The following is a 90,170-nucleotide window of genomic DNA, read 5'->3' as shown; positions in this document are numbered from 1 at the left end:
CCAACTGAGCTACCACCGCGCATCATTGTTTTGCAACAATGAAAGGAAACTTGGTGGGTGATGACGGAGTCGAACCGCCGACATTCTGCTTGTAAGGCAGACGCTCTACCAACTGAGCTAATCACCCTTGTCGCTGCGTTTGCGAAGACGCTATTAAATCAAAAAAGCATCCGCTGTGCAAGCTTTATTTTTCAGTGTATCAGGCATTTCCTTGCAAACTCCAGTTTTCAAAAGAAATAATTTCCTCCTGTCTGCCTGCGACGACCAAAATATCATTCGGTTGCAGCTGCAAATCCAAGTCTGGGTTTTCTATTCTGCTCGTATTGCGGCGGATGAATAGCAGTTTAATACCTGCGTGATCCAAAGGTAAATCACGGACGGTCTTGCCGATGGCGTGGGCTTCTCCGGTCAGAGGGAAGGCGTGGCGGCATACCGATTTGCCTCCGTCGTCAAATCCATTTTCATCATCGCTACCGACAAACAAGCCTTCCAAAGAGGCGTAGCGGCTGTGTCGGATGTTGGCAATGGTTTGATAAACATGGTTGAAGGTCGCGCCATTGCCCAGCATGGCGTAGCTTGCCAGTACTAAGCTGGTTTCTTTGGTGTCGGATACGGCTTCTTCCGCGCCCATGTCGGTGAAGGTTTTGACATAATCGTCATTGGTCGCGCGAACATACACGGGCATACTCGGATGCAAGGACATGATATTGTCGAGAACATGCTGGGTTTCGTGCATATTGTTCAGGGTAATGACCACCATTTTGGCGCGTTCCAAACCTGCAGCCTCCAAGACTTCGCGCCGTTTGGCGTCGCCGAATGAGACCGGTTCGCCGGCATTGCGTGCCACCTGAACCCTGCCGATATCAAGGTCGAGGGCGAAGAAGGGGATGTTTTCCTGAGCCAAGACGCGTCCGACGGTCTGACCGCCGCGTCCGAAACCGATGATCAGGACGTGGTCGGATTTGCTCATGGTTTCCACCAACATACTGTGCAAATCCAATGCCTTCATGTCCCAGCTTGATTTGACGAAACGGCTGACGATGGCATCGCTGCTGCCCAAGATAAATGGGGCAATAATCATAGACAACAGAATCGCTGCCGTAGCTGCCTGCTCCAGCTCGGGCGACACCATATTGATTTTGCTGGAGATGTTTAACATCACAAAACCAAATTCGCCGCCTTGTGCCAAATAGAGGGCTGTTTTTAAGCTATCCGCAATCGGATGCTTCATATGCAAAGCGATGAAAAAGACGACCAATGCTTTCAATACCAGCAAAATTGCCAGCAAAATCAGAATCTGCTGCCAGCCGCCGATTAAAGCTTGGATATCCAGTTTCATGCCGACCGTGATAAAGAAGAAACCGAGCAGAATATCGCGGAACGGACGGATGTCGTCTTCCACCTGAAAGCGGTATTCCGTTTCCGAAAGCAGCATACCGGCGACGAATGCACCCAATGCCATCGACAAGCCTTCCAGTTCAGTCAGATAAGCTACGCCCAAGGTTACCAGCAGGACGTTGATCATAAACAATTCAGACGACTTGCGTTTGGCGACCATTCTGAACCAGCGCGACATCACCTTGCTGCCGACGACGAATAACACGCCCAACGTGACCAGCATTTTCAATCCGGCAAGACCGAGCGCCGCCCACAGGCTGACCTCTTCGCCATTTCCCCCCAACGCAGGAATCAGGATCATCAGCGGCACGACGGCAATATCCTGCATCAACAAGACACCCATCGCCATTTGACCGTGCGGCTGTCCCAATTCGGTTTTTTCCGACAGGATGCGGCTGACGATTGCCGTGGACGACATGGTCATCGCCCCTGCTGCGGCAAACGCCCAATTAAAGCTGACGCCCATCAGCATCAAAATGCCGATAATCGACAGCATGGTTACAATAACCTGCAAACCGCCCAGTCCGAACACCAAACGGCGCATGGCTTTGAGCTTGGGCAGGGAGAATTCGAGACCGATACTGAACATCAGGAATACGATACCGATTTCACCCAAATAATCAGTGGCATGACCTTGCGGAATCAGCTTCAGCATACCCGGACCGGCGATAAAGCCGACTAAAAGATAACCGAGCATAGAAGGGATATTGAATTTACGGCAATAAATCACCGTAATGACAGAAACGAGGAGAACGATAACGATGGGGGCGAGGGAGAAAGTTTCGTGCATAGAGCGGGCGGCCTTTTATTTGGAAAACGAATTGTATTTTTGATAGGCCGTCTGAAAACACGCGGAGAAAGTATCGACGGTTTATCTAAACGGATGGGCAAAATTATATCAAAAAATCTGTAAAGTAATGCTTTATATAGCCAAAAAAATGCTGTTCGAAATATCAGCGGCGGGTTTGGGTATTCGGTGGAGGGGTGATTGCTTCAGAGTGAATAAGTTTTAAATCAGGGGGGGTATGGGCAATGTGCGATAATTAGATAAGTTATTGTAAAGTTTTACTGGTTAAAAGGGTCGTCTGAAAACTGGATTTCAGACGACCCTTTTCAAGGTTTTATATGGTCTAAAAATAAGAAAGATATGTTGCTTTACGAGTACATGCCAAACGCTATGCTTTCTCCAGCGCATATATTACCGCCCTATGCGTCTCGCCCGTCGGCTTGGAAAAGAAGTGCTCTTCAGTGTGATGAGGATAAAATCCGCATTTCTCCAGTACGCGTTGCGAAGGGGTGTTTTCCTGATAAGCCCCAGCCCAAAGCCGCGCTAGAGACAATTCCTCAAAAGCATAAGCGACAATTGATTGCACCGCTTCGGTTGCATAGCCCTTTCCCCAAAAATCCTCGCCCAGCCAATAACCTATTTCCGTTTCACGGTCGCTCATCGGCAGATTGCTGTCGTTTTGAAAAAGCAGACCGATGCTGCCTATCACTTGATTATCTTCCAAGCAAATGGCAAAACTATGCGGCTTGCGGAGGACGTGTTCAATAATCTCACGGCTTTCCGACACGCTGGTATGAGGATGCCAGCCGCACATCGCCCCGATTTTAGGGTTGCGCGCCTGTTCATAAACCGCTTCGGCATCGGTCAGCGCCCAAGGGCGGAGGATTAGGCGGACTGTTTTTCGTGTTTCCATGCTCAAAATGCCTAATATTGTTTGGAAATTTTGTTGAAACGCTGCTTTCAGACGGCCTTTGAAATGTGCAGGCTGCTTTTTGGTGTTTGGAAAGCGCAAAAAGCAGCCTGCACTTGAATTTACAACCCCAGTTCCCCCCAAATCTCATCAATCTTAGCCGTAACCGCAAGGTCTTTTTTGATCACCCGTCCCCATTCGCGGTCGGTTTCGCCCGACCATTTGTTGGTCGCGTCCAAACCCATTTTGCCGCCGAGTCCGCTGACGGGGCTGGCGAAGTCGAGATAGTCGATGGGCGTGTTTTCCATCAAAACAGTGTCGCGCACGGGGTCCATGCGCGTGGTGACCGCCCAGATGACTTCTTTCCAGTCGCGCACGTTCACATCGTCATCGACCACGATGATGAATTTGGTGTACATAAACTGGCGCAGGAACGACCAGCAGCCCATCATCACGCGCTTGGCGTGTCCGGCGTACTGTTTTTTCATGCTGACCACCGCCATGCGGTAGGAGCAGCCTTCGGGCGGCAGGTAGAAATCGGTGATTTCGGGGAACTGCTTTTGCAAAAGCGGCACGAACACTTCGTTCAACGCCACGCCCAAAACGGCGGGTTCATCGGGCGGTTTGCCCGTGTAGGTAGAGTGGTAAATCGGGTTTTCGCGCATGGTGATGCGTTCGACCGTAAACACGGGGAAATGGTCCTGCTCGTTGTAATAGCCCGTGTGGTCGCCGTACGGGCCTTCCAGCGCGGTTTCGTTCGGATGAATCACGCCTTCCAACACAATTTCGGCGCGTGCAGGAACTTGCAAATCGTTGCCGATACATTTCACCAGCTCCGTCCGCGAACCGCGCAGCAGTCCGGCAAACTGGTATTCGCTCAAGGTATCGGGAACGGGCGTTACCGCGCCCAAAATGGTGGCGGGGTCGCAGCCGAGTACGACGGCGACGGGATACGGCGTATCAGGATTGAGTTTGCGGAATTCCTGATAATCCAACGCGCCGCCGCGATGCGACAGCCAGCGCATAATCAGCTTGTTTTTGCCGATTAATTGTTGGCGGTAAATACCTAAGTTTTGGCGTTTTTTGTGCGGCCCTCGCGTGACGGTCAAACCCCATGTTACCAGCGGCGCAACGTCTTCCGGCCAGCAATGTTGAATCGGAAGTTTATACAAATCAACGTCTTCACCTTCCCACACGATTTCCTGACACGGCGCATTTCTCACCACGTTCGGCGCCATGCTCCAAATGTCTTTCAACAGCGGCAGTTTGGAAAATGCGTCTTTGATGCCTTTGGGCGGTTCGGGTTCTTTCAAATACGCCAGCGTCTGCCCGATTTCGCGCAGCTTGGACACGCTGTCCGCACCCATGCCCATCGCCACACGTTCGGGCGTGCCGAACAGGTTTGCCAACACGGGATAATCGTAGCGCGTGCCGTCGGGCTTGATCGGGTGTTCAAACAGCAACGCCGGCCCTTCGGCGCGCAGCACGCGGTCGGCGATTTCGGTCATTTCCAAATGCGGGGAAACGGGGTGCGCGACGCGCTTGAGTTTGCCCTGCTGCTCGAGCATGGCGATGAAGTCGCGTAGGTCTTTGTATTTCATGTTGATCCTTATTTGAGGTCGTCTGAAAACCGGATTTTGGATTTCAGACGACCTCAATCATAGATTGCAATATAGCTTCGGGGCATTCGCTGTTTTCGACAAAAAACCAATATTCACCATATGGGTTGTGAATACTGAACTTCCAGCCTTTGTAGCAAAAATCTATCCACGTCTCGCCCGTAACCCAATCCGATACGAAGTCGGTAGGCATTCCGCCGAAACAGACAATTTTCCGCAGCAGGCTCGACGGCGGGTAGGTTTGCGGCAGTTGCAGGAACAGGCGGGAGCCGTCGGACATGGTTTCGTTCAATAGAAGGCGGTTTGCCATTTTGCCCTTAATAGTCTGCACCGAATGCTGCTTCTATCCTTGCCTGTGCTTCGGCATATTCTATGCCGTGATAAAAGTCGCGTACCAGCGGATGTTCGCTGCCTTGATGCAGTTGCAGCAGGGGACGTCGGTTGTCGGACTGGGTAACGACATTACAGTGCAGACCGAAGGTGTCGGTTTCATAAGGGGGCAGCCAGTTGCAGATCATGCCGAAATAAACGACGTTTTCCGGATTGTCGTGAAAGTGGCTTTGATAGTCGTTAAAACTCTTTTCGCTGACGGATACCCACACGCCGTATTCCAGCGTTTCCTCATGCCCGATAATCGGAATAAGCAGCACCGCGCGGATAAAGCGGTCGGTTTGGTCGGGATAACGGATGATACAGAAATCAGAATCGCATTCCGCTTGATAAGCAATGCGTTCTTCTTCACTGAGTTGGTCATAGGGAGCGGGAGTGGCAAAGCAGAGCGCCGGCATGTCTTCATGTTTTTCGCCGCAGGAAGTGCAAGTGTACATGATGGATTCCTTTTGAGTTTTAGGCGGGGCTGTTTTTCAGACGACCTGAATCATAGACAGGTTATATGCAGCTGCCCAAGGCTTTCAGTTCTTTTTTAACCACTTGCTTTTGCTCGTTGGTTTGGATAGTCAAAGATAAGAAAAAAGCATCGCAAGGGCTGAATTTGGACCAATGTTTTTTTACGGGGAAATGGCCTTTGGGCAGGTTGGAACTGTAATAATGGTCAGGTTCTTGAAACGCCAGTTTTAATCCGTATTTGTTTTGCCAGTCGCGCAGTTGCGCTTCAGTTGCGCCGATTGGAAGGCTGTCCAGCCGCTGCTGCCACATTTGTTGGCTGCGTTCCAATCCTTGGCGGTCGTAATCAATACTAGAGCCGCAGGCAGTAAGTGAAAGACCGGTGATGAGCAATAATAGGGATGAGGTAAGGCGTGCCATTTATGAATGTCCTTAGATGATGGTTTGAAACGATTGGCTTTCAGACGACCTTTTATGCTTTCGATTCATTCTGAGTCAGGGTCAATATTATTATCAAGAAAACGGTCTTTGTCAGCCATAAATATATTTTTTCATTTAGAATATGCATATTGACCAATTGTTAAGGAAATAATATGGAAATGCCTTCTATTCGGCTTCCGGAAAAGCCTTTAAAAATAAAAGGAATGTTTGATAATTCTATAAAAATGATGACTTTTTTAGTCATTTTGATGCCTTTTCTGGCACTCGGAATGTTTTGGTTCTCATATAAACTAAGCGAGAATATTTATTCGGATTATCAAATCGGTCAAGATTACCGCGTTCTGTCCGAAGCCTCTATCTCCGGTCAATGCAAGGCGAGAAAAGGGTTTATTTCTGATTGCGATGTCACCATACATAATGGCGGACAGACGTGGGAGCGTTCTTTTGCGTTTTTTGATGTCAGCGGTGACGATTATGTCGTTCAAGCCATAGCGTCCAATCAAAATCCGAATCAAGTAACTTTGGATTTGGCAGTGGAAAAAATAGGCAATCGCAGCATTCTAGCTGCAATTATATTCTTGCTGGCGTTGGGGTTGGCATGGGCGGCGTTTTATCTGCCGCTGGTTGCGTTGCCAAATTATCGGAAAATGTTCCGAGGGCTTAATGAAGACGGTGCTTATCCTTGGCGTTTGGAAATTATCGAAGCGGATGCGAAGAAGGGGAAGCCGCTCTGTTTTTATCCTGTGCTGGACGGCAAGGCTAGGAAGATTGCATTTGTCTGTAATAAAACCGTTCCCTGGGTTATTTCCAGTGATAAAAAAACAGCCAAAATTTTTGCCTTTGCGCCTAAAAACGGCGGACAGGCTGTGCCGTTTGATAAGGAGCTGAAACACATTGTCGGATTGAGTAAGGAGGAAAAACAGGCATTGCTGGATAGTCTGTATGAAGCACTAAAATACAGTCAGCAAACATCCGGCGATGAAAAGCCGCAAGTTTAGTGGATTATATTAAGCCGTCAGAGATGCCGTACTTCGTTTGAAGATTGCTGCATGACTTTTTAACTATGTTTGGCGGCACAACATAAAAAGGTCGTCTGAAAACCTAAATCCGTTTTCAGACGACCTTTTTTCTCTTTAAATCAACGGCATTAAATATCCAATTCCGCCGTATCGCCTTCCCGTTCCATCCATGCGCGGCGGGCGGCGGCTTCGCCTTTACCCATCAGTTTGACGAAGATGTCGCGTGTTTCGTCATCTGCGCCTTCGGGGATTTGCACCTGCAACAGGCGGCGGGTGTCGGGGTGCATGGTGGTGTCTTTGAGCTGGTCGGGATTCATCTCGCCTAAGCCTTTGAAACGGCTGATGGAATAGGCGGTTTCTTTGACACCTTCTTTTTGCAGCCGCTCCAAAATGCTGTCGAGTTCGTTTTGGTCGAGGGCGTAGAATTTGCGGGCGGGTTTGCTTTTGCCTTGTGCGTTGACATCGACGCGGAACAGCGGCGGCTGGGCGACGTAGATGTGTCCGTCGGCAACCAGTTTCGGGAAGTGGCGGTAGAACAGGGTCAGCAGCAAAACTTGAATATGAGAGCCGTCCACGTCGGCATCGGACAGGATGGCGATTTTGCCGTAGCGCAGACCGCTTAAATCGGGATTGTCGTTGATGCCGTGCGGATCGACGCCGATGGCGACAGAAATGTCGTGGATTTCGGCGTTACCGAAGAGTTGGTCGGGGTGGACTTCAAAACTGTTGAGCACTTTGCCGCGCAGGGGCAGGATGGCTTGTGTGGCTTTGTCGCGGGCGAGTTTGGCGGAGCCGCCGGCGGAATCGCCTTCAACGAGGAAGAGTTCGTTTTCGCGGATGTCTTCGCTTTCGCAGTCGGTCAGTTTGCCGGGCAGGACGGCGACGCCGCTGCCTTTTTTCTTTTCGATTTTTTTAACCGAACGCATCCGCGCTTGTGCCTGACGGATGGCGAGTTCGGCGATTTTTTTGCCGAAGTCCACGTTTTGGTTCAGCCACAATTCCAAAGGGTCGCCCGATACGGCGGCGACGAGTTTCAACGCGTCGCGGTTAGTCAGCTTGTCTTTGGTCTGACCTTGGAACTGCGGGTCGAGGACGCGGGCGGAGAGGACGAAGGCGGTTTTGCTGAACACGTCGTCGCTTTGCACTTTCACGCCGCGCGGTAAAAGGTTGTGCAGATTGATGAAGTTGTTGACGGCGTTGAACACGGCTTGTTTCAAGCCTGCTTCGTGCGTGCCGCCCAGCGGGGTGGGGATGAGGTTGACGTAGCTTTCGTTGGCGCACGAGCCTTCTTCCAGCCAAGTCAGGGCAAACGCAGCACCTTCGCCGATGCTGAAATCGCCGTTGTGGTCGTCTGAAATGTAGTTTTCGCAAGAGAACAGCGGCACGGCTTCCTGCGCGTCGGCAATCAGGTCGGTCAGATAGCTTTTCAGACCGTCGGGGTAATGCCAGGTTTGGGTGTGCGCTTCGTCTTCGCCTTTGACCGGACGGGTCAGGGAAACGCGCACGCCCGGCAGCAGCACGGCTTTGGCGCGCAGCAGGCGTTCGAGTTCGGGAATGCTGTAATTCGGGCTTTCAAAATATTTGCCGTCCGGCCAAACGCGCACTTCGGTGCCGCTGTCTTTGACGGCGCATTTGCCCACTTGTGCCAACGGTTCGACCACGTCGCCGCCGGCAAATACGATGCGGTGGATTTTGCCTTCGCGTTTGACGGTGACCTCAAGGCGGGTGGAGAGGGCGTTGGTGACGGATACGCCCACACCGTGCAGACCGCCTGAAAAGGCATACGCGCTGCCGCCGTCTTTTTTGTTGAACTTGCCGCCCGCATGCAGACGGGTAAACACGAGTTCGACCACGGGCACGCCTTCGACAGGGTGCGGCCCGACGGGAATGCCGCGTCCGTTGTCGCACACGGAAAGCGAACCGTCGTCGTGGATGCGCACATCGATTTCAGTGGCGAAACCGCCCAACGCCTCGTCCGCCGCGTTGTCGATAACTTCTTGGCAGATGTGGGTCGGGCTGTCGGTGCGGGTGTACATGCCGGGACGTTCTTTGACCGGCTCCAAGCCTTTGAGGACGGTAATGCTGGATTCGCTGTATTGGTTGTTTTTAGTCATAGGGGAAGAGGTCGTCTGAAAGGAAGAACAACGCTTTCAGACGACCTGAAAGCGTTGCGTTTCGTTGTTTTATCGGTTGTCAAAAGGCAGGCGCGCGGTAAAGTCTTCGTAGCTTTCCATGCCGCGCAGGAAGCGGGAGGAGAGTTCTTTCAATGCCCCCAAGTAAACGTCGCGTTTGAAATCAATCACTTCGTCAACGGGAGCCCAATATTGGTGCCAACGCCAGCCGTCAAATTCGGGATGGTGGCAGGCGCGCAGATTGATGTCGCTGTCGCGCCCGACCAGCCGCAAAAGATACCAAATCTGCTTCTGTCCGCGATACGAACCGCGCCATTCGCGGCGTACCCAATGGCTCGGCACGTCGTAACGCAGCCAGTCGCGTGTGCGGCCGACGATTTTGATGTGTTGCGGTAGCAGCCCGACTTCTTCGTACAGCTCGCGGTACATGGCGGTTTCGGGGCTTTCGCCCGGCTTGATGCCGCCTTGCGGAAACTGCCACGAATGTTCGCGCACACGTTTGCCCCAAAAGACTTCGTTGCGGTTGTTGATTAAGATGATACCGACATTGGGGCGATAGCCTTCTCTGTCTAACACGGTGTCGCCCTTCGTTAAATTCAATCGTGCGATTTTCCCATAAATCGGGCGGGTTTGACAAATCTGAGGTCGTCTGAAAACCTATCATGCCTGTTTTCAGACGACCTTTTAGGGTTTTGAGGCGATGACAGGTAAACAGGGGGTGTGGTTTGACGATATGTTTGTGCAGGCTCGGCTCTGCGGGTGAGATTTAATCTTTTGATTTTTATTGTGGATGGTCTTTGATTTCAGATGAATTCGTACTTGTACAGGAAGGCGGGAGGGGGGATTTTCTGAACTCGTTTGCGATGGTTTTGCCGGTTACCGTTTTGAACAATGCCTGCCGTAAACGCAAAGGTCGTCTGAAAACCTGTTTCTCGGTTTTCAGACGACCTTTTTTAAAGCGGATTATTCTTCGCTTTGCGCTTCTTCTTTTTCAGCGGCAACTTCAACGGCAACGGATTCGTCGCTCAAAGTGCCTTTGGTGGACGGGGTTTGTCCTGCCATACGCGGGTCGTATTCTGCCGCCATGCGCAGGGCGCGGCCGAAGGCTTTGAATACGGTTTCGGCTTGGTGGTGGGCGTTGCTGCCACTGAGGTTGTCGATGTGCAGGGTCATCATGCTGTGGTTGACGACGCCGTGGAAGAATTCTTCAAACAGGTCAACGTCAAAACGTCCGATGAGGGCGCGTGTGAAGTCGATGTTGTACACGAGTCCGGGACGGCCGGAGAGGTCGATGACAACGCGGCTCAAAGCTTCGTCGAGCGGAACGTAGGCATGACCGTAACGGCAGATGCCGGCTTTGCTGCCCAAGGCTTGTTTCAGGGCTTGACCGAGTACGATACCGATGTCTTCTACGGTGTGGTGGTCGTCGATGTGCAAGTCGCCTTTGCAGGTGATGTCGAGGTCAATCATGCCGTGGCGGGCGACTTGGGCAAGCATATGCTCAAGGAAGGGGACACCGGTGTCGAGGCGGTATTGTCCGGTGCCGTCGAGGTTGAGGCTGAGGGTGATTTGGGTTTCGCTGGTGTTGCGGGTGATGCTGACTGCGCGGCCTTCTGCGGGCATATGGAATGCCGGTGTGGCGGCGGCAGCTTGGGCGGCACGCTCTTGGCGGGCGGCTTCGGCGGCTGCGGATTTTTCTTTGTCTTTGCTGTGGTCGCGGTTTAACCAGCCTTTGCGTTTGTGCATGCCGGCTTCGAGTTTGGCGGCAAGGCTGGGGCGGATGCCGCGCGCTTTTTCGTCTTCTGCCTGCTCTTCAAGGCGGCGTTTCAGCTGGGATAGGGATGCCGCGTTGTCGTAACCGCATTTGCGGGCAAGTTTGGTCAGCGAGCCTGCTTCTTCGACAAGCTGCAGGAAATTGGCAAGGTGGAGTTGAGTGATGGTCATAGGTTTACTCTCTGTGAGGTTTTAAAAAATCAGGCATAAAGCTTGCGGATAATGTCCAGTACGGCATCGTTTTGCTCGGGACTGCCGATGGTAATGCGGACGCATTGCGCCAAAAGCGGATGCGTGCCGTGGAGTTTCTTAATCAGGATGCGGTTTTCTTTAAGCGTGTTAAACAGTGCGTCTGCATCGGGAACGCGCACGGTAATGAAATTCGCTTCGCTGGGGAAGGCTTTCAGACGACCTATGGCGGACAATTCGCTGAAAACGCGTTCGCGTTCGGCTTTCAAAATATCGATGGTCGTCTGAATCGCGTCGTGGTGTTGCAGGGCGAATTTGGCGGTCGCCAAGCTTAATTGGTTCATATTGTAGGGTGGCAGGATTTTCGCCAGCTCGCCCATTACGGCGGGGCTTCCTGCCGCATAGCCGATGCGCAGTCCGGCAAAACCGATTTTGCTGATGGTGCGCATCACGACCAGATTTTCGATGCTGCCCGCCTGCGGCAGAAAACTGTCGCGGCTGAATGCGCCGTATGCTTCATCGACAACTACGATACCCTGCGCCGCGCGGATGATGGTTTCGACTTCTTCGCGGCGGAAACATACGCCTGTCGGATTGTTCGGATAGGCAATGAAAATCAACGCGGGCTGATGTTTTTCAATGGCGGATAAAACGGCGGGCAAATCAAGCGTGAAATCTTCATTGAGCGGCACGCCGACATAATTCATACCGTACAGCTCGGCATTGTGCCGATACATCACGAAACTCGGCTCAACCGCCAGCATGGTCGCGCCTGATTGGGCAACGAGCAGGGTCAAGAATTGGATTAACTCGTCCGAGCCGTTTCCTAAAGCGATGGCGGCGGCTTCAGGAATATCGAAGGCTTTTCTTAAAGTTTCCTGCAGCCCGCTGGCGGCAGGATTGGGATAAAGCTGAATCGGCGCTTGGGCAATCAGCCGCAGCCATTCGTTTGACAGCTCGGGAAAACGGGCAAACGGATGATACGGACTTTCCATCGCATCCAGCTTGATGAGGCCTTCAGGCAAATCGGCAATTCGGTAGGCGGACATGGCTTTGATGTCGTCGCGGATGAAATTGGAGGCGGTTTTCATAAGTTTTCTTCTCCATTTCTGAATAATGGTTATTTCGTCACAATATAGCACAAAATCAGAGTGTTGACAGTAATATAATTAATAAATGGGATATTTATATTATTTTTATAATGAAGATTTGATGTAAATATTGAATTTCAAGATATTTTTTGAATATTTTCAGGATGCTTTGCTTGCTTTTTTATTGATAAGCAAATTTAAATAGGGGAATTTATAGGGGCTAGGTTGCGATGTAGATGGTTTGTTAATATTTTCATTTGTTTTTAAGAGGCTAGGGTATGGTCGGATAATGTGCTGCGTCTTTTTCTTTTATGTTTGTCGGTGCGGGGGATGGATTTGGGATAAAGAATGAAGGGAGATGGATTGGAAACGGCTTGATAGCGGAATCTAAATATATTGAATATCGAATTGATATGTTGATTTTAATAGGATTTTTAGCTTATCGGCTTAATCGGGAATTATAGTGGATTAAATTTAAATCAGGACAAGGCGACGAAGCCGCAGACAGTACAGATAGTACGGAACCGATTCACTTGGTGCTTCAGCACCTTAGAGAATCGTTCTCTTTGAGCTAAGGCGAGGCAACGCCGTACTGGTTTAAAGTTAATCCACTATATAAACCGGCATGGTTTTATGTTGTACAAACCTGAAGAAAGCGATTGTTTAGTGTGAAAACATCTAAACAATCGCTTTCATGTTATAGGCACTCTTTTCAGGTTTCTGATTGAAATTGAATCCATGATGAGCCATTCGACGAAAAGTTTTCTTGTTTGAATACGCGTAGCACACTTACTGGGCGGTAAAGGTCGTCTGAAAAGTCTGTCCGCCTATGGTGATGTCGGCAATGTAGTCACGTCTGCCTTCGACGCAGACGGGCAGGTGGATTTGGTGCGCTTGCCAAGTGCGCGGGGATTGCTGTTTGAGCAAGTAGCGGTTGAAGCCCATGTCCATGTCTTTCATGCTGAAGCTGATGCTGACTTGTTGTGTTTCGGCCGGGGTGTTTTCGACGGTGATGTCGAAGGCGGAACGGGTGCTGATGGGGGTGGAGCGGACGTGGGAACCGTCGGGCAGGGTGCAGCCTTTGATGAGGTCGCACTCGGCGGTGCGGGCTTGGGGCTGTTGTTTCTGCCACCAGTCCAGCAGCAGGAGTTTGGCGGCGGCGAAGAGAATGAGGAGGACGCCTGCGAGGAGAAGTTTGCGGTTTTTGTCCATTTCAGACGACCTCGGTGTCGTTGTCGGTCAGGACGGCGTGTGCGCCTGTTGAGAGCCAGTGGTCGCGATAGCTTGAAACCAGTGTTTCGGGCGCGGCGACAACCAGTGGAACGGATACGCCTTGTTCCAATATTTCAAGCACTTGTCGTGCGCTTGCGTCGTCGTTGACTTGCCAAACGACGACGTCGGCATCTTGTACGCGTTGCCATTGTTCGCGGGTGTGTATCGATACCCAAACGCTTTGGGCTTGGGGCAGCTTGCCGAGCTTGCGCAGTTCGGTTTCTGAGATGAAGATGTTGGCGTGGTGCGGTTCGGCTAGGGAGTAGGGCGCGACGCGGTATTCGCCGGTGCTGTTTTGTCCGTGCAAACCGGTTTTCAGACGACCTTGCAGCTGGCGTGGGACGGAGAGGGCGCGCAGCAGCGGACCGTTGGCGGGCAGCATGGGGGCGACGTTGAAATCGCCTGCTTTCTGCCACGACCATGCCTGTCCTTCGCGGGATTGGGGTTCGCCCGTCCATTGGTCGGGGTTTACCCATAGGAATTTCAGGCAGACGCGGGCGTGTTCGTAGGAATGGATTTTGGTCAGCCAAGGCGTGGCGGCAAGGATGCGAATGCCGAGTTCTTCTTCAAACTCGCGTTGCAAGGCTTGGAAGTCGGTTTCGCCCGCTTCGACTTTGCCGCCGGCAAACTCCCAATATCCGGCATAGGGTTTGCCTTCGGGGCGGGAACTGAGCAGGTAGTCGCCGTCTTGGTTGAGCAGGATGCCGGCAACGACGCGGATAAGGGGGCGGGTGTCTTGGGTCATGGGAATGGGGAGAAAGGTCGTCTGAAAATTCGGAAAGGTCGGATTCGGGAGTCCGACCTGCCGATGGGTATTGTCTTATTTTTCGGCAATGACGAATGCCAACACGGTGTCTTCTTCGTCGCTCATGCTGAGGCTGACGTGGCTGATGCCTTGTTCCTCCAGCCATTTGGACAGGGCGGGGGCGTAGAAAAATTCGGGTTTGCCCAATGCGTCATGCCCGATGCCGATGTTGCGGAAGGAAACCGCGCCGCGTATGCCTGTGCCGACGGCTTTGGCGAAAGCTTCTTTGGCGGCGAAGCGTTTGGCAAGGTAGTTGACGGGTTTGCCTGCCTGCGGGAATTCGAGCAGTTCTTCGGGGGTGAGGATGCGCTCGGCAAATGCCTGTCCGAACTTTTTGCTCAGGCGGATGATGCGTTTGAGGGAAACGATGTCTGTGCCTATGCCGTAAATCATGCGGTGGTCTCCTTGTTGAGAGAAGGTCGTCTGAAAAGGTGGATGTCGCCTATCAAGGCAGCAGTCTTGCCCTGAACATGGTTTCCTTCATCTGGCGCACGGCTTCGGGCAGGCCGAGGAAGAGGGCTTGGGCGATCAGCGAATGCCCGATGTTCAACTCGCGGATAGCGAGGATTTGGGCGATGGGGGTAACGTTGTGTATGGTCAGGCCGTGTCCGGCGTTGACGACCAAGCCCAAATCGCTGGCAAAATGCGCGCCGTTTTGCAGACGCTCGAATTGCTTGATTTGTTCGGCGTGGCTGTGTGCGTCGGCGTATGCGCCGGTGTGCAGCTCGATAACGGGCGCGCCGACATCATAGGCGGCTTGGATTTGCTCGTTGTCGGCATCAATGAAGAGCGAGACGCGGATGCCTGCGTCGGTCAGGATTTTGGTGAACCCGGCGATTTTTTCTTGTTGCGCCAATACGTCCAAACCGCCTTCGGTCGTGATTTCCTGACGTTTTTCAGGCACGATGCACACGTCTTGCGGCATGACTTTGAGCGCGTTTTCCAGCATTTCTTCCGTCAACGCCATTTCAAGGTTCAGGCGCGTGCGGATGGCGTTTTTGACGGCGAACACGTCCGCGTCTTTGATGTGGCGGCGGTCTTCGCGTAGGTGCATGGTAATCAAATCCGCACCGTGCGTTTCCGCGACCAACGCCGCTTCCACAGGGCTGGGATAGGTCGTGCCGCGGGCGTTGCGGACGGTGGCGATGTGGTCGATGTTTACACCTAAGAGCATGATGTGTCCTTTCTTTGTGTTTTCAGACGACCTGTCGATAGAAAAGGTCGTCTGAAAAAGTTAAACGCCGAAACTGAATTGCTGGAGCTGTTGCAAAACCTGTCTGGATTTAATGCCTTCGGGTAGGAGGTTGTCAATCAGCAGGCGCGTGATTTTTAGCGACTGTCCGAGGCTTTCGGGATGGGTAAAATCGCCTTCGCGCAGCTGGATTAAGATGTCGCCGCCAACTGCCACGCCATGATTGCGCGGATTGAAGCGTTCAGCTTCTTCGATGGGGACGACCGCATTTTCAGGCGTCAGCCAGTAGGTTTCTTCGGCGCGGATTGCTTCGTCGTTGCCATCGTGGAATAAATCGGGTGCGAATCCCAAGCGGTTGAGTAAAGTCCATTCAAAGCGTCGCAGCGCGGCGGTATGGCTGTTTTCGCCGCATACCGCCCGCATCACCGCTTCCAGCGCGTCGTAAAGCTCGGGTATCGGGTCTTCGCGAGCCGTCAGTTTGAGCATCAATTCGTTAATATACAGACCGCTGAACAAAGCCCTGCCTTGCGGCTGCGGCCAGCCGCCTATCCACTCCGCGCGGTGCAGCGTTTTCAATTCTTGCGAACCGTACCAAGATGCGCTGATCGGTACAAACGGAACCAACACGCCGCGCAGCTCGCTCTGCCGCTTGCGCGCACCTCTCGCCAATAAAGCCACGCGCCCGTAACGGCGGCTGAACACTTCTACCCACAAACTGCTCTCGCGCCAAGGGGCGGAAGCAAGCAGGAAGACGGGTTCGTGGTTGATGCGCTGGTTGGTCATGGGCAGTTGGTCAGGCATGGCGGAAGAGGGTAGGTATAGTGGATTAAATTTAAATCAGGACAAGGCGACGAAGCCGCAGACAGTACAGATAGTACGGCAAGGCGAGGCAACGCCGTACTGGTTTAAAGTTAATCCACTATAATTGCGTGGTGCATTTTACCAAAGCGCTTAGGAGGTCGTCTGAAAATATTTCTGTTGCTCAGAAGGCTTTGGATATTAAGAGGGAGATTGTAAGGCAAAATCAATCGATGGGTCTGGTTGATTTGTATTTGATTTGTATTCGTTAGGAGGTAATGAAGAATGGCAACAAAAAAACGCACCTTGTTTAAAGGTGCGTTTTTATTGGGGTATCTATGGCGTTTTCTGAATGAATCAGAATTTAGCGCCTGATTGGTTAGCCATGTAGTTGACCGCTGCTTTGACTTCGTCGTCGCTCAGACCGGCGTTACCGCCTTTGGCAGGCATGGCGTTGAAGCCTTCGAGAGCGTGTTTGTACAGGGTTTCTTTACCTTGTTTGATACGTGGAGCCCACTCGTCATTTTTGCCTACGCCGGGAGCGCCGGGGATGGCGCCGCCGTGACACGCTTTACAATTGGCTTCGTAAACTTTTTGACCGTCTGCACCGCCGGCTGCAGGAGCGGCTGCGCCTTTGTCTTCGGCTTTAGGTGCGTCGGCTGCGGGAGCAGAGCCGGCAGCGGCTGGTGCGGATGCGGCTGCATCGCCTGAAGCTGCTTGATCGGCGGGTGCTGCGGCATCGGGATCAGGGAAGTTGCCGCCGCTCTTATTGGCCATGTAAGTAATGGCGCGTTTGAGTTCTTGGTCGGTCAAATCGGCTGCACCGCCTTTGGCAGGCATGGCATTAAAACCGTTCAGAGCATGTTGGAACAGCGTGTCGAAACCTTGTCCGATACGGGGAGCCCAATCTCCGTTGTTTTCGATTTTAGGCGCATTGGGAACGGAGCTGTCCGCAGCGTGACATTGGATACAGATTTTGTTGAAAATCTGATCGCCTTTGCGTTCGCCTACCGGAATGCCGTCACCTAAGGCGAGCTGCCCTGCGGGTTGGATACGGGTTTGGGTGGCGGCTTCGGACGATTGGTTAACGTCTGCGAACGAGCCGCTGCCCGCCAATTTGATGAGGAAGTAAATGACTGCAATAGCAATGATGATACCGCTCACAAGGGTAAACAATGCAGAGCCTTGGGCTTTTGAGTCGCGGAGTTGTTTCATTTGGTAGGCCTCGCCGTTAGGTTAGGTTGTGCTTTGAGTTATAGTTTGGTGTGTTAAACGCAGTTAACAATATTTTGCTGGATTATACTGAATTCACAGGGGCTTTCCAATCGCTCTTGTGGAAAATATACGCAAAGGCGGCAGTTTTTTGCCGTTTGTTAAGGGGTGGGTTAGTTATGTCATTGATTATTTACGGGGAATTTTCTGCAAATTTGTCTTGTTTGCGCCATCCTGCATAATAGGCTTTGCCAACAGGCGGGATTTGCGTTAATCTTACGCCTTCCCCGCACCCATAGCTCAGTTGGAAGAGTGTCAGTTTCCGAAGCTGGAGGTCACAGGTTCGATCCCTGTTGGGTGCGCCAATTATAGAGAGGCCGTCTGAAAGATGAAAATTTTTCGGGCGGCCTTTTGATTTACTTCAAATAAAACTACATCGGGTTTCAGACGACCTTTTGCTTTTTGTGCTTTATTTCAACACGTTGGCAAACGCATCGGCAACATAGGCGATGTTCGACGCATTCAGCCCAGCGACACACATCCTGCCCGAATCCAGCAGGTAAACGGCAAATTCGTCGCGCAACCTGCGGACTTGTTCCACGTTCAATCCTGTGTAGCTGAACATGCCGCGCTGTTTGATGAAATAAGTGAAATCGCGTTTGGGGATTTGCGCGGTCAAAACGTCGTAAAGTTTCTGCCGCATGGCGCGGATGCGGTCGCGCATGACATAGACTTCGTTTTGCCACAAAGCGTAAAGTTCGGGACTGTTCATCACATCGGCGGCGATATAGGCGCCATGTGCGGGCGGGCTGGAGTAGATGCGGCGGACGGTGAATTTGAGCTGTCCGAACACCAATTCTGCTTCTTCTTTATTCGGGCAAACCACGCTCAAACCGCCGACGCGCTCGCCGTAGAGCGACAGGTTTTTTGAGAATGAATTGCTGACGAACAGAGGCAAATCCATTTCCACCGCTTTGCGGATGGCGTAGGCATCGCTGTCCAAATCGCCGCCGAAGCCTTGGTAGGCGATGTCCATAAACGGAATCAGTTTGCGCGTTTTGATGATTTGCAACACTTCGTCCCATTGCTGTTCCGACATATCCACGCCGGTCGGGTTGTGGCAGCAGGGGTGCAGGATTAGGATACTGTGTTCGGGCAGGGTGTTGAAAAACGCGGTCATTTCGTCGAATTTCACGTCGACGGTGGCGGAGTCGTAATAAGGATAAGTGCCGACCTCGAAACCTGCGCCTTCAAAAATGCCGCGGTGATTGTCCCAAGTCGGGTCGCTGACGTAGGCGCGCGCTGCGGGGAACCAGCGGTGCAGGAAATCCGCCCCGACTTTGAGTGCGCCCGAGCCGCCCAAGGTTTGTACGGTAACGATGCGTCCTTGCGCGAACGCGGGATTATCTTTGCCGAACAATAAATGCTGCACCGCGCTGCGGTAAGTGTTCAAACCTTCCATCGGCAGATAGGGCGACGGCGCAGGCGTAGCGGCGCGGGCGGTTTCGGCACGGCTCACGGATTCCAATACGGGCATTTTGCCTTCGTCGTCGAAATAAATGCCTATGCTCAAATTGACTTTTTCAGGACGCGGGTCGTTTTTGAAGGTTTCGACTAGGCTCAAAATCGGGTCGCCGGGGTAGTATTCGACGTGTCGGTACATGGCTGTTTCCTTTGTCAGACGGATTAGGACGGTAAACCTGATTTTGGCATTAAACGGCAGGATTTGTAAAACGGGGTCGTCTGAAAGCTGCATGATGTTTTCAGACGACCTATAATTTCACCCTCATTATTTTACGGAACACACCATCATGACCACGCGCATCTGGCAGGCAGGCAGGTTTGAAATCGGTTTGGACAAGCCGAAAATCATGGGTATCGTCAACCTGACGCCCGATTCTTTTTCCGACGGCGGCGTATATTCGCAAAATGCCCAAACAGCCTTGGCACACGCCGAACGGCTTTTGAAAGAGGGCGCGGACATTCTAGACATCGGCGGCGAATCGACGCGGCCGGGTGCGGATTATGTTTCGCCTGAAGAAGAATGGGCGCGGGTTAAGCCTGTATTGGCGGAAGTGGCGGGGTGGGGCGTTCCCGTCAGTTTGGACACGCGTCGCACGGTGATTATGGAAAAAGCGTTGGCGCTCGGTGGTGTTGATATTATTAATGATGTGGCGGCGTTGACCGACGAGGGCGCGGTCGAATTGCTGGCGCGTCAGGCGGACACGGGCATTTGCCTGATGCACATGCAGGGTTTGCCCGAAACCATGCAGATTAATCCGAAATATCAGGATGTTGTCGGTGAAGTAGCGCGGTATTTGAAAGCGCGCTCGGTGGAATGTATCGCGGCAGGTATCGCCCCGCAACGCATCGCGCTTGATCCCGGTTTCGGCTTCGGCAAAACCCTGCAACACAATATCGCGCTGATGCGGCATTTGCCCGAATTGATGGCGGAAACGGGTTTTCCGCTGCTCATCGGCGTGTCGCGCAAACGCATGATAGGCGAGCTGACCGGCGAGGCAGACGCGGCGGAACGCGTACACGGCAGCGTGGCGGCGGCGCTGGCTTCTGTGGCGCGCGGCGCGCAAATCGTACGCGTGCATGATGTGAAGGCGACGGCGGATACGTTGAAGGTGTGGGACGCTTTAGGGATTGCCGGCATTTAATAGCTTCTGTTTTGGAAGCAAAAAAACACTTTGAAAATGAAATGTCGACAGCCCCTAAAATATAGTGGATTAACAAAAATCAGGACAAGGCGACGAAGCCGCAGACAGTACAGATAGTACGGAACCGATTCACTTGGTGCTTCAGCACCTTAGAGAATCGTTCTCTTTGAGCTAAGGCGAGGCAACGCCGTACTGGTTTAAATTTAATCCACTATAGTGATAAAGAGGTCGTCTGAAAACAAGTTTGGCGGTTTCAGACGACCTGTTTGTTTAATCCGGTTAACTTGTTCCGTATTTTGATAAAATAAGAAACTATACCGCTCAGGCTTAATCTAATGACGCTAAACATAAATCCCAACAGTTTTGCATAAAACCCCCTATACTGCCCGTTATGACATTTACGGGTAACCCCATTCTAAAAAACATCCTCACGGAGCAAACTCATGGCAAAAAAATATTTCGGCACGGACGGCGTGCGCGGCGAAGTCGGTCAGTTCCCGATTACCCCCGATTTCGTATTGAAACTCGGTTATGCGGCGGGGCAGGTGTTGGTACAGCATGACGGAGGGCAGAAGCCGACTGTCCTTATCGGCAAAGACACGCGCATTTCCGGCTACATGCTTGAAGCCGCGCTGGTGGCGGGTTTTACCGCCGCGGGTGTCAACGTCATCCAAACCGGTCCGCTGCCTACGCCGGGCGTGGCTTATCTGACCCGTGCGCTGCGTTTGTCCGCCGGCGTGATGATTTCCGCGTCGCACAACGTCTATTCCGACAACGGCATCAAATTCTTCGCCGAAGGCGGAGTGAAACTGAGTGATGAAATCGAGTTGGAAATCGAAGCCAAAATCGACGAGGAAATGAAAACCCAGCCGTCCGCCCGCCTCGGACGCGCCCGCCGTATCAACGGCGCAGACGACCGTTACATCGAATTCTGCAAATCCACTTTCCCCAGCCATTTGGATTTGCGCGGCCTGAAATTGGTGGTCGATACCGCGCATGGCGCAGGCTATGACGTTGCGCCCAAAGTGTTCCACGAACTCGGCGCGCAAGTCGTCAGCATCGGCGACGAACCCAACGGCTACAATATCAACGAAAAATGCGGCGCAACCCATCCCAAAGCCTTGCAGGCCGCCGTATTGCAAAACGAAGCCGACTACGGCATCGCGTTGGACGGCGACGGCGACCGCCTGATGATGGTCGACCGCAACGGCAAAGTGTACGACGGCGACAGCCTGATTTACGTCATCGCCAAAGCACGTGCCTGCGAAGGCATCAACATCGGCGGCGTGGTCGGTACGGTCATGACCAATATGGCGATGGAAATTGCCCTGAAAGAGCAGGGCGTCGATTTCTGCCGCGCCAAAGTCGGCGACCGCTATGTGTTGGAACAGCTGAACCAACGCGGCTGGCTCATCGGCGGTGAAGCCAGCGGCCATATTTTGTGCATGGACAAACACAACACCGGCGACGGCATCATCTCCGCGCTGCAAGTTTTGGCGGCACTGCAAATCCTGAACCAAGACCTCGCTACCGTTTGCGCCGACTGGCAGCCGTATCCGCAAACCATGATCAACGTGCGCATCCAAAAAGGTCAGAAATGGCAGGAAGCCTCGAAAGACGTGTTGGCAGAAGTGGAAAAAGAACTCGAAGGCAAAGGCCGAGTCGTGTTGCGCGCATCGGGTACCGAACCGGTCGTGCGCGTTATGGTCGAAGCGCGTCAGGCGGACTGGGCGAAAAAAGGCGCGGAACGCATCGCAGCAGCCATCACCGGCAAGCAGTAATGCCGTCGAAAAATCAATAGGTTTTTAGCAAACCTTAAAACTGCCGTCGTTTCCACGCAAGCGGGAACGGCGGTGCAGTGGATTAATTTTGAATCAGGGCAAGGCGGGGGAACGCCATGCCGGTTTAAGGTTAATCCACTGTGTTTTTTAGGATTCGAGGTCGTCTGAAAAGCATCAAACAATATTGCTGACGCCTATTTTCATAACCTGCCTTGTTATTTCTTTCAGACGACCCTATCTTTGGTAAAATACAACATTCAGTTCAAATGAATTTCCCCTCCACATTACAACCGACGGATACGCCATGTTTGCCTTTTTAGAAGCCCTTTTTTCCCATTACGGCTATGCGGCCGTGTTTTTCGTTTTGGTCATTTGCGGCTTTGGCGTACCGATTCCCGAAGATTTGACGCTGGTGACAGGCGGTGTGATTTCCGGCTTGGGGTACACCAATTCGCATTGGATGGTTGTCGTCGGTATGCTCGGCGTGTTGGCGGGCGACGGATTTATGTTTGTCGCCGGACGCTTGTGGGGGCAGAAAATCCTTAAGTTCAAACCGATTGCCCGCGTGATGACACCCAAGCGTTACGCGCAGGTGCAGGAAAAATTCGACAAATACGGCAACTGGGTATTGTTCGTCGCCCGCTTCCTGCCCGGTTTGCGTACCGCCGTTTTCGTGACTGCGGGCATCAGCCGCAAAGTTTCCTATACCCGTTTCATTCTGATGGACGGGCTTGCCGCATTGATTTCCGTGCCGGTTTGGATTTATTTGGGCGAATACGGTGCGAACAACATCGATTGGCTGATGGCAAAAATGCACAGCCTGCAATCCGGCATCTTCGTTGTTTTGGGCGTATTGGCAGTAGTTTTGGCATGGTTCTGGTGGAAAAAACGCCAACGCCTGCTGTTTTACCGTACCAAATTGAGCGAAAAGCGGGCGGAGCGTAAAGCCGCCAAGGCAGCCAAAAAAGCCGCGCAAAGCGAACAATAAAATCAAGCACCCTGAAAAGTCTGCCGATATTCAATAGTTTCCGTGTTTTTTATCCAAAGCGGTATCTTCTGCGTTGGAAATTCTCGCAAGATCTCTGACCTTGTTGCGGCTTCTGTCCTGAGTCTCACGCTTCGTGAATAAAAATCTACTTGGAAAATTAAATATCGACAGCCCTTGGGTGCTTTTTCATTTTAAGGGCGTCTGAAAACCGTCCGCGCCGCCAAATTGCCAGCCTGTCCGAAATATAGTTAAATAAGCCGCATCATTATTTTCAGACGACCCGATGATGTCCATGAAACAAAAAATCTTCGTCCTCTACACAGGCGGCACCATAGGCATGACCCAAAGCAGCGAAGGCCTGCGCCCCGATACCGCGCTTGTCAGCCAAGCCCTTTCCCCTTTTTCAGACGACCTCGACTTCGAGTGGCACGTCTGCAATCCGTTGATTGACTCCTCATCCGTCACGCTGCAACACTGGCGCGACTGGCTGGACATCATCGCCGCCAAACTGCCTTCCTGCGACGGCATCCTGATACTGCACGGCACGGACAGCATGGCGTACACCGCCAACCTCCTTGCGCTCGCACTGCGAGGCTTGGGCAAACCGATTGTCCTGACCGGCTCCCAATGGCCTTACGCCGCCGAAAACAGCGATGCCCCGCGCAACCTCTCCACCGCCGTCGCCGCCTTCAGCCTCAAGCTCAAACAAACCGTCATCGCTTTTGACGGCAAACTTTATCCTGCCGTCGGCAGCAGCAAAGTCAGCACCGAAACCGCCGCAGGCTTCGACAATCCGCATTTCGGCGCCATCGCCGAATGGGACGAAACTCAAGGCTGGCACAATCTTCGCATCCCGTCCCAAGACGCGACGGATGTTTCAGACGACCTCAAAATCCGCTATCCCGACCCGCAGGCAAAAATCGCCGTCCGCACCCTTATCCCCGGCTTTGCCGTCCAAGAACTTGCGGACGGGCTCGGGAAGTTTCCCGCCCAAGCCCTTATCCTGCAAAGCTACGGACACGGCAACACACCCGCAGACGAAGGCTTCATCCGCGCCGTCCGAGACTTCACGCAGCAAGGCAAACTGCTGCTCAACATCAGCCAAGTCCAACAAGGCAGAACCGCCGCCGTTTACGCGCAAGGCAACGCGTTCCGCAACTCGGGCATCATCAACGGCGGCAAATGCAACCTCGAAACCGCCACCGCGCTCATGACCCTCGCCGTATCGCAAGGCTGGGGCGCGGAAGATGTAGAAAAAGAGTTGGTAAGACTGCAATTATTGTGAAATCGAAATGAACCTCACCGACACCCATTGCCACCTCGCCGATCCCGCCTTACGCGAAAACCTGACGCACGTTTTGACCGCAGCGCGGGAGGCGGGAGTAGGGCGGTTTATCGTTCCCGCGACCCGACCGCAGGATTGGCAGGACGTGGCGGATTTGGCGCAAAGGTCGTCTGAAAACCCGATTTTAGGCAATATCCATATCGCGCTCGGCATCCATCCTTGGTTTTCAGACGACGTTTCCGAACCGGATTTTCAGCGTTTGGAACAAGTATTACAAGCGCGTCCGACGGCATGGGTCGGCGAAATCGGCTTGGATTTTTACGACAAAACCCAAACGCCGCAGCGTGAACGGCAAATCCAAGTTTTCAGCCGCCAGCTTGCCATCGCGCAAACCCTGCGCCGCCGCGTGATTATCCATAATCTCAAAGCCACCGCCGACATCGCCGCCGCCGTCAAACAGACAGGTTTTACCTACGGCGGCATCGTTCACGCCTTCTCCGGCAGCGCGGAAGAAGCGCGCGTGTTGACCAAGCTCGGTTTCAAAATCGGCATCGGTTCGCTGCTGCTCAATCCGAACGCACGAAAAATACGCGAAACCCTCAAAACCTTGAATGACAACGATTTCGTCTTGGAAACCGACAGCCCGTTTATGTTGAAAAACGAAATCAACACGCCCGCCAACATCCGCCAAATCGCCGCCATCGCCGCTGAAATTCGCGGCGTTGCCGTCGAAGAGATAGCCGAAGTGACCGAGCGGAATGTGGAAATGTTGCTGGCAGCAGAAAAGGTCGTCTGAAAATGTCCCGTCTTATCGGAAGCATGTTTTCAGACGACCTTTGGCTGTATCGGAAGCCATAGCGGTTTTGCGCGCCGCTGTGGCTTTTTATAGTGGATTAAAATTGCAATGATACGGCGTTGCCAACGCCCTTATGTACTACCCGTATACGGCGGGCGTTGCTGCCTTGTCTCATTTTTATTTTAATCCACTATATTTTGCCTTGCTTTCCAAATATTCCGCCAGCCCGCGCTCGCGCAACACGCAGCTCGGGCATTCATGGCAGCCGCCGACGATGCCGTTGTAGCAGGTGTGGGTCTGCTCGCGGATGTAGTCCAGCGCGCCCATTTCGTCCGCCAACGCCCAAGTTTGCGCTTTGGTTAGGTACATCAGCGGGGTATGGATTTGGAAGGCGTAGTCCATCGCCAGATTGAGGGTAACGTTCATGGATTTGACAAACACGTCGCGGCAGTCGGGATAGCCGGAGAAGTCGGTTTCGCACACGCCCGCGATGATGTGCCTGATGCCTTGTCCTTTGGCGTAGATGGCGGCATAGAGCAGGAACAGGGCGTTGCGTCCGTCCACGAAGGTATTGGGCAGTCCGTCTGAAGCGGTTTTGATGGCGGCGGTGTCGTCCATCAGGGCGTTGTGCGTAATCTGCTGCATCAGGCTCAAGTCGAGTACGGTTTGTTTGACGCCCAAATCCTGCGCGATCCAGCGGGCACGTTCCAGCTCGACGGCGTGGCGTTGTCCGTATTGGAAGGTGATGGCTTGGACGTTTTCGCGCCCGTAGGTTTGAATCGCTTGAATCAGGCAGGTGGTGGAATCTTGACCGCCGGAGAAGATGACCAAGGCTTGTTGGTTTTGCATGGTGAATCCTAGTTTTGGTAACGCGGGAGGTTTGCGAACCGCGTGGTGGGAAAGTTGACGGATTATAACGGATTTCGTCTATAATCGCGGCACTTCGTTTTTTTTCATACAGCATAATAATGAGCATCTACGCCCTTAAACCCAAATTTCAAAACATGCTACGCCCGCTGGTGCGCCGGCTTTATCAGAAGGGGGTAACCGCCAATCAGGTTACGTTGGCGGCTTGCGCAGTGTCGGTCGCGGTCGGCATACTGTTGTCGCTTGGCGCGCAGATTCCTGCCTTGTTTTGGCTGTTGCCCGTGTGGCTGTTTGTCCGCATGGCGTTGAACGCGGTGGACGGAATGCTGGCGCGCGAGTTCGGTCAGCAGTCGGCATTGGGCGGCTATCTGAACGAAATCACCGATGTCGCCGCAGATGCCGCGCTGTATCTGCCTTTCGCCTTTATCGCCCCGTTTGACGGCGCACAAATCGGACTGTTTGTCTGGCTGGCGGCAATGACCGAATTTTGCGGCGTGTTGGGTCAGGTACACGGCAACGGTCGGCGTTATGATGGTCCGTTCGGCAAGAGCGACCGTGCGTTCTTCATCGGCGTACTGGCGGTGTGGTACGCGGTGGCAGGCAGCTTCCATATGGTTTTCTACGTCGTCATGTGGTTGGCTTGCGCGGCATTGGTTTACACCTGCTATAAGCGCGTCGTCAACGGCTTAAAGGTCGTCTGAAACCCATTTCCCATCTTATACTCACTTAATAAAAAGAAAATATCATGCAAAAAACTTCGCACATCATCCCTTTGCTGCTCGCGCTTTTCATTTCCACACTCATCGTCTGGTCGGGCATTAATCCGTCCGACCGTGCCGTTTGGTACGCCGAAATCCTGCCCGTTTCCATCGTATTTGTCGCACTTGTTGCCACTTACCGCCTCTTCCGTTTCAGCAATTTGGCTTATGTTTTCATGAGCTTTTGGCTGATTATGCACACCATCGGCTCGCACTACACCTTCGCCGATGTCCCTTTCGATTGGGCAAACCGCCTGCTTGCGCCGTTCTTAGGCGAAAACCGCAACCATTTCGACCGCGTCGGACACTACATCATCGGCTTCTACGCCTATCCGATGGCGGAATGGCTGTTGCGCCGCAAACTCTGTCGTCCTGCGCTCGCCTTGTTTTTCTCCTTGTTCTTCATCATGAGCGTGGCAGCAGCTTATGAAGTCATCGAATGGCAGTATGCCGTGATTGACGGCGGCGAAGCAGGACTGGAAGTGCTCGGTTCGCAAGGCGATATTTGGGACGCGCAAAAAGACATGCTCGCCGATACGCTGGGCGCGCTGACTTCGCTGGTGGTGTTTGTTTTTACACGACCGGACAAGCGGTTGAACGCAAGCTGACAGCGGTTAGACAATAGTGAAAAGGTCGTCTGAAACTATGAGATTCGGTTTCAGACGACCTTTCTTTTGTAGCTGAATCATAATCGGCAGGCTTTCCATCCGCCCTTTCGCGGAAGGATATATATAGTGGATTAACTTTAAATCAGGACAAGGCGACGAAGCCGCAGACAGTACAAATAGTACGGAACCGATTCACTTGGTGCTTTAGCACCTTAGAGAATCGTTCTCTTTGAGCTAAGGCGAGGCAACGCCGTACTGGTTTAAAGTTAATCCACTATAAATCAGAACGAGGCAATGCCGTATCGGTTTAGATGGGGAAGGTTATTCGCCGGCAAAAAAAGGTCGTCTGAAACCTTAAACCTCAGTTTCAGACGACCTTTTAATCAGCTTTAAAACTACTGTTTGCCGAACTGGCTGTAATCCACCACCATGTACTTGGCGGTAATTTTCTGCGAAGCGTTGCCTTCGTCACCCATCACAATCATCTGCGGCTTGCCGTTGACCGTAATCGAATCAACGGCTTCGACGTTGGTGATGTGTTGCAGGTTGGGCAGCGAGATTTTTTGCGGTTCGTCAGTCGGGTTGCCGCTCCAAGTCCACAATTGCGAGAATTTCTGACCGTTTTCATCCTTCACTTCGTTGGCGATGACGTAGTTTTTCAACACCGGGTCGTAGTTGATAGAACGGATACCGCCGCCGTCGATGTCAAGGATGGCAACTTCGTCAAATTCAGGCTTGGCGTTGCGCTCGAACACGTCTTTCGAGTTGCTGATGAATGCCACCAAAGCCATATTGTTGAACTCAGGATCGCGGAAGCCTAAGACGAGACGTTTCTTCACGGGGTCAAACGCCATACCTTCGATATTGATTTCTTCAAAGGAAACTTCGGCTTTGGTGCGTTCGCGGATGAGGTCGTGTAATTTGTGGTCGGTTTCCAAAACCTGCGTCAGATTGTCGTAGCTGGTCAGTCCCAACACATTGCCATCTTGGATTTTAAAGCGCATCAGGTGTTCGCGGTCGGGCGAGCGGTTGCCTTTGCGGGTGCGCGAGTGCGAAGTGAGCGCGTAGATAAAGCCTTCATCGTCGCGTGCCAATGCTTCCAAGTCGCTCAGACGGCGTTTGAAGCCGGTAATCACGCGCGTATCCAAGGCTTCGTCTTCGATAAATCTGCCTGACGGATCGATGCTGACAATACTGAACGCATGGTTCGGTTCGTCTTCGGCAATCAGCAGTTTACCGTCTGGAAGCTGTTGTACGGCGGAAGGCTCGTACACACCGTTGAACATATTAATGCCCAAAGCGCGCAGCTCTGCCGCATTGTTGGCAGGCTTAGTCAAAAGAGAAGGTAGTGTTTTCACGCCGATAAACGCCGCCAGCGAAGCCAAAAGCCCCCAGCGGAATACGGCATAAGACAAGTTGATGTATTTGAACTGTTTGTCCGCCAGCAAGCCCAGCCAGTAAAGATGATCGCTCATCTTTTGATAGACTTGTTTGCGGTCGCTCATAATCTCCTGCATCATTTCCCAATATTGCTCTTTTTGCACCTTCACACGGTCTTCATAAATCAGAATATTGGGCTGGCTGCCGCTGAAAAAGCGCGTTTGTGTGCTGCTGAGGCGGGTTTTCAAATCACGCAGTTTGGCGCGACCGCGGAATAAATCCTTAACCCAAGTACGCGCAGCCTGCATTTTGCCGATACGTTCGGGCGAAGCGGATAGAAGCGCGAACACGATGGACGCGGCGGCAGTAATCATAAACGTACTCGCCGGAATCAGAAATTCGGGCGACGATGAGAAAATAAACGCACCCGAAATCATCAGTGCAGACACGATAAAACCATTCAGCGAAATCATAATGTTCGCCTTGGTCGCCGCCAGCGCGAGCAGCTCCATCTCCGAGCGCACAGCGTTACGGAACATGGTTTCCACGCCTTTGTTCGTACCCAAAAGATCGGAAGGCGGCACATCGGCGGCTTGATTTTTCTTCTTCGCCTTGTCTTTTTTGTCTTTCTTTTTCTTTTTGGGCTTTTCAGACGACGTCCCAATGCCTTCGATGATGATGTTTTTCGACGTAAGCTCTTCGGGATTGTGGTCTGTTAGATTCTCTGCCGTTTCAGCGTTCACAACTTCTTCGGTTTTCGCCAAATTTTCGGTTGTCACGGCTTCTTCAGCTTTCACAGTTTCTTCAGTTTTTAAGGTTTCTTTAGCTTTTAAAGCTTCTTCACCCTTATCAAACGCTTCTTCTGCATCTTCCCAAACTTCAGAAACAGGCTGGGGCGCATCGGGGTCGGGTCGCTCGAAAGGTTTCTCCCAGTCGGAAACCGTATTTTGCGGCTCTTGTCCCTTTTTATTTTTATCGTGGAAATCCATGTTTATACTCCGTTTGAGTGAATCAATTTGAATGGAAAGGAAAAGCGTTTTTTAGTTCCTTAGGTTTGGAGAATTTACACAACGTCATGCATTATTGATAAAAACATTACATTCTTTGGGATAATCATGTATGTAATGATTAAGTCGGCAATCCAATTTCCATTCCTTCAACAAAAACTGCCGCCAAACGGGCAGTTTGCGGCAGTCTTGAACGCATCGTTTCTTAGTAGTCGATACGCTCTTTGATGATTCTCAAGTCGGGGTAAGACAATTTGATGTCGTATTCGCGTCCGCCTTTGTAGGCTTCTACGTCCAATACAGGTCTGCCACGATAGTCGTCGGCATCGATGTCGTGAACGCGATAGCCGCGTTGCTCAAGCATTCTGATGGCTTTGGCACGGTTTTGTTCAAAATTTCTGTCGCTGTAAATTTGGTGTTCGATGTAATCGTTGGCACCTGCGACAGTAGCGGACAAAGCGACGATAGCGGTCAATAATAATTTTTTCATGTTCGACTTCCTTTCGAAATGTGTCGTTGGGGTTTTGATGAGTGTATTAAAACACGGCAAAATTAGCAGTCATTTAGCACTTCGTTAAACGTAGTAAAGGTCGTCTGAAACATTTCAGACGACCTTTTTGCTTTTAATCATTTCATTTGTCCGTTTGTCAGATAACGATTGCATAAATTTAATATGTCATGATACCGTTCGAAAATATGACTATCAGGAGTTTTTCATGTCCGAGCAACAAAATTATTTTTCCACCCAAGACGGCACTTCGCTTTTCTACCGCTACCGCCCAGCTGCCGACGGTTCGACCGATAAGGCCATCGTGCTGTTCCACCGCGGTCATGAACATTCCGGCCGGATGATGTTTGTTGCCAACGAACTTGGTTTTGACGATTTTGCCTATTTCGCATGGGACGCGCGCGGTCATGGCCACAGCCCCGGCGAACGCGGCGACAGCCCCAGTATCGGTACCTCCGTTGCCGATGTGGACGACTTTATCCGCCACATCCAAAGCGAATACGGCATCAAGCCCGAAAACATCTGCGTGATCGCGCAAAGCGTCGGCGCAGTATTGGTGTCCACTTGGCTGCACGACTACGCGCCGAAAATCCGCTGCGCCGTATTGGCATCGCCCGCATTCAAAGTCAAACTCTACGTCCCTTTTGCCCGCACCGGTCTGAAAATCATGCAGAAATGGCGCGGCAATTTCTTTGTCAACAGCTACGTCAAAGCCCATTACCTGACTCATAACAAAGAGCGTCAAACCAGCTATGACAACGATCCGCGGATCGCCCGCGCCATTTCCGTGCGCATTCTGCTCGGTTTGTATGAGGCTGCCGAACGCGTCGTCGCCGATGCGCAGGCAATTACCACGCCCGTGCAGCTTTTGATTTCCGGCAGCGACTGGGTTGTTCACCACAAACCGCAACACGATTTCTACAACCGCTTGGGCAGCCGCATCAAAGAACGCCATATCCTGCCCGGCTTCTATCACGACACTTTGGGCGAACAAAACCGCGAAATCGCCTTCGTCGAAATGCGCCGCTTTATCCGTGAACGTTTCAATCAGCCTTTATATCAAGTCGATTTGACCCAAGCCCATCTGCACGGCGAAAGCCGTCGCGAAGCCGACGAATTGGCAACACCTTTGTCTATTTATTCGCCGCGCGGCGCATTTTGGGCAGTTTACCGCGCTTCCCTCGATCTTGGAGCGCGTTGGAGCGAAGGTTTGAAAATCGGCAAGGAAACCGGCTATGACTCCGGCAGCACGCTCGATTATGTGTACCGCAACCAGCCACAGGGCAGCAACGCCTTTGGTGTGGCGGTGGATAAACACTATCTAAACGCCATCGGCTGGCGCGGCATCCGCCAACGCAAAATCAATATCGGTAAAGCGATTCAGACGGCCTCTGCCAAGCTGCGCGAAGCGGGCAAACCGGTACACGTTCTCGATATTGCCTCGGGGCACGGCCGCTATGTGCTCGACGCGCTGACTGCCGACACGCTGCCTGATTCCGTGCGCCTGCGCGATTACAGCCCGATTAACGTCGAAGCCGGACGCAGGCTGATTGCCGAACGCGGTCTGCAAGACACGGTTACCTTCAACGAAGTCAATGCCTACGACCGTGCCAATTATCAGGATTTGCAACCGCGCCCCACGCTGGGCATCGTTTCCGGTCTGCACGAATTGTTTGCCGACAACGATTTGATTTTGAACTCGCTCTACGGCTTTGGCGATGCGATTGAAACAGGCGGCTACCTGATTTACACCGGACAGCCGTGGCATCCGCAGCTCGAAATGATTGCCCGCGCACTGACCAGCCACAAAGCAGGCAGTCCGAACTGGGTGATGCGCCGCCGCAGCCAGCAGGAAATGGATCAGTTGGTCGAGAAAGCCGGTTTTGAAAAAATCCATCAGTGGATAGACGAAGATGGCATCTTTACCGTCAGCTTGGCTGTGAAGAAATAAAAAGAGAAGTTTACAAATGACCGCCGTTTCGCGCGCAGAGGACAAGTTTTAGATTGTCGCGTGTGTGAAATGGCAGTTGCAGATATGCAACAATTTTTGATTTTGACCGGCAACAGATAAAACGAAAGGTCGTCTGAAAACTCGTTTCGGTTTTCAGACGACCTCAAAGAAGCTTAAATCGTTCGTTTAAAATTAACGGTCGATGTTAACAGGTTCGCAGTTTTTCACGATGAAGCGGTTTTGTGCATCGCTAACGCCTACCACTTCAGAAGTGGTGTGGGTGTTGCGGTCGATGTAACCGGCAGACATAGAGAAGCCGCGTTTGTTGGTGAAGGTAGTGCCAGTGCTGTCAGAGCGACGTTTGTCGGTGCGCAGGCTGATTTGTTTGCCGGCCGCATTTGCAGAAGCGCCTACTGCATTGCCGCGACGGTCAAATTCATAAACGACATTCAGTTTTTTACCGTTGTCACATTTGTAAGTAACGTAGCCTGCAGGAGCGGCAGCGGCAGTCATGGAAACACCGGCGGTCAGAACAGCTACGATAGCGGCAGATAAGAATTTCATCTGGTATTACTCCATAAAGTAAAAAAGAGTGATGTGTGGCGTGGACGATCCGGCGCCATCCTTGCTTTGCTTTGAAAGCTGAACATATTTTATCCGTTCCGAAAAAACATGCAACATGTCGATATGCAAAGCTATACAAAGAAATTTTCGGGAAAAGTTATTACGCTTGTACAAATTTTAATAAGGTGAAGTTTTATAATGAAAAAGTCACTCATATTACTAATTCTTTCCGCATTTTCATCCGCCTGCTATGCCGATGCGGCTGACTGGACGCCGTTGTTGCAATCTCTGAAGAAGGGCTGTGCGTTTGATTCTGAAGCCTTGCCTTATGGGAAGTCCGATATCGGCAGACTGCCTGCCCAATACCGCGCCTCCGTTGCCCGCAGCCACAGCAGACAGACAGCATCAGATGGTGAAGCATTAACCATAGAATTGAAAAATTCTGTTGCTTTGGGACAGCCGTTGTCAGCCTTGGTTATTGAATCTAATGAAGAATACGGCTATGTCAAAATGAAGTTTGCCCGAAATGCCGATATGTCTAAGCTTATTCCCTTATTTACAACACCAACCGATAAACGACACGGTATGTTGGCAGCGGGTAGGGCGCAGAATTTTTGTATCAAAGGCGCAAACGGGACGTTGAAGCAATACCAATCTTCACGGCATCACTGGCGTACCGTTTCGTCTGATGGTCCGTGGCAGGAATTCCGCTATCATCCAAAAGAACACGCTTTATCCTGCCTGAGTTCCGACCATTATGGCGATGAAGTGGAATGCACTAGATAAAACATGAAACCTACGCTGAAAACTTCTCTACTCAAACTCGCTTTGGTCGGCATACTTTTTTATGCCAGCTACACTTTGTCCAACTATTACGCGGCATCGCTGGCTTATGTGCCGGAAATCGCTTTTGCGTGGGAGCGCGGCATTCCGTTTTGGGAATGGACGATTTTGCCTTATTGGTCGCTGAACCTGATGTACGCTGCGGCGTTTTTCCTTTGCCGAAATTCGCGTGAACAAAACCGCTACGTCGCACGGCTGGTATCGGCGCAAATCGTTGCCACTACTTGCTTTATGTTGTTTCCGCTGCATTTCGGCTGGCCGAAGCCGCACACCGACGGCTTGTGGGGCGTCATGTTTGATTCATTGGTCGCGTTTGATTTGCCGTACAACCAATCGCCGTCGCTGCATATCGCGCTGTCGATCATTGTCGGCGCATTTTATTGGACGCGGTTTCCCAAAATCCGCTTGCCGATTTTGTTGTGGCAAAGCCTGATTGCCTTATCGGTGCTGACGACTTACCAACACCACTTTATCGATGTACCGACCGGCGCGCTACTGGGCTGGCTGGTGTTGTGGGCAATACCGCAACACGGCGTATCGCCTTTCAGGAGACGAAGTTTGTCCGTAGCAGAGCCGGACAGCCAAACAGGTCGTCTGAAAACGAGCGAAGCGAGTTTCTGCGAAGCTAAAATGAGCGAAGCAAATTTCGCCAAAACGAGCGAAGTGAGTTTCTGCGAAGATAAAACGAACAACACTGATTTCCGCGAAGCCAAAACTTTCCCCGAGACACGTTCCCGCGAAATCAAAATCGCCATGCTGTATCTGGCGGGCGCGGTATTGTCGGCTCTGCCGTCCTTGTTCGGCGGTGTATGGTTGTGGATGTTGTGGGTCAGCGTGTCCTTATTGATGGTCGCTTTCGCCTATCTGACCGGCAACGCGGCGGTGTTCCAAAAACAGGCAGACGGTAGGCTGTCGGCTGCGGCAACAGTTTTGCTGCTGCCTTATCTGGTGGGCGTGCGGCTGAACATGGCTTATTGGCTGCGTGGCAAGGCGAAGACGGCGCGGGTTCGTGATGATGTGTGGATTGGCAGTATCTCAGGGGTTGCGGAGATTCAGCATTGTGGCGGAGTTTTTGGGAAAAAAACGGCATCTGCTGCGTTAAGAATGCTCGCAAGGTGTTCAACCTTGCTGCGCTTTTTGCCTTGCATCTACCGTTTTTTGCCACAAAAATCCGCTTCACAAGCTAAATCTCCGCAACCCCTGGCAATTTCAGACGACCTTCCCGCCGTATTGGACGTATGCGCCGAATATCCCCGCCCCCGCTATCGCGGCGCATACCGCGTTCTGCCGTTATTGGACATGGTTGCGCCGTCTGAAAACGATTTGATGCAGGCGGCTTCATTGCTGGAAACATTGCGCCGGCAACACGGTAAGGTCCTGACCTGTTGTGCGCTGGGCTACGGACGCAGTGCGGCAGTGGTGCTGACTTGGCTGCTGGTTTACGGCGGCTGTCGGGATTTGGCACAGGCAACGGCGGAACTGAAACAGACCCGCCCGCAGATGGTGCTGCCGCCGGAAACGGCAAAAGCAGTAGAAGCGGCGGCAGGCCGTCTGAAAAATTTCTGAACAGTTCAAAAGGGAAACCCATGAATACAACACCAGCAACCGACAGCCTGATTACCTCCCGCCTGCTTGCCACCGCCCGCTATACCGCCGTGTTCAACGTCTTGCTATTCGCTTTGTCCGCGCAACGCGGCGGCGCGTGGTCGGCGGTGCAGCTTGTCTTGGCGGCAGTGCTGTTGTACTACCACATCCGCATCGAATTCGACCGCCGCGTGTTCCAAGATTTTGCCGACGGCCGCTATACGCCCGAAGCCTTCGACCAAACCCTGCGGCAAACCGGCTTGCGCCGTGTTTCAGACGACCCCTCCCTGCCGGAACGTGTGGCAGGCGCGATTGTCTTGTGGCGCAAAAGCCTTTACCTGACCGCTGCACAATCGGCAGTTTTCTTTATCCAAATCCTCTGATGTCATGAAAAATTTTCTTAAAAAACAACTTGCATGGCTGACCGACCAAGCATTGTGCCTGTCGGTATCCTTCCTTACAGGCATCCGCCCCAAAAGCCCGCGCGAGCTGGCGTTCAATCCGCAGCAGAAAGTGTATTACGCCAATCACGGCAGCCACGGCGATTTTTTGCTGGTGTGGATTTCCCTGCCGCGCCGCTGGCGGCTTTCGACGCGTCCCGTTGCCGGTTCGGATTACTGGCTGACCAACAAACTCAAGCGTTTCATCATCCAAAACGTCTTCAACGCGCTCTTGATTCCGCGCCACAGCGACAATCCGCAGTCGATTACCGAACAGATGAACCACGCGCTCCAAGCGGGCGATTCGCTGATTATCTTTCCCGAAGGCACACGCAATACGGACGAAAACGAAATCCTGCTCCCTTTCAAATCAGGCATTTACCATCTGGCGAAGAGTAAGCCCGACACCGAGTTTGTGCCGATATGGATAGACAACATCAACCGCGTCCTGCCCAAAGGCAAAGTGTTGCCCGTGCCGCTGTTGTGCGAAGTCCACATCGGCGAACCGCTGATCCTGCGCGAAAACGAAGACAAAGAAACCTTCTTGACACGCACCCGCGAAGCCTTGCTGGCGTTGAGGTCGTCTGAAAACGAACGAAGTGAGTTTCGCCAAAACGAGTGCAACGAGTCTCAACAAAACAAAGGAGCTGCATCGTGAGCTTTGTTAACACGTCCAGCCAAATCATTACCGAACAAACCGCCGCACATCTGACCCCGCAGGCAGGCTATATCTTTACCGGAGTATTTGCCATATTGATTTTCGCCAGCGTCATCGGGCAATGGCTGAAACGCAAAAACGGCGCAGACAATGCCACCATCTCCAACCTCAACGCCCGCATCTACGCTTGGTGGTTGATGACGCTGGTGCTGCTGGTCGCATTTTGGTTCGGCAAAACGGGGACAGTGGCGCTGTTTTTCCTGATTTCGTTTGCCGCCTTGCGCGAATTTATGACCCTCGTCTATCGCCGCCGCAGCGATTATTACAGCATGGTGGTGTGTTTCTACCTGCTGCTGCCGGTCCAATATTATTTCGTCTATGACGGCTGGTACGGCATGTTCAGCATTTTCATCCCCGTGTACGGGTTTCTGGTGTTGCCGATTATTGCCAGCCTGAGCGGTCAAACCGCCTATTTCCTCGAACGCGCCGCCAAAACGCAGTGGATGTCGATGATTTGTATCTTCTGCCTTTCACACGTTCCCGCACTGATGTTCCTGAACTTGGACGATTTCGACAGCAGCGGCAATATCCTGCTGCTGATGTTCCTGATTTTCGTGGTGCAGGCTTCGGACGTGCTTCAATATGTTTGGGGCAAGCTGGTCGGCGGTGCCAAAATCATGCCGTCGCTTTCTCCGTCTAAAACCATATCCGGCACGGTCGGCGGCATTTTGTCCGCTACCGTACTTGCCGCGCTGCTGTCGCCGATGACGCCGTTTAGCCACGGACAAGCCGCCGCTATCGGTTTTGTCATCTGCCTGATGGGTTTCTTCGGCGGGCTGGTGATGTCCGCCATCAAACGCGACTACGGCGTCAAAGACTGGGGCAACATGATACGCGGCCACGGCGGTATGCTCGACCGCGTGGATTCCATCTGCTTCGCCGCGCCCGTGTTCTTCCACATTGTCCGGTATTATTGGAACGGTTGATCCTGTCGCTATCTATAGTGGATTAAATTTAAACCAGTACGGCGTTGCCTCGCCTTGCCGTACTATTTGTACTGTCTGCGGCTTCGTCGCCTTGTCCTGATTTAAATTTAATCCACTATATCATCCTGCTCGCAACCAAGCGAAAAGGTCGTCTGAAATCCCATTTTGGTTTTCAGACGACCTTTTTCTTTGCTTAAACACTACTTCACAATATCCGACAGCGGCCAGCGCGGTTTGACGTTGAACGCACCCGCGGGTTGCCGCTCCTGCAGCCTCATTGCGCCGGCGAAGGCAATCATCGCGCCGTTGTCGGTGCAGTATTCCATGGGCGGGAAGCAGACTTTGATTTTTTCTTCCTTAGATTTGGGTTTGCCTTTTTCAGACGGCTTTTTGACGCTCAGGCGGGAAAATTCGTCGCGCAGCTTCCAGTTTGCACCGACGCCGCCCGCGACGACCAAAGTTCTGAAACCGGTATCCAACAAGGCTTTTTTAGCTTTGGCGGCGAGAACGTCAATCACCGCGTCTTGAAACGCGCGGCAGATGTCGTTGCGCGTTTGCTCGGGGATTTCGCCGTCGTTTTCGGCGCGGACTTTTTCGACGGCGGTCAGCACGGCGGTTTTCAAACCGGAGAAGCTCATCTGCAAATCGTGCGAATGGAGCATGGGGCGCGGGAACGAGAAGGCATCGGGGTTGCCCAGCTTCGCCAGTTCGGACAACTTCGCGCCGCCGGGATACGGCAAACCTAAGAGTTTGGCGGTTTTGTCGAACGCCTCGCCTGCCGCGTCATCGACGCTTTCGCCCATCAGCGTGTAATCGCCGATGCCGCGCACCGCCATAAACTGTGTATGTCCGCCCGAAACCAGCAGGGCGACGAACGGAAATTCGGGTTTGTCGTCCGCCAAAAGCGGGGAGAGCAAATGGCCTTCGAGATGGTGGACGGGAATGACGGGTTTGTTCAAGGCAAACGCCAAGGCATTGGCGTAGCCCGCACCCGCCAGAAGCGCGCCGCCCAAACCCGGCCCTTGGGTGTAGGCAACGGCATCGATGTCGTCGTATGAAACGCCCGCTTCCTGCAAACAGCCCTGCGTCAGCGGCACGACGCGGCGGATGTGGTCGCGGCTGGCAAGTTCGGGGACAACGCCGCCGTATTCGGCGTGCATCGCCATTTGGGTGTGAAGATGGTGCGCCAACAGGCCGCGTTCGGTGTCGTAAAGCGCAACGCCCGTTTCATCGCAGGATGATTCGATTCCGAGTACCAACATGGTTTGAGGTCGTCTGAAAATAAGGATGCGGTATTTTAACGGATTTCGGGCAGTGTTCGCAGTCCATTGCTTGTTCTCCATAACGAAAAGGTCGTCTGAAACCCAAAAATCAGGTTTCAGACGACCTTTTGTCAACGTTTCTATCAGAAGCGGTAATTCACGCCCAAGGCGAACTCGCGACCGCGCTCGTAGAAGGGAGTACGACCGTTGCCGTCGGGGAAGCGTTGGCTGTGCGAACGGTATTGCTTGTTGCCGATGTTGTTGACGGCGAAGTTGACGTTCAGGTTGTCTTTTTTCAGCGGCTGCCAGTTGGCGTAGATGTCGTGTACGCCGTAGCCTGATTTCTTGCCGTGTATCGTGCCTTGTCCGCGGGCGACGTCGGTGTATTTCACGCTTTGGGCGTAGCGGCCGCGCCAGCCGATTTCGAGTTTGGGGTTTTCAAACTGATAAGACAGGCCGGTCAGCCATTGGCGGCCGGTGTTCCAGAAGGTGAACGAGCTTTCGTGGTCTTCCGCTTGAATCGGGCTTTCGCCGTAGTACATTTCGCCGTTCAGGCGGGGTTTGACGTAGGATACGCCGGCGCGCGCGGTCAGGCCGCCCCAGCGGTAGGATGCGTCAAGTTCGTAGCCGTAGGTTTTGAGCGTGCCGCCGTTGTAAATCTTGCCGCGTTCGGTGATGGAGGCGGTGTTGTTGTTGATTTTTGCCCAACGGTAGACGATGAGGTCTTTGATGCGTTGGTGGAACACGCTGCCGCTGACGTTGAAGTTGTCGTTGCGCCATTTGAAGCCGAGTTCGGCACGGCGGGCGGTTTCGGCTTTGAGGTTGCTGTCCAAATCGGCGGCGGCACCTGCGCGTTCGTTAGCCAACAGGGCTTCGTTCAGGCGGGGCGCACGGCTTGCCTGATTGAGGTTTGCCAAGAGGGAGAAGTTGTCGTTGATGTCCCAAATCGCGCCGATGCTGGGGTTGAGCTGGCCGTGCGACGCGCTTTGTTTGCTGGCGGCGTTGTATTTGAAATGGTCGTAACGCAGGCCGGTGGTCAGGGTAACGGGGTGCAGGTTCCAGATGCCTTCCGCGTACACGCCGTATTCGGCTTTTTTCTCTTTGTCGCGGTCATACAGGCCGAGAATCTTCAGCCATGCGCCTTTGTCGGACGGCTCGGAAGTTTCGTGGCGGTAGTTGACGCCGTATTTCACCATGTGTCCGTCGCCGAAGGAGCTGGCGAGGTTCAGGTTGGCGCCGGTCGCTTTGATTTTGCTCAACTCAAGCTGACCGATGGGAACGCCGCCTTGAGCCGTGCCGGAAGCTTGGGCTTTCGGGGAAGGCGCGCCTTTAGGCGGCTTGGTGTCGTCGGTGTTGATTTGGAAGACGTTGGCGTCGATTTTGTCGAGGAAGCCGACGTTGCGGCCGCGGTATTCCAGATTGTAGGATTGTTCTTTTTGATAAGTGCCGTCCACGCCGACGTAGCTGTCAACGTTTTGGAACTCGGCTTTGTCGGTGCGGTTGCCTTTTTGGTATTCCTGACGGTAGGTCAGGCGGATGCCGTGGTCGTCGTTGAAGTCGTAGCCGAGTTTGGCGAGGTGGCTGTGCTGTTTCAGACGACTGCCGCGGTTGACATTGCCGTTGCCGTCTTTGTAGTCGCGGTTGTTGAGGAAGTTGCCTGCAAACAGGGCATCGAAGCCGTTTTGATAGCCGTAAACCGCCGCGCTGCCGGTTGAGCCTTTATTGCTGCTCAAGCCCGCGCCGAGTTTGAAACCGAAAGGTTTGCCGTCCGTCAGCAGGTCTTTCGCGTCAACTGTTGTTACGCGGATGGTGCCGCCGACCGCGCCCAAACCCGCGCTCGCCGCGCCCGTGCCTTTTTCGACGTTGATGCTTTTCACCAAAGCGGGATCAAGCTGGAAGCGGCTTTGGTGGTGGAAGATTTTGGTGGATTGGCTGGTGCCGTCCACTTCCAGATTAATCTTATCTTCGCCGACGCCGCGGATGCTGTAAAACTGCGCCACACCGTTGCCACCGCCGACATCCATGCCGATTTGGTCTTTCATGACTTGTTTCAAATCGGTCGAAGTTTCGCGGTCAAGCTGGTTGCGGGTAACGCGGGTCGGTACGGCAGTACCGGTAACGACGACTTCTTTCAGTTCGGCTGTTGCTTCGGGCTTGATATTTTCAGCATGGGCAAAGCCTGAAGACAGCGCCAGCACCATGATGCTGAAACGGAAGGCGGGGGAATGGGGGGATTTCATATTCTTCCTCTCGATGGGTTTTGACGGGTTACGTTAATTTGAGAGTGCGTATTCTAATATTAATTGATAATGATTTGCAAGGAATATCATTTATTAAAAGAATGTTAATCATATTTTGACGGGTGGTATGGGTTGAAGCTCTATGACCGAACCGGATGGAAATCGGATTTTTGAAGGGGGGCGATATTTTTGATGTTTGGTGCGGTGTGCGTGTTTGATGAGGGCGGCTGGTTTGTGGATGTTGGAAACGCGTTTTAGGAAATGTGATGCGGATGATGTGATGAAGGGGAGGAGGCATGAGAAAAGGTCGTCTGAAAACCTTGAAACTCGGTTTTCAGACGACCTTCTTTGTTTTGCTTAGTCTGCCCGGAGAAGCTGTTTGTTGAGTTCCGCCTGTATCAGCAGGCCGTGGGCGAAGTTGCGGCTGTCGGTGAGGATGAGTTTGCCGCCGTAGCGTTTGGCGATGGCGTCGGCGATGGAGAGTCCGAGTCCGGTGCCTTGTTGTTCCGTGCCGAGTATGCGGTAGAAGGCGTCGGTTACGCGGCTGCGTTCGGCGGCGGGGATGCCGGGGCCGTCGTCTTCCACCCAGATGGTGAGGGTGGTCGGGGTCTCGCTGAAACCTATATCGATGCGGCCGCCTGCAGGGGTGTAGCGGATGGCGTTGTCGGTGAAGGTTTTGATGAGGGTGTAGATTTCGGTGTCGTCGGCTCGGATGCGCAGGTCGTTTTCGACGGCGACGCCGATGTCTTGCTGTTTGTTAAGGGCAAGGGGCATGAGTTCTTGCAGCACGCGGCGGAACTGGGCTTGCAGGCTGATGTCGGTCAGGTTGCGTTGGGTCTCGGAGCCTTGGGCGCGGGCGTGGGTCAGGAGCTGCTCGAGCAGGTGGCGGTTGCGCTGTATGCTTTGAAGGATGAGTCCGGTCTGTTCGCGGGCTTCGTCCGATTGGGGCAGCTTGGTGAGCCGTTCTGCCTGAAGGGAGAGGGCGGTTAGTGGGCTGCGCAGTTCGTGGGCGGCATCGGCGATGAAGCGTTGCTGGCGGCGGATGTTTTCGCCTGTTCGTTGCAGCAGTTGGTTGATGGCGGTAACGAAGCCTTGTATTTCGCTGGGCACGCCTTCTCCGTCCAGCGGCGAGAGGTCGTCTGAACGGCGTTGTCCGAGGGAGGCGGAAAGGGTCTTAACGGGACGCATGGCGCGGTAGGTGATCCATACGGTCAGCAGGATCATGAGGGGCAGGGCGATGAGCAGCGGGAGGACGCTTTGGTAGGCAGCGGTGGCTGCGAGGTCGTCGCGGTATTCGGTTTCTTGGAGTACGGCGATTTTGCCTTGCGGAGTTTGGTGGATGTAGGCGCGGTATTCGTCGTCATCATCGTCATCGTCGTCGTCAACGCCGCCTTTGATGGTGTGGAATCCTTCGCCGAGTGTGTTGGACAGGGGAACGGTGTCTTCTTGTCCGAATGTTTGGATGAGGATGTGGTTTTCACTGCCTATTTGTGTGTAGTCGGTGGTTTTAGGGTTGATGTAGGCGGCGGTTTGGCGCAACAGGTCGTCCTGAAGCTCTTCGGCTTCATGGTAGGTTTGGTAATAGGAGAACGCGCCTGCGATGATGGACAAAGGTAGGAACATCAGTATCAGGGCGATGCTGATACGGACTTGCAGGGATTGTTTGAGGGTCTGGATAAAGTGATGCATAGTGTGTTTGGCGAGGCTGTTTTAGGTTTTGTTATTAATTATGGCATGGGCGGGCGGATACGTGGTTTGAGGTTTCAGACGACCTCTTTTGCGACCAGCCAGCCTACGCCGCGTACGTTTTGGATGTGTTCTTTGCCGAGCTTTTTACGCAGGGCGTGGATGAGGAAATCGACGGCATTGCTTTCGACCTCTTCGCCCCAGCCGTAGATTTTGTCTTCAAGGTCGCTGCGGGAAAGGATGATGCCGGGGCGCATCATCAGGGCTTGGAGGACGGCAAATTCTTTGTTGCTCAGGAGGACGGGTTTGTCTTCTCCTTTGACTTCGACTTGGTAGGTGGCGGGGTTGAGGGTAAGTGCGCCGTTGGTCAGCAGGGTTTGGCTGTGCCCGCTGTGGCGGCGCAGGACGGCGCGCATACGGGCTTGCAGCTCCGCCATGTCGAAGGGTTTGACGATGTAGTCGTCGGCGCCGCCGTCCAGTCCGTTGAGGCGGCTGTGGAGGTCGTCGCGGGCGGTTACGATGAGGACGGGGGTTTTGCTGCCTTCGTGTCGGATTTGGGTGAGAACATCCAACCCGTCTTTGCCGGGCAGTCCGAGGTCGAGCAGCAGCAAGTCGTAGTTCTGCGCCTGAAGGGCGGTAGAAACTTGGCTGCCGTTTTTGACCCAATCGACGGCATAGCCACTGTCTTTGAGGTTTGCGGCTACGGCTTGGGCAATCATGTTGTCGTCTTCTGCAAGCAATACGCGCATGGTGTTCTCCTTAATTAATGGGAGGATAGCAGGGGAAAATTAGGAAGGGTTTAGCGGGAGGTCGTCTGAAAGGGGCAGCTGGTTTTCAGACGACCTTTTTGTTGTTTTTCCGTACTTTATTGGGTTCCTTGGGCGTGGGTTCTGCTTGGTATGTTGGAAATTGTTTATCTAAAGGAATACTGCGCTTGAATCGTCTGCCAATCTTGCCAAAAGGTCGTCTGAAAACCCGATTCTGTTTTCAGACGACCTTTTGTCTTTACAGCAACACAATATCGTACTGTTCCTGCGTGTAAGCGGTTTCGACTGCCAGCGAAATCGGTTTGCCGATAAAGTCTATCAGCATCGCCAGCGATTGCGATTCTTCGTCGAGAAAGAGGTCGATGACGTTGGGCGCGGCGAGGATGCGGAAGGACTGCACGTCGTAACGGCGGGCTTCGCGGACGATTTCGCGCTGGATTTCGTAGCAGATGGTTTGCGGCGTTTTCAGACGACCCCTGCCTTGGCAGGACGGGCAGGGTTCGCAGAGGATTTGGCTGAGATTTTCGCGCGAACGTTTGCGCGTCAGCTCGACCAAACCTAAGCTGGTGAAGCCGTTGAGGGTAACGCGGGTGCGGTCGAAGGCAAGGGCTTTGGCAAGCTCTTGCAACACGGCTTCGCGGTGCGCTTCCTGCGCCATGTCGATAAAGTCGATGATGATGATGCCGCCGAGGTTGCGCAGCCTTAATTCGCGGGCAATGGTGTGGCAGGCTTCAAGGTTGGTGCGGAAGATGGTTTCGTCGAAGTTGCGCGCGCCGACGAAGCCGCCAGTGTTTACGTCTATCGTGGTCATGGCTTCGGTGGACTCGATAATCAGGTAGCTGCCGAAGTTGAGGTTGACGCGCGGTTGCAGGGCGCGGCTGATTTCCTGTTCGACGTTGTGGGTTTCAAACAGCGGGCGTTCGCCTTTGAACAACTCTATCCTGCCCAATGCGCCGTGGACGTATTGCTCGGCAAAACGGGTCATGCGGCGGTGGTTTTCGGTTGAATCGACCAGGATTTTTTGCGTGTCGAGGCTGAACATATCGCGCAACACGCGCAGGCTTAGCGGCAAATCCTGATAAAGCAGGGTTTCCGGCGGCTGGATTTTCGCTTGTTCTTGAATGTGTTCCCACACTTTGGTCAGGTAGTGGATGTCGGATTGAAGCTGCTCGTCGGTGGCGTTTTCGGCGTTGGTGCGGATAATGTAGCCGTGGCACGCGTCTTCGGGCAATAGATTAGTCAGGCGCTCGCGCAGGCTGTGGCGTTCGGCATCGTCTTCGATGCGCTGGGAAATACCGATGTGGTCTTCCTGCGGAAGGTGGACGAGGAAACGCCCGGCCAGCGAAATTTGAGTGGAAAGGCGCGCGCCTTTGGTGTTGATCGGGTCTTTGATAACCTGCACCAAAACCGACTGTCCTTCAAACAGCATGTGTTCGATGCGTTGGGTTTCTTCGGGGTTGCGGCGTTGTTCGAGGACATCGACGATATGTAGAAACGCGGCGCGTTCCAAACCGATGTCGATGAACGCGCTCTGCATTCCCGGCAATACGCGGCGCACCACGCCCAGATAAATATTGCCGACCAGACTATGGCCGCTGTTGCGCTCTATATGCAGCTCGCAGATATTGTTTTCTTCCAACACCGCCACGCGCGTTTCCTGCGGCGTAATGTTGACGAGCACGGTTTCGGGCGGACGGATAGCGTCCTTCGGGATAGGGATTCCTGAAAGCATGGTTTTAGTTCCTGATTTTTAATAAGAAATATAGTAGATTAAATTTGAACCAGCCCGGTTTTGCTTTGCCCAAACCTGAAAAATGATCGGCTGATTGTGTTGCTGTTCTGACTCAAATTTAATCTACCATCCGCTTGCCGTCGGTTTTGTGGAAAATATAGTGGATTAACTTTAAACCAGTACGGCGTTGCCTCGCCTTAGCTCAAAGAGAACGATTCTCTAAGGTGCTGAAGCACCAAGTGAATCGGTTCCGTACTATCTGTACTGTCTGCGGCTTCGTCGCCTTGTCCTGATTTTTGTTAATCCACTATAAATGGCAAAAGCGGTTCGGATTGCCGTTTATCATACTTTAAAAACGGCGTTTTGGCACATGTGCGGCAGGCAGCCCTCACGCCCTAAAAACAAAGATTCAGGCAAAATAGCCGATTTCAAGTATTGTAAAATAAACCATATGCCCATATAGTGAACCCCGTTAGAACTCTGAAAACAATCATGCAAACCGTTACGATGTACACAGGCGCGTTCTGCCCCTACTGCACGATGGCTAAAAAGCTGCTGCATTCGCTGGGCGTCGCCGAAATCAACGAAATCCGCGTCGACCGCAGCCCCGAAGCCTTTGCCGAAATGCAGCAGCTTTCAGGGCAACGCAGCATACCCCAAATTTTCATCGGCGATACCCACGTCGGCGGTTTCACCGATTTGTACGGCCTGCACCGCGAAGGCAGGCTGGATTCTTTATTAAACCCGTAACTTTAAACCCAACTAGGAAAACAAAATGAGCGAAGAATTGCAACCCGTATTCAGCATTGAGCGTCTGTTCGTCAAAGACCTGTCTTTGGAAGTGCCCAACGCCCCCCAAATCTTCTTGGAACAAGGCGAGCCTGAAGTCGATATGCGCGTTTCCACCAACAGCGAGAAGCTGGAAGACGGCTACTACAACGTTGACGTAACCGTTACCGTAACCGCCAAACTCAACGCCGAACGCACTATGTTCCTCAACGAAGTGACCCAAAGCGGCATCTTCCGTCTGGAAAACATCCCTGAAGAAGACGTTCAACTGCTCTTAGGTGTAGCCTGCCCGAACATCCTCTTCCCGTACGCACGCGAAGCCATTTCCACCAGCGTAACCCGCGCCGGCTTCCCGCCCGTACTGCTCGCTCCGATCAACTTCGAAGCCATGTACCAGCAACAACAAGAAGGCAACGCATAATCCGCGTTCCCTGTTTGTCAAAAGGTCGTCTGAAAAATGTTTCAGACGACCTTTTTTATATGGCGAATGCTAATAACACGATGCTTTGTTTGCACGATATAGTGGATTAACTTTAAACCAGTATGGCGTTGCCTCGCCTTAGCTCAAAGAGAACGATTCTCTAAGGTGCTGAAGCACCAAGTGAATCGGTTCCGTACTATCTGTACTGTCTGCGGCTTCGTCGCCTTGTCCTGATTTAAAGTTAATCCACTATATTTGCGTTTGAGGCGGAGCGGGGTAGTTGACGGTTATTTTCTGTTTTGTTTACCGTAAGCCCTTGCTGGTGTAATGAAGCGGATGAACAAAAAAAGGAGGCAATCCCCCACAGGATTGCCCCAATACCTCAAATCAGAGATTTACGCTTCACAAACAATACAGGCTTTCGCCTGCGGCTTTACCTGCACGGCTCAACTCCGTGCAGGTAAACTTTTGTTCCGAGGGAGTGAGTCTCGAAACATCCACTTGCAAGCTGGAAGCTTGCAGTAGGAAACCGGAGTATCAAATCTTGCCGGTACGGCTGTAATTTGATGTAACGAAATTTACGCGAAAATTTTGGGTTTGCCAAGAGGTTTATATTATTTTTTTATGTAAAATATATATTTATAATATTTCAATATTTATTTAAATTTTAAAATATAATTCTGATTGGTTAAATTTTTAATGAATATAAAATAAATATTTTCGCAAATTTAAAATTATATTCTTTATGGATTGGTCTGTATAATTAATTCTTTTAAAATGTTATTTTATAACACTTTGATTTTAAATAAAATTAAATTTAATATGTTAATCAAAATTTTGCATCATATTTATGTTTTACGGGAAATGGCGCGGTTTTTTCCTATGTTGAACGTCTGATAAACCTGAATATCCAGTTTAACCAAAGAGTTAATGTGAAAAATTCTCAATTAAAAATTTGTTACTATCGTTGCTAATTTTCGATTTAATAGAAATAATAAAAGCCCGTATATGACGGGCTTTGTTTTTTGATGTAACTGTATGTAATTCAATAAAATCCCTGTTCGCCTTCGGGACGGGTTTTGAAGCGTTTGTGCAGCCAGAAATACTGTTCGAGATTTTCCCTTGCCCGTGCTTCGATAAAGTCGTTCATGCGCTGGGTGTCGGCTACAATGTCGTCTGAAGGGAAGTTTTCCCATGCAGGATAAAAGCGCAGCGTAACGGTGTTGTCGGCATTGCGCGTGGGAATGGCGGGGATGACTTTGGCTTTCGTCATGCCGGCGATGCGGCTTAGGCCTGTAATCGTGGCGGTGGGGATGCCGAAGAAGTTGACGAAGATGGAGTCGTTGCGGCCGAAATCCTGGTCGGGCAGGTAAAGGAAGGGGGCGTCGCTTTTGCGCAGTTGCTTGATAATCGCGCGCAGGCCTTCGGTGCGGCCGATGAGGAAAACGTTGTTGTAGCGGTGGCGGCCTTTGAGGATTTGTTCGTCCAACGCTTTGTTTTTTTGGTGCGAATACATGCTGGTCAGCGGCACGTCCTGATTGAGGGTGTAAACCGCCATTTCAAATGCGGTGAAGTGCGGATAAAGCAGGATGACTTTTTCGCCCGCCGCGAGCGCGTTATCGAGATGGTGTTTGTCTTGATAATGCACGAGTTTGCGCAGCCTGTCGGCAGGCGCGTACCAATACAGGCCGTATTCGAGCATCAGCTTCGCCATGTGCTGAAAATGGCGTTTGAGCACGGCTTTTCGTTGGTCTTCGCTCCATTCGGGAAAGCATTTTTTGAGGTTGGTCTCGCCGACTTTGCGGCGCGGTTTGACGGCGTAATAGGCGAGGATGCCCACTGCGTCGGCGATTTTGTGTATAACTTTGAAGGGCAGAAGCTGGATGAGGTAGAGGAGGAAAAAGGCGGCTTTCATGTCGTCTGTCGCGGGATGGTGCGGGAAAAAGGGAATTATAACGGAAAGGTCTGTTTTTCAGGCGGATTGAGACGGTGAAAGAGAAAAGGTTTGGCGGCGTTTTAGAAACTGGTGTGTTCAGGAGACACGGCCTGTCCGCAAGCATGGTTTTAAATTTGCCTGCGGATGGTTGGTTTGTTATTTGAAGAAACGGCCGCAGCAGGCTTTGAATTTTTTGTGCGAACCGCAGATGCAGTCGTGTTTCATGCCGGGCAAGAGCGTGGTCGGGTCGATGAAATACCAGCGGTTGTCGATTTTGACAAAGGCGGATAGTTCGTGATGGCACGCGGTTTCCTGACCGTCTTGAAAATAGGCTTTGAATTCGACTTGGGCATGTTGTTTGCCGACAGTGGCGTGTTGCATGACTTCCAAACCCTGCCAATGGGTCGTCTGACTCCATGCCAGCATATCGGCTTGATCGAGCTGGTGTTGCTGGGAAGGGACAGTCGTTTCAACAATATAGGTGATATTGTGCAAAACATAAGCGCTGTATCTGGAACGCATCAGCTGTTCGGCGGTTTGCGGCAGGCTTTCGTGGCGGTGGAACGGTGCGCAACAGTCGTTGTAGGCTTGCCCTGAAGAGCAGGGGCAGGTTTGGGGAGCGGTCATTTTGGTTTGGGTTGAGTAGTATTGGGGAAAAGTTGCGGTTTGGCTGTCGGGGATTCAATCGACCAATTTTTTGCCTAAGATGACAACATCGGCTTGTTGTTCTCCTAAGTCGCATACGGCGGGCAATCGCCCCCATTCCGTAAAGCCGAACTGGTGAAACAGGTGCAGGCTGGGGTAGTTGTGTCCGAAGATGACTGCCAATATGTTTTTAATGCCCAAGGACGGTGCGCGCTCGAGCACATTTTGCAGCAGGATTTTGCCCACGCCGATACCGCGCGCGTCATGGCGGACATAGAGGCTGATTTCTGCGCTGATGTGAAAGGCATGGCGCGGGTAGTAGTCGCTGAGGCTGCACCACGCCAAAACCGTGCCTTCGTGATTTTTCAATACATACAGAGGCCGCTTGCCGCCGTGTGCGTTGAACCAAGATTCGCGTTCGGCAACGCTGACGGGCGTCAGGTCGGCGGTGGATTGGCGGGCGGCTATGGTACTGTTGTAAATCTCGATAATGTCGGGCAAGTCGGTTTTGGCTGCTTCGGTGATGGTGTATTGCATTCAGACGACCTTAACAGGCTATTGAATCAGTTTGGAAACGGTTTTGAAGGCAGGGTGGCGGGCATCGCCCAACAATTGGAACAAAATGCTTTCCACATTGGAAACGGTAGCGCGGGCTTCGCGCATTTGCGCCAGTCCGTTTTCTTTGTTGGCAGGGGAACGGGATGTCGTGCATTCAAAGGGGACGTAAACATTGAAACCTTCCAAGCGCAAATCCAATACGGTTTGCAGCATGCAGATATGGGTTTCTGCGCCGATTAAGATGATGTTTTGGACGGCTGCCTGCGTCAAAATCGCGTGTGTTTCGGGGGAGAGGGCGGAGAAACGGGTTTTTTCGATGAAGGGCGTGGTTTCGGGCAGCAGCAGCGAGACGGCGGGAACCGTTTTGCCCAAGCCTTTCGGATATTGCTCGGTCACGGCAAACGGGACGCCTAAGGCGTGAAGCCCCTGTATCAGGATACGGCTGTGGTGCAGCATATTGTCTTTGTCGTGCAGGGCGGGGAGGAGGCGTTCTTGGATGTCGATAATCAGACACAGGGTGTTTTCGGGATTCATAAATATTCCTTTCGCGCCAAGTGGAGGGTGTGTTCCATTATAGCGAAAGCCGGTGTGTCTGTAATGGCTGCGGTTTTGATGGGCGCGTTTTCATTTGGCGCAGGATGGTAAAGCCGCAGATGGCGAGGTGCGGCTTCGGTTTGAAGCGCATCTGCCGTTAAAAACGTATACGGTCAGCATGGGAAGTTTGAATCTGATTTGACATTTTTCAGACGACCCTTTGCATGAATTTTCTTTCTTCGTTCAAACCCAAACGCTTAGGACGGTAGAATTCGCCTTGCACTAACCCTTCCCGCCTGCTTGTGCAGAAGGGATGTCACATAAGGAGCATTTCATAATGAAGAAAATTCTGATTTTGTCTTTACTCGCACTGCCTGCGTTGGCAACGGCGGAAGTTCATTTTTACGGCGATTTGAAAGCCGGAGTGGAAGCTTCCAGCACCAAATACGGCAGCCACAGAATTTCCAATAACGGCGTCGCCGATATGGGCAGCTATGTCGGTATGCGCGGTTCGCATCCTATCGGCGGCAGCAATAATGTATTGTGGCAGGTCGAGCAAGATACGCCTTTGGGTAAAACCGATGCCAAAGACACTTGGCGCAGCCGCAGCCAAGGCAGCGGAGAGACTTATATCGGCTTCGGTCGTTAAAAGAAATATAGTGGATTAACTTTAAACCAGTACGGCGTTGCCTCGCCTTAGCTCAAAGAGAACGATTCTCTAAGGTGCTGAAGCACCAAGTGAATCGGTTCCGTACTATTTGTACTGTCTGCGGCTTCGTCGCCTTGTCCTGATTTAAAGTTAATCCACTATAAGCTTCTATCCCGGTTAAGATAAACAACAGGTCGTCTGAAAACGTTTCGCATGGGTGCGGATGTTTTCAGACGACCTTTTTTACGGATATGCGGATGAAAGTTTGTTGACGCTAAAGTAGGGATTAATCGGTTTTTGCGTGGTCGATGGTGTCGAGTTTGGCGGAAACGCGGTTCCACACTTCTTCCAGAGGAATGGCTTTTAGGAGGCGTTCGGGATTGTCGGTATTGATGCTGTCGGGGTGGGGCAGCTCGGTATAGTCGCCCGCCCATATCACTTCGGCATTGAGCGAGTAAGGATGCCATATGCCCAGCCAAGTCGCGCCGAATAGGGCGATTTGCGGTTTGTCGAGCGCGGCGGCGATGTGCATGGGGACGGAATCGACGCCGATAAACAGTTTGGCGCGGTCTATCGCCGCGGCAAGTTCGCGCAAGGTCAGACAGCCGGACAATACCCACACTTTGCTGCCTTCCGGTATTTTCAGACGACCTAAGATGGCTTCGATCATGTCGTGTTCGACGGGACTGGGGGAGGCAGTCAGGACGACGTTGTGTCCGTGGTTCAACAGAAGCTGGACGAGAGCGGCGTTTTTGCCGTCTTCCCAGCATTTGAACAGCCAACGCGCACCCGGATGCAGTAAGACGTAGTCTTCGCCTTGCCAACCTTGTTCGCGCAATTTTTGTTCCATACTGTTGCGGACATCAGGGGCGATGCTCATGCGGACTTTGGCGTGTGAAAGATCTTCCGGACGGATAAGCGGGGGCAGTATGCCCAAATGGGTTTCGACGATATGTTTGGTCGTGCCCATATCGGGATTGAGAAAGTCATGACACCAGCGCCAGGCGGCATTGTCGCGTTTGATGCAGTCGAAGCCGACGCTGCATTTGGCGCAGAATTTGGCAATGACGGCGGCACGCCATTGGTCGGAGAGGTTGAACGCCCAATCGTATTGACGCGCTTTCAACTGACGGAACAGGTCTTTTTCGTGTTTGAACTGCATCCGCACGCCTTGTTTCTTCCATTGCCGGTCAATGGTGAAAATTTGGGCGATTTGGGGATTATCGCGGATGATGTCGGCGGTTTCCTGATAAACCAGCATATCGACTTCGCACTCAGGAAAATGTTGTTTGATCGCATCGACGACCGGTGTACTGAGCAATACGTCACCATGATGGCGCAGTTTGATGACGAGGATACGTTTGGGTTGTGCAAGTGACATACAGTACTTTCAGACGACCTGGTTCAAGAATGGCTCTCAATTGTAAAACGGAACGCAAGGTTTGGAAAACTGTTTCTGTACAAACGGTTTCGAGGGTGAATGAGCGCAACCGGTTTGCTTTGATTTTCTTACGGAATATGGTTTTGGGATGGGCGGTGTATGCAAAATATTTTGATATTGCAGAAGATTGTTCCATTCTGAAAACGGCTGCGGGCTGATTGTCTGGTCGATACGGTTGTGGCTGGAACGAGACCGATTCACTATAATAGCCCAAGCCGCAGGCAGGATTGGTGTTCCAATAAGGTTTTACAGGTTTGGAAGCAAATCATAGTCTTCGGCACGTTTTCAGACGACCTTTCCTTTATCTACCGCCTTACACATTCGCCATGACACCAAACGCCCCGCTCCAACACATCACCCTTATCGGCGTCGGACTGATAGGCGGCTCTTTCGTTCTGGACCTCAAACGATTGGGACGGGTGCAAACCGTGACCGGCATTGATCTCGACCGCGACAATCTCGACCGTGCGCTTGAGCGTCGGGTGATTGATAAAGCGTTTACGGAAATCAACGCCGAAAGCATCAGCCATGCCGATTTGGTGTTGATTGCCACGCCGGTTTCCACGCTGCCGACCATCTGCCAAGCCATTGCGCCGCTGCTTGCGCCCAGGGCTTATGTGTCCGATGTGGGCAGCACCAAGCGGACTGCCATCGCCGCTTTCTGCCAATATCTGCCCGAGCGGATTTCACACTGTATCGCCGCGCACCCCATTGCAGGCTCCGACCGCAGCGGCGCGTTGGCGGCGCAATTCGGGCTGTATCAAGATAAAAAACTGATTATCACCACACACGGACAAGAGCGCCCCGAAGGCATCGCTTTGATAAAAAGCCTGTGGCAGGCGGTTGGTGCGCAGACGTTTGAAATGAGCGCGGAAGAACACGATGCTGTGTTCGCTGCTGTTTCCCATATGCCGCATTTGACGGCTTTCGCCTATGTCCACCAAATCGCCGACCATCCGGACGGGCAGGAATATTTGAAATTTGCCGCCAGCGGTTTCCGAGACTTTACCCGCATCGCCTCCAGCCATCCCGCCATTTGGACAGATATCTGCCTGGACAATAAAAACAGCCTGATTAAGCTGATTGCCGGACTGCACGACCAGCTTTCCGAGCTGGAACGTATCCTTGAACAAGAAAACCGCGACGCGCTATACCGTTATTTTGAAGAAGCCAAACAAACGCGCGATGAATGGTTGAGCAGTCAATAGCGGGGGATCTCCGACTTTACTGTGCAATCGCTATTCCAAAAAACAAAAAGGTCGTCTGAAAACCTATTTTCAGACGACCTTTTGTTGATTTCAGGCAGGGTTTACCAGTAGCCCAGCACTTTCCACCAGATAATGCCGATGGTGCCGAAAATCAGGATTTCAAGCACGCTCATGATGAAGCCGGCTTTCCACCATTCGGTCATGGTCACATAGTTGGAGCCGTAAATTACAGGAGCGGAACCGGTGGCGTAGTGGGTCAGCGACATCATGATGCCGGTAGCGGATGCCATAACCAGGGCAAACAGCATCGGCGGTGCGCCCAAGGCGAGGCCTGCGCCGTAGAACGCGCCGAACATGGCGGTAACGTGTGCCGTGCCGCTGGCGAAAACATAGTGGGCGTAGAGGTAGGCAAGCATCAACAGGGCACAACCGGCTTCCCAACCCAAGCCCATGTGGGCGATACCGCTTTGCATGGAGTCGGACAACCAACTGATGAGGCCCAGTTTGTTGAGGAAGTTTGCCATCATAACCAAGGCCGCAAACCAAACGATGGTGTCCCACGCGCTTTTTTCTTTCAGCGCATCTTCCCAAGTTAGGACGCCGGTCAAAAGACACAGGCTCAAGCCGAGGAAGGTGGTGGCGGTAGCATCAACTTTCACGCCGAACAGCATCTCGGGAACGCCCGCCCACAAAAGCAGCAGAATCACGAAAATGCCGAGCATGATTTTTTCGTCGCGCTTCATCGCGCCCATGGTAGCCAAATGCTCTTTTGCCAATGCAGTGGCGTTAGGGGTTTGTTTGATTTCGGGCGGATACAGGAAATACAGCACCAGCGGCATCAGCAGCATAGCAAGCAGGCCGGGTACGACCATTGCCAAGAACCAAGTACCCCAAGAGAGTTGGATTTCCGAATTGGTGGCTTTGGCAACCAATTCGACGACCAGCGGATTGGGTGCGGTGGCAGTGATAAAAATCAGACAGGTAATCACGTTGGCGTGGAAGTTGACCAGTGAAAGGTATTTGCCGATTTTGCCTTCCGTACCTTTTTCAGGGTCGGAGTCGAAGCTTAAGGCAATGGATTTCATAATCGGATGCACAATCGCACCGCCGCGCGCAGTGTTGCTCGGTGTAACCGGACCGATGACCAAGTCCGCCAAAGCCAAGCTGTAACCTACGCCCAGCGTGCGTTTGCCGAAGAGGGAAATTAGAAGGTAGCCGATACGCATCCCCAAGCCGGTTTTCAACAAACCGCGCGAGATGATGATGGCGATACCGATCATCCAGATTAACGAGTTGTTGAGGCTGCTTAGAGCGTCTTTGGTTGCGTCGGCGGCTTTTTCGTTGGTCACGCCGGTCAGCGCGACCAAGGTAATGCCCAAAATCGCCATTGCACCGATGGGCATGGCTTTGCCGATGATGCCGGCGATGATGCCGACGAACAGCGCCAAGAGATGCCATGCGTCGGGCGATACGCCCTGCGGCACGGGTATGACGAACCAGATAATCAGCGTCAGCGCGAGCGCAACCGCCGCAGGAATTGGCTTGAAGCCCATGTTGAGTCTCCTAGTTTGAGGTATCGGGGAAATCGGATTTCAGACGACGTGTGCCTGATTTTGGTGGGAACAGGTCGTCTGAAACGTATTTGACAGCAGTTGTTTTTTATGTTTTTCTTTTGGTGGTTTGGGTAATGCGTGTTTGTGTTGCCATCTTTTCAGACGACGTTTTTTAAGGTTATTGCGTTTTGCCCTCTCCCTAGCCCTCTCCCACGGGGAGAGGGGATAGATTGCAGGAAGTCCGATAATGGTCGATTTCAGCACCATTATTCCCTCTCCCGCGGGTAGAGGGGACAGATTGCAAAAAATCTGATAAAGGTTGATTTTCAGCGCCATTATTCCCTCTCCCCGTGGGAGAGGGCTAGGGAGAGGGCAAAACCTCGGATTTATTAGCAACTGTATTTTTGCCTGACGGGGGAAAATAGAGTTGCTGGTATTTTTCAGACGACCCCCCATAATACAAAAGGTCGTCTGAAACCCCGTATCAGATTAATCCTGCTCCGCCGGCAGTCCGTACTCTTCGGGGAAGGTGCGCAGTGAGCTTTGCAGCACGGTAACTGCGCCGTCAATCAGGCCGCAGCGACCGCTTCGGGGCAGCAGTTGGCACAGGCTTTGCAGGGCGCGGAGGTCGTCTGAAGTGCCGATGCCGGTATCTACGCGGTTGAGCAGGCGTGAGAGTTGGAACGTACCGCCTTTGCACGGCGGGCATTGTCCGCATGAGTTGGACGCAAAGAATTCCACATACTCAGCCACTTTGCGCACGACGCTGGTGCCTTCGGAAATCACAATCATCGCGCCCGTGCCGAGGCTGGATTTGCGTTCGCGCACGGACATGAAGTCCAAAGGCACGTCCAAATCTTTTACGGTCAGGAGCGTGTTTGACGGACCGCCGGTGAAGACGGCTTTAAACGTGCGCCCTTCGAGCATACCGCCGCCGTGGTCGAAAATCAGCGATTGCAGGGTCGTACCCATCGGCAGTTCGTACAGACCCGGATTCAATACGTCGCCGGAGAGCGAGTAGAGTTTCGTGCCTGCAGCATCGCCCAGACCCAGCGATTTGTACCATTCCGCGCCTTTGGCAAGGATTTGCGGGATGTTGGCGAAGGTTTCGGTGTTGTTGATTAAGGTCGGCTCGCCTGCTACGCCGCTTTCGGCAGGGAAAGGCGGCTTGCGGCGTGGGAACGGGAAACCGCCTTCCAACCATGAAATCACGGCGGTTTCTTCGCCGCCGATGTAGCGGCCTGAAGTTTCGACCAATTTCAGGTCTAAAGGTTTGCCCAGATAGTTTTCGATGCGGATGAACAAATCGCTTTTTTTCCACTGCTCGATGGCGGGCACGATGGAGGCGACGGATTCGGTCTGGTGCGGGTTGACATACATAATCGCTTTGTTGGCGCGGCAGGCGACGGCGGCAATCAGTACGCCTTCGATAACTTGGTGCGGCGTTTTCGCCAGCAACACGCGGTCTTTGAACGTACCCGGTTCGTCTTCGTTGGCATTACAGACGACGTATTTGTCGCCGTGTTTGCTTTGGGCTGCGACGGCCGCCTCCCATTTGCGCCAGGTCGGGAAACCTGCGCCGCCCATGCCGCAGAGGTTGGCGTCTTGCAGCTTGGAAACGATGCTTTGAGGATCGGCAAGCGCCGCCAGCAGGCCTTCGCCGCCGCCGACTTTGCGCCACGCGGCCAAATCCGCGCCGACTTGGCGGGACGGGTGCAGTAAGTTTTGATTGGCTTGGTTCATGATTGTTGCTCCTGCAAACCGGCGTGTTCGCGCAAATCGAATTTGCCGTAGTCGGGATATAAAACGGGGGCTTTGATGTCGCTGGTCAGTCCGGCGCGGGTCATTTCGCGTTGCAGATCGTGGACGTGTCCGACACCGCCGCGCACTTTTTTCAGCGGCAGGCCGCAACTGGCGGCGGCTTTACCCGCGCGGCGGCCGAAGCTGATGATGTCCAGAAGCGCGTTGCCCATCAGGCGGTTTCGGCCATGGATGCCGCCGGTTACTTCACCGGCGCAATAGAGACCTTCGACGCAGGTCGCGCCGTCGCCGTTGATTTCGACGCCGCCGTTTTGGTAGTGCAGGGTCGGATGGATCATCACGGGTTCGACGGCGGGGTCGATGCCGCATTTGTGGGCGACGTGGCCGAGCGTAACCAGACGGTTCAACACATCAGGATCGTTTTCAATCAGGCGCGGGGTGTCGAGGAACACACCGACCTGTCCGTCGCGCACTACGCCGCGACCTTCGCGGCACTCGCGCAAAATGGCGGCGGCAACGACGTCGCGCGGCTGCAATTCGTCAACGAAACGTTCGCCCAAGCCGTTGACCAGTTTGGTGCCTGCGGAACGCACGGCTTCGGAAATCAGCGCGCCCGCCAAGTGCGGCGGATGGGCGACGCCGGTCGGATGGTATTGGAAGGAATCGATGTCGCGCAGTTTCGCGCCGATGCGGTATGCCATCACCAAACCGTCGGCTGTTGCGCCGTAGTGGTTGGAAGTGGCGAAACCCTGCAAATGCAGCCGTCCGCTGCCGCCGGTTGCCAATACCACGGCTTTGGCGTGAACCAATACCAAAGAGCGTTTTTCCAAATCGTACAAAATCGCGCCGACGCAGCGGCCGTGTTCGTCCGACAATAATTCGATGGCGGGATGGCGGTTGAGTTGGGTGATGTTTTCGTCAAGTTCGACCGCCTCGCGCAGTACGCGCATCATTTCGAGGCCGGTAAAGTCGCGGTAACTTAGGATGCGCGGCACGGTCGTACCGCCTGCACGTTTGCGGCTCAACATGCCGTTGCTATCCGCGCCTTTGGCAAGGTCGAAAGTCATGCCCAAGCCGATCAGCCAGCGGATGGCGGACGGCGCGTCGGTAACCATTTGCGCCACCAATTCTTTTTTGCCTGCGTTGTGGCCGCCTTTAATGGTGTCGTCAAAGTGCTGCTGTAAGCTGTCTTCTGCGCCGACAGCAGCCTGAATGCCGCCTTCGGCCATCACGGTATTGCTGTCGCCGATACGCAGCTTGTTCGCCATAATCACGCGCGCGCCTGCTTCGGTCGCAGACAACGCCGCCGCCGCGCCCGCACCGCCGCCGCCGATAACCAGTACGTCGGTGTTTAAGTGTTCCGCGCCCGACAAATCATAGTCGTCAATCAGCGGATGACTGATCAGCAGTTTCGCCAAATCAGGATGGCAGTAATCGCCCGTGTTCGGACCGATGGGCAGTTTGACGCGCGCATTTGCCTGATAGTCAGGGTGAAACTGGCTCAACAATTCGTTTTTTTCCGGCAGGTCGCCGCGCAGTTCCAATGAGGAAGCGCGCAGGTTGGCAAGGGCGGTTTCATAGTCTATGCCTTGGATTTCGTTCGCCATCACATTGCCTCCTCTTCAAATTCGACTTTCATTTTGCCGCTGTCGATTTCGCGCAGGCGGCGCATCAAATCCACCGGACGCAGCGTGCGCGCCGCTTTCATACGGCGGGCGAACAAGCCTAAGTGGTTCGGACGGATGTGTTCCGGGCAGGAAAGGGTGCAGAGGTTGCACATCACGCATTGGTCAAACGTCAACGCAGCCGCGCCGAAATCGCCCGATACCACTTGCGCTACGCCGTTTTCCACTTCCAAGCCTTTGGGGCAGGCACGGTTGCAGCCGCCGCAATGACGGCAGTGTTGCGCTTCGGGGAAAGCTTTGGCGGTGTCGTCCAGCCAGTTCCAGCCGTCGCCGACCTCGCTCACGTCGTAATATTGGATATGCTCGGGAATGAAGTAGTCCAAGAAGCTGACCTGCATCCCTTCTTCGACTTTGGTTTCACACGCCAACGCAGTCGTTACCTCGCGCTCGCCTTCCTTGCGTATCATGCAGCGGCAGGAACCGCACACGCCTTGCCCCATGCAGCCGACGTTGGCGGTAATCGCGCTGCCGGAACGGGCATAGGCCTGAATGATTGACGAGTCGGCGGAGGCTTTGACCTCGTGGCCGTCTATGGTCAGGGTTAACAAGTTTTCACTCATGGTAGTGTCCTGTGGAATGAGATAGGGGAAATCGGATGTGTGTATTTTTATTACAAATTTTTTAGAGTTGCGTATATTTTTCAGGAAACATCTTATAAATCAATGTCTGACTGTCTTTTGTTAGTGTATCAGAATTTAGATTTTTTGATGATGGCGGAGTCTTAAAGGCAGGGTAGGAGCGGATTGTGAACAAAAAACAGCGGTTTTCAGACGACCTTTGTGTCATCTTGTTATTTTGTAAGATAAAATAAACTTACGATAAAGGAATAACTGCTAAAAACCGTTTTGAAATACGAGTAAATATCATTATTAAGTGTTTGATATAAAAGTATATATCTATGTATTTATTGAATAAATTTGTTAAGTGTAAGTAAATGCAAATGGTGTTATAAAATTTCAGAAAAGTAGCTAAGTTTGACTTCCATCAAAAATCATCATAGGTAGAATGACACGGCTTTTACATTTGTGTATGGTTGAAAAAAGAAAGACAGGTCGTCTGAAAAGTAATTTTTTCTTCTTAAATTCATGTTATTAGTAAGGTTCATTGCGGCGGTGAATCCAGTCTTTTCAGACGATCCTTTGGAATTTGAGTAGACAGATTAATTGTAGTTTTATTTCTTCCGGTAAATATTGCCGACAATATCCGTTATCATCATCCGAGTGGAATGATAGGTTATTAAGTTTTATGAAAATCAATGGATTATAAAAATCATATTGTCGCCTCATATCGATTGACAGCACTATTACACCGATTAAGGTCGTCTGAAAAACGACATCTATAAAAAGTGAACAAACCCTCCCTACCATGAGAAAAGGAACACAATCATGACCGTCATCAAGCAAGAAGACTTTATCCAAAGTATCTGCGATGCCTTCCAATTCATCAGCTATTACCATCCGAAAGACTACATCGACGCACTCTATAAGGCGTGGCAGAAGGAAGAAAATCCCGCCGCCAAAGACGCGATGACGCAGATTTTGGTCAACAGCCGCATGTGTGCGGAAAACAACCGACCCATCTGTCAAGATACCGGTATCGCAACCGTTTTCCTCAAAGTCGGCATGAACGTCCAATGGGATGCGGACATGAGCGTGGAAGAGATGGTTAACGAAGGCGTACGCCGCGCCTACACTTGGGAAGGCAACACCCTGCGCGCTTCCGTCCTCGCCGACCCTGCCGGCAAACGCCAAAACACCAAAGACAACACCCCCGCCGTCATCCACATGAGCATCGTGCCGGGTGATAAAGTCGAAGTAACCTGCGCGGCAAAAGGCGGCGGCTCGGAAAACAAATCCAAACTCGCCATGCTCAATCCGTCCGACAACATCGTCGATTGGGTATTGAAAACCATCCCGACCATGGGCGCGGGCTGGTGTCCTCCCGGCATCTTGGGCATCGGTATCGGCGGTACGCCTGAAAAAGCCGTACTGATGGCAAAAGAATCCCTGATGAGCCACATCGATATTCAAGAATTGCAGGAAAAAGCCGCGTCCGGCGCAGAATTGTCCACCACCGAAGCCCTGCGCCTCGAACTCTTTGAAAAAGTCAACGCGTTGGGCATCGGTGCACAAGGTTTGGGCGGACTGACCACCGTATTGGACGTCAAAATCCTCGATTACCCGACCCATGCCGCTTCCAAACCGATTGCCATGATTCCGAACTGCGCCGCCACCCGCCACGTCGAATTCGAATTGGACGGCTCAGGCCCGGTCGAACTGACCCCGCCGCGCGTTGAAGACTGGCCCGATTTGACTTACAGCCCCGACAACGGCAAACGCATCGATGTCGATAAACTGACCAAAGAAGAAGTTGCCAGCTGGAAAACCGGCGACGTATTGCTGCTGAACGGCAAAATCCTTACCGGCCGCGATGCCGCGCACAAACGCCTCGTTGATATGCTCGACAAAGGCGAAGAGTTGCCCGTCGATTTCACAAACCGCCTGATTTACTATGTCGGCCCCGTCGATCCTGTCGGCGACGAAGTCGTCGGTCCCGCAGGTCCGACCACTGCCACCCGTATGGACAAATTCACCCGCCAAATGCTCGAACAAACCGGCCTCTTGGGCATGATCGGCAAATCCGAGCGCGGCGCAGCCACCTGCGAAGCCATCGCAGACAACAAAGCCGTGTACCTCATGGCAGTCGGCGGCGCGGCATACCTCGTGGCAAAAGCCATCAAATCCTCCAAAGTCTTGGCGTTCCCCGAATTGGGCATGGAGGCAGTTTACGAGTTTGAAGTCAAAGACATGCCCGTAACCGTTGCCGTGGACAGCAAAGGCGAGTCCATCCACGCCACCGCCCCGCGCAAATGGCAGGCAAAAATCGGCATCATCCCCGTCGAGTCCTAATGCCTTGATGCCAGGTTGAAAAAGGTCGTCTGAAAACTTGAAACAGGATTTTCAGACGACCTTTAATTTGTTTGGAAACATTACGATTGCAAAGGTAGGGGAATGAACGGCAAAGTAATATGGCGGACAAGTCTTGATGAAGAACAAGCATTGCCCCGCCCCGACTGCAGAAGCAGCCGAAATGTGTTATAAATAGCCCCTTCTACCGACCTCAAATTGGAGCATACGACATGGAATTGGTATTTATCCGCCACGGACAAAGCGAATGGAACGCGAAAAACCTGTTTACAGGCTGGCGCGACGTGAAACTGAGCGAGCAGGGGCTTGCCGAAGCCGCCGCCGCCGGTAAAAAACTGAAGGAAAAAGGCTACGAGTTCGACATCGCCTTCACTTCCGTCCTGACCCGTGCGATTAAAACCTGCAACATCGTTTTGGAAGAATCCGACCAACTGTTCGTGCCGCAAATCAAAAGCTGGAGGCTGAACGAACGCCACTACGGCCAACTGCAAGGTTTGGATAAAAAACAAACCGCCGAAAAATACGGCGACGAGCAAGTCCACATCTGGCGCCGCAGCTACGACACCCTGCCGCCGCTGCTCGATCCGAAAGACCCGTTCTCCGCGCACAACGACCGTCGCTATGCCAACCTGCCCGCCGATGTTATCCCCGATGGCGAAAACCTGAAAGTTACTTTGGAGCGCGTATTGCCGTTCTGGGAAGACCAAATCGCCCCCGCGCTTCTGAGCGGCAAACGCGTCTTGGTCGCCGCCCACGGCAACTCCCTGCGCGCATTGGCCAAACACATCGAAGGCATTTCCGACGAAGACATCATGGGCTTGGAAATCCCGACCGGTCAGCCGCTGGTGTACAAATTGGACGACAATTTGAAAGTGGTTGAAAAATTCTATCTGTAAGCTTTTACGGATAAGGCAAAAGGTCGTCTGAAAACCTTGATTTGAGGTTTTCAGACGACCTTTTGATTGAAACGCTTGAGATATAAGATTTGAGACAGTCAAAGGCAAAAAAAACAGCCCGGTCAAAAATGACCGGGCTGTTGAATTTTTGGTCGGAGTGAAAGGATTCGAACCTTCGACCCCTTGCACCCCATGCAAGTGCGCTACCAGACTGCGCCACACTCCGACTCGAGAAGTTTGGGATTATAGTTTTCTTGCACGGCTTTGGCAAGGGTAAAGCCGGACGGTTTCGGCTATCTGCTTGAAGCGGCTTTGAATTTGTTTGGTGTCAGGGAGGGTAGGGCTGCGGAATGGTTCATACTTGATTGGAAGCCGCGATGTTTTTCAGACGACCTCGGGGGTAAATGGATGTGGCGGAATTTAATGGCTACTATATAATCTCAGCTTTGATTTTTAATAAAAAACAGGGCGGATGGACAGTATTTTGCATGATTTGTTTGCGCGTCAGGCGTTTACATCGAGCTTGGTGGAGCGCAACTTCGGACAGGTTTCGGGCTGGATAGAGCTGGTCGGTGTCTTGATGCTGATGGTGGCGGCGTTTTGGCTGTCAAACCGCCTCAACGACCGTTATTTCTTCTCAGAACACGGCAGCTTCGCGCTTTTGCGGCATATCGGCAGAAGGATTTTGTGGCCGGTGCTGATGATGATTTTCGGCGCGGCGGCTTTGTTTGTCTGTAATCTGACGGAATTTCGCGCGGTATGGCTGCATCTGCTGATTTTGGCGGCGCGCTGGATGATTTTGATTCGGGTCAGCGTGGCGGTCGTTCATGCCGCTTTGCCGCAAAACAAACTGACCGACTGGCTGGAGCGGGCGGTGTCTATGGTTTTGTGGATAGGGTTCGTGCTTTGGCTGTCGGGTTTGGACGATAAGATTTTGGAGGTACTGGACGGCATCAGTTTCTCGGTTGGTTCGGGCAGGCTCAGCCTGCTGACGATTCTGAACGGGATTTTGTGGGTCGGCCTCCTGATGATAGGCGCGTCATGGCTGGCTCGAGTTATCGGCGGACATTTGGAGAAGAGTAGCTTGGATACCAATCTGAGCATGATTTTGTCCAAAGTCGTCAAAACGGTGATGATGGTGTTGGCGGTATTGATTGCGTTGCCGCTGGTGGGGATTGATTTGACGGTATTGTCGGTGTTCGGCGGTGCGTTGGGTGTCGGTATCGGTTTCGGCCTGCAAAAAGTGGCGAGCAACTATATTTCCGGTTTTATCATTTTAGGCGACCGCTCCATCCGCATGAATGACCGCCTGACGGTCAACAACTTTACCGGTTATGTCACCAAAATCACCTCGCGTTTCGTCGTGCTGCGCAATGCCAACGGTACGGAGGCGCTGATTCCGAACGAGACGTTCGTTACCTCGATGGTGGTCAACGAATCCTACACCAGCCGCGAATTGCAGCAGGCGTTCAATATACAGGTTGCCTATCATTCCGATTTGATTAAGGCGCTGGACATCATCAAAAGCGCAGCCGCCGCGCAGCCGCGTGTTTCCAACAATCCCGCACCTTTGGCGGTAGTCACCAACTTCGGCGACAACGGTATCGATTTGCGCGCGACTTATTGGGTGAAAGACCCGGAAAACGGTTTTGCCGCGCTGCAATCGGCGATTTTTCTGGATATTTGGCGGCAGTTTAACGAACACGGCATCGAGTTCCCTTATCCGCAGCGCGAAGTCCGCATCTTGAACGAAAGTCAGGCACCGAGCAGCATCGCCATGATTAAGGCGGGAATGCAGGCGCGCAGCGATACCAAATCCGATCCTGCGATGGATTCCGGCGGAGACGATTGATGGCAAAGCCCTTGAAGTATCCCGTGTCCGCGTTGATTGTCCTGCATGATGCCGACGGCCATATCCTTTTAATCGAACGCACTTCGCCGCCAGGTTTTTGGCAGTCGGTAACCGGCAGCATTGAGCCGGACGAAACCATAGAGGAAACCGCCAAACGCGAAGTTTGGGAGGAAACCGGCATCCGCCTTGCGGACGGGCAGCTCTGCAACTGGCACGACAGCACGGTTTACGAAATCTACCACCACTGGCGGCACCGCTATCCCAAAGGCGTGTTCGAAAACCGCGAACACATCTTTTCCGCCGAAGTTCCACGTGATGCGGTGATTGTTTTGCAGCCTGACGAACACGTCGCTTACGGATGGTTCGGCATTGAAGAAGCGGCGGAAAAAGTGTTTTCTCCGTCAAACAAAAGGGCGATTTTGGCATTGGGGAAAAGGTTGGGATTGGTGGTTTGATGAATGATGGCGGAGAGATGACCGACAACCGCATTTAAAGACCGATGGACAGCCTCTTTTATATCTAATAAAATAAACGATAATTGTTATTGGTTAATTTGGTAACATCAAACCGTAAAGGTCGTCTGAACGTTCGGCTTTCTGATTGGAAGCCTTTAAATTTTCTTGTTCAAACGGCCTTTTCCATATTTTTGTTTTATATCTGCTTGGAGAATCCATGTTACGTCTGACTGCTTTAGCCGTATGCTGCGCCCTTGCTTTGGGTGCGTGTTCGCCGAAAGATTCCGCTTCAAACCAAAACGCCCAAACCGCTTCCGCAGCCCAAACCGAAGGCGCGGGTTTGACCGTCAAAACGACGCGCGGCGACGCGAAAGTGCCGCAAAATCCCGAACGTATCGCCGTTTACGATTTGGGTATGCTCGACACTTTAAACAAATTGGGCGTGAAAACCGGTCTGTCCATCGACAAAAACCTGCTGCCTTATTTGGACGAATATTTCAAAACGACAAAACCTGCCGGTACGCTGTTCGAGCCGGATTACGAGGCGCTCAACGCCTACAAGCCGCAGCTCATCATTATCGGCAGCCGCGCAGCCAAAGCGTTTGACAAGTTGAACGCCATTGCGCCAACCATCGAAATGACCGCCGATACCGCCAACCTCAAAGACAGTGCCAAAGAGCGTATCGACGCGCTGGCGCAAATCTTCGGCAAACAGGCGGAAGCCGACAAGCTGAAGGCGGAAATCGACGCATCTTTTGAAGCCGCGAAAACTGCAGCGCAAGGTAAAGGCAAAGGTTTGGTGATTCTGGTCAACGGCGGGAAACTGTCCGCCTTCGGTCCGTCTTCACGACTGGGCGGCTGGCTGCACAAAGACATTGGCGTTCCGGCCGTTGACGAAGCCATCAAAGAAGGCAGCCACGGTCAGCCCGTCAGCTTCGAATACTTGAAAGAGAAAAATCCCGACTGGCTGTTTGTCCTTGATAGGGGCGCTGCCATCGGCGAAGAAGGACAGGCGGCGAAAGACGTGTTGAACAATCCGCTGGTCGCCGAAACGACCGCATGGAAAAAAGGACAGGTGGTTTACCTCGTTCCCGAAACCTACTTGGCGGCGGGCGGCGCGCAAGAATTGCTGAACGCGTCCAAACAGGTTACCGACGCGTTTAAGGCTGCGAAATAAGTTAACAAGTTGGTTTAAACAATCAAAAGGTCGTCTGAAAACAAGCATTGCGGGTTTTCAGACGACCTTTTGATTTCCAACTTTGTTTCTTATAGTGGATTAACTAAATCAGGACAAGGCGACGAAGCCGCAGACAGTACAGATAGTACGGAACCGATTCACTTGGTGCTTCAGCACCTTAGAGAATCGTTCTCTTTGAGCTAAGGCGAGGCAACGCCGTACTGGTTTAAAGTTAATCCACTATAATCTGCCAACAGGTTTTCAAGCCCAAAAATCGCGCGGCGGGTCGAGGACGGGTTTGACGATGCCGGTACGGACGGCAAAATCGCCGAAGCCTTCGTCGTCGAGGCGGTTTTGCGCCCAGTTACCGACCCAGCCGTCGACGATTTCGAGGATTTCGGGTTCGGTAATGTTTTCTTTAAAGAGGCGCGGGATGCGGGTGCCTTCGCGGTTGCCGCCTGCGTAGAGGTTGTAGCGGCCGACGGCTTTGCCGACTAAGCCGATTTCGGCGAGCATGGCGCGGCCGCAGCCATTGGGGCAGCCGGTGACGCGCAGGACGATGTATTCGTCTTCCAAGCCGTATTTGGCGAACATTTCGTCGATTTTGTCGGAGAACGATGGCAGGAAGCGTTCGGCCTCCGCCATCGCCAGCGGACAGGTCGGCAGGGCGACGCACGCCATCGAGTTTTCGCGCTGGATGGTGATGGATTTGCTGATTAAGCCGTGTTCTTTGGCGATTTTGTCTATGGTGTCTTTCAGCTCGGGCGGGACGTTGGCGACGACGAGGTTTTGATTGGCGGTCAGGCGGAAGTCGCCGGGGTGGATTTTGGCGATTTCGCGCACGCCGGTTTTCAACGGCCTGCCGGGGTAGTCGAGCAGGCGGCCGTTTTCGATGAACAGGGTCAGGTGCCAGTTACCTTCGAGGCCTTTAACCCAGCCGATGTGGTCGCCGCGATGGGTGAAGGCGTAGGGGCGGATGGGTTCGAACTTGATGCCCATGCGCTTTTCGACTTCTTCTTTGAATACTTCAACGCCGACGCGCTGGAGGGTATAGCGGGTGCGCGCGGCTTTGCGGTCGCTGCGGTTACCCCAGTCGCGTTGGGTGCTGACGACGGCTTCGGCGGCGTTGAGTGTGTATTCGAGGGGGACGAAGCCGAATTCGTAGGAGGTGTTGGGGTAGGTTTTGGTGTTGCCGTGTTCGCTGGACAGTCCGCCACCGACAAGGACGTTAAAGCCGACAAGTTTGCCGTTTTCTTCGATGGCAACGAAGCCTAAATCATTGGAATGGATGTCCACATCGTTGTCGGGTGGGATGACGACGGCGGTTTTGAATTTGCGCGGCAGATAGGTTTTGCCCAAAATCGGTTCGACATCGTCGGCGATTTCTTTGTTGCGCGGCTCGGTCGGTTCGGTGGTAAACACTTTTTCACCGTCCAGCCAGACATCAGCGTAAGCCATGGTGCGCGGCAGAAGGTGCATGCTGATGCGTTTTGCCCATTCGTAGGCTTCCTGGTGCAGCGGGCTTTGGACGGGGTTGCTGGTGCAAAGTACGTTGCGGTTGACGTCGCTGGCGGTGGCGATGGAATCGAGGCCGAGTTTGTGCAGGGACTGGTGCGCCAATTTCAAATCGGTTTTTAAAATGCCGTGGTATTGGAAGGTTTGGCGGTTGGTCAGACGGATGGAACCGTAAATGGTGTGGTCGCCGGCAAATTCATCTATGCCCAGCCACTGCGCCGGCGTGATGATGCCGCCGGGTAAACGGCAGCGCAACATCATGTTTTTTAAGGGTTCGAGTTTTTGATCGGTACGCTCGGCGCGGATGTCACGGTTGTCCTGCTCGTACATGCCGTGGAAACGGATGAGCTGGAAATTGTCAGCGGTAAAGCCACCGGTAAAGTCGTCGGTCAAATCGTCTTTGATGGTACCGTGCAGATAGTCGCTGCGGTCTTTCAGGGCTTCATTGCCGGAAAGCGGGGTGTCGGGCAGCTTGGCGCGCGGATCGGCGGTAGTCGTCATAGGGTGCTCCTTATTCTCAGTTTGGAGCTACTTTAATCAGGTCGTCTGAAAATGGGAAAGAATGGTTTGTTCGATTTAAAGATGATTTCGTTATATGAATCTGATGTTTTCAGACGACCCCCGGTAATCTAAATTTTGCCAATCGCACTGTTTGTTTGGAAGCCAACACATTCATTTCAAAGTCAAGTTAAGCTATAATACCCGCCGACACATACCATCTCTCCCCCTTATCCCATGCAACTTACCGCCGTCGGACTCAACCACCAAACTGCGCCTTTGAGTATACGCGAGAAGCTGGCATTCACCGCAGCAAGCCTGCCCGAAGCCGTCCGCAACCTTGCTCGAAGCAAAGCAGCGAAGGAGGCAGTAATTCTATCGACCTGCAACCGCACTGAGCTTTACTGCGTTGGCGAAACCGAGCAAATCATCGAATGGCTGGCGCAATATCACAACCTGCCCGCCGAAGAAATCCGCCCCTATCTTTATACCTTGGACAACAACGAAACCATCCGCCACGCTTTCCGCGTCGCCTGCGGATTGGATTCCATGGTATTGGGCGAGCCGCAGATTTTGGGACAGATTAAAGATGCCGTGCGTGTCGCACAAGAGCAAGAAAGCATCAATACCAACCTCAACGCATTGTTTCAAAAAACGTTTGCCGTTGCCAAAGAAGTGCGTACCGACACCGCTGTCGGCGAGAATTCCGTTTCGATGGCTTCCGCATCCGTCAAGCTTGCCGAGCAGATTTTTCCCGATATCGGCGACCTGAACGTTCTATTTATCGGCGCGGGCGAAATGATTGAATTGGTTGCCACCTATTTCGCCGCCAAAAATCCCAAACTCATTACCGTTGCCAACCGTACCCTGCCGCGCGCCCAAGAGTTGTGCGACAAACTCGGACTGAATGCCGAGCCTTGCCTGCTGACAGAGTTGCCCGATATCCTGCACGAATACGATGTCGTCGTTTCCTCTACCGCCAGCCAGCTGCCGTTGGTCGGCAAAGGCATGGTGGAACGCGCCTTGCGCCTGCGTCTCAATATGCCCATGTTCCTGCTCGATCTTGCCGTTCCGCGCGATATCGAAGCCGAAGTAGGGGAGTTGAATGACGCTTATCTCTACACCGTCGACGACATGATGGGCATCGTTCAAAACGGCAAGGAAGCCCGCCAAAAAGCAGCTGCCGCAGCCGAAGCCATGGTGGAAGAGAAGGTTGGCGAGTTTGTCCGCCTGCAACAAAGCCGCCAAAGCGTCCCCCTTATCCGCGCCTTGCGTGATGAAGGCGAACGCGCCCGCAGGCAGGTTTTGGAAAACGCGATGAAACAGCTTGCCAAAGGCGCATCGGCGGAAGAAGTGTTGGAACGGCTCTCTATCCAACTGACCAACAAACTCCTCCATTCTCCTACTCAAACCCTCAATAAAGCCGGCTCGGAAAACAGCAATTTGGTTGATGCCGTTGCTCAAATTTATCAATTGGATCAACACGATTAACAATTAGAAAGGTCGTCTGAAAATTTCAGACGACCTTTCCGTATGCCTATCCGTCTTATCGGTTAAATCCCAAAATTCCTTGGAAAGCCATCGCTACTATGCAGACACTCTATCTCGCCTCCGGCAGCCCGCGCCGTCGCGAAATCCTTGAAAACTTAGGCTACCAAATTCAACGCATTCCCGCCGATATCGATGAAACGCCATTTCCTGACGAAAATGCCGCTGATTATGTTCAACGTATGGCAAACGAAAAGAATGCTGCCGCCATCGCCCAATGGTTTGCGCAACATGATACGCCGCCCGAGTTTCCCATTCTGACCGCCGATACTACCGTTGCCTATCAAAACCATATCCTCGGCAAACCCGAAACCCAAGAGCATGCCGCCGCAATGCTTGAGCAGTTGTCAGGACAAACGCATCAAGTGCTGACCGCCGTATGCGTTTATTGGCAAGGCAAAGCGCGCAGCGTCTTACAAACCAGCGATGTGCGTTTCAAAACCTTATCCCCTGACGAAATCTCCGCCTACATCCAAAGCGGCGAACCGATGGATAAAGCAGGAGCCTACGGAATCCAAGGCTTGGGCGGCGTGTTTGTCGAACATTTGCAGGGCAGCTTTACCGGCGTGATGGGACTGCCCGTTTACGAAACCGTCGGTTTGCTGAAGCAGCTTGATCTGTCTGTTCCGCCTTTTTCTTGAGCTTCGGGGTTGTTCAGTTGCAGCAAAAATCATCAATCTTCTTTGTTTGTCTTTATTGCTGTATTTTATGGATTTAGAAAGAGTAAAAAGAAAATGAAAAAAATCGGTTTGTATTTATTAATAATGCTATTTCCTGTGTCAGTAAGCGCCAATAATTACGAACAAATTGGAGATAAAAGGCAATCGATTGAAATAAATAATTTTTTTAGTGATGTAAAGAAAGAAAATATTACGTCTTATGAGGAGGGTGATTTTATTGTCGTTAGGGTTGATGATTTTGGCGGAAAGTTTTATGAAGAATATTACATAAAAAGGAGTGGGAAGTTATTAATTTTAGATAAATTAAAAACTATTAGTCTGTATAAGGAAGACTTTGACGTTAAATCTTTAGAGTGCAGAAAAAATATCCATAAACCTATCAAAGATTATAATAGGCAGGCTGTTTTAAAGATGCATGGTGAGAAATGTAGAACTTTTTATGCGGTTGAAAATACATTGGACGATTTAGAAAAGTATGTCAAAGACCACTCGGATTTTGATATAGATAAAAGTAGAATGGATTGGTATCTTGGCAGATACCCGATTAATCAAAAAAATATTGCAACATATAATAATATTGCATTTTATCTTAATAATCAGGAATATCATCAGTCTGCAATATATCTCTTACATAAAATTATTAAGGCATTTCCAGATAGAACTGTTGCATACCTAAATCTTGCAGATGCGTATTGGAGTTCAAAAGATAAACGGAATGCGAAAATATTTTATAAAAAATACCTCTCCCAAATAAATAAAACAGGGGAGAAAGTCTCTATTCCTTCTCGAGTATCCAAAAGGATAGCTCAATAAATCTTATGACGTATTGAGGTTTTGTATTTGAAAAACTTTGATAAACCATAGACTTGAATAATTCTCAGTAATGACAAAAGGTCGTCTGAAAACGCTAACTTGGTTTTCAGACGACCTCTTTGTTTGTCCACTTACGTCAATTACTCAAGCGATAACGCGGATGTTTTGTCTGTCTCGTTTGAATTTAATTTTCAATATAGACGGCAGCAGGTTGTCGAAATACCAGTGTCCGTTCGGCAGCTCCAAAGCGCCTCCGGCGCAGCGCATGATGACGCTGCGGCCTGATAATTCGTCTGTTTCTGTGATTTCCACTTCGTGCACTTTTCCCCAGTCGGCGACGGGCAGCTTGGATGCCATGGCATGAATTCGGATATTTTGTTCTGCAATTTCGTTATCTTTATGGCATGTTCCATTGCATTTGCCGACAGCCTGTACGGGGCATAACGCTCCTTTTGCATGACTGACCGGCAAAATGTTTAAGGCATCAGGACAGAAATTGTGTTCTTGCGCCCAGATGCTCAATGCCCGTTTTGCCGCTTTTTTGTGGATAAACAAACCGTAAGGGCGGACGTTGCTGCTGCCGTTGTCTAGCGGCACAATTCGTGCTTTCAGTACGCCATGTTTGTCAGGTACGAACTTAACGGTCATAAATGTTTTGGGATTCAATTGCTTGAGGGGAAATGGTGCAGATAATTCTCCTTGGTATTCCTGCATAACCTGAGCTTTTAACCACAAGGCATGCAGGCTCCCGACAGCAGGGATGAATTTCACATCTGCGGCATTTTGAATATAAGGCAAGCCTTCTTTGCTGTGGAGTAGGGCGGCGATTTCGCTGTATGTTTTTTCATACGCTTCAACGGACTGCACTTTCCCTGAATGGTCAAACCACACCAGCACGCCTACCGTATCGGGTAATGAATAGAGTTTTGCAGCTAAAGAATCGGATAGCTGCGTCGGCAGCATTTTCGGATTCATCAGAGCGCGGCAATGATTGTCCCATTCTTCTGAGGTCTTCTCTTTCAGGCTGTGTTCCAAATAATCGGCAAGTGCCAAAACATCGGCTAACGCACGATGCCGCTCGTCCGTTTGGATGCCCATTCTGCTGATAATGCTGTCAAGATTGTGTTTATAAAATTGAGGGTACAGGCGGCGGGACAGTTGGACGGTACACAACGCCGGAGCGGCAAAATCAATGCCTGCCCGACAAAATTCATGACGCAGGAAGGTGTAGTCGAAACGGCTGTTGTGTGCCACGATCAATGCCCCGCGAAGCAAAGGCAGTATGTCGGAGGCGATTTGTTCAAAAGCGGGAGCATGCGCGACTATTTCGTTGGTAATGCCGGTCAGTCGGACGACAAATTCAGGAATCGGCTTTCCCGGGTTGATCAATTGTTCGTAATGTTCTACCCGACCGTTCTCAAAGCGAAGAAAAGCAATTTCTGTCACCCTGTCTTGATACAGATTGCCGCCGGTAGATTCTAAATCAATGACCACAACAGGGCGGTTCAATCGAGTAAAAGCTTCCGATAATCTCAACCAGCGAGAAAGATGAAACATCCTAAATTCCTGAAAATTCACACAACAGGGCAGTATTCTACACTTTGCCTGTCGTTTATCCAAGAAAACCCTTGACAAGACCTGTATGGGAACATATAATCCGAATCTTTCTTTCAGTGCACCCGTAGCTCAGTTGGATAGAGTATCTGGCTACGAACCAGAGGGTCGGGCGTTCGAATCGCTCCGGGTGCGCCAATAGAAAATTTTTGCGCCCATCGTCTAGCGGTTAGGACATCGCCCTTTCACGGCGGTAACCGGGGTTCGATTCCCCGTGGGCGTGCCAGATTTTGACAAGCCCCTGAATTTTCAGGGGCTTGTCTTTTTTGTATGTCTGAAACAGGCAAAACTTTGGTTGCTTGTTGTGATGAATATTTAAATATATCAATCAGATATTCTTTTGATTAAGTTGTCGGTACAATAGACCAACCTTGAAATATCAAACTCTTTATTGCCTGCTTATGAAAAATCCGAAAATTATCTTCTTCGATATTGATGACACCCTTTACCGAAAATATACCGATACGCTAAGACCTTCAGTTCATCAAGCTATGAAGGCATTGAAAGAGAAGGGGATATTGACTGCGATTGCAACAGGTCGTCCTCCTGCGGCTATTCCGAAAAAGGTGCGGGAGCTTATCCTTGAAAGCGGAATCGATATGCTGGTGACCATTAATGGGCAATATACGTCGTTTCATGGGGAAGTGTTGCAGGAATATCCGATGGATGCTGCGAATATGATGGAAATATGCGCGCTGTTGGACAATAAAAATATTGATTACGCTTTTGTGAATAACAATGAAATCGCAGTTTCCCGCCCTTCACCACTTATCAAAGATACATTGGCGCATATTTTCCCCAATTATTTGGTGGATAAAGATTATTTCCATCGGGCAAAAGTGTATCAAATGCTGATATTTGCAGATCCAAATCAAGAGCGCGCCATTGAAGATGAAATTCAACAAAACGGATATAAATTGGTTCGGTGGCATGAATCTGCTTTGGATATGCTTCGTTCCGAAGGTTCTAAGGCAAGGGGCATTGCTCATGCGGTAGGTAAGCTGGGGATTGAAATGAAGGATGTCATGGCATTTGGTGACAGCTTCAACGACTTGGAAATGTTGTCTGCTGTCGGTTTTGGCGTGGCAATGGGCAATGGTGAGGCTGAGGCAAAGGCTGTGGCAAAATTTGTATGTCCGAGCGTGGATGAGGATGGGGTGTTGCGGGGATTACAGGAATTGGGTGTTATCGACTGAATAGGTCGTCTGAATTTTCAGACGATCTTACGAGAAAGAGTTGATAGTAGCGACATGATATTTCGTTTGATTGCCGGTATATCTTGAGTAAAACAAAAGACCGCTTCGTTTGTTGCGGTCTTTTGTTTTATACGGTAGATGGTGCTGATTAGTGATCCAGCTTGCCGATGATTTCATTTAAAGCTTTTTGCCAATCGGATGCCTTGATGCCGCATTCGTTTTCAATTTTTTGGCAGTCCATAATGCTGTAAGCGGGGCGCGGAGCAGGTAGGGGGTATTGGTCGGTCGTGATGGCGTTCAGTTGCGGAATTTTGAACTGTGGGTCGTGTTGTTGAGCCGTTTGAAAAATGGCTTGGGCAAATTCATACCATGTTACCGATTTGTTGCCGCCATAATGGTAAATACCCCTTGGGGCGACGGGTCGTTGCAGCAATGTAATGATGGCTTGGGCGAGATCGCCGGCATAGGTAGGGCAGCCTGTTTGGTCATGGACGATAGAGAGGCTGTCCTTCTCTCCTGCCAGTCGGAGCATGGTTTTGACAAAGTTGTTGCCGTATTCGCTGAATAACCATGAGGTACGGATGATGGTGCTGTCCGGATTGGCTGCCAAGGCGAGCAGTTCGCCTGCGACTTTGGTGCGACCATACACGCTTTGCGGGTTGGTATAGTTTTGCTCTTTGTATGGAGTCTTGTTTGTGCCGTCGAACACATAGTCCGTAGATATATGGATAAAGCGGGCTTGGCAAGCGCGGGCGGCGGAGGCGAGGTTGTGGACGGCGGTGGCGTTGACGGCAAATGCGATACTGGCATCGGTTTCTGCTTTATCAACTGCGGTAAAGGCGGCCGCATTGACTATGGCGTCGGGCTGGAAGCTTTGAACCATATTGCGAACGGCTTCGGTATCGGTAATATCCAAGGATGCCGAATCAGTGGCAATCAGTTCCCAATTATCTGGCAGACGGTCGCGGAAGCAACGCGCCAATTGTCCTTTTGAACCGGTTAATAGGGTTCGCATAGGGTGTCTCCTCGTTTGAAAGTTTTAAAAACGGTATTGCCGAATCAAAAGGACGGCAATTGGAATGATTTGGGTGCGTGTCCGAATAAATATTGGGGAACGCAGAACATTACATTCAAGACAAAGCAGATTGGAAGGCGGTTTTAGCAGATATTTAAAACGCCCATAAGACCATTTTGTGACACAGCCCTTTTCCAAATTAAGGACGGGATATTTGCCCTGTTTTATTTTCAGACGACCTTCGCTTGTTCTTGAAAGAGATGGAAAGTCGGCTTGGGCCTGAATTCATGTTGATTTTTGCAGGAGGGCCAATAAAAGTCTGATGCAGTACGGAATCTGTCAATGCCTGATATATTATAGTGCAAACTTCATGGGGATACCGATTATCTGAAAATAATTTTGTTTGTTTGATTTTTATCCGGATAGAGGCTGCTTGGAGATATACTGCTTGGTGGTTTTCAGACGACCTCTTATGAAGATTGGGGTCGTCTGAAAAATGAATAGCGTAAGAGGTGTTGAGTATATTCACGGAGTATGTGGTTGATGTGGAAAAAATGGTGGCCGATAGTATTGGTAGTGATGGTGATAGGTATTGTCGGACGTAGCTATTATGTGATGTATGCTCAAGCACAGGTTATCAAACATGCTTGGACGGAAGTGATGAAGCAGTACGGTCAGCGTTCGGTATTGGTATCCGATTTGTCGAATATCGTTAAGGTGCATGCCTCTTCTGAAGAGGATATTTTGTTCAGGTTGTCTGACGTTCAAAGTCGGGCGGCCCGTATGAATCTGAATTTGGAAGAAGCTGCCAATCCGGCGAAGTTGAAGCGTTTTCAGGAGATGCATGGGGAGTTGAGCGGCATTCTGGCGCAAATGACGCTGATGTCAGACCAGTATCCGCTTTTGGCGGAAAACTTGGACTATCAGCGCCTGAGTACCCGCCTTGAAGAGACGGAAAACCGGATTAACCAAGCAAGGAATAACTATATTCAGGCGGTCCGTACTTACAATGCCACGTTGAGACGTTTCCCGCAAAGTATGACTGCGAAACTTTTCGGGCAGTATGTGCGGGCAAATTTCAGTATTGAGAACGAACGTGAAATTTCCAATGCGCAGCGGGTGCAATTTTGATGCTGATTTGTAGTCAATGGAGATGAGTTGTACCCCAAAGGGTCGTCTGAAAATATGCAGTTTCAGACGACCCTTTTGTCATTTTGCAACGAATTATTGTTTATTAATCAAGATTGGTATAGTTTTATGATTTATCTGTTTGATTTGTAAAGATAAAATTTAAGTGTAAAAATATTTAAATTATATTCGGATGTCAAAATGGGTGATAAAACGATAAAGTATTGATAGGTAAGGAAGGAAGGAAGATTTCCAATTGAATTAAAAGCAAGCAGAATTGAGTAAAAACTAGCAATTTTTAAAAAACCATTGAAATATATGAATAATATTTCAATTGCGTATTGTTTTTTCATTTGATTAAAATAATCATAATATTGCAATTTTGAGGAAATAATAAAGGTAGTTTCCAATGTAATATTGTTCATTCTCATGGAAAAATTAGTTTCCACTTATCCCAAATTTATACCGTTGGTGATGAGAATGTAAGTTTTCTGCGAAATATCACTAAAATAACAATGTAGGCAGTTTGGCTGGTCTGTATTTTTGTCAAAAGGCCTATGCTTCTTAATTATATTCTGGGAGTGATTTATTATGACTTATCATTATGGCGGCTACTCTTCCAAAGGCCACTTCAACGCATACTGCCCTCCGGTGAAACCGTACAATCCTTACTGCCCTCCGAGCCATGGCGGCTTCGGTTACAAAGGTAGTTTCCATAACTACGGCTCTTCCCACGGCATCAAAGTACATCATGGCAAAATCGGTCATGGTGCATACTGCCCACCTCCAAAAGTTGCTTACAAATGCGTGGTAATCAAGTTTGATTGCAACCCAGGTAAACCTTATTACCCTAAACCAGCTCCAAAACCGGTTCCTCCGAAGAATGTTGATCCGTACTGCCCACCGGTAGAGCCTCAAAAACCGCAACCTCAACCACAACCTAAGCCGCAGCCACAACCTCAGCCGCAGCCTAAACCACAACCAAAACCGCAGCCTAAACCTAACGACAAAGACTGCAAAGATTGCGTTGATGACCAAAATCAACAAAATACTTACGGCCATGATGACAAAAATCCGGGTAACATCATCCATGTCGATGGTTCAACCAAAGATAAAGATGGTCTGACCAAAACCGTAGGTACTGATAAAAAAGATACCATTTACGGTACAGGCGGTGATGACGTTATCTACGGTGGCGACGGTGCTGACGTGATTTACGGTGGTGACGGTAACGACACTCTGCAAGGTGACAACAACGGTGACTCCCTGTACGGTCAAGGCGGTAAAGACTACCTGCAAGGCGGTGACGGTAATGACTACCTGAACGGCGGTTCTGACGCTGACATCATGCGCGGTGGTGATGGTAATGACGTTTACTTTGTTGACCACAAAGGCGACCAAGTTATCGAATACGGTAATGCTAACGGCGGTATCGATACCGTTCGCAGCGTAATCGACTACACCCTGACTGACAACGTTGAACACCTGTTCTTGCAAGGTTCCGGCAACATCAACGGTACCGGTAACGCTTTGAACAACGACATCAACGGTAACTCAGGCGACAACCACTTGTACGGCTTGGCAGGCGACGACTGTCTGGTTGGTAAAGACGGTAACGACTACCTCGACGGCGGCATCGGCAACGATGTTCTGATCGGCGGTACCGGCAACGACACTTACTTCTTCGACAAAGGTTACGGTCGCGATACCATCCAAGACGAAAGCGGTAACGATACCCTGCAATTCGGCAAAGGTGTTTCTGCTTCCGACGTATTGTTGAGCAAATCAGGCAACAACCTGACCGTATCTGTTGGCAATAACGATTCTGTTACAATTGACGACTGGTTCTCCGGTAACAACCACAAAATCGAAAACTTCAAGTTTGCTGATGGCAGCACTTACGAAGTAACCGGTCATGGTGATTACTACTCTCTGTCAGCTGTAAACAGCATCCAACAACAAACCCAAGTTCCTAACATCTAATCTCTGATTAGTGGTTATACTTAGGCTTGATAAGGTCGTCTGAAAGCGTCTGCATTCATGCAAAACGTTTTCAGACGACCTATTTTGTAAACAATCTAACCCCAAAATCCAAATTCGGATAAAATAACGGAATCCTGTTTAAACCAAGTCAGCGAAGGGAGAAACCTGAAATGTCCGAAATCAGCTTGAAAAAAATTTACTCTGGAAAAGTGCGCGATTTATACGAAATCGACAGCAAACGCATGTTGATGGTTGCGTCAGACCGACTGTCTGCATTTGACGTGATTTTAGACAATCCGATTCCAGGTAAAGGAGAAATTCTGACGCAGATTTCCAATTTCTGGTTTAAAAAACTGGCGCATATCATGCCTAATCATTTTACCGGTGACACGACTTATGACGTATTGCCCGAACATGAAGCCCAAGCCATTGAGAAACGTGCGGTTGTCGCCAAGAAACTGACTCCTGTCAAAGTAGAGGCGATTGTGCGCGGTTATTTGGCGGGCAGCGGGTGGAAAGATTACCAAAAAAACGGTTCTGTCTGCGGCATCAAACTTCCCGAAGGGATGAAAGAAGCGCAGCAGCTTCCAGAAGTGATTTTTACTCCGTCCACCAAGGCTGCCGTTGGCGATCATGATGAAAATATCAGTTTTGAAGAATGTGAACGCATTATCGGTAAAGAGCTGGCGGCTGAGGTACGCGCTAAAGCCATTCAGCTTTATACGGAAGCCGCAGAATATGCAAAATCACGCGGTATCATCATATGCGATACCAAATTCGAATTCGGGCTGGATGAAAACGGTACGTTAACCCTGATGGATGAAGTGCTGACGCCTGACTCAAGCCGCTTTTGGCCGGCGGATCAATATCAAGTCGGCACCAATCCGCCATCTTTTGACAAGCAATTTGTTAGAGACTGGTTGGAGCAAAGCGGTTGGAACAAAAAAGCTCCAGCACCGGAAGTCCCTAGCGATGTTATTCAGAAAACAGTTGATAAATATCGGGAAGCATTAAATTTATTGACGGAATAATATAGTGGATTAAATTTAAATCAGGACAAGGCGACGAAGCCACAGACAGTACAGGTAGTACGGCAAGGCGAGGCAACGCCGTACTGGTTTAAAGTTAATCCACTATATAAAAACGGACTGGCTCTACCCAATCAAGTCAGTCCGTCTTTATTTTCCGATTAAAGAATAAAATCATAAATTTACAAAAATCCTCTATTCATCAACGGCTAAAGCATCTATGATGTCTCTCATAGCATCTCACAATAACTGTACTGTGTTTTATTTGAAAAAATAAATGGTATAGATAGGGCATCCGGTTTGTAGAACTGGGAATAATCCAAATAATAGAAAAAGAAAGGAAATAATGATGCAACATCGTAGACGATTGGCTATCTTTCAAGCCGCAAAACGTGCTTCGTTCACTGGAAAACCAGTTGCACCGACTACACCGAAAGCACGCTAAGGAATAATGCTGAGATTCCTACCAATATCTAAGACCGCCCGATTTTTCGGACGGTCTTTAGTTTTTGTACTGTTTAAAAACGCCACAATATTGTATGAGGCTTATAGATAAACGAAATTCGAATCAAGGTTGCCGTCTCAGTTTCAAAAAGAATTTCTGAGAGGGTAAAGCATGAAGTCAATCATCATCTCATCTCTACGGCTCATAGCTTTGTTCATTCACTAAGGACAAGTTGGTACTTTAGAAAGATTAAAAAGGTCGTCTGAAAACCTTTGCATACAGGTTTTCAGACGACCTTTCATGTTTACAGCGTTACTGTAACACTTTTACAGCTTTGCCAATGCTTGATTGAACGTTTCGCTCGGACGCATGGCTTGGGCGGCTTTTGCAGCATCGGGGGCGTAGTAGCCGCCGATGTCGGCTGCTTTGCCATGTGCGGCGGAAAGTTCGGCAACGATTTTCGCTTCGTCGGCGGTCAGGGTTTCTGCCAACGGCGCAAACGCTGCTTTCAATTCCGCGTCTTTATCCTGCGCTGCCAATTCTTGCGCCCAGTAGAGGGTGAGGTAGAAATGACTGCCGCGGTTGTCGAGTTCGCCTGCTTTGCGTTTGGGCGATTTGTCGTTCAACAGCAGTTTCTCGGTAGCGGCATCCAGCGTGTCGGCGAGGACTTGGGCCTTGGTGTTGCCGGTTTTTTGCGCCAGATGTTCAAACGATACGGCGAGCGCGAGAAATTCGCCCAGCGAGTCCCAGCGCAGGTGGTTTTCTTCGAGGAACTGTTGGACGTGTTTCGGTGCGGAGCCGCCCGCGCCGGTTTCAAACATGCCGCCGCCGTTCATCAATGGAACGATGGACAGCATTTTCGCGCTGGTGCCGAGTTCCAAAATCGGGAACAGGTCGGTCAGATAATCGCGCAGGACGTTCCCGGTTACGGAAATGGTGTCTTCGCCGTTTTTCAGACGACCCAAGCTGAACTTGGCGGCTTCTTCAGGCGCGAGGACGCGGATGTCGAGACCGTCGGTATCCAGTTCGGCAAGGTAGGCTTTGACTTTGGCGAGCAGGCTTTTATCGTGCGGACGGTTTTCGTCGAGCCAGAACACGGCGGGCGTGTTGCTCAGGCGGGCGCGGTTGACGGCGAGTTGTACCCAGTCTTTGACGGGCGCGTCTTTGGTTTGGCACATACGCCAGATGTCGCCTGCTTCAACGTCGTGCTGCATCAGGACATTGCCCGCCGTATCAATGACTTGAACTTGACCGTCGGCTTCGATTTCGAAGGTTTTATTGTGCGAACCGTATTCTTCGGCTGCCTGCGCCATCAGGCCGACGTTGGGCACGGTACCCATGGTCGTCGGATCGAACGCGCCGTGTTCGCGGCAAAAGTCGATGGTCGCTTGGTAAACGCCTGCGTAGCTGCTGTCGGGAATCACGGCTTTGGTGTCTTGCGCTTTGCCGTCTTTGTCCCACATACGACCGGAGTTGCGGATCATCGCGGGCATGGAAGCATCGACGATGACATCGCTGGGAACGTGCAGGTTGGTGATGCCTTTGTCGGAATCGACCATAGCCAAATCGGGGTTGGCGGCGTAAACGGCAGCGATTTCGGCTTCGACGGCAGCGCGGGTGTCCGCATCCAGTTTGTCCAGATTGGCAAGCAGGTTGCCGAAGCCGTTGTTGACGTTGACGCCGGCGGCAGCCAGTTTGTCGCCGAATTTTTCAAAGACGGGTGCGAAGAATACTTTGACGGCGTGTCCGAAGATAATCGGGTCGGACACTTTCATCATGGTGGCTTTCATGTGCAGCGAGAACAAAACGCCTTTTGCCTTCGCGTCTTTGACTTGTTCGGCAAGGAAGGCGAGCAGGGCTTTTTTGCTCATCACGGTCGCATCGATGATTTCGCCGGCTTTCAGGGCGACGGGCTCGCGCAGCTCTTTTTTGTTGCCTTGTTTGTCGGTGAACACGATGGATACGGAAGTCGCATCGGGTACGGTAACGGATTGTTCGTTATGGAAAAAGTCGCCGCTTTGCATGGTGGCAACGTGGGTTTTGGAGTCTTTCGTCCATGCGCCCATGCTGTGCGGATTTTTTTTCGCAAAGTTTTTCACTGCTTTAGGCGCGCGGCGGTCGGAGTTGCCTTCGCGTAAAACGGGATTGACCGCGCTGCCTTTGATGCGGTCGTAACGTTCGCGCACGGCTTTTTCTTCATCGGTTTGCGGGTCGGCGGGGTAATCGGGGACGGCAAAGCCTTTTGCCTGCAATTCTTTAATTGCGGCGGTCAGTTGCGGTACGGACGCGCTGATGTTCGGCAGTTTGATCACGTTGGCATCGGGCTGTTTCACCAGTTCGCCCAACTCGGCAAGCGCGTCGGGTACGCGCTGCGCTTCGGTCAAATATTCGGGGAACGCCGCCAAAATGCGGCCGGACAGGGAAATATCGCTGGTTTTGACTTCGATACCGGCATGGCGGGTAAACGCCTGCACAATCGGCAGCAGGGATTGGGTCGCCAGCGCGGGGGCTTCGTCGGTATGGGTGTAGATAATGGTGGCTTTGCTAGTCATGGGATATTCTCTTGTAGGTTAGGTTTTTCTTTTCGAATGCGGCACAAAAGCGCGCTGCGTGGCTATTATGGCATATTTCGGCAGGCTTGGGATATGGTTTTAATATGTTATCAATCAGTTTGCAAAAAGGTCGTCTGAAACGGCTGCGATAGTGTTTTCAGACGACCTTTTGGGGGGATTATAGGGAATATTTTTTCTTTAATGCACGGACGGCTTTCAACATTTCTGCATTGCTTCTCTTAATTTCTTCCTGAGCTTTATTTTGTTTTTCTCGAAAAGCCATTACACCCAATCGGTTTATTTCAGGGTCTTTTTCTCCTTCACCCATCAAGGTTTTTTGATGTTTTATCAAATATTCCAAAACCTTACTTGTCAATATGTTGATTTTGACCCTCCGGTTGACCAGTGCTTTAATTTCAGAATCGCGGAAATCAGCATCCAAAAATCTTCCGGTAACTTTTTTCCACTCATCATCCAGCTTTTTTGCAGCTTCAAAAAATTCTGGGGAGTGCGTCGAATTTTCTCCAGCTCGGTTAAATTCATCTTGTGCCACCATCAATTTCGAATGAGACTGTAAAACGATTTCGAAAAATTTAACCAAATCCGCCCGCCCGTGTGGCGATTTTACATTTGAAATAGGAATCGGCTCCAGCAGTTTAGGATCAGGTTCGGGAAAGTCGTTGATCATTTTGGCATACCCGGCAGGCAGCATGACCTTGCCTTTGGAAGTTTGCACCGCGACGCGTTTTTCGGCAACGGGTTTGGCAGCGGTGCTTACGCTGACAGTCAATGCGGATGCGGTCAGCAACACTGAAACGAAACGGATGAAGGCAGTCATAGAGCTCCTGAAATATTGCGTTGATAATCTGTTAGTCCAGCGGTGGTAAAAAAGGTTTCTTATTTTCAGACGACCTTGGAGAAGGAATCCGATTGTTGGATATTGATATGGCAAACTTAAAGATATTTTTATGAATAAAGCCCCAAATCTGCTTAAACTCTCTTCAGATATCACAGATTGACCTACAGACTGCTGAAAAATTATTTATTAGAAAAGACCACAAATTTTCCATTAGGATAGAAACCTTCATATCCACATGGAAAACCATTATTGAGATAAATTAGCCTCATTTTTTCAATAAATGGAGATGTTTTATTATGGGAAACGCATAATAAAAGTTTTAGCATATCTCCTTCCATATTATTAAAAAGGAGGGAGATTCCCGTATCAGCATCATAACCAACTTTTTTGGTTGCGCCACAGAAGTCTTTTGAGTAATTTAATTCTTCTTCTAGAAAATGATTAATTTTTGATAATATATTGCTATTTTCATAAATATTTAAATTAACTAATTGCTCTTCCCATAATGATTGCCAATCTTGAAAAAATTCTTCTGAATCATCAGTTGCAAAATAAGTAGCTAAATCACCATCATGGATTATCTTAATTTGATCATCTTTTATGTTAAAAGGTGAAGCATAGAATTTTTCATTTTTTAAGAATTGAATTAATTCATCATATTCAATATCTTTAATATTCCACATATATCCTATACCTTGTCAGAATTCTAAAATCAATTACTGCTTTTTTAGGTTTTATTTCCTGAGGAGATGTCCTATAAACAGCTAAGAAGATGTTATCGGATACGGATCTCAACCTACAGGTTTTCTCTCATAAAAAAGGTCGTCTGAAACGGCTGCAATAGCGTTTTCAGACGACCTCTAATGGCGTTTAACTCAGATTATTGAGCATATTTTTTACCCAAGGCTTGAGCAGCTTTTTGTACTTCCTGATTGGCTTGGCGTAAAACCGTTTCCATATTGTGGGTTTTGTCTTGGTATGCTTTCATGAATTGGACAGCTTCTTTGTCTTTCATGTCAATCTTTAGGGCGGTAGCATTTTCGCTGGACAGGATGATCATTTCGTTGGCTGTTTTGCTTGTTTGCAGCATACGGTCAAGAACGGCTTTAACTTCAGCATCTTGAATATTGAGTTTCTCGGCATCTTGAAGGTATTTATCAAGAGCGGGTGTCAACTCTTTGACAGCTGCAAGCGCGGCTGCTTCATCACCTTTTAATGCCGTTTGTTGCAGCTTGGAAGACATTTGCGCGATTTTTTGTGCTTCCGCTCCTGAGATATATTCCATGAATTTCTTCAGGTCTTCCAAACCGGTTGGGGATTTTTTGTCGGAAATGGTGATCGGCTCTGCCAATTTGGGATCGGGAACGGGGAATTTATTGATGATTTCAGCGTATTTGCCGGAGAGGGTAACTTCGCCCTCGGCTGTTTGTACGGTAGTGGGTTTGCTGTCAGCCGATTTGCCTGAGTCGCCACAGGCTGCCAATGCCGCAGCGGTGAATAATGCTAAGCCGAATTTTGTTAAGGTGTTCATAAGAGTCCTTTGAAGAAATAGGCAGATAATCGATGCTTATCGAAATGATAGACGCTTTATTCTAGCACGGACTCGATTGATATGCTTGAGAATTATTTGAACGGAATGGTAGAGCTGTCGTTTTGAGATATGTTGAATATCAAAATAAGGTCGTCTGAAAACCGTGTACCGGCTTTCAGACGACCTTGGATTTTGTTGCGGGCGGATTATTAAGCTGAAGCGGAACTCGGCAATTCGAGCTGAGATGTTTCATTGCTCAAGTGTCGGATGCCGCTAAAACTTCATTAACCCAAATTGAATGCTTTGTGCAGGACGCGGGTAGCGAGTTCCATGTATTTCTCGTCAATCAGGACGGAAACTTTGATTTCTGAGGTAGAAATCATTTGGATGTTGATGCCTTCTTCGGCGAGGGTGCGGAAGATTTTGGCGGCAACGCCGACGTGCGAACGCATACCCAAGCCGACTGCGGAGACTTTGCACACGGTGTCGTCGCCGTCGATGGCGGCTGCGCCGATGCTGTCTTGCAGTTTGGACAGGATTTCGATGGTTTGTCTGTAATCGCCGCGCGGTACGGTGAAGGAGAAATCAGTGGTGCCTTCGCTGCCGACATTTTGGATGATCATATCGACTTCGATGTTGGCATCGGCAACCGCGCCTAAAATTTGGTAGGCGACGCCGGGTTTGTCGGGTACGCCGCGCACGTTGATGCGGGCTTGGTTTTTATCGAATGCGATACCGGTTACGGCAGCTCTTTCCATGTTTTCGTCCTCTTCAAAGGTAATTAAGGTGCCGTTGCCGCCGTCTTGCAGGCTGCTCAGTACGCGCAGGCGCACTTTGTATTTTCCGGCGAATTCTACTGAACGGATTTGCAAAACTTTCGAACCGAGGCTTGCCAGTTCGATCATTTCTTCAAATGTAACCGTATCCATGCGGCGCGCTTCGGGTACGACGCGGGGGTCGGTGGTGTAAACGCCGTCTACGTCGGTATAGATTTGGCATTCGTCCGCTTTGAGGGCTGCGGCGAGCGCAACGGCGGAAGTGTCGGAACCGCCGCGTCCGAGCGTGGAAATGTTGCCTTCGCTGCTGATGCCTTGGAAGCCGGCAACGATGACGACTTTGCCTGCGTCGAGGTCGGCGCGCATTCTTTGGTCATCAATGCTTTCAATGCGGGCTTTGGTGTGGGCGGTATCGGTTTTGAGGGCGACCTGCCAGCCGGTGTAGCTTTTGGCATCCACGCCGATGTCTTTCAATGCCATCGCTAAAAGACCGATGGTCACTTGTTCGCCGGTAGCTAAGACGACGTCCAGCTCGCGCGGATCGGGATGCTCCTGCATTTCGTGCGCCAGCGCAACCAAGCGGTTGGTTTCGCCGCTCATGGCGGATACGACGACAACGATGTCGTGTCCTTCGGCGCGGGCTTTGGCGACACGTTTGGCTACGTTTTTAATGCGTTCGGGCGAGCCTACTGATGTGCCGCCGTATTTATGTACGATTAACGCCATGTTTCGTGCTTTCTTGGGGGTAGTTGGTCGGGCAGCATGGTTTGCTGTAAAAGGGCTTATTATTACTATTTTTTACATGAAATTCAAGGCTGGAACGGGAATAATCGAATTTTGTACTGTAATGGGAAAATAAGGGCGGTGGAGTGTGATTCATGACAAAAGGTCGTCTGAAAACCAAAGGGATGGTTTTCAGACGACCTTTTGTTTCAGTTGGGTAATGAAACTGAATCAGGAACAATGAATTTATGGTTTGATTGGTTTTTATAGTTGATTAAATTTAAACCAGTACAGCGTTGCCTCGCCTTAGCTCAAAGAGAACGATTCTCTAAGGTGCTGAAGCACCAAGTGAATCGGTTCCGTACTATTTGTACTGTCTGCGGCTTCGTCGCCTTGTCCTGATTTAAATTTAATCCACTATAGATTATGGCTTGTCGTCAGGCGGTGCGGTGTTTTTTGCCGCGTATCCATTTGGTCAATATGCCGCCTTCGCTGCCGAAGATGACGGACAGGGTGTACAAGACGCCGCAACACAAAATAATGGCAGGACCGGACGGTATTTCGACGTGATACGAAAACAGTAAGCCCGCAAAGCCGCAGAAGAGTGCCAGCAAGACAGACAATAAAATCAACATGCCCATATTTTTTGCCCACAGGCGGGCGGTAATGGCGGGCAACATCATCAGTCCGACCGACATCAGCGTGCCGAGTGCTTGAAAGCCGGCAACCAGATTCATGACTACCAACACGAGAAACGCGACATGCCAAAAGCCGCCTTTCCCGCCAACGGCTTTTAGAAACAGGGGATCGATGCTCTCCAAGACTAAGGGGCGGTAGATGATTGCCAAGACGGCAATCGTTACGCTGGCGGCGATGGCAATCAGTTGCAAGGCGGGGATGTCCACCGCCAAGACGGAACCAAACAACAAATGCAGCAAATCTACGCTGCCGTCTTTTTGTTTGCTGACCAAGATGACGCCGATTGCCAGACTGCTCAAATAAAATGCGGCAAAGTTGGCATCCTCTTTCAAAGTAGTAAAACGGCTGACCAATCCTGCCAAAAGAGCCATCAGCATACCGGCGACAAAGCCGCCGATACTCATTGCCGGCAGGCTCAAACCGGCAAAAATATAACCTATCGCGGCTCCGGGCAACACGGCATGGCTTAATGCGTCTCCGACCAAACTCATGCGGCGCATCACGAGGAAAACGCCGACAGGTGCGGCACTGAGTGCCAAACAGAATATCGATGCCAGCGCATAACGCATGAAATCGAATTCTGCGAACGGAGAAATCAGTAAATCGTAAAAATTCATTGTGTTTGCCGTTTGGGTTTGAAAATAATCGATGCAGGCGCATTATCCTGATTCTGCCGCATAAGGGCAAATGGGATAACCGCCTGCAATCGTTTTCAGACGACCTTAAAAGGTTGCGGCTTCTGCCAAGATTTTACCTGCCAAGTCTTTGGGCGACAGGTTGGGTTCGCCTTGCAGCGGCCATTCGATGCCGACGGTCGGGTCGTTCCAAATCAGCGAATGTTCGGCTTTCGGGTTGTAATAGTCCGTGCATTTGTAAACGAATTCGGCTTCATCGCTCAAAACGTAAAAGCCGTGTGCGAAACCTTCGGGTACCCAAAGCTGGCGTTTGTTTTCAGCCGACAGGATTTCGCCTGCCCATTTGCCGAAAGTCGGCGAACCTTTGCGCATATCGACGGCAACGTCGAACACTTCGCCGACAACGACACGGACGAGTTTGCCTTGCGTGTTTTCGGTTTGGTAATGCAGGCCGCGCAATACGCCTTTGCCTGATTTGGAATGGTTTTCCTGCACGAAGGTGCGGTCGCAGATGTTGGCCTTAAACCATTCGTCGCGGAAGGTTTCCATAAAGAAGCCGCGCGCGTCGCCGAAGACTTGCGGTTCTAAAAGTTTGACTTCGGGAATGGTGGTATCAATGATTTTCATATTTTTAATTTCACTTGAACGAATTAAGAAAAACTACGCTTGATTCGGTGAATATAGTGGATTAACTTTAAACCAGTACGGCGTTACCTCGCCTTGCCGTACTATCTGTACTGTCTGCGGCTTCGTCGCCTTGTCCTGATTTAAATTTAATCCACTATACAATCTGTTTGACCTTACCGGTTTATACCCGCCAGCAGGCGTAACAGATATTGACCGTATTGGTTTTTTGCCATCGGACGGGCGAGTTCTTCCAAGCGCTCGTCTGAAAGCCAGCCGTTGCGCCAAGCGATTTCTTCGAGGCAGGCGACTTGCAGGTCTTGGATGTTTTGCACGGTTTGGACGAATGAGGCGGCTTCGTGCAGGCTTTCGTGCGTACCGGTGTCCAACCATGCAAAGCCGCGTCCCAAAAGCTGGACGGACAATGAACCGTCGTCAAGATACATTTGGTTGAGCGTGCTGATTTCGAGTTCGCCGCGTGCGGAGGGTTTGACTTGTTTGGCAAATTCTACGACGCGGTTGTCGTAGAAATATAAGCCTGTTACCGCCCAGTCGGATTTGGGCTGCTTCGGTTTTTCTTCGATGGATAAGGCGTTGAAGTTTTCGTCAAATTCAACGACGCCGAAACGTTCAGGGTCTTTGACTTGGTAGCCGAACACGGTGGCACCGTGTTGTTTGGAGGCAGCTTGTTTCAGGGTTTGGGTGAACGATTGGCCGTAGAAAATATTGTCGCCCAAAACCAAACAGACGTTGTCGTTGCCGATAAATTCTTCGCCGATGATGAATGCTTGTGCCAAGCCGTCAGGGCTGGGCTGCTCGGCATAGCTGATGGAGATGCCGAAATCGCTGCCGTCACCCAGCAGTCGTCTGAAAGAGGGATTGTCTTCGGGGGTGGTGATGACCAAGATTTCACGTATTCCTGCCAGCATCAATACGGACAGGGGATAGTAAATCATGGGTTTGTCGTACACGGGCAGAAGCTGCTTGGACACACCGCGCGTGATGGGGTAGAGGCGTGTGCCGCTGCCGCCGGCAAGGATGATGCCTTTCATGGGTTTTCTCCTGAGTAGTGTGTGTTTGCGTGATTTTCAGACGGCCTTCGGTCTTAAAGAGGCTTGCCGTTTCTCATGCCGAAGAAGCTTTTGATATCGAAGTAAATGGAACGGATGTCACCAGCTTCATTTTGAACGTCAATACGGTCATAGACGCTGTCATTTTTCTTTAACAGAGCTTGTCCGACTACACGATATTCAGGCATGTGTTCTTCAATCCAGGAGTATTCGGCGGCAATGCCACGCATAGTATCATTTTCAATGATGACAATTGCCCTTTCGATAGAGCTACCATCGGCTTTTATTGTCTTCTGAACTGTCGTTTGTGCAACATGATGTCGTGTTTCTTTGGCTGAAATTGGCGTAGAAACAAACAAGACGGAGGTCAAAGTTGCTAATAAGAAAATGCGGAATGGAGAGTACATGGATATTCCTTTGTATGATGAAGTCTGATGTTTTCAATAGAAGGATTGCATAGTTTACAACTTACCTAAACGTTCCAAACGGTAGTTGCCGTTCAATACGTTTTGCCACCAGGTTTTGTTGTCCAAATACCATTGCACTGTTTTGCGGATACCGGATTCAAACGTTTCCTGCGGTTTCCAGCCCAGTTCCCTGCCGATTTTGGCGGCGTCGATGGCATAGCGTACGTCATGACCAGGGCGGTCTTGCACGAAGGTAATCAAATCTTCGTACCGTGCTACGCCGGCAGGTTTTTCAGGAACGAGTTCTTCCAGCAGGGCGCAGATGGTTTTGACCACTTCGATATTGGCTTTTTCATTGTGTCCGCCAATGTTGTAGGTTTCGCCGACGACGCCTTCGGTAACAACCTGATACAGCGCGCGGGCGTGGTCTTCGACAAACAGCCAGTCGCGGATTTGCATCCCGTCGCCGTACACAGGCAGCGGTTTGCCGTCGAGCGCGTTCAGAATCATTAACGGGATGAGTTTTTCGGGGAAATGGTACGGACCGTAGTTGTTCGAGCAGTTGGTTACGATGGTCGGCAGACCGTAGGTGCGCAGCCATGCACGCACAAGATGGTCGCTGGACGCTTTGGAGGCAGAGTAGGGGCTGGACGGGGCGTAGGGCGTGGTTTCGGTAAACAAATCGTCCGTGCCATGTAAGTCGCCGTAGACTTCGTCAGTGGAAATATGGTGGAAACGGAACGCCGCCTGTTTTTCAGACGACATTTGCTGCCAATAGGCACGCGCAGCTTCCAGCAGGTTGAACGTGCCGACGATGTTGGTTTGGATGAATTCGCCAGCAGAATCAATCGAGCGGTCAACATGACTTTCCGCCGCCAAGTGCATCACAGCATCGGGCTGGTGTTGTGCAAACACGCGGTCAAGTTCGACACGATCGCAAATGTCCACTTGCTCAAAAGCGTAACGAGGGCTGTCGGCAACGTCGGTCAGTGATTCGAGATTGCCCGCGTAAGTTAACTTGTCGAGATTGATGACAGAATTTTGGGTATTTTGGATGATGTGGCGGACAACTGCCGAGCCGATAAAGCCCGCGCCGCCGGTAACGAGGATTTTTTTCATGAGATGGGTCTAAGATACAGTACAGCCTTGAATTATAACTGTATACGTGTATGCGTGTATACATGGAGGGAATTTAACGACATAGTATTTTTCTTGCCGCTTAGGTGAAATTTATGCCATTTGTCTTAGTTAATATATTCGTCATTTCTGTTGTGATATATTACAAATACTTATCATAACTTTCTCTTGAAATCATGACTGCCTGCCAATCCTACCACCTCACCTTCGCCCGTTTCTCCCCCGCCCTCTCCGTCAAATCCTTCACCGCCTCCGAAGCCGCCAACACCGCCTACCGCGTCGAAATCACCGCCACCTCCACCGATTCCTCCCTGCCGCTGTCTTCCTACCTCAACCAGCGAGCAGCGTTTGAAATTCGTCCGCAGGAGG

At 51.3% G+C, this 90,170-nt stretch carries 80 protein-coding genes, 5 tRNA genes and 1 pseudogene; 35 read left to right on the top strand and 51 right to left on the bottom strand.

From position 1 onward, the window contains the following. Positions 1 to 51: 51 nt before the first annotated feature. From DBZ16_RS14455 to DBZ16_RS14425, 7 genes are all read right to left on the bottom strand, one after another. Positions 52 to 127: transfer RNA gene (locus tag DBZ16_RS14455), tRNA-Val, on the bottom strand. Positions 128 to 199: 72 nt separating this feature from the next. Continuing rightward, a complete protein-coding gene (locus DBZ16_RS14450) occupies positions 200 to 2,188 on the bottom strand; it encodes a monovalent cation:proton antiporter family protein (protein ID WP_107814475.1) in 1,989 nt (662 codons plus the stop codon). Between the two features lie 385 nt (positions 2,189 to 2,573). Continuing rightward, entirely contained in the window at positions 2,574 to 3,197 is a 624-nt protein-coding gene (locus tag DBZ16_RS14445) for a GNAT family N-acetyltransferase (RefSeq protein WP_240600412.1), read from the bottom strand. A gap of 20 nt (positions 3,198 to 3,217) precedes the next feature. Then, the gene (gene ubiD, locus DBZ16_RS14440) at positions 3,218 to 4,696 is read right to left on the bottom strand and encodes a 4-hydroxy-3-polyprenylbenzoate decarboxylase (RefSeq protein WP_107814474.1); all 1,479 of its coding nucleotides are present in this window, start codon (positions 4,694 to 4,696) and stop codon (positions 3,218 to 3,220) included. 43 nt (positions 4,697 to 4,739) lie between these two features. Continuing rightward, on the bottom strand, positions 4,740 to 5,045 hold the full coding sequence (locus DBZ16_RS14435) for a hypothetical protein (protein ID WP_240600410.1): 306 nt from the start codon (positions 5,043 to 5,045) through the stop codon (positions 4,740 to 4,742). Then, complete coding sequence (locus DBZ16_RS14430; RefSeq protein ID WP_107814472.1) at positions 5,032 to 5,541, bottom strand: DUF2199 domain-containing protein; 510 nt, start codon at positions 5,539 to 5,541, stop codon at positions 5,032 to 5,034. Before DBZ16_RS14430 ends, DBZ16_RS14435 begins: the two co-directional genes overlap by 14 nt. Before the next feature lie 61 nt (positions 5,542 to 5,602). After that, positions 5,603 to 5,977, bottom strand: a complete 375-nt coding sequence (locus DBZ16_RS14425; protein ID WP_107814471.1) for a hypothetical protein — start codon at positions 5,975 to 5,977, stop codon at positions 5,603 to 5,605. A gap of 173 nt (positions 5,978 to 6,150) precedes the next feature. Between DBZ16_RS14425 and DBZ16_RS14420 the strand changes: the two genes are divergently transcribed. Next, positions 6,151 to 6,996 carry a hypothetical protein gene (locus DBZ16_RS14420; RefSeq protein WP_107814470.1) on the top strand — a complete coding sequence of 282 codons (846 nt, stop codon included), beginning with the start codon at positions 6,151 to 6,153 and terminating at the stop codon, positions 6,994 to 6,996. Between the two features lie 149 nt (positions 6,997 to 7,145). Here DBZ16_RS14420 and parE read toward each other — a convergent pair whose 3' ends face one another. From parE to recO, 9 genes are all read right to left on the bottom strand, one after another. After that, positions 7,146 to 9,131, bottom strand: coding sequence for a DNA topoisomerase IV subunit B (gene parE / locus DBZ16_RS14415; RefSeq protein WP_107814469.1), 1,986 nt, complete (start codon positions 9,129 to 9,131; stop codon positions 7,146 to 7,148). A gap of 69 nt (positions 9,132 to 9,200) precedes the next feature. After that, complete coding sequence (locus DBZ16_RS14410) at positions 9,201 to 9,725, bottom strand: RNA pyrophosphohydrolase (protein ID WP_003743450.1); 525 nt, start codon at positions 9,723 to 9,725, stop codon at positions 9,201 to 9,203. A gap of 387 nt (positions 9,726 to 10,112) precedes the next feature. Next, the gene (gene hisB / locus DBZ16_RS14405) at positions 10,113 to 11,093 is read right to left on the bottom strand and encodes an imidazoleglycerol-phosphate dehydratase HisB (protein ID WP_107814468.1); all 981 of its coding nucleotides are present in this window, start codon (positions 11,091 to 11,093) and stop codon (positions 10,113 to 10,115) included. A 29-nt stretch (positions 11,094 to 11,122) separates the two neighbouring features. Then, a complete protein-coding gene (gene hisC, locus DBZ16_RS14400) occupies positions 11,123 to 12,202 on the bottom strand; it encodes a histidinol-phosphate transaminase (protein ID WP_107814467.1) in 1,080 nt (359 codons plus the stop codon). A 789-nt stretch (positions 12,203 to 12,991) separates the two neighbouring features. Beyond that, positions 12,992 to 13,414, bottom strand: coding sequence for a hypothetical protein (locus tag DBZ16_RS14390; protein ID WP_107814466.1), 423 nt, complete (start codon positions 13,412 to 13,414; stop codon positions 12,992 to 12,994). A 1-nt stretch (position 13,415) separates the two neighbouring features. Beyond that, on the bottom strand, positions 13,416 to 14,219 hold the full coding sequence (locus DBZ16_RS14385; protein WP_107814465.1) for an NUDIX domain-containing protein: 804 nt from the start codon (positions 14,217 to 14,219) through the stop codon (positions 13,416 to 13,418). Positions 14,220 to 14,294: 75 nt separating this feature from the next. Continuing rightward, a complete protein-coding gene (gene acpS, locus DBZ16_RS14380; protein ID WP_003744561.1) occupies positions 14,295 to 14,672 on the bottom strand; it encodes a holo-ACP synthase in 378 nt (125 codons plus the stop codon). Between the two features lie 52 nt (positions 14,673 to 14,724). Beyond that, positions 14,725 to 15,453, bottom strand: a complete 729-nt coding sequence (gene pdxJ, locus DBZ16_RS14375) for a pyridoxine 5'-phosphate synthase (RefSeq protein WP_107814464.1) — start codon at positions 15,451 to 15,453, stop codon at positions 14,725 to 14,727. Between the two features lie 60 nt (positions 15,454 to 15,513). Then, positions 15,514 to 16,254, bottom strand: a complete 741-nt coding sequence (gene recO / locus DBZ16_RS14370) for a DNA repair protein RecO (protein ID WP_107814463.1) — start codon at positions 16,252 to 16,254, stop codon at positions 15,514 to 15,516. 31 nt (positions 16,255 to 16,285) lie between these two features. Between recO and DBZ16_RS16150 the strand changes: the two are divergent. Continuing rightward, a pseudogene (locus DBZ16_RS16150) lies at positions 16,286 to 16,393 on the top strand (IS5/IS1182 family transposase); the annotation flags it as partial. Between the two features lie 233 nt (positions 16,394 to 16,626). Here the strand turns inward: DBZ16_RS16150 and DBZ16_RS14360 are convergent. Next, positions 16,627 to 17,484: a c-type cytochrome gene (locus DBZ16_RS14360; RefSeq protein ID WP_107814462.1), complete on the bottom strand. Its 858-nt coding sequence runs from the start codon at positions 17,482 to 17,484 to the stop codon at positions 16,627 to 16,629. A 286-nt stretch (positions 17,485 to 17,770) separates the two neighbouring features. Here DBZ16_RS14360 and DBZ16_RS14355 point away from each other — a divergent pair. Then, positions 17,771 to 17,846: transfer RNA gene (locus DBZ16_RS14355), tRNA-Arg, on the top strand. 104 nt (positions 17,847 to 17,950) lie between these two features. Here the strand turns inward: DBZ16_RS14355 and DBZ16_RS14350 are convergent. Then, the gene (locus tag DBZ16_RS14350) at positions 17,951 to 19,144 is read right to left on the bottom strand and encodes an aromatic amino acid transaminase (protein ID WP_107814461.1); all 1,194 of its coding nucleotides are present in this window, start codon (positions 19,142 to 19,144) and stop codon (positions 17,951 to 17,953) included. 148 nt (positions 19,145 to 19,292) lie between these two features. Between DBZ16_RS14350 and folP the strand changes: the two genes are divergently transcribed. The 5 genes from folP to DBZ16_RS14320 all read left to right on the top strand — a co-directional run bounded on the left by folP (position 19,293) and on the right by DBZ16_RS14320 (position 24,997). Continuing rightward, positions 19,293 to 20,147 carry a dihydropteroate synthase gene (folP, locus tag DBZ16_RS14345; protein WP_107814460.1) on the top strand — a complete coding sequence of 285 codons (855 nt, stop codon included), beginning with the start codon at positions 19,293 to 19,295 and terminating at the stop codon, positions 20,145 to 20,147. Between the two features lie 443 nt (positions 20,148 to 20,590). Further along, positions 20,591 to 21,928 carry a phosphoglucosamine mutase gene (gene glmM / locus DBZ16_RS14340; RefSeq protein WP_107814459.1) on the top strand — a complete coding sequence of 446 codons (1,338 nt, stop codon included), beginning with the start codon at positions 20,591 to 20,593 and terminating at the stop codon, positions 21,926 to 21,928. 304 nt (positions 21,929 to 22,232) lie between these two features. After that, positions 22,233 to 22,916, top strand: a complete 684-nt coding sequence (locus DBZ16_RS14330; protein WP_107814457.1) for a DedA family protein — start codon at positions 22,233 to 22,235, stop codon at positions 22,914 to 22,916. 292 nt (positions 22,917 to 23,208) lie between these two features. Further along, on the top strand, positions 23,209 to 24,201 hold the full coding sequence (locus DBZ16_RS14325; RefSeq protein ID WP_167390300.1) for an asparaginase: 993 nt from the start codon (positions 23,209 to 23,211) through the stop codon (positions 24,199 to 24,201). Between the two features lie 7 nt (positions 24,202 to 24,208). Beyond that, entirely contained in the window at positions 24,209 to 24,997 is a 789-nt protein-coding gene (locus DBZ16_RS14320) for a TatD family hydrolase (protein ID WP_107814455.1), read from the top strand. A gap of 177 nt (positions 24,998 to 25,174) precedes the next feature. On the opposite strand, the gene queC is transcribed toward DBZ16_RS14320, so the two are convergent. Further along, positions 25,175 to 25,846 (bottom strand): 7-cyano-7-deazaguanine synthase QueC, encoded by a 672-nt coding sequence (gene queC, locus DBZ16_RS14315; RefSeq protein WP_107814454.1) that lies wholly within the window; start codon positions 25,844 to 25,846, stop codon positions 25,175 to 25,177. Positions 25,847 to 25,965: 119 nt separating this feature from the next. Here queC and DBZ16_RS14310 point away from each other — a divergent pair, with 119 nt between their 5' ends. Then, positions 25,966 to 26,565, top strand: coding sequence for a CDP-alcohol phosphatidyltransferase family protein (locus DBZ16_RS14310; RefSeq protein WP_107814453.1), 600 nt, complete (start codon positions 25,966 to 25,968; stop codon positions 26,563 to 26,565). Positions 26,566 to 26,609: 44 nt separating this feature from the next. Further along, on the top strand, positions 26,610 to 27,230 hold the full coding sequence (locus DBZ16_RS14305; RefSeq protein ID WP_107814452.1) for a DUF2238 domain-containing protein: 621 nt from the start codon (positions 26,610 to 26,612) through the stop codon (positions 27,228 to 27,230). A gap of 395 nt (positions 27,231 to 27,625) precedes the next feature. Here the strand turns inward: DBZ16_RS14305 and DBZ16_RS14300 are convergent, their stop codons facing one another. Further along, positions 27,626 to 29,599, bottom strand: coding sequence for a Pycsar system effector family protein (locus DBZ16_RS14300; RefSeq protein WP_107814451.1), 1,974 nt, complete (start codon positions 29,597 to 29,599; stop codon positions 27,626 to 27,628). 223 nt (positions 29,600 to 29,822) lie between these two features. Then, complete coding sequence (locus tag DBZ16_RS14295; RefSeq protein ID WP_003740886.1) at positions 29,823 to 30,107, bottom strand: PepSY domain-containing protein; 285 nt, start codon at positions 30,105 to 30,107, stop codon at positions 29,823 to 29,825. A gap of 226 nt (positions 30,108 to 30,333) precedes the next feature. On the opposite strand from DBZ16_RS14295, the gene DBZ16_RS14290 reads away from it, so the two are divergent. Then, on the top strand, positions 30,334 to 32,076 hold the full coding sequence (locus tag DBZ16_RS14290; protein WP_107814450.1) for a bifunctional alpha/beta hydrolase/class I SAM-dependent methyltransferase: 1,743 nt from the start codon (positions 30,334 to 30,336) through the stop codon (positions 32,074 to 32,076). 192 nt (positions 32,077 to 32,268) lie between these two features. On the opposite strand, the gene DBZ16_RS14285 is transcribed toward DBZ16_RS14290, so the two are convergent. Beyond that, positions 32,269 to 32,640, bottom strand: a complete 372-nt coding sequence (locus DBZ16_RS14285) for a DUF7606 domain-containing protein (RefSeq protein ID WP_049230092.1) — start codon at positions 32,638 to 32,640, stop codon at positions 32,269 to 32,271. 198 nt (positions 32,641 to 32,838) lie between these two features. On the opposite strand from DBZ16_RS14285, the gene DBZ16_RS14275 reads away from it, so the two are divergent. Genes DBZ16_RS14275 through DBZ16_RS14255 form a run of 5 tightly spaced genes read left to right on the top strand, consistent with a single transcriptional unit; the run spans position 32,839 to position 37,151 of the window. Then, the gene (locus DBZ16_RS14275) at positions 32,839 to 33,426 is read left to right on the top strand and encodes a hypothetical protein (RefSeq protein ID WP_107814448.1); all 588 of its coding nucleotides are present in this window, start codon (positions 32,839 to 32,841) and stop codon (positions 33,424 to 33,426) included. Between the two features lie 3 nt (positions 33,427 to 33,429). After that, the gene (locus tag DBZ16_RS14270) at positions 33,430 to 35,049 is read left to right on the top strand and encodes a dual specificity protein phosphatase family protein (RefSeq protein WP_107814447.1); all 1,620 of its coding nucleotides are present in this window, start codon (positions 33,430 to 33,432) and stop codon (positions 35,047 to 35,049) included. A 20-nt stretch (positions 35,050 to 35,069) separates the two neighbouring features. Next, positions 35,070 to 35,450, top strand: coding sequence for a hypothetical protein (locus DBZ16_RS14265; RefSeq protein ID WP_107814446.1), 381 nt, complete (start codon positions 35,070 to 35,072; stop codon positions 35,448 to 35,450). Between the two features lie 4 nt (positions 35,451 to 35,454). Next, on the top strand, positions 35,455 to 36,165 hold the full coding sequence (locus tag DBZ16_RS14260) for a lysophospholipid acyltransferase family protein (protein WP_107814445.1): 711 nt from the start codon (positions 35,455 to 35,457) through the stop codon (positions 36,163 to 36,165). Further along, entirely contained in the window at positions 36,162 to 37,151 is a 990-nt protein-coding gene (locus DBZ16_RS14255; protein WP_107814444.1) for a phosphatidate cytidylyltransferase, read from the top strand. Before DBZ16_RS14260 ends, DBZ16_RS14255 begins: the two co-directional genes overlap by 4 nt. 200 nt (positions 37,152 to 37,351) lie before the next feature. Here the strand turns inward: DBZ16_RS14255 and tsaD are convergent, their stop codons facing one another. From tsaD to rng, 5 genes are all read right to left on the bottom strand, one after another. Further along, a complete protein-coding gene (gene tsaD, locus DBZ16_RS14250; protein WP_009312272.1) occupies positions 37,352 to 38,413 on the bottom strand; it encodes a tRNA (adenosine(37)-N6)-threonylcarbamoyltransferase complex transferase subunit TsaD in 1,062 nt (353 codons plus the stop codon). A gap of 143 nt (positions 38,414 to 38,556) precedes the next feature. Beyond that, positions 38,557 to 40,653 carry a TonB-dependent receptor plug domain-containing protein gene (locus tag DBZ16_RS14245; RefSeq protein WP_107814443.1) on the bottom strand — a complete coding sequence of 699 codons (2,097 nt, stop codon included), beginning with the start codon at positions 40,651 to 40,653 and terminating at the stop codon, positions 38,557 to 38,559. A 357-nt stretch (positions 40,654 to 41,010) separates the two neighbouring features. Continuing rightward, a complete protein-coding gene (locus DBZ16_RS14240; protein ID WP_107814442.1) occupies positions 41,011 to 42,342 on the bottom strand; it encodes an ATP-binding protein in 1,332 nt (443 codons plus the stop codon). Between the two features lie 74 nt (positions 42,343 to 42,416). Then, positions 42,417 to 43,088 (bottom strand): response regulator, encoded by a 672-nt coding sequence (locus tag DBZ16_RS14235; protein WP_003741136.1) that lies wholly within the window; start codon positions 43,086 to 43,088, stop codon positions 42,417 to 42,419. A 256-nt stretch (positions 43,089 to 43,344) separates the two neighbouring features. Further along, positions 43,345 to 44,838: a ribonuclease G gene (gene rng / locus DBZ16_RS14225; protein WP_107814441.1), complete on the bottom strand. Its 1,494-nt coding sequence runs from the start codon at positions 44,836 to 44,838 to the stop codon at positions 43,345 to 43,347. A gap of 492 nt (positions 44,839 to 45,330) precedes the next feature. On the opposite strand from rng, the gene grxC reads away from it, so the two are divergent. After that, positions 45,331 to 45,588 (top strand): glutaredoxin 3, encoded by a 258-nt coding sequence (gene grxC, locus DBZ16_RS14215; RefSeq protein WP_003741129.1) that lies wholly within the window; start codon positions 45,331 to 45,333, stop codon positions 45,586 to 45,588. Positions 45,589 to 45,613: 25 nt separating this feature from the next. Continuing rightward, positions 45,614 to 46,048: a protein-export chaperone SecB gene (gene secB, locus DBZ16_RS14210; protein ID WP_003755109.1), complete on the top strand. Its 435-nt coding sequence runs from the start codon at positions 45,614 to 45,616 to the stop codon at positions 46,046 to 46,048. A 1,045-nt stretch (positions 46,049 to 47,093) separates the two neighbouring features. On the opposite strand, the gene DBZ16_RS14200 is transcribed toward secB, so the two are convergent. The 4 genes from DBZ16_RS14200 to DBZ16_RS14185 all read right to left on the bottom strand — a co-directional run bounded on the left by DBZ16_RS14200 (position 47,094) and on the right by DBZ16_RS14185 (position 49,721). Further along, positions 47,094 to 47,963: a lipid A biosynthesis lauroyl acyltransferase gene (locus DBZ16_RS14200; protein ID WP_107814439.1), complete on the bottom strand. Its 870-nt coding sequence runs from the start codon at positions 47,961 to 47,963 to the stop codon at positions 47,094 to 47,096. Between the two features lie 177 nt (positions 47,964 to 48,140). Next, positions 48,141 to 48,611 (bottom strand): YchJ family protein, encoded by a 471-nt coding sequence (locus tag DBZ16_RS14195; protein WP_107814438.1) that lies wholly within the window; start codon positions 48,609 to 48,611, stop codon positions 48,141 to 48,143. A 54-nt stretch (positions 48,612 to 48,665) separates the two neighbouring features. Next, a complete protein-coding gene (locus DBZ16_RS14190; RefSeq protein WP_107814437.1) occupies positions 48,666 to 49,166 on the bottom strand; it encodes a GNAT family N-acetyltransferase in 501 nt (166 codons plus the stop codon). 18 nt (positions 49,167 to 49,184) lie between these two features. Then, positions 49,185 to 49,721, bottom strand: coding sequence for an isochorismatase family protein (locus DBZ16_RS14185; RefSeq protein ID WP_009312262.1), 537 nt, complete (start codon positions 49,719 to 49,721; stop codon positions 49,185 to 49,187). A 337-nt stretch (positions 49,722 to 50,058) separates the two neighbouring features. On the opposite strand from DBZ16_RS14185, the gene DBZ16_RS14180 reads away from it, so the two are divergent. After that, positions 50,059 to 50,370, top strand: coding sequence for a porin (locus tag DBZ16_RS14180; RefSeq protein WP_107814436.1), 312 nt, complete (start codon positions 50,059 to 50,061; stop codon positions 50,368 to 50,370). A gap of 286 nt (positions 50,371 to 50,656) precedes the next feature. Here the strand turns inward: DBZ16_RS14180 and rfaQ are convergent, their stop codons facing one another. Continuing rightward, complete coding sequence (rfaQ, locus tag DBZ16_RS14170) at positions 50,657 to 51,751, bottom strand: putative lipopolysaccharide heptosyltransferase III (protein WP_107814435.1); 1,095 nt, start codon at positions 51,749 to 51,751, stop codon at positions 50,657 to 50,659. Positions 51,752 to 52,137: 386 nt separating this feature from the next. On the opposite strand from rfaQ, the gene DBZ16_RS14160 reads away from it, so the two are divergent. After that, positions 52,138 to 53,019 (top strand): prephenate dehydrogenase, encoded by an 882-nt coding sequence (locus DBZ16_RS14160; protein WP_107814433.1) that lies wholly within the window; start codon positions 52,138 to 52,140, stop codon positions 53,017 to 53,019. 101 nt (positions 53,020 to 53,120) lie between these two features. On the opposite strand, the gene DBZ16_RS14155 is transcribed toward DBZ16_RS14160, so the two are convergent. The 5 genes from DBZ16_RS14155 to DBZ16_RS14140 all read right to left on the bottom strand — a co-directional run bounded on the left by DBZ16_RS14155 (position 53,121) and on the right by DBZ16_RS14140 (position 58,578). Further along, positions 53,121 to 54,572 (bottom strand): DASS family sodium-coupled anion symporter, encoded by a 1,452-nt coding sequence (locus DBZ16_RS14155; RefSeq protein WP_107814432.1) that lies wholly within the window; start codon positions 54,570 to 54,572, stop codon positions 53,121 to 53,123. Between the two features lie 39 nt (positions 54,573 to 54,611). Then, on the bottom strand, positions 54,612 to 54,839 hold the full coding sequence (locus tag DBZ16_RS15465) for a hypothetical protein (protein ID WP_167390299.1): 228 nt from the start codon (positions 54,837 to 54,839) through the stop codon (positions 54,612 to 54,614). A gap of 222 nt (positions 54,840 to 55,061) precedes the next feature. Then, the gene (locus tag DBZ16_RS14150; protein WP_107814431.1) at positions 55,062 to 56,315 is read right to left on the bottom strand and encodes a complex I 51 kDa subunit family protein; all 1,254 of its coding nucleotides are present in this window, start codon (positions 56,313 to 56,315) and stop codon (positions 55,062 to 55,064) included. Beyond that, entirely contained in the window at positions 56,312 to 57,940 is a 1,629-nt protein-coding gene (locus DBZ16_RS14145; RefSeq protein WP_107814430.1) for an FAD-binding protein, read from the bottom strand. The genes DBZ16_RS14150 and DBZ16_RS14145 overlap by 4 nt, the downstream gene beginning before the upstream one ends. Next, on the bottom strand, positions 57,940 to 58,578 hold the full coding sequence (locus DBZ16_RS14140; protein ID WP_003777402.1) for a 2Fe-2S iron-sulfur cluster-binding protein: 639 nt from the start codon (positions 58,576 to 58,578) through the stop codon (positions 57,940 to 57,942). The genes DBZ16_RS14145 and DBZ16_RS14140 overlap by 1 nt, the downstream gene beginning before the upstream one ends. An 825-nt stretch (positions 58,579 to 59,403) precedes the next feature. Here DBZ16_RS14140 and DBZ16_RS14135 point away from each other — a divergent pair. Both DBZ16_RS14135 and DBZ16_RS14130 read left to right on the top strand, forming a co-directional pair. After that, positions 59,404 to 60,927 carry a fumarate hydratase gene (locus DBZ16_RS14135; protein ID WP_003740750.1) on the top strand — a complete coding sequence of 508 codons (1,524 nt, stop codon included), beginning with the start codon at positions 59,404 to 59,406 and terminating at the stop codon, positions 60,925 to 60,927. A 230-nt stretch (positions 60,928 to 61,157) separates the two neighbouring features. Beyond that, positions 61,158 to 61,841: a 2,3-diphosphoglycerate-dependent phosphoglycerate mutase gene (locus tag DBZ16_RS14130; protein WP_003766223.1), complete on the top strand. Its 684-nt coding sequence runs from the start codon at positions 61,158 to 61,160 to the stop codon at positions 61,839 to 61,841. A 149-nt stretch (positions 61,842 to 61,990) separates the two neighbouring features. On the opposite strand, the gene DBZ16_RS14125 is transcribed toward DBZ16_RS14130, so the two are convergent. Next, positions 61,991 to 62,067, bottom strand: a tRNA-Pro gene (locus DBZ16_RS14125). Between the two features lie 246 nt (positions 62,068 to 62,313). Between DBZ16_RS14125 and DBZ16_RS14120 the strand changes: the two genes are divergently transcribed. From DBZ16_RS14120 to DBZ16_RS14110, 3 genes are all read left to right on the top strand, one after another. After that, positions 62,314 to 63,693, top strand: coding sequence for a mechanosensitive ion channel family protein (locus DBZ16_RS14120; RefSeq protein ID WP_070869729.1), 1,380 nt, complete (start codon positions 62,314 to 62,316; stop codon positions 63,691 to 63,693). Then, complete coding sequence (nudB, locus tag DBZ16_RS14115; protein WP_070498630.1) at positions 63,693 to 64,148, top strand: dihydroneopterin triphosphate diphosphatase; 456 nt, start codon at positions 63,693 to 63,695, stop codon at positions 64,146 to 64,148. Before DBZ16_RS14120 ends, nudB begins: the two co-directional genes overlap by 1 nt. 217 nt (positions 64,149 to 64,365) lie before the next feature. Continuing rightward, on the top strand, positions 64,366 to 65,325 hold the full coding sequence (locus DBZ16_RS14110) for a siderophore ABC transporter substrate-binding protein (RefSeq protein ID WP_003766260.1): 960 nt from the start codon (positions 64,366 to 64,368) through the stop codon (positions 65,323 to 65,325). 261 nt (positions 65,326 to 65,586) lie between these two features. On the opposite strand, the gene cysI is transcribed toward DBZ16_RS14110, so the two are convergent. After that, a complete protein-coding gene (gene cysI / locus DBZ16_RS14100) occupies positions 65,587 to 67,341 on the bottom strand; it encodes an assimilatory sulfite reductase (NADPH) hemoprotein subunit (RefSeq protein WP_070512653.1) in 1,755 nt (584 codons plus the stop codon). A 234-nt stretch (positions 67,342 to 67,575) separates the two neighbouring features. Between cysI and hemA the strand changes: the two genes are divergently transcribed. The 3 genes from hemA (at position 67,576) to DBZ16_RS14085 (ending at position 70,379) form a co-directional block, all read left to right on the top strand. Next, the gene (gene hemA, locus DBZ16_RS14095) at positions 67,576 to 68,829 is read left to right on the top strand and encodes a glutamyl-tRNA reductase (protein ID WP_107814429.1); all 1,254 of its coding nucleotides are present in this window, start codon (positions 67,576 to 67,578) and stop codon (positions 68,827 to 68,829) included. Positions 68,830 to 68,927: 98 nt separating this feature from the next. Beyond that, complete coding sequence (locus DBZ16_RS14090; RefSeq protein ID WP_107814428.1) at positions 68,928 to 69,527, top strand: Maf family protein; 600 nt, start codon at positions 68,928 to 68,930, stop codon at positions 69,525 to 69,527. Between the two features lie 93 nt (positions 69,528 to 69,620). Next, positions 69,621 to 70,379, top strand: coding sequence for a tetratricopeptide repeat protein (locus tag DBZ16_RS14085; protein WP_107814427.1), 759 nt, complete (start codon positions 69,621 to 69,623; stop codon positions 70,377 to 70,379). Positions 70,380 to 70,523: 144 nt separating this feature from the next. On the opposite strand, the gene DBZ16_RS14080 is transcribed toward DBZ16_RS14085, so the two are convergent. Then, on the bottom strand, positions 70,524 to 71,936 hold the full coding sequence (locus DBZ16_RS14080; RefSeq protein WP_107814426.1) for a 3'-5' exonuclease family protein: 1,413 nt from the start codon (positions 71,934 to 71,936) through the stop codon (positions 70,524 to 70,526). A gap of 118 nt (positions 71,937 to 72,054) precedes the next feature. On the opposite strand from DBZ16_RS14080, the gene DBZ16_RS14075 reads away from it, so the two are divergent. The 3 genes from DBZ16_RS14075 (at position 72,055) to DBZ16_RS14065 (ending at position 73,189) form a co-directional block, all read left to right on the top strand. Then, positions 72,055 to 72,131: transfer RNA gene (locus DBZ16_RS14075), tRNA-Arg, on the top strand. A 13-nt stretch (positions 72,132 to 72,144) separates the two neighbouring features. Next, positions 72,145 to 72,219 (top strand) — tRNA-Glu (locus DBZ16_RS14070). A gap of 175 nt (positions 72,220 to 72,394) precedes the next feature. Further along, positions 72,395 to 73,189, top strand: coding sequence for a Cof-type HAD-IIB family hydrolase (locus DBZ16_RS14065; protein WP_107814425.1), 795 nt, complete (start codon positions 72,395 to 72,397; stop codon positions 73,187 to 73,189). A gap of 148 nt (positions 73,190 to 73,337) precedes the next feature. Here the strand turns inward: DBZ16_RS14065 and rfbD are convergent, their stop codons facing one another. Then, positions 73,338 to 74,204 carry a dTDP-4-dehydrorhamnose reductase gene (gene rfbD / locus DBZ16_RS14060; RefSeq protein ID WP_107814424.1) on the bottom strand — a complete coding sequence of 289 codons (867 nt, stop codon included), beginning with the start codon at positions 74,202 to 74,204 and terminating at the stop codon, positions 73,338 to 73,340. A gap of 543 nt (positions 74,205 to 74,747) precedes the next feature. Between rfbD and DBZ16_RS14055 the strand changes: the two genes are divergently transcribed. The 3 genes from DBZ16_RS14055 to DBZ16_RS14035 all read left to right on the top strand — a co-directional run bounded on the left by DBZ16_RS14055 (position 74,748) and on the right by DBZ16_RS14035 (position 78,346). Further along, positions 74,748 to 75,335 carry a LemA family protein gene (locus tag DBZ16_RS14055; protein WP_240600408.1) on the top strand — a complete coding sequence of 196 codons (588 nt, stop codon included), beginning with the start codon at positions 74,748 to 74,750 and terminating at the stop codon, positions 75,333 to 75,335. Between the two features lie 588 nt (positions 75,336 to 75,923). Continuing rightward, entirely contained in the window at positions 75,924 to 77,315 is a 1,392-nt protein-coding gene (locus tag DBZ16_RS16470) for a calcium-binding protein (protein WP_240600406.1), read from the top strand. 170 nt (positions 77,316 to 77,485) lie between these two features. Next, positions 77,486 to 78,346: a phosphoribosylaminoimidazolesuccinocarboxamide synthase gene (locus DBZ16_RS14035; protein ID WP_107814421.1), complete on the top strand. Its 861-nt coding sequence runs from the start codon at positions 77,486 to 77,488 to the stop codon at positions 78,344 to 78,346. 768 nt (positions 78,347 to 79,114) lie between these two features. On the opposite strand, the gene DBZ16_RS14030 is transcribed toward DBZ16_RS14035, so the two are convergent. From DBZ16_RS14030 to rfbB, 10 genes are all read right to left on the bottom strand, one after another. Continuing rightward, positions 79,115 to 81,340, bottom strand: a complete 2,226-nt coding sequence (locus DBZ16_RS14030; protein WP_107814420.1) for an NADP-dependent isocitrate dehydrogenase — start codon at positions 81,338 to 81,340, stop codon at positions 79,115 to 79,117. A gap of 178 nt (positions 81,341 to 81,518) precedes the next feature. Next, complete coding sequence (locus tag DBZ16_RS14025) at positions 81,519 to 82,178, bottom strand: hypothetical protein (RefSeq protein ID WP_107814419.1); 660 nt, start codon at positions 82,176 to 82,178, stop codon at positions 81,519 to 81,521. A 200-nt stretch (positions 82,179 to 82,378) separates the two neighbouring features. Further along, positions 82,379 to 82,882, bottom strand: a complete 504-nt coding sequence (locus tag DBZ16_RS14020) for a hypothetical protein (protein WP_107814418.1) — start codon at positions 82,880 to 82,882, stop codon at positions 82,379 to 82,381. Between the two features lie 197 nt (positions 82,883 to 83,079). Next, positions 83,080 to 83,730 (bottom strand): hypothetical protein, encoded by a 651-nt coding sequence (locus tag DBZ16_RS14015; protein ID WP_107814417.1) that lies wholly within the window; start codon positions 83,728 to 83,730, stop codon positions 83,080 to 83,082. Positions 83,731 to 84,014: 284 nt separating this feature from the next. Further along, the gene (locus DBZ16_RS14010; RefSeq protein WP_107814416.1) at positions 84,015 to 85,232 is read right to left on the bottom strand and encodes an aspartate kinase; all 1,218 of its coding nucleotides are present in this window, start codon (positions 85,230 to 85,232) and stop codon (positions 84,015 to 84,017) included. Positions 85,233 to 85,666: 434 nt separating this feature from the next. Further along, entirely contained in the window at positions 85,667 to 86,545 is an 879-nt protein-coding gene (locus DBZ16_RS14000; RefSeq protein WP_107814415.1) for a metal ABC transporter permease, read from the bottom strand. 105 nt (positions 86,546 to 86,650) lie between these two features. Next, positions 86,651 to 87,190 (bottom strand): dTDP-4-dehydrorhamnose 3,5-epimerase, encoded by a 540-nt coding sequence (gene rfbC / locus DBZ16_RS13995; protein WP_107814414.1) that lies wholly within the window; start codon positions 87,188 to 87,190, stop codon positions 86,651 to 86,653. 173 nt (positions 87,191 to 87,363) lie between these two features. Beyond that, positions 87,364 to 88,239 (bottom strand): glucose-1-phosphate thymidylyltransferase RfbA, encoded by an 876-nt coding sequence (gene rfbA, locus DBZ16_RS13990; RefSeq protein ID WP_107814413.1) that lies wholly within the window; start codon positions 88,237 to 88,239, stop codon positions 87,364 to 87,366. Positions 88,240 to 88,292: 53 nt separating this feature from the next. Beyond that, positions 88,293 to 88,664, bottom strand: coding sequence for a hypothetical protein (locus DBZ16_RS13985; protein ID WP_003743707.1), 372 nt, complete (start codon positions 88,662 to 88,664; stop codon positions 88,293 to 88,295). Between the two features lie 54 nt (positions 88,665 to 88,718). Beyond that, the gene (rfbB, locus tag DBZ16_RS13980) at positions 88,719 to 89,783 is read right to left on the bottom strand and encodes a dTDP-glucose 4,6-dehydratase (RefSeq protein WP_107814412.1); all 1,065 of its coding nucleotides are present in this window, start codon (positions 89,781 to 89,783) and stop codon (positions 88,719 to 88,721) included. Between the two features lie 194 nt (positions 89,784 to 89,977). Between rfbB and DBZ16_RS13975 the strand changes: the two genes are divergently transcribed. Next, the coding region (locus tag DBZ16_RS13975; RefSeq protein ID WP_159070337.1) for a hypothetical protein at positions 89,978 to 90,170 on the top strand (193 nt) is incomplete at its 3' end.

Origin of the sequence: Neisseria sicca (assembly GCF_003044565.1) — a bacterium.
Classification (GTDB): Bacteria; Pseudomonadota; Gammaproteobacteria; order Burkholderiales; family Neisseriaceae; genus Neisseria; species Neisseria sicca_A.
This window is presented reverse-complemented; position numbering and strand designations above follow the sequence as displayed.

Bases quoted from the DNA above. Each gene is read 5' to 3' on its own strand.
- DBZ16_RS14300 (WP_107814451.1), bottom strand. From the start codon at position 29,599: ATGGATTTCCACGATAAAAATAAAAAGGGACAAGAGCCGCAAAATACG.
- DBZ16_RS14260 (WP_107814445.1), top strand. From the start codon at position 35,455: ATGAAAAATTTTCTTAAAAAACAACTTGCATGGCTGACCGACCAAGCA.
- DBZ16_RS14080 (WP_107814426.1), bottom strand. From the start codon at position 71,936: ATGTTTCATCTTTCTCGCTGGTTGAGATTATCGGAAGCTTTTACTCGA.
- cysI (WP_070512653.1), bottom strand. From the start codon at position 67,341: ATGACGACTACCGCCGATCCGCGCGCCAAGCTGCCCGACACCCCGCTT.
- rng (WP_107814441.1), bottom strand. From the start codon at position 44,838: ATGCTTTCAGGAATCCCTATCCCGAAGGACGCTATCCGTCCGCCCGAA.
- pdxJ (WP_107814464.1), bottom strand. From the start codon at position 15,453: ATGCTCTTAGGTGTAAACATCGACCACATCGCCACCGTCCGCAACGCC.
- acpS (WP_003744561.1), bottom strand. From the start codon at position 14,672: ATGATTTACGGCATAGGCACAGACATCGTTTCCCTCAAACGCATCATC.
- hisB (WP_107814468.1), bottom strand. From the start codon at position 11,093: ATGACCATCACTCAACTCCACCTTGCCAATTTCCTGCAGCTTGTCGAA.
- rfbC (WP_107814414.1), bottom strand. From the start codon at position 87,190: ATGAAAATCATTGATACCACCATTCCCGAAGTCAAACTTTTAGAACCG.
- DBZ16_RS14110 (WP_003766260.1), top strand. From the start codon at position 64,366: ATGTTACGTCTGACTGCTTTAGCCGTATGCTGCGCCCTTGCTTTGGGT.
- DBZ16_RS14265 (WP_107814446.1), top strand. From the start codon at position 35,070: ATGAATACAACACCAGCAACCGACAGCCTGATTACCTCCCGCCTGCTT.
- DBZ16_RS14245 (WP_107814443.1), bottom strand. From the start codon at position 40,653: ATGAAATCCCCCCATTCCCCCGCCTTCCGTTTCAGCATCATGGTGCTG.
- DBZ16_RS14235 (WP_003741136.1), bottom strand. From the start codon at position 43,088: ATGCGCGTATTGCTTGCAGAAGACGACAACATGATTGCCCAAGCCGTA.
- rfaQ (WP_107814435.1), bottom strand. From the start codon at position 51,751: ATGTCACTTGCACAACCCAAACGTATCCTCGTCATCAAACTGCGCCAT.
- DBZ16_RS14360 (WP_107814462.1), bottom strand. From the start codon at position 17,484: ATGAAACAACTCCGCGACTCAAAAGCCCAAGGCTCTGCATTGTTTACC.
- DBZ16_RS14425 (WP_107814471.1), bottom strand. From the start codon at position 5,977: ATGGCACGCCTTACCTCATCCCTATTATTGCTCATCACCGGTCTTTCA.
- DBZ16_RS14450 (WP_107814475.1), bottom strand. From the start codon at position 2,188: ATGCACGAAACTTTCTCCCTCGCCCCCATCGTTATCGTTCTCCTCGTT.
- hemA (WP_107814429.1), top strand. From the start codon at position 67,576: ATGCAACTTACCGCCGTCGGACTCAACCACCAAACTGCGCCTTTGAGT.
- rfbB (WP_107814412.1), bottom strand. From the start codon at position 89,783: ATGAAAAAAATCCTCGTTACCGGCGGCGCGGGCTTTATCGGCTCGGCA.
- DBZ16_RS14135 (WP_003740750.1), top strand. From the start codon at position 59,404: ATGACCGTCATCAAGCAAGAAGACTTTATCCAAAGTATCTGCGATGCC.
- DBZ16_RS14065 (WP_107814425.1), top strand. From the start codon at position 72,395: ATGAAAAATCCGAAAATTATCTTCTTCGATATTGATGACACCCTTTAC.
- DBZ16_RS14120 (WP_070869729.1), top strand. From the start codon at position 62,314: ATGGACAGTATTTTGCATGATTTGTTTGCGCGTCAGGCGTTTACATCG.
- DBZ16_RS14085 (WP_107814427.1), top strand. From the start codon at position 69,621: ATGAAAAAAATCGGTTTGTATTTATTAATAATGCTATTTCCTGTGTCA.
- tsaD (WP_009312272.1), bottom strand. From the start codon at position 38,413: ATGTTGGTACTCGGAATCGAATCATCCTGCGATGAAACGGGCGTTGCG.
- hisC (WP_107814467.1), bottom strand. From the start codon at position 12,202: ATGAAAACCGCCTCCAATTTCATCCGCGACGACATCAAAGCCATGTCC.
- DBZ16_RS14295 (WP_003740886.1), bottom strand. From the start codon at position 30,107: ATGAAAAAATTATTATTGACCGCTATCGTCGCTTTGTCCGCTACTGTC.
- DBZ16_RS14055 (WP_240600408.1), top strand. From the start codon at position 74,748: ATGTGGAAAAAATGGTGGCCGATAGTATTGGTAGTGATGGTGATAGGT.
- DBZ16_RS14290 (WP_107814450.1), top strand. From the start codon at position 30,334: ATGTCCGAGCAACAAAATTATTTTTCCACCCAAGACGGCACTTCGCTT.
- DBZ16_RS14145 (WP_107814430.1), bottom strand. From the start codon at position 57,940: ATGGCGAACGAAATCCAAGGCATAGACTATGAAACCGCCCTTGCCAAC.
- queC (WP_107814454.1), bottom strand. From the start codon at position 25,846: ATGCAAAACCAACAAGCCTTGGTCATCTTCTCCGGCGGTCAAGATTCC.
- DBZ16_RS14160 (WP_107814433.1), top strand. From the start codon at position 52,138: ATGACACCAAACGCCCCGCTCCAACACATCACCCTTATCGGCGTCGGA.
- DBZ16_RS14430 (WP_107814472.1), bottom strand. From the start codon at position 5,541: ATGTACACTTGCACTTCCTGCGGCGAAAAACATGAAGACATGCCGGCG.
- recO (WP_107814463.1), bottom strand. From the start codon at position 16,254: ATGACCAACCAGCGCATCAACCACGAACCCGTCTTCCTGCTTGCTTCC.
- nudB (WP_070498630.1), top strand. From the start codon at position 63,693: ATGGCAAAGCCCTTGAAGTATCCCGTGTCCGCGTTGATTGTCCTGCAT.
- DBZ16_RS16470 (WP_240600406.1), top strand. From the start codon at position 75,924: ATGACTTATCATTATGGCGGCTACTCTTCCAAAGGCCACTTCAACGCA.
- DBZ16_RS14020 (WP_107814418.1), bottom strand. From the start codon at position 82,882: ATGTGGAATATTAAAGATATTGAATATGATGAATTAATTCAATTCTTA.
- DBZ16_RS14015 (WP_107814417.1), bottom strand. From the start codon at position 83,730: ATGAACACCTTAACAAAATTCGGCTTAGCATTATTCACCGCTGCGGCA.
- glmM (WP_107814459.1), top strand. From the start codon at position 20,591: ATGGCAAAAAAATATTTCGGCACGGACGGCGTGCGCGGCGAAGTCGGT.
- DBZ16_RS14030 (WP_107814420.1), bottom strand. From the start codon at position 81,340: ATGACTAGCAAAGCCACCATTATCTACACCCATACCGACGAAGCCCCC.
- ubiD (WP_107814474.1), bottom strand. From the start codon at position 4,696: ATGAAATACAAAGACCTACGCGACTTCATCGCCATGCTCGAGCAGCAG.
- DBZ16_RS14240 (WP_107814442.1), bottom strand. From the start codon at position 42,342: ATGCATCACTTTATCCAGACCCTCAAACAATCCCTGCAAGTCCGTATC.
- DBZ16_RS14155 (WP_107814432.1), bottom strand. From the start codon at position 54,572: ATGGGCTTCAAGCCAATTCCTGCGGCGGTTGCGCTCGCGCTGACGCTG.
- rfbA (WP_107814413.1), bottom strand. From the start codon at position 88,239: ATGAAAGGCATCATCCTTGCCGGCGGCAGCGGCACACGCCTCTACCCC.
- DBZ16_RS14180 (WP_107814436.1), top strand. From the start codon at position 50,059: ATGAAGAAAATTCTGATTTTGTCTTTACTCGCACTGCCTGCGTTGGCA.
- DBZ16_RS15465 (WP_167390299.1), bottom strand. From the start codon at position 54,839: ATGGTGCTGAAATCGACCATTATCGGACTTCCTGCAATCTATCCCCTC.
- rfbD (WP_107814424.1), bottom strand. From the start codon at position 74,204: ATGCGAACCCTATTAACCGGTTCAAAAGGACAATTGGCGCGTTGCTTC.
- DBZ16_RS14200 (WP_107814439.1), bottom strand. From the start codon at position 47,963: ATGAAAGCCGCCTTTTTCCTCCTCTACCTCATCCAGCTTCTGCCCTTC.
- DBZ16_RS14325 (WP_167390300.1), top strand. From the start codon at position 23,209: ATGAAACAAAAAATCTTCGTCCTCTACACAGGCGGCACCATAGGCATG.
- DBZ16_RS13985 (WP_003743707.1), bottom strand. From the start codon at position 88,664: ATGTACTCTCCATTCCGCATTTTCTTATTAGCAACTTTGACCTCCGTC.
- DBZ16_RS14320 (WP_107814455.1), top strand. From the start codon at position 24,209: ATGAACCTCACCGACACCCATTGCCACCTCGCCGATCCCGCCTTACGC.
- DBZ16_RS14330 (WP_107814457.1), top strand. From the start codon at position 22,233: ATGTTTGCCTTTTTAGAAGCCCTTTTTTCCCATTACGGCTATGCGGCC.
- DBZ16_RS14090 (WP_107814428.1), top strand. From the start codon at position 68,928: ATGCAGACACTCTATCTCGCCTCCGGCAGCCCGCGCCGTCGCGAAATC.
- DBZ16_RS14270 (WP_107814447.1), top strand. From the start codon at position 33,430: ATGAAACCTACGCTGAAAACTTCTCTACTCAAACTCGCTTTGGTCGGC.
- DBZ16_RS14385 (WP_107814465.1), bottom strand. From the start codon at position 14,219: ATGACCCAAGACACCCGCCCCCTTATCCGCGTCGTTGCCGGCATCCTG.
- parE (WP_107814469.1), bottom strand. From the start codon at position 9,131: ATGACTAAAAACAACCAATACAGCGAATCCAGCATTACCGTCCTCAAA.
- folP (WP_107814460.1), top strand. From the start codon at position 19,293: ATGACCACGCGCATCTGGCAGGCAGGCAGGTTTGAAATCGGTTTGGAC.
- DBZ16_RS14275 (WP_107814448.1), top strand. From the start codon at position 32,839: ATGAAAAAGTCACTCATATTACTAATTCTTTCCGCATTTTCATCCGCC.
- DBZ16_RS14195 (WP_107814438.1), bottom strand. From the start codon at position 48,611: ATGACCGCTCCCCAAACCTGCCCCTGCTCTTCAGGGCAAGCCTACAAC.
- DBZ16_RS14150 (WP_107814431.1), bottom strand. From the start codon at position 56,315: ATGAACCAAGCCAATCAAAACTTACTGCACCCGTCCCGCCAAGTCGGC.
- DBZ16_RS14350 (WP_107814461.1), bottom strand. From the start codon at position 19,144: ATGTACCGACACGTCGAATACTACCCCGGCGACCCGATTTTGAGCCTA.
- DBZ16_RS14285 (WP_049230092.1), bottom strand. From the start codon at position 32,640: ATGAAATTCTTATCTGCCGCTATCGTAGCTGTTCTGACCGCCGGTGTT.
- DBZ16_RS14035 (WP_107814421.1), top strand. From the start codon at position 77,486: ATGTCCGAAATCAGCTTGAAAAAAATTTACTCTGGAAAAGTGCGCGAT.
- DBZ16_RS14305 (WP_107814452.1), top strand. From the start codon at position 26,610: ATGCAAAAAACTTCGCACATCATCCCTTTGCTGCTCGCGCTTTTCATT.
- DBZ16_RS14190 (WP_107814437.1), bottom strand. From the start codon at position 49,166: ATGCAATACACCATCACCGAAGCAGCCAAAACCGACTTGCCCGACATT.
- DBZ16_RS14130 (WP_003766223.1), top strand. From the start codon at position 61,158: ATGGAATTGGTATTTATCCGCCACGGACAAAGCGAATGGAACGCGAAA.
- DBZ16_RS14000 (WP_107814415.1), bottom strand. From the start codon at position 86,545: ATGAATTTTTACGATTTACTGATTTCTCCGTTCGCAGAATTCGATTTC.
- DBZ16_RS14310 (WP_107814453.1), top strand. From the start codon at position 25,966: ATGAGCATCTACGCCCTTAAACCCAAATTTCAAAACATGCTACGCCCG.
- DBZ16_RS14390 (WP_107814466.1), bottom strand. From the start codon at position 13,414: ATGGACAAAAACCGCAAACTTCTCCTCGCAGGCGTCCTCCTCATTCTC.
- DBZ16_RS14420 (WP_107814470.1), top strand. From the start codon at position 6,151: ATGGAAATGCCTTCTATTCGGCTTCCGGAAAAGCCTTTAAAAATAAAA.
- DBZ16_RS14010 (WP_107814416.1), bottom strand. From the start codon at position 85,232: ATGGCGTTAATCGTACATAAATACGGCGGCACATCAGTAGGCTCGCCC.
- DBZ16_RS14185 (WP_009312262.1), bottom strand. From the start codon at position 49,721: ATGAATCCCGAAAACACCCTGTGTCTGATTATCGACATCCAAGAACGC.
- secB (WP_003755109.1), top strand. From the start codon at position 45,614: ATGAGCGAAGAATTGCAACCCGTATTCAGCATTGAGCGTCTGTTCGTC.
- DBZ16_RS14025 (WP_107814419.1), bottom strand. From the start codon at position 82,178: ATGACTGCCTTCATCCGTTTCGTTTCAGTGTTGCTGACCGCATCCGCA.
- grxC (WP_003741129.1), top strand. From the start codon at position 45,331: ATGCAAACCGTTACGATGTACACAGGCGCGTTCTGCCCCTACTGCACG.
- DBZ16_RS14140 (WP_003777402.1), bottom strand. From the start codon at position 58,578: ATGAGTGAAAACTTGTTAACCCTGACCATAGACGGCCACGAGGTCAAA.